Origin of the sequence: Paraglaciecola sp. (assembly GCF_039942875.1) — a bacterium.
Classification (GTDB): Bacteria; Pseudomonadota; Gammaproteobacteria; order Enterobacterales; family Alteromonadaceae; genus Paraglaciecola.
The window spans coordinates 57,672-173,014 of the sequence record NZ_JBDVBQ010000026.1 but is presented as its reverse complement, the minus strand read 5'-3'; the positions used below and the strand labels follow the sequence as shown (position 1 = coordinate 173,014).

Here is a 115,343-nt window from a genome sequence, read left to right as displayed (position 1 = left end):
CTTTTTTCCTGGTGAAACTACCGAGATGGATTATGTTAAGCAAGACAAGTTAGAGTTTATGCACGCAGTTATTTTAACTGCTAGTGCCTTTGCGGTAGGTAAACCTTTGCATATTCTCGATACACAGCGCATGCGAATTAATATTAAAGGTCTAAGGCGTGATAACAATGAATTGTCTGCCCCAGATGGCAATATAGAATTACTAGAAGGTGATGTGTTAGTGATTACCGGAAAACCCCGAAGAGTAGAGAGAGCTGAACGTTTTTTATTAGAAGGAAATTAAAACTTTAGTTGCGAGATAACTCTAGAAATAATGGCATGATTGTTACGTATAAGTCTGCAATGTAAATTAAATATTGCACAATAAATAAACAGCTATATACTGTATATATGAACAGTTATTTATTGGGGCTTTATGTATAAACATTTCAATCCTATCAATTATGCTAATAGTTATTTTGTAGATTCAGAACGCTATTTTGAGAGCGACTTATGTACTCAATCTCAAGTTAGCTCAGAGCTTGAAAGTGGCGAGAATAGCGTGTTATCTCGGATGGAAAACCTTAGAGCTTTTGCCAGGCAACAACGGCATAAAAAGTTAAAAGCCGAAGGGATGCAAACTAGTTTTTGTTTTTAAATCTTGGTTGCAGTTCAAGTTTTATACGCGGATTTTAAGGCCTGTTGCACCCTCACCGTAAGAGCCATACCTTTAGCTCTATGTTAGCTTATCGTGTATTTGTTGCACCTGACTTTAAAAATTAGGGTTGTATATTTTCCTTAGCCTATGAAATTAGCTTAATCGATTAATAAAATAAGCCATTCGCTGTGAAAAGCTTTAAACTAGACAGATATTTAAGGTTGCTTTAGCCAACCATTACCTAGGATTACTATGATCAACAATGATGTATTACGCCGAGTGCGTTATATTTTCGATTTCAATGATGCAAAAATGATAGATATTTTTGCTCAAGCTGACTACCCCGCCACAGTTGCACAGTTGCATTCTTGGTTACGAAAAGACGATGATCCGGCATTTGTTGAAATAACGGATATTCAATTTTCATTATTTCTAAATGGTTTGATCAATACTAATCGCGGTAAACGAGAGGGAGTTGAAGCGCCAGTTGAGCGTAGGCTTACTAACAATATTATTTTTATGAAGTTAAAAATAGCATTAAATATGCAAGCTGAAGCTGTACTAGAAGCAATGGATTTAAGTGGCTTTAAAATAAGTAAACATGAGTTAAGTGCGCTATTTAGGAAGCCTGAGAACCGCCAATATCGTGCTTGTAATGATCAAATATTGCGTAACTTTTTAAAGGGGTTACAATTAAAAATTCGGGGTGACAGTTAACTTATAAGCTAAGATCTACCCCCAGTGATACAAAGACTAAACGTGATGGTTTTTATACTAGTTTAGCTTGTGTATGAGTGGGGGCCTATCAACAATACTAAATAGATAAGAAGCTGCGGAGCTCTTCTTGTCTTGCTAGGCCATCTTTCATTCCTAGGTTGATAAGTTCACGACAAAACTCTTTTTCAAATAATAAGTAACTTAGTAGGCTAGTGTCTGATTTATCATGCAAGCCTAACATTCGAAGTAACATATTTATCCCTGAGGGCATTTTATGAAAGTGCTTTGCGGCCATTTCATTAAAATTAATTGATGGGTTCACAACCATACAGTCTATGGTTTTTAACTGAGTTTGTTGCTGTTGTTTGAAGGTCATATGGGCGATGGTTTGATTAATTCTGGTTAGTCTTTCTAAATCTGCATTTAACGTATCAGCGAAAATAGTATCTAGTAAGTGACCAGCAATCGCTATGCTACTTGGGTATCTACTCATATCTGTAAATCGTGAGCGTTTTTCTGGTTGTTCAACCCCAATGATTAGTATTTTTTCAGCTCCTAAATGTATTGCGGGGCTTAGGGGGGATAATTGATGTACTGAACCATCTCCCATAAATTCTCCCATCATTTTTACAGGGGGAAATAGCAAGGGTATCGCTGAAGATGCCATTAAATGTTCTGAGTTTAACGTGCAGGGAACGCCTCGTCTCTTTTCTCTATACCAAGGCTGTATATCATTTTGGCCTTGATAAAAGCTAATAGAGTCGTGGCTTGAGTAACTAGAGGCATTGATGCTGATTGCTCGTAAGTAACCTCTGGATATATTGCGGTCTATGCGATGAAAGTCTAATCGTTCACGAATTAGTCGTCTTAGAGGTTGATTATTTAATAAGCTAGAAGGGGTCTTTTGACTTTGTTCTGTTTGAAAGCTACTTAAAAAGTTAAGTGATAAATGTTTAAAAACATCTCGCAAGCCACTGTCATAGACTTGGCGAGTGTTAAAGTTTTTCCAAACCCATTCTAGTTTTCGAAGGCCTAAATGATAACAGGAAGCATAACAAGCTAAACCTGTAGCATTAATTGCACCTGCAGAATTTCCACAAACAACAGGAAATGGTAAGCCCTGATTTCTCGGTAAAAAAGTACCTATGGCTTTTAATACACCTAGTTGATAAGCGGCCCTAGCGCCGCCACCTGATAATAATAATGCGTATTGATTACGGTCTGACAACAACTTTTCCTTACAAAGTGAGGCTTAAACCTTCTGCTGCTGCAAACAGCTGTAAGTCAGCACCACCTATTTCTATGACATCTTGACAGTGACTTTCAATTTCTGCAATTTCGTCATCTGTACGGATGTGATCATGGCTATATAAGGCCATGCGTTTTGCTCGACACCCCATCGCTAATTTAACTGCTTCCTCTGCGACAGAATGCCCCCAACCCGCTTTTGCTGGCATGTCTGCTAGCATATATTGGGCATCGTGGATCACTAAGTCAGCGTTTTGACTGAAACTAACCCAGTCTAAGAAATCAGTATTCTTTTTGTAAGGAGGGTACAGCTCATTATCTGTAATATACGCCACTTTTTTGCCATCCGCTTGAATACAAAAAGAACTGCCGCCGCCAGGATGATTCATGGCTAGTCGTGTAATGGTTGCTGAGCCAATTTTCCAACTATGAATATCTTCGTCTTGGGGCACAATTTCTATATTGGAGCGCAATGTTTTGTAATCTACAGGAAAATAACTGCCACTCATTTGTTCTAGAATCGCATTATGTTCACTATGAGTTGTTTGCCCTGGAGTAATAAAAATATTTCGATTAGGTTGATAGATAGGGGCGAAAAAAGGAAACCCTTGTATATGATCCCAATGATTATGGGTAATGAGTAGGTGAATATCATTGTTTTGCTTAATGAGTTTATCACCTAGCTTTTTTATCCCAGTCCCAGCGTCCAAAATAATATCTGTGCCATCATCTAAATTGATGTGTACACAAGCAGTGTTACCGCCATATTTGATAAATTCCGGCCCAGGAGAGGGGCAGGAACCCCGCACACCATAAAAGGTTACTTGCATTTATTGTCTCATTCCGAAATAGATTACATCCGTGAAGTTAAACATTATCACTAAAGCATAGGCCTATTAAGTATAAACTTAAAATTTATAGTATGAAGTAAAGTAAACGAGTTCTGAAATATGACATTCTATGCTTAACAAAAAAGCGCCCTAGGGCGCTTTTAAAATACCTTTGCAAAGAAGAATATCCTACTATAAAGAAGTCACGAAATTTACTAATTGGTTTAACTCAAGTAGTTGTTTTTCTCCACTTCTACGGTTTTTATATTCTACTTTTTGTTCGTCTAAGTTACGTTCACCAATAACGATTGTATGGGGAATGCCTATTAACTCCATATCGTTAAACATGACACCAGGGCGTTCTTTTCTATCATCAAACAACACTTCAATACCTGCCTCAGTTAACTGAGTATAAAGGGCTTCGGCTGTTTCTTGAATACGATGTGATTTATGCATATTCATAGGGATTAGCGCTATTTTGAAAGGCGCGATAGCATCAGGCCAAATAATACCGTACTTGTCATGGTTTTGCTCTATGGCGGCGGCCACAATGCGAGATACGCCAATACCATAACATCCCATGGTGAGTATTTTATGTTTACCATTTTCATCTAAAACACCACAGCCTAATGCTTGAGAGTACTTGTCACCAAGTTGAAAAATATGTCCAACTTCTATTCCCCTCTTAATCTCCAATGTTCCTTTACCATCTGGTGATAAATCACCTACTTCTGCATTGCGGATATCTGCAACTTCAAAGCTTGCTACATCCCGAGACCAGTTCGTTCCTGTGTAATGAAAGTCAGTTTCATTGGCTCCACAAACGAAATCAGCTAAATGGGCAGCGTCTCTGTCAACAATGACAGGTACTGGCAAACCTACAGGGCCAATAGAGCCTATCGTACAGTTTATTGTATCCTCAATTTGTTGCTCAGTTGCCATAGTCAGCGGTGCGAATACACCTGCTACTTTCTCTGCTTTTATTTCATTGAGTTTGTGGTCGCCACGTAAAACTAAGGCCACTAAACCTTGCTTGCCTGCATCATCAGGTTCAGCTAAAACCACTAACGTTTTTACTGATTGACTAGCGGAAACATCTAAAAATTTTGAAACTGCTTCAATTGTTTTTTGGTCCGGTGTGGCTACTTTTTCAAGAGACTTGGTGGCTGCGGGGCAATCTCCTTGAGGTGCAAGAGCACTTGCCATTTCAATATTAGCGGCATAATCAGACTGATTGCTAAACACAATGTCGTCTTCACCTGACTCGGCTAAAACGTGAAATTCATGGGATGCACTACCGCCAATTGAGCCTGTGTCAGCAATTACTGGGCGGTAATCTAAGCCAATTTTTTCAAATACATTGCAGTAAGCTTGAAACATTGAATCATACGTTTTCTCAAGGCAAGTTTGATCCATATGGAAAGTGTACGCATCTTTCATGGTGAATTCACGGCCACGCATAATGCCAAACCTAGGGCGTACTTCATCACGAAACTTTGTTTGTATTTGGTATACATTTAGCGGTAGTTGCTTATAGCTGCTGACTTCATTTTTAACCAAGCTGGTGATGACTTCTTCGTGTGTTGGGCCTAATACGAAGTCTCTAGAATGTCTATCTTTTATCCTTAGTAGCTCTGGGCCATACTCGTCCCAACGACCAGACTCTTGCCATAGGTCAGCGGGTTGAACAACGGGCATTAAGACCTCAATTGAACCGGCGTTATTCATTTCTTCACGCACGATATTGGCAACTTTATTTAAAACACGCAATCCAGATGGCAACCATGTATAAAGCCCTGATGCTAATTTTCTGACCATACCTGCACGTAACATTAGCTGGTGGCTAACAACTTCTGCATCTGCTGGGGTTTCTTTTTGCGTCGATAATAAATATTTACTTGTGCGCATGAAGGTAAATGTCTCTAAGGGTTGAAGTGAAAAATGGCCGACATTCTATCAGTAGGTTCTCATCCGCCAAAGCCATATTTTAGCTATCGATAAATTATTTTTTTTGAACGGTTAGCACTACGTTTATCTGCTTAGACACTCGCCATTGAATATTTAAATCATACAAGCTCACGCCGTATATTTTATCTGGCTCTGTGGTCTTATGATAAGCAGGTCTGGGGTCTTGAGCTAACACCTCTTTAACGAGTGTTTTTAAGCTTGGATAATGGCTATTCAGCTTGCTTAATTGATTAAGTGCATCATTTGAAAACTCAACCTGCATCAATTCTGGTGCGGTCTGCGCTAACTCACTGCTAGCTTCAATTAAGTTGTCGGCGTAAGGCACGTAAGGTTTAATGTCTACAATGGGAGTTTCATCAAGTAAATCTACCCCACTGACTCTCAAACATAATTGATTATTATGCCAGTCCACAGAGGCGAACTTTACAACCGACATACCTATGCTATTTGGGCGAAATGTACTGCGACTAGCGAACACGCCTTGTTTTTGATTGCCACCTAAGCGAGGTGGACGCACTAGGGGTTTAAACCCTTGCTCAGCTGTTTTATGAAAGTGAAATAACAGCCATAAATGACTAAACTTTTCTATTCCCCGTAAGTAGTTCGGGTCGTTAAACTCTTTCTCAAACTCGATAACACCTATGGCGCTTTTTACTAAACCAGGTTGCCGCGGGATCGCAAACTTTTCTTGATAAGGAGTACGGATTTTGCCTATTGGTTGGATGGCAATATTCATGTTCTTCGTTACTGAGTTAACTAGGTGTTTGGATTATAAGGATATAAATAAATAAAAACAGGCATAACCCTTTGATGGCAATCTTATAATCCTTTGGATACCATGCTTTTATTCTGATCCATAAGGTTGTTAGTTGTGTTTGAGCTTAAGGTTTCTAAAAGTCATTTTTTATCTCATATTTTTTTGAAAGAGTTGGTAGACGAGCATGGGTTACAGTCATTTACGTTAGCTGATGATGCCATTTTTTCTGTTGAGCCGATTTCTGGTGGAGCGCAGAGCAATAAGCGGTTACCGAAGTCAGATGACAATATAGCTTTTGAAAAGTTATTAATATTCTGTGACGGGCTGCACTTGCAACAGTTACAGCTGGTTAGTCTAGCATTGCAGGAGCACCTAGAGTCTGACATGTATAAAGTGGTGCGGGTTGATGGCGTCTCGGGGTTTGCAATTTGTGCTCAGGTCAAGGTTGTTCAATCACAAGGAATAAAAGCTCAAATTGAAAAGGTCGCTAACCAATTGAGTGTTGAATTATGTTGGTTTAATCAAGTCCCCACTTTAACTCAACCTGGGTTATTACTTATGGATATGGATAGCACAGTCATCGCGGTCGAATGTATTGATGAGATTGCAGAGTTAGCGGGTGTGGGAGCTGAGGTGTCAGAGGTCACGGCTCGAGCTATGAAAGGCGAGTTGGATTTTGCTCAAAGTTTACGTACCAGAGTGTCATGTTTACAGGGGGCCGATGAAGCTATTTTGCAGCAAGTTCGTGATGCGTTGCCATTAATGCCAGGTGTCGCTAACTTAGTTAATCTATTGAAAAAGTATAATTGGAAGGTGGCTATTGCATCGGGTGGTTTCACTTACTTTGCGGACTACTTAGCGCAAAGATTAGCCCTAGATGCAGCGGTTGCAAACGGATTAGATATAGTTGATGGTAAATTAACTGGCAACCTTGTTGGGCGTATTATTGATGCAGAGGTTAAAGCAGAGACTTTACATACATTAGCTAAGCAGTGGGATATTCCTGTCACGCAAACTATTGCCATGGGTGATGGTGCAAATGATTTAGTCATGATGAATGCCGCTGCATTAGGTGTGGGGTTACATGCTAAACCTGTTGTCAGAGAAAAGGCTGATATGGCTATTCGAAGAGGTGGGTTAGATGCTTTATTGTGGGTGTTAGCTGCGAACTAAATGAAACAGAACCTCAACGTAAACCCATCTTGAGGTTCTTTTATCTGCATTAGATTAGCGGGGCGTGTCTAACACTATACCTTTCGCCATATATATGTCGTCATACATCAGGCCTCCATTACCATAGGGCTTTTTAATCGAACCAGTGTTACTAATGGTCATAAAGTACAGCAATGGTAATTCTCGCTTCATCCTAAACTTCGCGTATTCAAATGCTTTTTCTTGTTCAACAAACTCGCCACCACGGACATATAAATCATAACTTTGCCCACCCTCTTCATGGGGGGCGTTATTAATCACGTACCATAGTTCGTACCACTGTTCGGTTTCTAATGGTTTAGCTAGTCGTTGTGATGTTAGATGAGAAATATTGTGGTAAGTCTTGTTGTCGCCCATAACCATTAGCGTACCGTCATTTTTGTAGCCACTGGATTCGAATTTATCTGTCACTCGGATCATCGGCTCAAAGCTGTTGTAATGGTTTTCTTGAATGTCCTTAGGGGATAAGTTACTTAATCCAAAAGAGTGGTTGTTAGGAAAATATTCTACTTTGATGCGGGTATAAAATGTATATGTTTCACCTAGCTCTACTACTTGAGGGAGTGCTTTAAGCGTGATGGCTTTTCTATTTCCAATCACTCCCTCTGCCGCAGGTTTCTTTATTAAATAATGATTGTTTAAGGCTAGTTCTTTACGCACCTCAGTGACTTGAGGCTCATCTACAAATGGGGTGGTTTGATTGTCAGTATCCATTTTTTGCCATGTTTTGATGGCGTTTGGCTGCTCAAAATCATCTATGAGTAGCCATGGGCTTGAAGTGTTCATAGAGGTACATTGGGCTAACAAACATATCATTAAGCTGCTAAATATTAGCTTCAAAAGAATTTTCATGGCAAATGCTACTTTTAAGTTTTTAGTAATTGCTCTATACCCACTTGCTTTATTTTGTGGGTTGGCGGTGTTTTGTGGTTGATTAAGATGACACTTTCGGTGAATTCGAAACGGCGTAATACTTCGTCAGTTACATCAACTAAATCACCGGTGCCAGACACGTTCCATAATTGGTCTTCTAGTGCTTTAGCTTTGTGTAAAGCGTAGATACCTACGTACTGTAGTTCAGCTTGCATGGTTTCAAAGTCAGGTCTTCCGGTGGGACCAAGGAACACCTTTATCGCAATAAATTGCCCTCTTTGTAGGGCTTGTGCGATAAACTCTCTACGATGTTCGGTGCTGGTAAACTGCTCTGAAAATGCGCTTTCTATTGCTTCCTTTGTTGTTTCTTGACTGGGGTCAAAAGCAACAAATAGCTCTCGCATGTCTGGCTTGTCACTGGGCCGTTTGGTTTTCATCGTGTGAGTAATAAACTCATGTTGCGATTTGTTACTTCTAAATATGGGATACAAATCAACCATATCGGGTTCTGTCTGAAACGTTAGTAAGTTATAAATTCGGTTGTTGGTTACACCAGTAGCCGCAGCATCTGCTATATAATTACTCGCGTCCTTACTCAGGAAAAATGCTGTGTTGACTATGTTTTCTGTATAAATATTACGTAAAGCCTCACCTATTCCTGGCACCTCTTCTTCATCTCTGAAAGATTTTAATTTTGAACGATTAGATTTTATCAATGCTTCAAAAAAACGCTTGGCGGTTTTATTTTCATCAGTCACAACGTTTTGTAAATGTAATACATACCTGTCTTTTGAGACATTGCGAATAACGTAAGGTAAATCCGACAACGTAAATTTATTGGTGACTTTTTGTAGCTGCGGAAAGGTTAAGGAAATTTGCGTTTCCTTAGAAATCGACAGAGGAGCGTTCAATTCAACCCTCAAACCTAGAGTAGAAAAGTCTTCTGTGTTCCCTTCAAAAACGTTATTTTCAACTTTTACTTTTACATAGGTGCGCAGTAAAAATCGAGTTTCACGTCTTTGGTTAAAGTATTTGAAGCGGTAAACAGTAACCACTGCTGGGGGTTTATTTCTAGGGTGGCCAAATATTTTTAATTTTGCTAAATGTTCCCGTTTAACTGAGTGTTTTTGATAATGTTCTGTGCTTATGTCGTCTGTCACATTGGTTAAAACTGCAATGTAAGACAGATTTTTCAATCTCGACATGAGACGAGGGGAAGGTTTCTGATTTTGTTTTTTTACATTGTCGTTAATTGAATTTGAAATAGATAAAGGTCGATAACTTTGTGTAGGAACCATATCAGTTAACTGTAATTTATAGATACGCCAACTCACTTTGCGAGACCCAAATCCTAAAAATAAGTTTTTTAAAGCGGGTCTTTTATCTAATTCATGATGAGTCGCAGAATAGAAATAAATCTTGCCATCATTAATGTGATTAAACACATAAATAAATAACTCTTGTTGGCCTTTATTAAGGGACAGAGCATGTTTTATGCGGTCTTCAGTTAATAAGTAGCCAATTTTTAGATCTTGTATTTCATTGGCCCAATATTGAATTTCTTCCCTATTACAATCATTTGCCAAAGCATACCTAGGGGTGTACTCACCATCTACACAGTCTATAAAAACTGGAATCGAAGCAAAGTTTGGAATGTAATATTGTTCGTAAGTTTTATTTTGAATGGCTGTAAAGGTGTTGTCTAAATTAACCTTATAACGTCTTTTATTGCCATGAATAAAATGCTCAAAGAATTTGTCAAATACAGGGTTAGGGAAATCAAGTTGACGTATTAAATTAATTCGTTGGTCGTGTTGAGCCGACTCTACGTTTTTGATTACATAAGCAATCCCTTGGCGTTTATCTAGTGAGTACTCTTTCTCTAGGCCTCTAAATTGAATTGAAAGCCGTTCGCCCTCTTTTAACAAATGCTCTTTACTAGTTTTAACTTTTAAGCCGTTAACAGAAATATCTATAGTGGTGGCTTGTACGCTTTTATTTTGACTCGTAAACATTTCAATACTGACTGAAAAGTTCATTCTTTCTTCGCCCCTTTGAGCGAAATTACCAAATTTTAGGAGCGGCGCCCTGTAAGTCTTACTGGTAGCTGTTTCTTTGTGAGGGTTATTTTTCTCATTTTTGGCCTGTTCCTGATCTTTTTTGTGCATAACCCGATAGTTGTTTTCGGTGTTAGTCACTGCCTCATAGACGCCAATAGTATATTCGCCAAAAATCCTTACTTGTCGTTCAAATGTTTCAATTGCTATATCATCTAAGTAATGATGCTTATTAAGGTGCTCAAAAGATCTACATTTTCCTGACACTAAACCTCGTAGGTCAATTAAGCGGGTACAGGGTCGAGCTAGACGCATAAGCTCCATTTTAATTAAAAATCGTTTTTCTTTGGGAATTGCAGACGCGACTTGATTGAGCACTTGGTTAAACTCAGGCTCATGTATCATGGGCTTAAGTTGTTCAATAATGTTGGCGTATTGGTCTATATCTTGGCTCATGGAATAGGATTTAACTTATAATAATTGTTATCGGTCTTATCTCAGAAAAGTTGATTGGTTTTTACCTGATAATTTTTAGCAATTCATTCTATAAAATATGATAATTAATTGATAATCATCAAATTTAATATATTCAATAAAAAGACAAAAATAATATGGCGAAACAAAAAACTGCCTATGTGTGTTCCGATTGTGGAACAGAGTATCCCCGTTGGCAAGGGCAATGTAATGATTGTAAGGCATGGAACACTATCAGCGAGTTTGTAATTGCTAGTAGTGCTAGTTCTAGTCGTAATCTAGGCGGTTATTCGGGCCAAACTCAAGCTGTGGTTGAGACCTTAGATAGTATTGATTTACAAGCGTTACCTAGATTTGAGTCTGGGTACAAAGAACTAGATAGAGTGCTGGGTGGGGGAATAGTACCTGGCTCTGCCATGTTAATTGGGGGCTCACCAGGGGCAGGTAAAAGTACAATGTTGCTTCAAGTTATGTGTCAAATGGCTAATAATAAGAGTGCGCTGTACGTCACCGGTGAAGAATCATTACAACAAGTTGCTTTACGGGCGCAGCGCTTAGGTTTAGCGAAAGATAAATTGAAATTACTCGCCGAGACAAACGTTGAAACCATCTGCCAATTAGCTTTACAGCATAAACCAGAGCTTATGGTTATAGATTCTATTCAAGTTATGCAAGTTGCCGATGTTCAGTCTGCACCGGGTAGTGTATCCCAAGTAAGAGAAAGCGCAGCCTTTTTAACACGCTTTGCTAAGCAGCAGCATATCGCAATGTTTTTGGTAGGGCACGTTACTAAAGAAGGCAGTTTAGCAGGGCCTAAAGTACTAGAGCACTGTATTGATTGTTCAATGATGTTAGAAGGCGAAAGTGATAGTCGCTACCGTACCCTTAGAAGTAACAAAAATAGGTTTGGTGCGGTGAACGAACTGGGTGTTTTTGCGATGACAGAGAAAGGGCTACGAGAAGTCAGTAATCCCTCCGCTATATTTTTAAGCAGAGAAGAACAGCAGTCTCCTGGTAGTATTGTTATGGTGGTATGGGAAGGCACTCGGCCACTCTTAGTTGAAATACAAGCTTTAGTTGATTATTCGCAAATGGCGAATCCTAAACGAGTTGCTGTTGGCTTAGAGCAAAACCGTTTATCTATGTTGTTAGCAGTATTGCATCGTCATGGCAATGTACAAATGAACGATCAAGATGTGTTCGCCAACGTGGTGGGCGGGGTTAAGGTAGCTGAAACAAGTGCTGATTTAGCGTTATTGTTAGCTATCGTATCCAGTTTTCAAAATAAAACCTTAGATAAAGATTTAATTGCATTTGGTGAAGTAGGATTAGCGGGTGAAATTAGGCCGGTGCCAAATGGTTCAGAACGAATTAGTGAGGCTGCAAAGCATGGCTTTAAGCGCGCCATAGTTCCTAAGGCTAATGTGCCTAAACAAGGAGTGGTTGGGATTGAGATTATAGGTGTGTCACGGTTATCAGATGCCCTTGATGCATTATAAGTTGCACTTATTAATAATGTTCAACACAATGTGAATGTAATGAACATTATTAACTTATTAGCAGGCGGCTATATGCTTTCTAGATGCAGCTCTACTTGTTTCAGTTCATAATCTATAAGACTGTTGATAGCCTCCATTGTACTGCTTGCTAGGATGAAAAAAGTATCAGACGTGATGTTTACTTTAGTACAGTCTATAAACTCCAATTTTATAGTTGAAGTAAGATTTAAACACTCTTCTGAAGCTTTAAGTAACAACTGAGACTGTTCTTTTGAATGGGCACCTTTGTTTTTGAATTGTTCGAATACAGTAGAAGAAAGTTCTGTAATTTTTTTTTCTAAATAACCTAATTTCACTTTATCTACTTGGGTACTTACCCCTGTAGCCGCAATCGCCACTCCCATTGCTCTAGATTGCCCAATATACTCTGCCGTAAAAGGTAGCTCTCTCCATAGCAACGAAATATTAGGTAGTGACTCAAAAGTGCTTTTATTAAAATGTTCGTGTTCTGCTAAGTCTTCGAATAAGTAAAGTAAATTGGCTATCAGGTGGGTATGCTGCATGTAACTCTTCTCTAGAGTTAAATTAGCTGCCGAGCTTTCTAACCTTGGCCAGTGATCGGTAAATCCAAGCCAGCGTTCTTGATTGGTTATGAATGGCTCTGAGTTTAGTTCTTCTATTAGTGGTTTTAATTGTGTTTGAATTGAGGTTATGACTTGCTTCGCTTGTTGGTCACCCTTGATATTCGCAGCGTTTTTACCTCGGTGCTTTTGTAACAAAGAGATTAATAACTTTAGTCTTTTCACTTTTGTTAAAATATGTCGATTGTGTTGCAACTCTCGCTTGTTTTTTAAACCATTAAATATTAGCAGTGATACCGCGATAATGGTTAGCCCTGTGAGCATGAACGTAAGATTCACTAACTGCTCTCCTTGGTTGAAGAAGTGACATTTTTGAGGTGTTGGGCTAATTCTGTTGTTTGTTCAGCAATTTTTGCATTGGCTTGAGATATCCCAACTACCTCGGATAAGTGCTTTGATATTTCTTTTGTGGCTATATTTTGTTGTTCAGTATTTGCAGATATTACTGTTATCTGTGATTTTACTTGGTCCGACTCTGAGAATATGTCGGTTAGGTTATGTTTAGCTTCATCGGCCTTTATTACACAAGCTTCGGTAAGGTCAAAAACTTTTGACATACTAGCTTCTACACTGGCACTGCGTTTAGTAACCCCTCCCATGCTTCCAATTATATTTGTTGCTGTTTCTTGACTCACACTTGCTAAGGAGCGCACTTCATCGGCAACTACAGCAAAGCCTCTTCCTTGATCTCCTGCTCTTGCAGCTTCAATAGATGCATTTAATGCAAGTAAATTGGTTTGTTCGGCGATCTTCTGAATATCATTAGTTAGTGCCAACACATGTTCACTACTTTCGTTAAGCTCTTTAATTGCAGAGAGTGTTTGAGCCGCTTCTTGCGTGACAATATCTATCTCTGTACCTAAGTCATTTAATTGCATACTGCCATTTTGCGCTAAGTCGCAAGCTTTTGTTGCAGAACATTCAACGGTTGATATTTTCTCCACTACATCTTGCAATGAACTACTCATTTGCGTAACTGCTGCGGCGCTTAAATTTGTAGAGTCTGACTGTTTAGTGACGTTATCTGATACAGCTAAAGCAGACGCGGTCACTTGTTGTGATGAATAGCGAATTTCAGCTACTTGTTCTGTAAGTTCAGCTATGCGCCTATCTGCTTCTCGAACTAAAGTATGGAACTGACTATCTATATCATTGAAAAAAATGGTGTTACAGCTAAGTTCGCGGTAATCATGTTCGGCCTTTGCTGCTTCAGATAACTGTATGTGAAAACTACGTAAATCATTCGCAATACAGATAAAAGAGGCACTTACGAGCCAGATAACGAGAGCACCAACAAACCAATTAACTAGGTAATGGCTATCATACTCATCTTGGATTAGGTACAGAACTGAAAATACCACGATAACCCAGATACTTATCAGGCTGGCTTTTACGCTCATTAGCTTAAACGTTAAGGTAAGCGGGTAAGCTAACAAGTTTTTCATTATATTCCTATGTGGCCAATCAATAGCTAAAATTGAGACGCTTATTTTTAATTCCTAAGTCTCAAAACTTTACTGCTAAATATCGGTAAATAAAATTCTTTTTTAATAGGTGGTATAAATTTTTACTCTAAAAAAAGCCGACAATTTTCATTATCGGCTCTCAATATAGCTTTAACTCGCTTAGAAGCGTTTCTTAACTGTTACTCCGAATGTAGCAGGTTCAGACATATAAGCATTCAATTTTCCTTCTTGTAAAGGGGCATTAAAATTAGTTCGATTGATATATTCTTCGTCTAGTACATTGCGTCCCCAAGCTATTAAATCCATATCGTATTCTTCAAAGTTCATGAAAAACCTAAAGTTTACGACATTGTAGGCGTCTTGTACCGCGTAAGGGTCATTACTGCCGTCAAGCACAATATCGCTAGTATGGCTAAAGTCACCTTGTACATACGCATATATTCCATCGGAGATCTCAAAGTCTTTCTTCACGCTAACTACTGCGTAATGCTTAGGCTCACCACCTGGTCTGTCACCTGAACGATCACAGAATTGATCATCTTCATTTTGACGACCAGGGTCGTCTATACCTGTATGCCAAGTGTAAGCCACCCAACAGTTTCCACCTTCAAAGCTTTTATACTCAGCATCAACAAACGCGTAAGCAAGGTTAACTTCTAAATCTTCAATCGGCAGCCATGTTGCTTCTACTTCAAATCCAGATATCTCGTAATCACCAGCATTTTGTAAGTTAAAGCCGTTCCCTGTGAAGGTATTCGCTTGGAAGTCTTCCACTGTAGTGTAATGAGCTGCAGCATTAACTCTTAGGTTGTTTTCTGGAAAATCTTTTTTGATACCGATTTCTAGTGACTCTGATGTTTCAGCATCAAATAGCGGATCAAACCCATCGGCTATGCGGTCGGTGTTGGTTCCACCAGATTTATAACCAGTACCGTATGAGCCATACACTAAGGTGCCACGACTAGGCTGCCAACTCAGTTTTAGTGAGCCGGTGATTTGGTCGTCTTCGATGGTTTCAATAATATCCGAGCGACTTGCGGTGGTTGCGCCAAGAGACTGAAATCCCCAACCTGCAGTTTGGAAGGGCAAAAGAGCTGCTAGATCTTCAGCACTAGGAGCTTGCCCACCTGCTAAGGCTGCACCAATATTGCCAGCTGCAACACCTGCAGCGCCTGCCCCTATAATTAACTCAGTGGTGCTGTTAAAAAACTCAGGTGACTGACTACCATCAGCAAGGTTTTCACTAAAAATGGTGACTAACTCTTTTGTTTCGTCTGTGTAACGTAACCCGGCGGTTAAGGTTAATGTGTCGCTTAACTCATAGTCAAATTGTCCAAATACAGCATAACTCTCATGTTGTTGTTTTGCTTGGTGGTCGAAGCCCGTTCCGGCTGGTGCTGCATCTGCAACAGGTGCCACGGCGCCACCGGTAGCTGCACTTATGGCGTTAATACCCGCAAATAAATCGTCTAATGCGCCCCCTAACGAAGACATATAAAACTCATTGAAGAAGGTGTCTGTATATAAGCTGTAATCTAAGTCTAAATCTTGAGTAAAGTAGTAGGCGCCTAAAATATAGTTTAGGTTATCACCCGTATAGTCGATGCGTATTTCTTGAGAGAACGAGCTCTGCTTGGAATCATTGTAAGTTCCGAACAAGTTGGCATCGGTGAAGTCTGTGTCGATATTATCGAAAGACTCAAAATTTCGGTATGCAGAGATTGAAACGAGTGTGTAGTTTTCATCTAGCTCCCAATCAACTTCTGCAGATAACCCTTTATCAGTCATGGTTGACTCAGGTAAAAATGAAACGGCGACTTCTCTGTCGTAGAAGGCATCACCACCGGCAAACACTGTCCCACCTAATAATGGTAAAGCTAAGTCAGAGCCTATTTCACCATCAGGGTTAATAGTGGCATTGCTTAATTGAACCGGTGCACCGCAGCAAATTTCATCGATATCAGCGTAGTCAGCAATAATACGTACAGACACATCATCGTTCGGTGTATACAAGGCTTGCACGCGAGCGCCCCAACGGTTTCTATCGTTCAATAAATTTTTGCCCGTTTCTGAGCCATTTCCCACACTGTCTATGGTACCGTCTCGTTGACTACCAAATGCGGTGACACGAAAAGCCAATACATCTTCTATGGCAGAAATCGAAGTGGCTCCAGATAAATTCACTAGACCATAATTACCGACAGTGGCCTCAACAAAACTATCTCCGCCATCATGACTAGGTGTTACTGTTGATACTAATATAGCCCCAGAAGGGGTGTTTTTACCAAAAAGGGTACCTTGTGGGCCACGCAATACTTCAACTGCCGCCACGTCGACTAGGTTATTGATCATAGAGTTTTGACGAGCGCGATACACGCCATCGACATATAAGCCTACCGAAGACTCAAGACCAAAGTTTTGAGACGAGGTGCCGACTCCGCGAATTGAAAAGCTTGAGTTGGTCGCACTTTGGCTTTGAAATGCCCCTAGACCAGGAACATTAGTTTGTAGGTCATACATGTCTTTGATGACGGCTTCAGCCATTTCATCACCCGTAAATGCTGTGACTGATACGGGAACTTCTTGGAGATTTTGAGTACGCTTTTGTGCCGTAACTGTGATGGTTTCTAAGGCTGTTTCAGGCTCTGCTTCTTGAGCGATAGTTGAAGCGTGATTTAGTGTGAAGGTCAATCCGATTAAAGCAGCTAAGGCTTTAGGTTTAAAATTCTTAGGTAGCTGTTGTTTCATAGTGGTTCTCTTATTAGCTAGTAATACAAGTCTAGTTTTCACTTTCTACTTGAGATTTTTTTGATACTTGAATCAATTTCAGCGTCACTGCTCTTTCGGATTCACTCATCAGACCTGTACCTTATCAAGCTTATCAATGGCAAGTAAATAATAAGTTTAATAAATGTTAATAATATTATTTTACTTTAACCAATAAGTTACATTTATCGGTGTTAGAAAATTTCTATAAAATTCAGGCCGACACCAGTAAAAATAAGTGGTTGCCTGTAAAAGCAAACATTTCCTTGCTTTGACTATAATTTAAATAAATGATTTTTGATTAAAATAATAAATTCAACTAATAATGATATTGCGAATAGTATCAAGTGAAATAGATACATTTAGTTGGAAAACATGTGGCTGAGTTTTACATAGTTCGTCATGGACAGGCGTCTTTCGGAGCGGAAAATTACGATAAGTTGAGTGACTTAGGCCATCAACAAGCTAAATGGCTAGGGGACTATTTTAGACGTAAAAATATAAATTTTGACCGTGTTTTTAGAGGCGATATGGTCCGCCATAAAGAAACTATGGAGGGGATCCTTACATACGCAAACAATAATCCAACCGAGAATATTGATCTTGGGTTTAACGAGTTTGACTTTCAGAACATAGTCGATGCTTATTTATCACTTCACCCCGAGCAAACTTTAGCTGCTGATTCAGAGCCTGCACTATTTTACCGCCTTCTTAAGCAATCAATGCTGTCGTGGTCACTAAATAAACTACCAACGGAATCTCTACATGAGACGTGGGGAGACTTTAAAACTAGGGTTAATAAAGCGTTAAATGCAGTGTGTGATACCCAGTCTAAACTTCCCATTTTAATCGTTAGCTCCGGAGGCGTTATCTCGATGCTATTAAGTCTAGTGCTGGAGTTAAAAACTCATTATGTGATGGAGTTGAACATGCAAGTACGCAACACCAGTTTTACCCATTTTTACTTCAATAGACACGGCATACGGCTGTCTAGTTTTAACAATATCCCACATCTGGAAAATTTGCATAAACCAGACGTCATCACCTTTAGTTAAAAGGAAAATATTATGAATTTTGAATACTCAAATAAGTCTCAAGAGCTAATTAAACGTTTAGAAGACTTTATGGACCAACATGTTTATCCCATAGAACAGGAATACACTGACGCAGTGCATAATGGCGAAGACCGCTGGACCACACCGGCAGTAATGGAGGAGCTAAAACGAAAAGCTAAAAGCGCCGGTTTGTGGAATTTGTTTTTACCTAAAGATTATCTACCTTATGGTGCGGGGTTGAGTAACCTTGAATATGCTCCGCTGTGCGAAATCATGGGACGCTCATTGTGGAGTGCTGAAATCTTTAATTGCAGTGCGCCAGACACCGGAAATATGGAAGTGTTGGCCCGTTATGGCTCAGAGGAAGACAAGCAAAAATGGTTAATACCGTTACTCGAAGGTGAAATTCGATCTGCTTTTGCGATGACAGAGCCAGCGGTTGCCTCATCTGATGCGACTAATATCGAAACCTCTATTCAAAGAGATGGTGATGAATATGTGATCAATGGCAGCAAGTGGTATACCAGTGGCGCCATGAATACGAACTGTAAAATTATGGTGGTGATGGGTAAAACCGACCCAAGTGCGCCAAAACATCAGCAACAATCTCAAGTGTTAGTGCCTTTTGATACCCCCGGGGTTACTGTGGTTAGGCCTTTGGCTGCTATGGGTCATTATGATGAACCCATTGGCCATGCAGAGGTCTTGTTTGAAAACGTTAGAGTGCCTGCTGCAAACTTACTGGTTGGTGAGGGGGAAGGGTTCGCGATCGCACAAGGACGTTTAGGACCTGGGCGAATTCATCATTGTATGAGACTTATAGGGTGTGCACAGCGAGCCTTAGATATGGCGTGTGAACGGGTTGAAAGTAGAGTTGCTTTTGGTAAGCCTTTAAGTAAACAGCAGTCTATCAGAGAGCGAATTGCACAAATGCACTGTGATATTGAGCAAGCAAGGCTGCTGACATTAAAAGCTGCCGACAATATGGATAAACACGGAAATAAGGTGAGCAGGAACATTATTGCAGCTATAAAAATTGTTGCTCCAACTATGGCTTGTAAGGTCATTGACCAGGCTATTCAAATGTTTGGTGCAGGCGGAACCAGCCAAGATTATGTGTTGTCTGCGACTTATGCTTATGCGCGAACTATCAAGCTTGCCGATGGCCCAGACGAAGTCCACATGATGCAATTAGGGCGTAACTTAATAGCAGAAAAAAATGCTTAAGCCCAAAATGTTAATGGGTAATTTAAGGACCTTATGATGAGCAATATTACCGCTGTAGATAAACTAGATGAGCTAAAACTCACTGAATATTTAACCCAGCATATTGATGCCTTTAGTGGTCCATTGAAAGCCACTAAGTTTGCTGGAGGGCAGTCTAATCCTACGTTTAAATTAGAAACCCCTAAAGCTACCTATGTGCTCAGACGTCAACCTCCAGGCAAACTGCTTAAGTCTGCCCATGCCGTAGACCGTGAATATCGAGCGCTAGATGCGTTAGTAGATTCTAATGTTCCTGTCGCTAAGGTGTATCACTTGTGCGAGGACACGTCCCTAATTGGCAGTATGTTTTATGTGATGGAATACGTGGAAGGGAGGGTGTTTTGGAATAGTGCGCTTCCAGAAATTTCAGACAATCTTACCCGTACGCAAATGTATCAAAACATGGCCGAGGTTATGGCTTCGCTGCATAGTGTTGATATAGAAAAAGCAGGCCTACATGATTACGGCAAACCAGGAAATTATTTTGAACGCCAGTTTAGCCGCTGGAGTAAACAATATCAGTTGTCTATCACCCAGGATATTCCAGAGATGGACAAGCTTATTAGTTGGCTTGAGAAAAACCTACCCGCTGACGATGGCAAAGTGTCTTTGGTGCATGGCGACTATCGTATGGATAACTTGATGTTTCATCCGAGTGAGCCAAAAGTTATTGCTGTTTTAGATTGGGAACTATCAACTCTAGGGCACCCTTATGCTGATCTTGCTTATCAATGTATGCAATTACGCTTGCCAGATAATGTGGGTAAGGCCACAGGGCTTGGTGGCATTGACCGAGCAAAATTAGGTATACCTGATGAGGCTGATTATGTTGCTAGCTACTGTGATTTGATGGGTATCGATAAAATCGAAAATTGGAATTTTTATTTGGCATTTAGCTTTTTTAGGTTAGCTGCGATTGCTCAGGGTGTCGCGAAGAGAGCTGAAGATGGCAATGCTTCAAACAAAGAAGCACAAGCAGTAGGAGGCATGGTAAAGCCTCTTGTTCAATATGCCTTACAATTAACCCAGTAAGAATTAGGAAAACGTAATGAAAGCGATTGTGTGTAATGAATTTGCTTCTGTAGAAGCACTAAAGTATCAAGACGTCCCCGATCCTAAAGCCAAAGAAGGGCAAGTGGTAGTCGACATTAAAGCGGTGGGCGTGAATTTTCCTGATGGGCTATTAGTTCAAGGGTTATACCAAATGAAACCAGCTTTTCCATTTATACCTGGTAGCGAAGTAGCCGGTGTGATCAGTGAAGTCGGCGAAGGGGTAAGCCATTTAAAAGTAGGGATGCGTGTTATCGCCCTGTGTATGCTCGGAGGCTATGCTGAAAAAGTCGCCTGCCCAGCAACCCATGTATTACCCATACCTGATGACATTCCAGATGAAGAAGCAGCAGCTTTAGTGACAGCCCATGCTACTGCCCATCATGGATTAAAACAAAGAGCGCAAATCAAACCAGGCGAAACCTTATTGGTCACTGGAGCCGCTGGTGGCACTGGATTAGCTGCGGTGCAAATTGGTAAAGAAATGGGTGCAAAGGTGATTGCTGTTTGTTCTACCCAAGAAAAGCTAGATATCGCTAAAGCGAACGGCGCTGATATTCTGATTAATTACACAGTCACTGATCTGAAAACGGCTATCAAAGACTTCACAAACGGTAAAGGTGTTGATGTGGTTTATGAGTGTGTAGGCGGAGATACGTTTCATGCTTGTTCACGAAGTATGGCTTGGAACGGTCGCTTGTTGGTGGTGGGCTTTGCTGGAGGAACCATACCAGAATTTCCGGTCAATTTATCGTTAGTAAAAGGGTACTCGGTAGTGGGAGTATTTTGGGGTTCATTTACCCAGCATCAACCACAAGACTTTGCTGCAAATATGAAAGAGCTGTTGACTTGGTATGTGCAAGGAAAAGTAAAAGTTGTGGTAGATGAAGTTGTACCTTTAGAAGATGCCAAACTAGGCCTAAATAAGGTCATGAACCGAGAAGTAAAAGGTAAGGTCTCACTAAAGCCGTAAATTACCAAATCTGAGATGAAAAAAAGGCCTCAAAAGAGGCCTTTCCACGGTAATTACTTGATTCAAAGTAATATACCCACCATGTTGAACTGCTAGTTCATGGTAGAACGAACTTAGTTCAAATAGTTAAAATCGGTCGTATAAAGCCGCACTATTTAATATTGTAGATCGAGATACGTTGTTGCCATCATTACAAGAAATATTAGCGTAGTGCTCTTTTAGTTTTGATTTAAAATCTGGCTTTACATGTTTCAGTTTTTTACCTAGTTCACCTTTGTTATCAGCTTTTACTATGGTGCAATTGTTTTCAAATGTTTCACCAATGTTAGCTTGAGCATAACCGCTACTTAACGCTGTAATACAGGCAATAGTGATAGACATTTTAACTGTTTTCAACATGGCTAGCTCCTAGGATTTTTTCTTTCAAATTTAATTTGAAACGCTTTATCTTTTCGATGCATCGATTAAAGCTCAATTCACATGACTTAAAAATCTATATGAAAATACATAGGTATGGTGAAATATATCATCTCTATGAAAACGCTATTTTGTCCTATTTTAAGAGTGGCTGTTTTTGTTGTATTTTCTAATTCAAAAACAGTTTAAACTGATTTTTTGCTGTTTTAACAGCTGTGAAAATTTGCAATTACTCAATCTCACTAACCTCTTTTTTGTCAAAAACGAAAAACAAATATAATTTGAATCCGATATGAAAAATAAACTAGTAATCCTTGTTAGCGTTCTACTTTTAATATCCTGTAAGCAAGCGTTAGATGAAAAATATAATGTAGAAGATAGTTTTGTAAATTGGGTTAATGACAACCACGTACCTATAACATCACTAGGAAACAGCACAGACAACCACGATTTAGATCTGATTTTTAAGGATATCGATAATTATAAAGTAGTCGCCCTCTCTGAAGGATTTCATAACAGTAAAGAAATGATGCAATTACATGAGCGTATGATCAAATATCTCGTAGAGAACCACGGTTTTAATACGGTCGCCACTGAGACTGGTTTGCCCGAATCTCGACTTATCTATAATTATGTTCAAGGCAACCCTCAGCCAGAAGGTATGTGGAAAAATGGCTTGAATAGCGTGTACAGTGAATGGAAAGAAGCGCGGGACTTAATAGAGTGGATGCGCAGTTATAATTTGGCTAACAATAGTGAGTTAGAATATTTCGGCATCGACATTGGCGGGTTTTATGACAACTGGGAAAGACCATTAGAAAAAATCATTGCATATCTTGAGCGTGTTGACAGTGACTACAGTTCAAAAATAAGTGCTGAGCTTTCTCCGCTTCTTAAAGATTTAAAAAAGAACGCTAGAGTTAATTACATAAATAAATTAACCCAAACTCAACGAGATGATTTGGCACGTGTTTTAGACGAAATGGTAGCGTACTTTACAGCTCAAAAAGACAGTTTTATTGGTCTTAGTAATGCTAAGGAATATCAGTGGAATCGACAAAGCGCGGTTGCAATGCAACTAGCAGAAAACTATTACAGAAACTATATGAGCCAAGTCTATTCTGACACAAGCAAGTATGTAGGGCTCAATGGCAGAGAGATAGCTATGGTAACTAATCTTAATTGGATTTTAGAACAGCGTAAGGATGCTAAAGTCATTTTGATTAATCATGTATTACATACTCAAACTGCAACAAAGCTTCAAAATGGTTATTTGGGGCATTTCGTACCAGCAGGCCAACTGATTAAAGAAGAGCTAAAAGACGATCTGTTTGTCATTGGTATGGCTTACGGCAAAGGAGAGTTTTGGAATAACTGGCAAAAATCAGAGAACCGCTTTATTGATGAAATTCCAGCGAGCCGAGAAAATGAAATAGAACAAACACTTGGAAAAGTAGAGTCAGAAAATTATTATATTAATTGGGAACAGGCTCCAGAGGGCCCTGCACAGTGGTTGGATTCATCATTTTTATTACGTGAAAATGACTACTTTATAGAGTTAAAACCGAAAGAATGGAACGCTATTATTTACCTTGATAGTGTTAGCCCAGCTACACCCGCCAATTTAGCCAATTAAGTAATCACAAAATCTGATGGGCTGAAGCCCAACCTACAAAAAAGAATAGAATAGTGGGCGGGTTAAAAAACTACTTGATTTACATGGGTTGGCATAATTATTACTAAAGTTATTCCTGCTCAAAAGACGAATGAAATGACGGTGTAATGATATCAAAGCCATGGGTGGCATAAGCGCCGTGCATAGGTAAATCAAGTGAGTTATCTCAGTAGGCTCAGCTCATACCTCAAACTAAACGCCAAAATCAAAAAAGCGAAGCCTTGGCTTCGCTTTTTGTAATAATTTTACTCGCTTAATGAGAGTGGTTTATTTGCTGTGTCTTTCTTTTAACACGTCAACCACATCTGACAAGTTCAAGTCACTGGCTTGAAGCAATACAAGTAGGTGATATAGCAAATCGGCTGACTCATTTTTTAGCTCATCTAAGTCTTTTACAGTGGCGGCAAGGGCGGTTTCTACGCCTTCTTCACCTACTTTTTGTGCAATGCGTTTTATGCCTTTGCTAAACAAGTGAGCGGTATAGCTAGAGTCGGCATCGGCACCTTTACGTGACGCAATCACTTGTTCTAATTCTGCGATAAAACTGACATCGGGAGACTTGCTGTCGAACCAGCAGGTTTCTGTGCCTGTATGGCAGGTTGGACCCACTGGGTTAACTAAGGCAAGGATTGAGTCATAATCACAATCGCAGGTGATTTCAACTAAATTTAGACTGTTTCCAGACTCTTCACCTTTGGTCCATAGGCGCTGTTTTGAGCGACTAAAGAAGGTGACTAACCCTGTGTCTAGGGTTTTGTCTAGGGCATCTTGGTTCATAAAACCCTGCATTAATACTTTGCCGCTTAAGGCATTTTGTACGATACAGGGCATAAGATTATCCATTTTATCCCATGCTAATTTTTCGACATTCTGCTTTGTAATAATCATCTTAATCTCTTATGGCGACTTGCTGTTGGCGCAAGTAGGCTTTTAATTCTGGAATGGGAATAATACCTTTGTGAAATACCGATGCGGCGAGTGCGCCATCAACATCGGCCTGCTGAAATACATCGGTGAAGTGTACTTTTTCACCAGCACCACCTGAGGCAATCAAAGGTACGCTGCAATTGGCGCGAATCGTTTTCAATTGCGCTAAATCGTATCCTTTACGCACACCATCTTGGTTCATGCAGTTGAGTACAATTTCACCGGCACCACGCTGTTGTACTTCTTTAACCCAATCGGCAGTTTCCCAAGCGGTGACTTGAGTACGGCTTTCGTCACCAGTGTATTGATGCACTTGGTATTTACCGGTTGCTTCGTTGAAAAAGCTATCTATGCCTACTACTACACACTGCTGACCATAGGTGTCATGCAAGCGTGTAATAAGCTCAGGATCGGCTAGTGCAGGGGAGTTAACCGATATCTTATCTGCACCCATTTCAAGTATTTTACCTGCGTCGGCCACGGTCTTTATGCCGCCAGCCACACAAAATGGAATATCAATGACTTGCGCAATGCGCGTAACCCAGCTTTTGTCGACTACGCGTTGGTCACTTGAGGCAGTAATATCATAAAATACTAATTCATCAGCCCCTTGCTCAGCATACTGTTGTGCCAATGGCACTATGTCGCCAATAATTTCGTGATTGCGAAACTTGACTCCTTTGACTACCTTGCCGTCTTTTACATCTAAGCAAGGGATAATACGTCTAGTTAACATAACAGGCCTTATTTAACTCGGGTTAACCAATTGTGAGTGTCTGGCGCTTTACCCCATTGGATATCATTTAGCGCTTGGCGTAATTTTTGGGTGATAGGCCCATGTTCACCGCTACCTACTGTGTGCTCTTTATCATTATGAATTAAGGTGCCTACAGAGGTTAATACTGCAGCGGTGCCCGACAGTGCTGCTTCTACGCCAGGTTTTGCTGCTCGTTGTAAAAGCTCTTCAACACTTAATTGGGTCTCGGTGACTTTCATCCCAAGATCTGCGGCTAAGGTTAAAATAGAGCTACGAGTAACACCATGTAAAAAGCTAGAATCGAGTGCTTTAGTGATGATTTCGTTGCCGTCTATTAATAAAAAGTTAGCCGCGCCAGTTTCTTGTACGTCGCCGTTAGGGCAAAACAAAATTTGGTCAGCTTGAACGTCGTTTTTAGCCGTAATAATGGGCCCTAGTGCACTGGCATAGTTACCACCGCTTTTTATCATGCCCATGTGCGGCGCGCAGCGCATGCCTGTCTCGTCTAGTAATACTCTAAGTGGCTTAGCGCCGCCGGCAAAGTAGTCACCTACAGGTGAAATAAGCACATATAGCATGGAATTAATGCTTGGAGCTGCTGCTTTACCTATGGCCGCTTCGGTACCAATATGGGTTGGGCGAATATACATTGACCCCGGAGGCTCAGGAATGTCGTTACTGTATTGGCTGACTATGTCTAGGATCATTTGCGATACTTGAGACTGGTCGATATCGGGCAAAGATAGCAAACGGCTGCTTTGATCAAAGCGATTAAGGTTTTGATCCATGCGGAAAATATGCACACTGCCATCAGCATGTTTAAAGGCTTTAAGACCTTCAAAACAGGTGCTAGAGTAATGTAATACGTGAGCGCCGGGATGTAATTGAATGCTATCGGAGTCAACAATTTCAGATGTGCTCCATTGATTATTTTCAAAAGTAGCCAGAGCCATTTTAGGCATAAACACTGTACCAAAAGCCGCCATGATAATTTCCTAATTCGTTATATATAAATTTGTTGTTCGCACGTTTTATTATAAAGCAATCTTGGTTTTACTCGTTAGTATTCCAACATGCTATTGCTTGTTCTACTGTAAACTTACCTTCTAATAAGGCGCGGCCTAAAATAACACCGCTTACGTTAGTAGGCTTAAGTACCGCTATGTCATTAAGATTGCCAATACCGCCAGATGCCTGCCAACCTACTGTTGGGAATTGCTCAGCCATTTCTGTATAAAGTTGATGATTGGCGCCTTGTAAGGTGCCATCTCGGCTGATGTCAGTGCACAGTACATGTTTGGCACCCACTGATAAAAAGTCTTCGAGTAGGGCTTCTATTGATACCCCTGAGTTTTCTTGCCAGCCGTGAGTGGCAATGAACTTGTTGCCAGACTCATCAATATTGATGTCTAGGGCTAATACTATGGCATCTGCGCCATATTTAGAGATCCAGCCTTTTACTAGTTCAGGCTCTTTGACTGCCAATGAACCAATTACCACTCGCTTTACGCCTATTTCTAGTAATTGTGCTACGTCTTGCTCGCTACGAATACCACCGCCTGCTTGAAACTGCATACGTCCAGTGGCAACCATTTTAGAGATTAAGTCTAATTGGCGTTTACTGGTATCTTTGGCACCTGTTAAATCAACAATATGTAACCATTTAGCGCCTTGGTCTGCGTAGCTATGTACCACATCAATAGGGTCTAATTTGTATTCTGTTTTCTGTTCGTAATCGCCTTGATATAAACGTACGACTGAACCTTCAATTAAATCTATGGCTGGGATGATCATCTTTATTTATTACCCTTTTTCATTCGCTGGTGTTTATAACTCAATGAAATTTTTCAATAGCTGCGACCCTACATCACTTGAACGCTCTGGGTGAAATTGCACACCAAAAAAGTTGTCTTTGTGAAGGGCGGCCGAAAAGTCCATACCGTATTGGCAACTTGCCATGGTAAATTCTGATAAACCGACTGCAAAACTATGCACAAAGTAAAAGTAACTGTTTGCATCTATGCCTTTAAATAAAGGGGCATCGGCCACAGGGGTGACGGTATTCCAACCCATGTGGGGTAAGCGTAAATCGCCTACTTGCATACGTTTTACTTGGCCAGGTATTAAACCTAAGCAGTCTGTGCTCTCAGTTAAGCTTTCTTCTGATGTTTCAACCATCAGTTGCATACCTAAACATATGCCAAGTACCGGCTGGGTTAGCTCTTGTACGCAGCTAACCAGTTGCTTTTGTTTAATGCTAGCCATAGCCGCATTGGCACTACCTACGCCGGGCAAAAATACTTTGTCGGCAGTTTGAATGACTTGGGTGTCATCACTTACTGTTACTTTTACACCTAAACGCTCAACGGCAAATTTTACCGATGAGATATTGGCACATCCGGTATTAACTATGACAATCTCTTGAGCTTTCATCACTACAATGCACCTTTACTGCTAGGTAAGGCTTCACCTTGTTTATGAATCGCTTGACGTAACGCACGGCCAAACACTTTAAATAAGCTTTCGACTTGGTGATGTGCATTGCCTTCTGTAGTAGATAAGTGCAACGACAGCCCCATAGCTTGTGCAATTGAGTAGAAAAAGTGAGGTACCATTTCGGTTGCCATTTCGCCTACTTGGTCACGGCTAAATTCAGCTTCAAACTTTAGGTGAGGGCGGTTTGATATATCTAAAATACATTCTGCACGGCACTCATCCATAGGTAGGGCAAATCCAAAACGACCAATGCCTCGTTTGTCGCCTAGGGCTTTTTTCATGGCTTCGCCAAGGGCTAGGGCAGTATCTTCTACACTGTGATGGTCATCAATGTGTAAGTCGCCATCTGTGGTAAGTGTAAGTTCAAAACCCCCGTGGGTCGCAATTTGATCTAGCATGTGATCAAAAAATCCTAGCCCGGTTTCTATGGTCGATTTTGCCGTTGAGTCTAAATCTACTGTGACATTAATGTTGGTTTCTGAGGTTTTACGGACCACAGTGGCCACTCGGCTTGATGCTAATAATTGCTTTTCTATGGCTAACCAGTTGTTATCTTGTGGGTGATACTTAATACCCACTATGCCCATGTTTTTTGCAAGCTGCATATCTGTGTCGCGGTCGCCAATCACAAATGAGCGAGTAAAGTCGACTTTACCCTGCTGTAAGTAGTCTTTTACTAAACCTAGTTTAGGTTTGCGGCAGGTGCAGTTGTCTTCGTCAAAATGAGGGCAAATGAGTACGTCGTCAAACACCACGCCTTGGCTACTAAAAAAGTCCATCATTTTATTGTGGGGTAAATCAAAGTCAGCTTGAGGAAAGCTATCTGTGCCCAGTCCGTCTTGATTAGACACCATCACAAGGCGAAAGCCGTTTTGTTGTAACTTGAGTAGTACTGGCAAAACTTGTGGTTCGAAAACAAGTTTTTCTAAGGTATCAAGTTGTTTGTCGATAGCTGGCTCTTCAACTAAGGTGCCGTCTCGGTCGATAAAAAGAATAGGCTGTTGACTCATGCTAGTGGTTCCTGCTGTGCAAAAAATTCTGTCATTAACGAAAGAAGTTTTTCATTTTGTTGTTGATTGCCAAGGGTAATGCGTAGGCAATTCTCTAAATTAATTTGTTTGGACTGATCGCGGATCAACACTGAGTTGGCAACCAAGTAGTCCATTAGTGCTTGTTTGAGCGGGTGACGAAACAATATAAAGTTGGCTTTGTCATCTCCCACAAGTGTTACTTCAGGAAACGTTGCCAATTGTTGTTTTAACGCTTCTTTTTGGTCGTGCAGATAGTCTACTTGCTCAGCCATTAACGCTAACCCCTTTGGGCTTAAGGCTTGGGCGGCAATTTGTGCCACAGGCTCTGGCATAGGGTAGGGCGCGATAACTTTCATTATACTTTGAATAACATCAGAATTCGCTAAGGTAAACCCACAGCGAATACCAGCTAAAGCAAAGGCTTTAGACAAGGTGCGCAATACTACCAAGTTTGGGTATTGGGTTAGTTCTGTGGCCCAAGTATTGGCGGCATCAAACTCAACGTATGCTTCATCAACCACTACTAGAGCTGAATCTGCAAAGTGCTCTAGCACTTCAGTTAATTGCGCTTTGTCTACCGATGTCCCGGTTGGGTTATTAGGTGAGCAAATAAAGACTAAATTAACCTTGTCTTTAAAGCTTTTAATAGTGGCAATATCTAATGAAAAATCGTCATTGAGTATCGCTTTGTTCACGCCAACGTTGCAGGTCTCGGCACTGATGGCGTACATACCATAGGTAGGCGGACAAATTAATATATTGTCTTTACCTGGCGTACAAAACGTACGGATCAGTAATTCAATGCCTTCATCTGCTCCGCGGGTGACAATTAATTGATCTTCTTGAACCCCTGCATAGGCAGCGTAAGGGCCAACCACACTAGGTGGCTGACAATCTGGATAACGATTAAAGTGCGCAGAGTCAATGCTGTAGTCATTAGCAAATGGAGACTCATTAGCGTTTAGCCATATTTCGCTGTCGCTATCGCCACCCGCAAAAATACGCCTTGCTGACTCGTAGGGCTTTAAGCCTTTGAGGTTTTCGCATACTAGTTTATCGACTAACTCACTCATTCTTGAATCTCACTATTTAACCTAAGTGCTACAGCTTGCCTGTGGGCATCTAAGCCTTCAGCATCGGCCAAGTCCATTATGGCATTGCCAATATTTTGAAGGCCTTGGTGGCTAAGCTCTTGGACTGTAAATCTGCGCATAAAGTCGGCTAAGCCTAAGCTCGAATAATTACGAGCATAACCATAAGTCGGTAATACGTGATTGGTACCGCTGGCGTAATCACCTGCTGACTCTGGCGACCATTTACCCACAAATATAGAGCCTGCATTCGTCAATTTTCCTAAGCTGTCTCGGGCATTGTCGATTTGTACAATTAAATGCTCCGGAGCGTAGCGGTTACTCACTTCAAAGGCTTCGTCTAAGCTGTCAGTTAAAATATAACGGCTGTGCTGTACGGCTTGTTCAGCAATGTCTTTACGGCTCAGCGTAGCAAGCTGCTCTGTTACTTGCTGTTTTACGGCTTTTATTAAGGTCTCGCTATCAGATACTAATACCGCTTGTGAGTCAGCGCCGTGCTCAGCTTGAGAGAGTAAATCAGCCGCTACAAAAACAGGGCTGGCGTTTTTATCTGCAATCACTAGCACTTCAGACGGGCCTGCTGGCATATCTATAGCTGGGCCTGCTGGAATACGGCTCACTTGTTGTTTGGCTTCGGTGACAAAGCTGTTACCAGGGCCAAAGATTTTATCAACTTTAGCAATAGACTCAGTGCCTAATGCTAAGGCCGCAATCGCCTGTGCTCCGCCTACTAGGTAGATTTCGTCTATGCCACAAAGACTGGCTGCGTAACGAATTTCTACCGCGATTTCACCGTCTTTATTGGGTGGCGTACATAATACTTTGCGTGGGCAGCCAGCAACTTGCGCTGTGGCTCCGAGCATTAATACCGTTGATGGTAAAGGTGCCGTGCCACCAGGAATATACAAACCAACGGATGCCAATGGGGCATGTTTAAGTTCGCAAATTACACCTAGAGTGGTTTCTACTTCAATATCTTCTGGGTACTGGGCGGCATGAAAGGCATGAATATTGGCATAGGCCTGATCAATGGCCCATTTAACTTCTGGCTTTAACGCGCTGGCAAAGGTGTCTTGCTCGTTTTGGGCAAAACGTAAGGTTTCTAGTGTTGCGCCATCAAAACGTGCAGTTAATTCTTTTAAGGCATGATCACCTTTGTCTGCCACCTGCTGAATAATATCGGCAACCGTGTCGCTTAATGCGCGGTTGTCAGATAGTGCGGGTCTGCTAAGTAATTTAGCGTGTTGCTCAGAATGTAAATTGGCCCATATTTCCATGATTAATACTCGCTTAGTATCTTAAGACATCATTTTTTCGATTGGCATAACAAGGATAGAACTACATCCTAGTGCTTTTAGTTTTTCCATGGTTTCCCAGAATAGGGTTTCAGGGCTAACTACGTGAATCGCCACTGCGTCATCGTTACCGGCTAGTGGTAATACGGTTGGGGTTTCTGAACCGGGTAGTAAGCTTTTGACTTGCTCTAAATACGCTTTAGGGGCGTGAAGCATAATGTATTTACTTTCTTTAGCCTGAGTGACACCGTCCATACGAGGCAACATTTTATTGATAAGTGCTTGTTTAGCTTCAGGTAATTCGCCTGCACGTTGAATGAATACCGCTTTTGACACAAAGATTTCATCTGCTTCTTGTAAGCCGTTGGCTTCTAAGGTCGCGCCAGTCGATACTAGATCACAAATGGCATCGGCAACACCTGCGCGAGGCGCGACTTCAACCGAACCTGTTAGCATCACTGTGCTGGCGTTGATGTTTTTCGCTTTGAAAAAACGCTCTAGTAAATAAGGGTAAGTTGTGGCTACTTTTTTACCTTCTAGTGACTCAATGCCTTGGTAATCCATTTCATTAGGAACCGCGATAGATAAACGGCAACCTCCGTAATCTAGGCGTCTAAGTTCAATATACTCTGCTTGTTTACCTGAAGCTTGGCGCTCTAGCATTTTTTCTTCTAATTCGTTTTGACCGATGAAACCTAAGTCAACCACACCATCCATCACTAACCCTGGGATATCGTCATCTCGCACCAGTAGTAGGTCGATAGGTTGATTAGTAGAATGAGCTATTAATAAACGGTCGCGAATTTGTAATTTAATGCCAATGGCTTTTAACAGCGAAATACTGTCGTCACTTAAGCGGCCTTTTTTCTGTATTGCAATACGAAGTCTGTTGTTATCACTCATCTTTTATTCCGATTTAATATCAATAGTTAATTGTTAGTTTGATGTGGCTCAACGTTGGCTATTGTGTACCTAGTGTCGGTACAAAAACCTTTAAAAATGAAAAACCCCCGAAAGTTGCCTTCCGGGGGTTTAGAAAAATTCTGCGCCGCTAGAAGGATTCAATACACCTTCCAGCCCGAACCTGAAAGGTTAAGCTTTATGATGGTGATGAATAGCTTGCAGTACGTTTTTCAAAATTTTGTCTTACCCTATCGTGGTTAGTGCGTAAATATTTATGACGCGCTAAATTATGGCGCATACATTATGCAATCAGCCTAGGTAATGCAAGGGCATTTACAGGGAAAGTGGCTGCTTTCTTACAATTAAATCGACTATGATAGGTTTGATTGAATGATATGCTTATTTTGTTGTCCAATTATTGAGCGTTTGTACATAACGACTTAAAGGAGAGAGACAGATGGTTAATGATTTATTGTTTTCTGTGTTACCTCGAGAAGGCAAAGAGCCTATTGCCCATGACACTCAGAAAATTGAAAAAATAGATAAGTTAGCAAAGGCGCGAGCATTAAAAGAAGAAGATGAAAAACTAAAAGGCCAGCAACAAGACGCCAAAGAAAAAAAGCAAAATCAGACAAAACAAGCGTCTGATGAACAAACCGCAAAAGAGCATGACGCTGAACAAGACACCGAAACCGCCACTAAAAAACCAAAGGGCCCCAAGCATTTAGATGTTTATGTTTAGTCTTATTGGCACCGTTTTATTATCACAGCGGAAATTTTGATAGATAAGCTATGACCTAGCCTGATGAACAGTTTTGAGAGAAAAACTGAAGTTGATCCATCTCAATTTTAAAGTTGCTTCAAACAGCTAAGTCTAGACATGAAGATGGCTGCTCTTAAGGTATAGCGGACATCTTGCGTGCATACTTCAAGCTTTCATGCGCGCAAGTTTCTCCCATTTAAACAGTATTTTTGTTTTTACACTGACGCAACTACGACATTGCTTCGTCCAAAGGCTTATGAGTTTCTTTGTATGCAGGTCTTTGCCGGATTCTAAAAATATATGCAGCAACCTTAGGTGATGGCGTAAACATTCCAAAAGTAACTGCAGAGTCTAGTAATCCGCCGAAAACGACGTCTGCTGCTGTAAATTCTTCTCCCAAAGCCCAATCTTTTTCTGGCGTCATCGTTTCAATAGCCTCCAGAACTCGGGTTTTATCGCCCCACCCAGCGGTTGCTGAATTAGGGTGCTCGATGTTTGATGCCGCTAAGGTTAATGCTGGCTCAATGGTATTTCCAGCAATAAATAGGTATCGATAATATAGTGCTCTTTGATTGGAATCTAAAGCGGGGGCGAGCTTCTTATTAAAATATTTATCAGCAAGATATGCACATATTGCCGCTACTTCTGTAACAACGACTTCGCCATCTACCAGTGTAGGCAATTTACCCATTGGATTAATAGTTTGCAGATCGCGCAACTCTGGTGAATCTTCTGCAAAATTAACATTAATTTGTTCATGTTGTGCGTCTAACTCTTTTAATATCCAGTCAGTTGTAATTGCTCTACTCATTGAGTTGTAATAGTGCTTCATTTCGTGATGCTCCTTTGTGGATAAGTTCAATTGTCAAGATATGGTTGAAATTGGCTAGGTGCTTTTAAAATTCTAAGCTCTAGCAATTGAAATGAAGTATACTCGTAATATATGCCACTTAATGACATATTAAATTTATGGCGAAGACAAACTTTAAAAGCCGTGTCGAAAGGCGAAGCCGTCTCCTTGGGATGCTGCGTTCGGAACAGCATTGGACCACATCTGATTTACGAGTTCACCTACAAGTTAGCCAACGAACCTTGATGCGCGAACTAGCAAGCTTGAAAGATGAGGGATACCCTATAGAGTCAGATAGAGGTCGGGGCGGAGGTGTTCGTTTAGCAGGTCGATGGGGTATTGAACGGCTTATGTTAAGCCACAAGGAGGTGATTGAATTATTATTGGCGCTCGCAATCGTTGAGTCACTAAATTTCCCCTTCATGACAAGTAATTTGCAAGTCATTAAGCAGAAGTTGTATCAAGCATTTCCTGAAAATCAGCGTTCTAAAGTAAGCAGAATCCGAAAGCGGATATTTGTAAGCAAACATTTTAGGAGCGCAGCAGCATATCAACCATCAGATGCCCACATTGATATATCACAGGCTATATGTGAATCTTTTCTTGAACAACGTTGTTTGAATATTGATTATATCTCGGAAGACAAGCGATGTTCTTCGAGAACCATAGAGCCTCATTATCTTATGCTCACTTGGCCTGTTTGGTACATCGTTGCTTGGGACCACCTTAGAAATGCACCTAGAATTTTTCGTATAGATAGGATAAAAAATACTAAAAAAGTAGCGTCAAAGAGTTTTAAGCTTCGACCGGAATTAATTGCGGACGACCCTTATGAGCATCATTTCTCATCAATTTAATTCGTTTTAATGTATCCAGTAAATGTCTGCTATTGGTACTAGGTCGCGTTTAGGTTTCGTAGCTGCCCACTCATTCTTAAATCATTAATTTCAATGATTCTAAATGTCAGCGTGGCTTAACGCTGATAATCAGTGGGTTTTATGCCGAGCCATTCAAATTTATGATGCCTCAATTGAGCCCTACAAACTTATACTAAGTGTCTTAAATACAGGCAGTTAAAGGTCGTGAAGGTATGAGTAATAATTTCAAAGTGACAGAAGTATGGATTGAAAAATCTGATGTATCTAATACAAAAGTGGTGACCACAAATATAGATACAGATGATATGGAACAAGATGATGTGTTGCTGCAAATCGATTCATTAGGGTTCTCTGCTAACAACATTACCTATGCTGTATTTGGCGATAAAATGGGATATTGGGGATTTTTTCCCGCTTCTAAAGAGTGGGGGGTTGTGCCTATGTGGGGGTTTGCGACTGTCATCCAATCTAATCATTCAGATGTGAAAGTGGGCGAAAAGGTATATGGCTACCTACCCATGGCATCTCATTTACTTATTAAAGCAGGTAAAGCCTCTGACACTCACTTTTTTGATGTTAGCGATAAACGAAAAAGCATTTCTGCTGTATACGACAACTATTTGCGCTGCGCTGCAGACCCTGGATATCAAGCAAGTAGAGAAGCATGGCAATTAAATTATCGCCCACTATTTATGACATCGTTTGTGTTAGATGATTTTGTAGGTGAAGGGTTAGCTGATTCAGATAAGTCTGTTGAGCAAATAATCATAACTAGTGCCTCTAGCAAAACTGCCTATGGTGCAGCCCATTTATTAATGAAGCATAAAGCCGAGCGTCGATTAAATTATCAAGTGATTGGGTTGACCTCTTCGAAAAATAAACCATTTACCCAAGACCTTGGTTGCTATGACAAAGTGGTAAGTTATGACGACTTACAATCGGTGGCATCAGATAAACCCAGTTGGGTCTTAGACTTTGCGGGTAACAAGAGTTTGTTACTTAGCTTACAGCAGCAGTTTTCTGATCAATTAGGTAAGTTGATTTTGATTGGTTCAACAGATGTTGATGCCCAGCAAGACAAGCCACAAGGGCATTTAAATAGTGAGTTTTTCTTTGCTCCTACCCAAGTGAAAAAACGCACGGGCGAATGGGGCCATAATGGCTTCGCAGAACGTTACGCAAAAGCATGGCAGAGCTTTGCAATACACATGAATGATAAGGTGAAGGTGGCTGAGTACTCTGGTGTAGCCGCTATTGAAAGTCTTTATCACACTGGGCTTGAAAACAAGCTTAATAATTTAGAAATTAATGTGCTTACCTTTTAAGTTATTAAGCATTACTCAGAGCTTGATGCTGCTTTACATGGCTTGATGTATTGATATTAGGCATACACATTTTTTGGTGGGCTCTCCAAGCCCGTATGACGAGCTTGGAGAGTTTATTGTTGAATTGCAGCAGAGGCTTTTTTTAGTGATAGTTTAGTTATCTGTTAGTGACTTTTAAGCAGATAAAATATCTCCTACTTATGGCAAGTCCTTGCCGTATTCGTTGCCTTGATTGATGACTCGACCCAAACCTTTTCTGGGTAAACGCCCGCGTATACGGGTGTTTCTTTGGTTTTACCCTCTAAGCCAGTCATGGCGTAGTAGTTGCAACCCAGCAGAAAAATAGCAAGCAAAAACCAATCGTCGGGTAATGATCATGGAAATCACAAATAACGCATTATCTTTATTTAATTATATTGGCAACAATAATAATTCATATGAGTCTCTTGATAGCCTTGCCAGTAATGCTCGAAAAGAAATTAGTCAGGGCATTGGAGTGCTTGAATCTGGTTTAAATACAGGGGCCTTTGAAGAAACTTTTGAGCTGATTGAAAACGGCGAGATTGACATCGATCTTAATCACGTAGAAAACTATTATCAATTCAATCAACAAAAGCTTAATCGTGAAGTGGCTCAATTAGCTGAGAGCTTTGACCTTGGGACAGAGATAGGAGTAACCGTAACAGATGGTGAGCTGGTGGTTGAAGGTGACTCAGATAATGCTAAGGCGTTGCAACAATACCTCGATAAAGACACGCGTTTAAATGCTTTGATACAACAAACGGCTAAATTGTCAGAGTTTGTAGAATGGGGAGAAGCAAAAAACCAAGCTGCCGAATACAAAGAAAACGGCATGTCAGAAGAGAGTATCGTGGCGTTTTTGCAAGATGCCCGCTCTGTCATGAATCACGACAACAAATTTTTTTTAGCAGACATAGGTTCGACTTTCTATTCAAGAGGGTACACTCAATCCTTGATTGATAAGATTTCTGAAGAGTCCTAAGCCATCAAAGGTTTGGTTATATACCTGATTAACTTTATACTGAAACCAGCCGTGATATCTGTGTATAAACTTGGTAGAGCTAAACGATAACTACTCTGGGTCTTATTTTTGACGTCTTTATTTCTATCAGCTAAATCCCTTAAGCTCACCATAATCTGTGTTTGGTTTGGTATTTTTATTTGCTTATCTCAACCTTGGTCGTTACTACAAGACTATGGGGCATTTGCTTTTCTTGGGGTGATTGGGGCGATTTTTGCTAATGCAACTGGGGCAGGAGGCGGCGTGGTGTTTATGCCGTTTTTTAATCAGTTAGGTTTTAGTGTCACGACGTCTGTGGCAACTAGTTTTGCGATTCAATGTTGTGGAATGACAGCAGGTGCGCTGACATGGTATGCGTACTTTAAACAATTAAAAACAGTTCATCTCACAGAAGCGCAACAGTGGTCAGTTTTGCCAAAAGTCTTGATGTTGGTTATTCCTGCTTCTCTTATAGGTTTGTGGCTCGTTCAACTTAATTCTCAATCATTAGAGCAACTTAGCGATCCAGACACCTTACACTTGGGCTTTGGCGTTTTTTCTATGGGTCTTTCCTTAGGAATTATTACGAGTGTGTTTTGGGTGAAAAACCAAAGCTTTAATACAAGCTTATATTCCATTGATTATGTCTCTTTGATCATCATAGGGTTAATTGGTGGCGGCATTACTGCTTGGCTTTCGATTGGAGTAGGTGAACTCATAGCGGTTTATTTAATTATACGTCGTTTCAACGTTACTTTTGCTATTGCAGTGGCTGTGATTGTCAGCGCATTTACAGTTTGGGCGGGGGTCGTATATCACTTAGTCGTGACTGGTGCAGTGCACTGGCCCGTTGTTTTATTTGCCGGGGCGGGGGCTATCATTGGTGGGGTGTTAGCTAAAAAGTTAGTTCTTTATTTTTCACCAAAAAATTTAAAGTTGTTTTTTGCTGTTTGGATATTTATCTTAGGCGTTACCTCTTTACCTTTCTAGTCACCTAATTGTTCTCTTTTATTGATGTAGAACAGGATTAGGTCATTAACTTTAATTTGTTGGCTTGTTTGAAATCCGTTAAGCATTATTCTATTGATAAAATTTCGTTGTCGAACACGTCTGAGTATTCGGTTGCCACTAACCAAACATCAGATTGTATTGTGGTTGAAGAGCCTTTGGAGGTTTGGTTTGGCTATAGTGTCATCAATGCACCTGTTCCCGAATTACTTTATACCACTATGCGAACACCTGGTGATGATATTAACTTGGTATTAGGTTGGTTGTTTTGCAGCGGCATTATTCAGGGGGTATCTGATGTATTTTCTATCAACCACACGGGCGCAGAAAGGTTAAAACTACAAACCACCAATCGTATTATGGTTACCTTTTCAAAAATGATTGATGTGACCCAATACAAAAGGGCTGATGTAGTGAGTTCAGCTTGTGGTGTATGTGGCCAACAGAGTATCGATAGCCTGTTAGAAAAATTACCCGACAGAACGCAAACTACAACCAAGCGTCATAACCTATCTATTCAAAGCCTTTCTATGTTGGCTTCAGGCTTGAGTGAGCGACAAACGATTTTTGAACAAACTGGCGGTAATCATGGTGTGGCTCTTTTTGATTATCAGGCTCATATGCTTGATGTACGTGAAGACGTTGGACGTCATAACGCTTTAGATAAACTCATTGGGGCTAGTCTTAAAACGATTGCTAAATCGAATCACGATATCGCAGGAGTGGTACTAAGCGGTCGGGTTGGGTTCGAAATGGTACAAAAAGCTGCCATGGCTGGCCTTCATTATATTGTCGCTCTTGGCGCCCCATCTAGTATCGCGATTGATTTAGCGAAAGATTGCGGCATTTGCCTGCTTGGCTTTGCGAAGCCGGAGCGATGTAATCTATACACAGGTGGACATATACTAAGTGACCAACCCACCCATCAAGGAGTGTGATATGACAATTACTAAGATTGAGATTAAAAATTTACAGGTTACTCCTCAAAAGCAATGGGCAGCAGGTATACCTGCTGTGGTGTCTGCTTATAAAAATGTAGGTGGCAAAGTAGGCCCAATAAAAGGGACTCGGCTGTTAACCCATTTAAATCAGATTGAAGGATTTGATTGCCCTGGCTGTGCTTGGCCTGATCCTTTAGGAAAACGCGCCACGTTTGAATTTTGTGAAAATGGCGCAAAGGCCATCGCTGATGAAGCGACGAAAGAAATAGTCGACGCTAAATTTTTTGCTAAATACAGTGTTGCAGAGCTTAAAGAAAAATCAGACCGCTGGTTGAATGCCCAAGGCAGACTAGTTGAGCCTATGTTTTTGGCTGAAGGTGCCACTCACTACAAACCCATCAGTTGGGAAATGGCTTTAGGCTTAACCGCTACCCATTTAAGTAAGTTGGCCTCGCCAAATGAAGCGGCTTTTTATACTTCTGGCCGAGCGAGTAACGAAGCGGCCTTTTTGTATCAATTATTTGTTCGCCAATTTGGTACCAACAACTTACCCGATTGTTCAAACATGTGTCACGAATCTAGTGGTGTCGGTCTTGGAGAAACCATAGGTGTGGGTAAAGGTACGGTTTCGTTAGAAGACTTAGAGCACGCTGAAGCCATATTTGTGTTTGGGCAAAACCCAGGGTCTAACCATCCTAGAATGTTGGGCTCGCTGCAAGATGCTAAACGTAACGGCGCTAAAATAGTGTCTATTAACCCGTTAGATGAAACAGGCTTGAAACGCTTTAAAAATCCTCAAGAAATCAGTGGTGTGATTGGTTCAGGGACCGCACTTCGAGACTTACATTTACCTGTGAAAATAAACGGGGATGTGGCCTTGCTAAAAGGTTTGTGTAAAGCCTTAATTGAGCGTGATGAATCAGGTTTGGATGTTTTAGACAAAGACTTTATAGCCGAGTATTGCCACGGCTATGAGGCGTTTAAGCAAGATATGCTAGCTACGTCATGGGATGACATAATAAAGCATAGTGGCTTAACCCTGAGTCAAATTAATGAAGCCGCAGATATTGCGGCGTCTTCTAAAAAGACGATTTGTTGCTGGGCTATGGGAGTCACACAACATAAAAATGCGGTGGCTAACATACAGTTGATGACTAACTTGTTAATGTTACAGGGTAATCTAGGCAAACCCGGTGCTGGAGTGTGTCCGGTGCGGGGCCATAGTAATGTGCAGGGTGACCGCACCATGGGCATTTGGGAAAAGCCTAGTGATGCTTTACTGGATGCTTTGCAACACACCTATCAATTCGACGTGCCTAGAGAATTTGGTTACGACGCCGTAGAAACCGTTACCGCCATGGCCGAACAAAAACTTAAGGTGTTTTTTGCGTTAGGTGGGAATTTCTACAGGGCGATGCCCGATCATTTATTAACTAAAGATGCTTTGGCTAATTGCGAATTAACCGTGCAGCTATCAACTAAATTAAATCAAAGTCACTTGTATACAGGTAAAAATGCTTTGATTATGCCGGTATTAGGGCGAACTGAAATTGATAAGCAGGGATCAGGTATTCAGACTGTCACTGTCGAGAACTCCATGGGAGTTGTACAAACGTCTCATGGGAAGATCCCCCCTGCATCGAACTTATTAAAAAGTGAAATTGCTATCATCGCCGAACTGGCTGACTTAACGTTAGACGCAAGCCATATAAATTGGCTCGGTATGAAAGATGATTATAGTTTGATACGAGATGGCATTGCTGAGGTTATCCCCGGTTTTGAAGACTTTAACCGTCGTATAGATGAGTTAGGTGAGTTTGTATTACCTAATGCCGTACGAGACGCCCGCAAATTTGCCACCGACACTCAAAAAGCCAATTTTGTGGTACATCAAATCGAGCCAATTACAGTCCCCGAAAATTGTTTATTGATGATGACAATTCGCAGTCATGATCAGTTTAATACAACGGTTTATACCAATAATGACAGATACAGAGGCATTCATGGGAGCCGTAAGGTTTTCTTTTTAAGTGGCCAAGATATCAAAGCTTTGGGATTTAAAGTGGGTGATATAGTGGATATTCACAGTCATTGGCCTGATGACAATATTCAAACTCGCACTGCAAAAGACTTTACTTTAGTTGAGTTTGATATACCTCAGGGATCATCTGCTGCATATTATCCCGAAACCAATGATTTGATACCCCTTAGTAGTGTGGCAGAAAAAAGTAATACCCCAGCATATAAATCTGTGGTGGTAAGTTTGACTGCAGCCAGCTAATAAGCTGTGATAAAAATATGAAACTCAAGATAGAAAGCTACTTTGTTGTTTGCTCTCTATCTTGGTTGAGATTTGCTATGTCGTTATGAATCTGCACGACTTACAAATTTACTTTCGGAAGTACTCACTTTAATTTTTTCCCCGCTTGCTATGTACTCAGGTACTTGTACCACTAACCCTGTGCTTAGTGTCGCAGGCTTAGTGCGAGCACTTGCAGATGCGCCTTTAATGGACGGGTCGGTTTCGGTGATAACAAGCTCAACGTTGGGGGGCAATTCAATACCGACAGGTTTACCTTCAACTAAAAGAACCTGTAACCCTTGGGTATCTTCTGTGACAAAAGGTAGCTCTTCACTGATTGTGTCTTTATTTAAGAAGTAAGATGTGTAGTCTTCACTGTCCATAAAGACATATTCATCACCGTCTACATAAGAAAATGTGACTTTATTACGATGAAAGTCTACTAAATTTAATACTTCGTCAGCTTTGAAACTTTCATCCGCTTTGGCCCCTGTTCCTACTTCATAGAGGCGCATTCTGTATAAACTCGCACCGGCTCGGCCACTTGGAGTTAGTTTGTTGATTTCTTTAACAAGGTACACTTTACCGTTATGTTCAACTGCGGCACTTTTTTTAATTTCACTGGCTTTAGGCATAAAAATGGCTCTTAAATTATGTGCGGCAAAAAATAACATGAAAAGTAAATCTGGCAAACTACTAGGTTAATTTAAAGTTACTTTAAATGTATCTATGACCAGAGGTCTGAAACAAGCATAGTGTTGTCTGATGTGATTATTTAAGAAGCGAGTTTTCCACTATTGGTTAGAAATATACAAGAACAACAATGTAAATCAGGAAGCGTCTAAGAGTTAGTCATTTAATAGGCTATTTACTTTGTTTAAGTGGTAAGGCGGTTTAGCCTAGGTTATTCATCTGGAGTAAAAAACATCGATATTACATTCGATATTTTACGAAGAGACGTTGAGTCTTGTTCTTGCCATTGGCAGAAAGAGCCCATACTTTCACAGCAAAGTATTCCTGTAGGTGAAAAGTCTTGGTGTAGTATGTAATCAAGAAGTGAATAGATATCATTAGGTATAAAGTAATCAGCGTTGAAACATTCTGTTGAAGGGTGGTTTCTTGCGTCTGATGCCACAATATGTTCATTTTCTAAAATTGCGTCAAAGTATTCTGGAAAATCAGATTTACTTAAAATTTGCCCAAATGAAAACTCATGGGTTTGACGATCAAAACACATTAAACATTCTATTTTTTGATTGTTATCTCGTAACCGCCAAATACTGGTACGATTTGCGCCTTCAATACTTTCACAAGTTGCAATACATGCTTGCTTAAGTTTATCTGTATTAGACTTGTTGGGGTGACTCATGGTAATGGTTAAGTCAGTAATGGGATCCATAAATACTTCAAAGTAAATTTATCTTTTGGCAGGTTATATTCTACCCTACCGTTATTTTAACTCAATTCAATATGTTCTTTTAGTCGCAGGTAATCAGCGATTACTTAGACTTACAAAGAATAACACTCGTTTGCAGGCGAAGTATTTGGCATAATTAAACCATCTTATTTTTATCATGTCCTGTTTTAAGGTGCTATGCCTAGTATTTCACACACTTTCTCTGAAACTGGCGATCTTTCATTAGCGATTTCTGGATTTACGCCACGTCAGGCACAAACCGATATGGCGAACGAAGTGGGCCGTACAATTCAAGAAAAATCAAAGTTGATTGTCGAAGCCGGTACAGGAACGGGAAAGACCTTTGCTTATTTAGTGCCTGCCATATTGTCAAACAAGAAAACCATAGTCTCTACGGGTACTAAAAACCTGCAAGAGCAACTTTTTCATCGGGACTTACCCTTAGTCAAAAAAGCCTTAAATAGTAACAGTAAGATAGCCCTACTAAAAGGTCGCTCTAATTATTTGTGTATTCATCGATTACGTCAGCATGGTGGTAATAGCACCTTGTTGGAACGTGAAACACTATCGGAGTTAACTCAAGTAAGGCAGTGGTCTTCGAGCACTAAAACCGGTGATATGGGAGATTTAAAATCTTTAGCGGAGGATGCGAAGGTTTTACCTTTTGTAACCTCAACGACTGATAACTGTTTGGGTAAAGATTGCCAAGATTATGAAGATTGTTATTTGGTCAAAGCTAGACGCAAGGCTTTAGATGCAGATGTGGTTGTGGTTAATCATCATTTGTTTTTTGCCGATATGGCCTTAAAAGACACTGGGTTTGGTGAGCTCATTCCTGAAGCTGATTTAGTCATATTTGATGAAGCTCATCAAATACCAGATATAGCGAGTGAATACTTTGGTGAAACGTTCTCAAGTCGGCAAATTCAAGACATAAGCCGCGACATAGATGTGGTTTACCGCACCACCCTAAAAGATGCTAAACAAGTACAAACTGCCGCTGAAAAATGCAAAATGATAGCTGCAGATTTAAGGATTTTATTTCCTGAAAATCCTCACAAAGGCAATTGGCGACAAATGTTGCTTCGAGATGATGTACAAACTCAAGTCAGTAAATTAACTGATTGCCTTGGGGTGCTGTATGAGGTGACTAAATTACATATTGGTCGCGATAAAGACCTTGATAATATCTTCGAGCGCATCTCAGAAGCTAAAGGTAAGTTGTCTCGTTTAATTGATACCACCAAACTAGGGGTGAGTTTGTGGTACGAAACTACAAAACGCCACATAGTACTGCATCTAACACCTTTGAGTATTGCTTCAAAATTCGCTGATTTTATCGCTGAACCTAAGCGTAGTTGGGTGTTTACCTCTGCCACCTTAATGGTGGATGAAAGTTTTACTCACTTTCAAAAGCAAATGGGGTTAGATGATGCTACTACTTTGTCATTAGATAGTCCTTTTGATTATCCCAAACAGGCTATTTTATGTGTACCTAGATTTTTACCTGAGCCTAACGCTCGAGAAATGCGCGCAACCTTAATTGATATTTCGGCTAAATTAGTAAAAGCCAGTAAAGGACGCTGTTTTTTACTATTTACTAGTCATGCCGCCCTTAATGCTGTAGCTGCTCAATTGGAAGATAAAATAGACAACCCTATTCTTGTTCAAGGCACGACTACCAAAAGAGCTTTATTAGAGCGTTATATAGAAAATAAAAATGCAGTGTTATTAGGGACAGGGGCATTTTGGGAAGGAGTCGATGTGCGGGGAGAGGATTTAACCTGCGTGTTGATTGATAAGTTACCTTTTGCCTCGCCAGATGACCCACTATTGCAAGCACGGATTGATGACTGCAGAAAGCAAGGGGGCAACCCTTTTGCACAATTACAAATTCCCCAAGCGGCAATATCTTTGAAGCAAGGGGCAGGCAGATTGATCAGAGATGAAGACGACAAAGGGGTGTTGGTGATTTGCGATAATCGATTAGTGACCAAGGACTACGGGAAGATTTTTATGGGGAGCTTACCTGATATGCATCGTACTCGGGATTTAAACAAAGCAATTGAATTTTTGCATACTATCCATGGGGAAAATCCGTGAATTTATTAGTGATTGATACCGCTACTGAAGCTTGTTCAGTAGCGGTACAAGTAGATGGCAAAATCTACAACCGTTTTGAGATTTGTCCACAACAACATAGTCAACGAATTTTGCCTATGATCGATGAAGTATTACACGAAGCTAATATTACTTTAAAAGAGTTGGATTACTTGGGGTTTGGAAGGGGCCCAGGAAGCTTTACCGGTGTGCGGATCGCTACAGGAATTTTGCAAGGCTTGTCCTTAGGTACTGGCTTAAAGGTGGTAGGGATTTCAACCCTAGCTGCCATGGCGCAAGAAGCGTGTGATAAGTTTAAAGTTAATCATGTGTTTGCCGCAATTGATGCTCGCATGGCTGAAGTATATTTTGCTGAATATGCTTTTAGTGAAGGGGTGGTAAGATTGATAGCTGAAGAGAGTGTATTACCTCCAGAGGTTGCCTTACCTGAAACAGCCAAAAATTGTGAATACCTAGGAGTGGGGACGGGGTGGGCTGCCTATGAAACGCTAAATGCCGACAATAAAGTTAATGTCATTTCTGATGTGATATACCCAAATGCTTTGTATATGTTGCCATTGGCGTCGGCACAAATTGAAGCGGGATTAGCCGTTGATGTTGAGGATATCCAACCTGTATATTTGAGAGATAAAGTTACTTGGAAGAAATTACCTGGAAGAGAGTAAGTATTCAGCTTTAGTTTTTGGAACGAAATTTGTATAGGTTAACGGCTAAACATGGCCTCAAATATAGTTTGAGGCAATATATTGCCCATACGGTAGGACGTTTTTTTGGCCATAGACTCACTCTCAAATGCTCTGAAAGCCCCGGATTTATCTCGATCTTCTCGTGATAAAAACCGTGGTATTCAACCTATTCAAGACGAAAACTCTTCTAGTTCGTCTTCAAAAGTTGAGATTATAAGAGCAGGTAGCCCTAAAGCATTCGCGCAAGCCGATAGTTTTAATCAAAATTCTGCCACTCAAGCGGGAGCAACTTTAAACGAAAAGTCTGCAATTAATGCATATCAAAGTATTGCTAAAGACCAGCAACGAGAAGGGATACAACTGCTTTTAGGCGTTGATACTTTCGTTTAGCTGTCACTAATACGCTCTATAACTTTTTACTTGTGAGATAACTTGAGGGCTGTGTCCGATAAAAAAACGTTAAATTCAGCATCAGTTCAGTTAGAATTAATAAAATCTCATGAAGTTTAATAAATCAAGAAGGCATATATGAGCATACGAGTGAGTTTATTGTTGTTAGCTATGTTTGTCAGTGGTTGTGCAACTTTTCCAGAAGAATTACAAGTTGAAGATGCTTCTCAATTAGTAAGTTACCAAGATGCTGCGTCTAAAGCTGAGCTGGTTAAAGGCAAAACAGTTCGCTGGGGTGGGGCAATTGCTAAGATAGAAAATAAAGCAGATTCAACTGTGCTAGAAATGGTTCATTATCCTCTTACTGGTTACGGTAAGCCTATTTCTGGAGATGAGAGCATTGGCCGTTATCGTATTACGGTAAATGGCTTCATGGATCCTATGGTTTACCAGATTGGTCGCCTTATGACATTCACAGCTGAGCTAAATGGTTTAGAAAAAGGCTTAGTGGGTGAGCATGAATACGTATTTCCGAGTGCTACTGCTTTACAACACCACTTATGGAAAAATATTCAAAGAGTTAATATAAGTAGTGTAAGTATATGGCCTTATGGGTTGGGGTATGGGCATTATTCTCGAGGGTTCCATAATCGAGTGATTATACGGGGCTCTACTAACCTCCACAAAAAAGGGTCAAGGCCTAGTGGAGCGACAACTTTACCTAAGCCTATAAAAGTGAAAAGTCAAAAAAAATAGCGGTGGCCTATGGCCATATGTGGCATAATAACGCAGTGAAAGCGGCAGAAAGTTGCCGCTTTTTTGTGTTTGAAATAAAGGGTATTAATGCAACAAGCTCTGGAGTTTTCGTTAAACAACCTCACTATACGTGGGATAGGTTATGGCGATCCAAACAAGCAATTGATTATAGCTTTACATGGTTGGCTTGATAACGCCGCTAGTTTTGAACCACTTTCTAAGTACCTTAATGATTATTATATAGTAGCAATTGACTTCGCCGGTCATGGTTTATCGGACCATAGAGATGCGGGTGCTCATTATCACCTAATCGATTTTGTTTATGATTTACAAGAATTGGTGGAGTCACAAGGCTGGACCTCTTTGGTGTTAATGGGTCATTCGATGGGGGGCATTATTGGTTCTTTGTATAGTGCTTGTTTTGGCGAAAGAGTGAAAAAGTATATTTCTATTGAATCATTTGGGCCTTTGACTAAAGAAGCCCATACGAGTCCCTCACAACTAAGAGATTCTATTATTAGTAGACTCAAAGCTCAAAAGAGTAAATCAAGGCACCCAACTAATTTTGAACGTACTGTCGAAGCTAGAACAATGGTTGGAGATATTACTTCTGATTCTGCGCGACTATTAGTGGCAAGAAACACTCGCGAGATAAGTGGTCAATTGCGTTTTACAACGGATCGCCGATTAAGAACGTTATCGCCAATGAGACTGACCGCTCCACAAGCAGAGAGTTTTTTACGTAATATTCAATGTCCAGTTTTGGCGGTAATGGGTAATGCTGGTTATCAGTCAATGGCAGAAGCCTTTCATACAAGGAAAGGTTGGGTTGCTGATTTAGAATTTCATATTCTTGATGGGCATCATCATTTACATATGGATAGCCCTAAAGTAGTCGCTGATGTTATTGACAGTTTTATAAAAAGTTAAACTTGTTAACTACTTGTTGATTACTATTTTGTAAAAATTTAAGTATCATTAAGGTGGTGGTCCAACCTGTTATTTTGGTTATAGTGCCTTCAGGTGTGTGGTTTGTGTAGTTTTTATATTTTATGCCCGGAGGCGTAGTGGAAAAAATTTGGTTAAATAATTATGACTCTGGCATTTCAAAAGAAATAGATGCAGATAAGTATCCATCTCTTGTGGATGTGTTTGAGCAGTCAACTGCGACGTATGCTAATACTGTTAGCTATATTAATATGGGCAAAAGCATTACCTTTGCTGAGCTCGATCAGTTATCTAAAGATTTTGCAGCCTATTTGCAAAGCATCGGCCTTAAGAAAGGCGATGCAGTAGCTATTATGATGCCTAACTTATTGCAATACCCTGTGGCATTGTTTGGTGTGCTGCGTGCGGGGATGACAGTTGTCAATGTTAACCCACTATATACAGCAAGAGAGTTACAACATCAGTTAAAAGACTCTAATTCTAAAGCCATTGTTATTGTAGAAAATTTTGCATGCACATTAAGTGAAGTGATCGCGGATACTAACGTTGAAAAAGTGTTATTAACGTCAATTGGCGATATGTTACCAACCATAAAAAAATGGATTGTAAATTTTGCTATTAAGCACGTGAAAAAAATGGTGCCTAGTTACAACTTACCTGAAGCAGAATCATTTTTAAACGCTCTAAATATTGGTGCATCTAAACCCTATACACGACCAACCATAACTGGCAAAGACTTAGCCTTTTTGCAATATACAGGTGGAACGACTGGGGTATCAAAGGGCGCAATGTTAACCCATAGAAACGCTGTGGCTAACTTAGAACAGGTAGCGAGTATATTAGCCCCTGTTGTTGTACCCGGTAAAGAAAACGTTGTGACGGCATTGCCTCTCTATCATATCTTTGCGCTGCAAGCGAATTGCTTAGCTTTCATAAAATTTGGTTGTCCAAATTTATTAATTACTAACCCAAGAGATATGCCAGCCTTTGTAAAGGCTTTGAGTAAATATCCATTTACGATAATAACGGGCGTTAATACCTTATTTAATGGACTGCTTAACACAGCGGGTTTTTCTGATATTGATTTTACCAATGTCAAAATATCTTTGGCGGGTGGCGCAGCAGTACAAAAATCTGTTGCCGAGCGCTGGAAAGCCACCACAGGACACGTGTTATTAGAAGGTTATGGGCTCACTGAATGCTCTCCTGTGGTGACTGTTAATCACCCATCCTTAAAAACCTATAAAGGCTCTATAGGCATGCCTGTGCCATCTACAGATATTAAACTTGTGGATGATGAGGGCATTGAAGTTGCCCCAGGTGAGTCTGGTGAGATGTTAGTGAAGGGCCCTCAAGTAATGTCAGGGTATTTAAATCGTGAAGAGGCCAGTAATGACATTATAAAAGATGGGTGGCTTGCCACAGGTGATATAGCAAAATGCGATGAAGATGGTTTTTTCTATATTGTCGATCGTAAGAAAGACATGATTTTGGTTTCAGGTTTTAACGTGTATCCGAATGAAATTGAAGATGTGAGTGCAATGCATCCAGACATAATAGAAGCCGCCGCTGTAGGTGTGCCACATGAAAGCTCTGGTGAAATCGTAAAAGTTTATGTTGTAAGTGAAAACGAAGCGCTAACAGAAGATGATGTGATAAAACATTGCCGTGAACACCTAACTGGGTACAAAGTTCCTAAAAAAGTTGAGTTTAGAAACGAGCTTCCTAAAAGTAATGTTGGTAAGATACTCCGTAGAGAGTTAAGAGATGAATAAAGCCTAGTTGAACTAGTCTAAACTTCAGATAAAAAACCGGCTTTAGCCGGTTTTTTATCTGTTACCAGCCAATTTTGGACCCCCATGCAATATACTTTTATAACAGACACTCAGGCATTAAATGATTTTTGCCTGCAAGCTAGCAAAGAGCAAGCCATTGCTGTAGATACTGAGTTCGTTAGAACTCGTACTCTGTACCCCAAACTTGGCTTAATTCAAATATATGACGGCAAGCAATTAGTTTTGGTTGACCCTCTCAGTATTGATGATTTTTCAAGTTTGCAATCATTGTTGACTAACCCAAAGGTCGTTAAGGTTTTACACTCATGCTCCGAAGATTTAGAGGCATTTTGGCACGCTCTAAAAGTGGTTCCCGCGCCAATTTTTGATAGTCAGTTTGCAGCGAGCATTGTGGGCATGGGCCCTGCTTTGGGGTATGCAAAATTAGTTGAAATGATGTTAGGGGTAGTAGTAGATAAAGGTGAGTCCAGAACAGATTGGATCGCTCGCCCACTAAGTGAACAGCAATGTGCATATGCTGCCAACGATGTGTTGTATTTGTTCCAACTATATCCAGAATTAAAATCAAAAGTGGAGCAACAACAAAAGCTGCCATGGGTCTACGTAGAAATTGAACAATTAGCCCGTAAAAAACAATCAGAATTACCATTAGATGCAGTGTATTTGACGATAAAAAATAACTGGAAATTGTCAGGTAAACCCTTGCTTACCTTGAAACATTTAGCCGCGTGGCGCACTAAAACTGCCAGAGAAAGAGATTTAGCGCTGAATTTTGTGGTACGTGAAGAAAACTTAATAGAAATAGCTAGGCGTCAACCAATCACCAAAAATGATCTCAGGGGAATACAAGGTATGAACCCCCACGAAATAAGAATTCATGGGCAAACTCTGCTTGCTATCGTCTCTGAGTGTGATGGAATGGACCCTGGCTCTTATCCAGCAAATATTGAAAGAATAAACTTATTTCCAGAGTATAAAAACACCCATGCTCGAGTCAAAAAAATATGTGAGCAAGTCGCTACAGAGCTTGAAGTACCCACTGAGTTGATGGGCTCAAAAAAACAGTTAAACCAATTATTTAAATGGTGCTGGTCAAACTTTGATGAAACCAGAGCATTAGGGTTAATGCCCGATTTATTAAGTGGTTGGCGCAAAAAATATTTAATTCCAGAACTTCTTAAAATAGATAATTTGAAGGCTGCTATAAGCCAAATTGAGGACGCTGAATAATGTTATGTGCAGTGTACAAAAGCAGTAAAAAGCAGGAGACATATCTATATGTACCCGGAAGAGATGATTTTTCTAAGGTACCTGATGTCTTAATGAAAACCTTTGGGACGCCTGTTTTTTTAATGATTATGCCTTTAAAAAAAGACCGTCCTTTAGCTCAAGTTGATATTAAAAAGTTACGTAGTGAGTTGACGATTAAAGGCTACTATTTACAACTTCCTCCCCCATCAGAAAATCTATTAAAAGCGCATTTAGCACAAAATAAAGCAAATTAAAGGAAGGGCTAGATGTTAGTGGATAGAGGTATATACAAACATGCCACTGCATTACTTAGTTTGTTACTAGTAATGTTCAGTGGTAATAGTTACGCAAAGAAAAGTTTTGAATTATACGTCCAAGAATTAAAGCAAGAAGCGGTATTGAAAGGTCATGATCCTGCTTTTGTCGATACTGCATTTTCAACAGTTAACTATAGAAAATCGGCAGTTAGGGCTGATAAAAACCAACCTGAGACGAAGATTACCCTAGATACCTATCTTGCAACCAGAGTACCCGACTGGAAAGTTAAACAAGCAGTGCAACTGATGGCTGAAAATGAGCAGGTGCTAGATATTATTGAGCAGCGATATGGTGTACAGAAACGTTTCATTGTTGCCCTTTGGGGAAATGAAAGTAATTTTGGAAAGTATATGGGGAAGCACCCAGTACTGAATTCATTAACGACATTGGCATACGATGGTCGAAGAGAAGACTTTTTTAAAAAGCAAATATTTGCAGCGTTAACCATAGCCGAGCAAGGACATATTAAGTTAGAAGAGTTTGTGGGGTCATGGGCAGGAGCGATGGGACAGACTCAGTTTATGCCAAGTTCGTTTTTAAACTATGCCATTGATTTTGACGGTGATGGTAAAAAAGATATTTGGTCTAATAAAGCAGATGTATTTGCTTCAATCGCGAATTACTTAAAATCAGAAGGCTGGAGCCAGCAATTAACTTGGGGGCGACAGGTTAAATTACCCACAAACTTTGATGGTGATACTATTGGCCTATCATGGCAAAAAATGCAAACGTTAGAACAATGGGCGGCATTAGGGGTGACTCGACATAATGGCAAGGTACTTCCAAATGCTGCTATTAAGGCTTCTTTAATCGCTCCTGATGGCATTCAGGGTAGGGTATATTTAGTATATGAAAATTTTCACACCTTAATGAAGTGGAACCGTTCTAGTTATTTTGGTGTGTCGGTGAGTTACCTTTCTGAAAGAATAAAAAAAGGGTTTTAGGTGTATGGATCACTATAAGCATATTGGTAACGATGGCAAAGTTATACCTTTACCGGTTGGTAAAGTGGTGTGTGTGGGGAGAAACTACCTTAAGCACATACAAGAATTGAATAATGAAGTACCCAGTGAGCCTTTATTATTCATGAAACCTGCAACCGCATTGTGTCCGCTGCATCAACCTATCGTCATTCCCAAAGATAAAGGCCCTTGTCACAATGAATTAGAAGTGGCTGTGCTGATAAAAGAGACGATTACCCGAGCCTCAATTAAAGAAGTTAAGGAAGCAATCTGGGGGCTAGGCTTAGGGTTAGATTTAACATTAAGAGATGTGCAAAGTAAATTAAAAGCCAAAGATCAGCCTTGGGAGCGAGCCAAGGCATTTGATCGTAGCTGCCCAGTATCTCAGTTCATCGAAAAGCAACATGTACCTGATTATACCAATGTAGCTTTTAGTTTAAGGGTAGGTGGAGATATCAGGCAGCAAGGAAATACTCAACACATGATGTACTCAATAATTGAGCTAATAGTAGAGATATCCAACCATTTTACTTTAGTCGCAGGGGATATTGTGATGACAGGCACCCCTGAAGGTGTTGGTCCTTTGTTTGCTGAAGACCATTTAGAAGTAACCTTAGATAACCACTTTGCTGTAAGGACTTTCGTTGTTTAAATATGTCATTTACTCTCAATTATACCTTAGATACAGCTAATAAAATTTTAATATGTGAAGTACAGGGCCAAGTTACCACTCCTTGTAGTTTGGTACAGATATTCAAAACTACCGTTAAAATGGCAGGTAAACACCAAATTAAGAATGTTGTACATGACGTAACAGAGTCTATTATTCAATGCTCTAATCTTGAAATGGGGAAGTTTGTCATGGAAGTGAAAGAGCAAGGTTGGATCGCAGATTTGAAGATTGCGCAAATTGTGGAGGTGAATCAAGGTCGTCATAAAATGCTTCATAGATTGGCTAATAGATTTGATTTACCTATTAAAAACTTTACTTCTCGAAGTGAAGCTATGTTGTGGTTACTCTTTAATAAACAACATTTAAATTAACATTTGGAATATTTTAGAATTTACTATGAATAAATATTGGGAAGACAAGCCCCTAACAGATATGACAACGAGTGAGTGGGAGGGTATCTGTGATGGTTGCGCTAAGTGTTGCTTACATAAGTTTATTGACGATGAAGAAGCAAAAGAGGTAGCGACAACAGATCACATAAAGCCTAATGAAGAAATTCACTATACCAATATTGCCTGTGGTTTATTAAATACAAAGAGTTGCGCCTGTACTAAGTATTCGGAGCGAACTAAGTTGGTGCCTGAGTGTGTAAAGCTCACTAAAGATAACCTTCAAGATATCTTTTTTATGCCGCCAAGTTGCAGTTATAGAAGGTTACATGAAGGTAGGGGTTTACCTAGTTGGCATCCTTTGCTGCATAAAGGCAAAAAGTCAGCTATGCACAAGGCTGGTATGTCTGTGAGAGGTAAAACCGTTGCCGATCATGATGTCGATTTAGAAAAGTTTGAAGATTATATTGCCATGTGGCCGGTGGAGGATCTTGATTAACACATCAGGTCAATTTGGATTTGGTAATAGCGGCTTATCTAACGTTATATAAACCGCTATTGGACTAGTTTTAGAAGCTTTTACTGACAAACAATCGATTGAATAACATGATTGCCCACACCATAGTAAAAATAGCGAAAATCACTATCATCCACTGGGGCATGCTCATATCAAATAACGACCAATCAATATCACCACAGTCTCCAGTTGCCCCAAAGATATTAGGTAGCCATTGATGAAGTGGTGCCCAGCTCGGAAAGTTAGGCACAATTTCACAGGTTGCAAAAAATGGGTTGGTAGCAGTTTGAATATCAACATGTTCCATGGCTAGGCGTAGTCCCCAAATAGCGGATACTCCCCAACCAACAAACCCTATTGCTCTCGTTATGACATTATTTAATATTGCTGCAGGCAGTGCAGAAAAAAGTACACCAAACACTGCTGTGCGTTGATAAATACACATGATGCAGGGTTGTAAGTCCATTCGATGTTGAAAATATAAAGCTACAACCTCTAAACCTAGTGCTGTCAGGAACAATAGCCCCCAAGAAAATCTGGAGGCTGCAAAAGTTGAAAGTGCTAAAAACATATATAGTACTTATCTGACAATTTCGTCATACCTTAATGAGCCGCCGGAGCTACGTCAGATACTGCGCCGCTATGGTGCTCAATCAAATTCATGTCGTACAACCAACTCGTAAGGTCATAAAGTCCAAAATAAGTAGCTGCAAGGCCTGCTAAGGTTAATACTACAGTATAAGGCAATGCCATATAAACCATAGTGCCATAAGACAACCTAAGAAGAGGGGCAATGGCCGACGTCAACAAGAATAAGAATGCAGCTTGGCCATTAGGCGTCGCAACACTTGGTAAATTAGTTCCAGTGTTAATGGCAACGGCTAGCATATCAAATTGGTCTCTAGTAATTGTGCCATTATTTAAAGCAGCGGTTACTTCAGTTATATACACAGAACCAACAAATACATTGTCACTTACCATGGATAACAGACCGTTAGCTAAATAGAACATTACCAGCTGTGTTTTGCCTTCAAAGGTCAATACCCAATTGATTACTGGGCTAAATAGGCCTTGATCAATAATAACGGCTACCACACCAAAAAAGACACAGAGCAGGGCGGTAAAAGGCAATGCTTCTTCAAAGGCTTCACCAATAGAGTGTTCATCTATAATACCGCTCATTGATGTAGCTAACACGATAATTGATAATCCAATTAAGCCTACTGCAGCCAAATGTCCAGCTAGGCCGACAACCAACCAAACAATAATTAAGCCCTGTACAGCTAATCTTGCTTTGTCCTGAGTAGTTAGATTTTCTTGTGTATGTCGATCATAATCAGTCAATATGGTTCTAACTACTGGGGGTAATTGAGCTCCATAAGTGAATAGCTTAAATTTTTCTACAACGAAAGTCGTTGCTAAACCTGCAAAAAATACGGGGATAGTAATGGGTGACATACGGATGAAAAACTCAACAAAGTCCCAGCCTGCCTTTTCAGCAATTATGAGGTTTTGAGGCTCACCTACCATAGTCATCACACCACCTAAAGCGGTACCTATTCCGGCATGCATCATTAAATTACGTAAAAAAGCCCTAAAATCTTCTAAATCTTGACGGTTTGGGTGAGGCACACCTTCATCATGAGAATGGTCGTGGTCAGAGTGAAAGTCCTTACCTGAGGCTACTTTATGATAAATTGAATAAAACCCTAGGCCCACTGTAATGATTACAGCAACGACCGTTAACGCATCTAAAAATGCTGAAAGTAAAGCTGAAGATGCAGCAAAAGCGATAGACAGCGCTATTTTATTCTCAAGTTTGAGTAGTAATTTCGTGAATAGTAGTAGTAACAGGCCTTTCATAAAGTAAATACCTGCAACCATAAACACTAATAATAGGACCACTTCTATGTTGACGACTATTTCGTGCTTCATATGTTCTGGGGTTGTCATACCAATAAACAGGGCTTCAATCAGTAAGAGTCCGCCTGGTTGTAATGGATAACATTTTAGCGCCATAGCTAAGGTGAATATAAATTCCAGTACTAGGGCCCAACCAGCTACATAAGGATTTATGATAAACAAAATGGGATTAAGAACGAGAAAGGCTACAATTGCTTGTTTGTACCAATTAGGGGCTTTACCCAAAAAATTGGAGGCTAGTGCTTTAGATATTGACATTTGCATAAGCAAAAATTCCTTGCTGAATATTATAATTTTCGAATCAACCAGAGTCAGAGTGTAACCAAAAAAACTGACAAAATCCTATACTTGATATGTAAATAGGTTATTTTTAACTACTTTTTAACAATTGAGACTTAACATATTAAAGATTCATTGTTACCGACAATTATGATCTGGTACAATCAGTCTTGGAAAATTACAAAAACAATAATGAATAAGTGAGTTATTGATGATCTATAAAGCACAAAGCCCTGCAGGTTTCGCAGAAGAATATATTGTGGAATCTATTTGGAGTGGACGCTTTCCCCCCGGTACTATTCTTCCTGCTGAACGGGAGTTGTCTGAATTAATCGGTGTTACCCGAACAACGTTACGTGAAGTGTTGCAGCGTTTAGCTCGTGATGGTTGGTTAACCATACAACATGGTAAACCAACTAAAGTAAATAATTTTTGGGAGACCTCTGGGCTAAATATTTTAGAGACTTTAGCGCGATTAGATGAAGATGGAATATCTGAATTGGTTGATCATTTACTCGCTGCAAGGACCAATTTAAGTGCAGTGTTTATACGAGGTGCAATTCGCCATAATCAAGAAAAATCTATTGAAATTGTTAAAAAAGGCCTTGAAATCAATGACGATAGCCAGACCTTCGCAATAAAAGATTATCAAATTAATCATGACTTGGCTTTTGCTTCAGGAAATCCGGTTTATGTATTAATGATGAATGGTTTTAAAGGGCTATACGCTAGAATTGGTAGTTATTATTTCTCTAACCAGAAGTCTAGAGATTTAACTAGAGACTATTACCAGCAGTTATTAGAGCTTGCTGAAGCTAGGGACTACGAAAAGGTACAATTAGTGGTCCGTAATTATGGAATTGAAAGTGGTAAACTTTGGGAAGGGATGCGAGCTGACATGCCAAAAGGGTTAGTAGATTAACCTTAAATGATAAGCGTTATAAAAAGTTAGCAAGTTGCTAACTTTTTTCGTTTTACTTCTATGAAAACCCTTCTTTAGTAACAGAACTCAACTTTCAAGGTCTATTACTCAAGGCCAGTACAGATCCAAATATTTAGATAGATATTTTTTATATAAAGCTATATGTTTTAGAACAGTTGGAATATTTGGCTTTGTATGGGGACTCTATTGATACTTTTTATAAGATTGTTTTGCATTACTTATCAGTTGCGCTGGACAAGCGAAGCTATCGGCCTATAAAGCAACACCTGAATTAAAGTGGGAAAGTGAATCCTTTACCTTGGTCGAGGTATTATCGTCAATTGATAACATTTTCAATCTAAGTGAAGATAAAAAACAACAGTTTTTGACATATTATTATGCCCCTGAAAATCAAAATGTAGAAGGCCATATACGTCTTAGCAATTTTATAAAAGCGTTTCTTAGTGGGTTTTCCTACAAAGGGGATACCTATAATGCAGACTTAGCTTCAACTAAACATGCTGGAAATTGTTTATCTTTGGCTATTTTAACTAAAGCCTATGCTTCACTGGTTGATCTAAAGATTGAATACCGTCGTGTTAATTCTGCCCCAATTTATGCTCGGGAGGGTGGGCTGATAACCATTTCTTCTCATGTCCAAACTCATGTACGTGCTCCTAGAAATAATGACGTCAAGAAGGGCAGCTTTTATTTTGCAAAAACCATTATCGATTATTTCCCAAATGCTAGGGGGATGGTAGGTGACGCAGTTAATTTTGCCGATTTCGTTTCTATGTATTACCAAAATTTAGCCGCGATTGAATTAGCTAATAAAGATTACAATAAGGCTTACTCATTATTGTCAGCAGCATTGGAAATATCCCCCAACAATGTGGAAACATTAAATACACTGGCCGTTTTATATAAGCAATCAGGTAATGCTACTAAGGCTGAATCCATTTATCAGTATGTTTTAAATCATACGCAAGGCTCGGTGAGTGCTTTAAGTAATTATGTAATTTTATTGAAACAATACGAGCGAAATGATGATGCTGTTTTATATACAAGTCGTTATCGAGATATTGAAGATGATAACCCTTATCGTTGGTACGATTTAGCCAATCAGGCCTATGGGCTTAAAAATTATCAAGGGGCTTTAGAGTTATATAAAAAGTCGTCAAAAATGGCGCCTTACTTACATGAAAGTTTTTATGGCCAAGCCAAAGCGTATTTTCAATTAGGCAATACCCCAAAGGCCAAACTTGCAATGAAAAAGGCTGTACAACTGGCCTACACTCCAAAAGAAGAAAAACTATACTCGGCCAAGTTGCAGGTATTAGGAGCAGCTAATTAATTGTGGCATCTTAATTAATTTAACCAAGATAGACCCTATGGGTAGTGACTGAAAACCTTTAAAGGTTCGTTTTAAAAACTCAACTATCTTAGGTAAGTTCTGGTAATAATAAATCTGGCCATAAACTATCTTCAAATTGGGCCTTAAAAAAACCTAAATGACCCACTCGCTCAACCCCAATATCAGTTGGATTTAGTTCACTTAATTGCTTACTTTTATGAGTGAACAATGCGTGTAAGTCTCTCATATTAGTAACAGACAACATTTCATCGTCGGTAAAGCATATAGAATGTAAAGGAGTGTTGGTTTGAGTAAAAATCAACCTTAGTTTATCTGTTTCAACCCCAACGCAATATTCTGGATGCAAGCACCATTTACGCCACTGAAACATTACCTTTTTAGGCAAGTTGCCAATAATACCTAATTTTTTACCAGGAAAATAACCACATAAAGCTGTACTAATAGGAGCGACCAAATACCAAAACAATGGCGCTTTTTTTCTTAAACTAGCAGCGTTATGCTTCCAATAACCTGTTCCAGAAGAAATAGTGATCACCTTGCTCACATGCCCAATATTTTCCACTAATGGAAACACTTGACCACCTAAACTATGGCCTATCCAGAACACTGGAGGCTTGATTTCAGTAGAGTCTACTGGCTGTTTAAATAAAAAGTTTAATGCTGCAGAATAGTCTTGTTGTGCCCAATCAATAATGTCGCAATCATAGTACTTCAAGTGCTGGGTTTTACTTTCACCTATTCCTCGGCAATCAAATGTCAGTACTGCATAACCTTGTTCAGCTAACCAGGTGGCAATAGGGCGATAGTATATCTGTTCTACTCCCATTGCAGAAGCTATGACTATCTTGCCTTTTACCGCGTCGAGTACGTGATCTTGGGGCGTGAACCAATATGCTTGTAGGTTATCGCCTGATTTCGTTTGCAAAGTAATGGAATGGATACTTTGACTCATATTCAGTCTACCTCATCGGAGATACTCAACTGTCTAGTAAACAAGTTCACCGCACAGTCACACATTTCATCTATATGGGTACGATCTGCGTAAATACCATCAATCAACAAACGTGCAATACCATGCATCGTGCCCCACGTTACTTGTGACAATCGTAACGTATTTTCATTGCTAGGCATAATCCCTTGTCTCTGCCACTTTTTAGTCATTTCAACTTGATGTTGAAAACTTGGAAAAGCTACGTCTTTAAGTGCTTGTGTCGCACTGTTTTGTTTCCATATAGTTCGGCCAAACATTAAATCGTAAAGCTCTGGGTTGTCGGCTGCATATTGGATATAACCATGAAAAAATACTCGATACTTCTGTTTTGCAGTTATGTCATCACGATTAAATATTAATTCTGCATCGCTTTGCCAACGCTCAAAACCCTGCTCAGCAATGGTACATAATAACTGGTTTTTATCTTTAAAGTGATGGTAAGGAGCCGTTCTAGAGACTCCAGCTTTGTCGGCTAGTTTTCTTAATGACAAGCCTTCAACACCGCTTTCTTTGAGTATTTGAGTTGCTTCATTAATCAGCGCACTGCGCAAGTCTCCGTGATGATAGTTGGACTTATTTGAGTGAGTCCTTTTTGATGTTTTCTGATTCATATACGTCTATTAATAAATGTGATGTGAGTTATCTTGACAGTGTCAATATATGTTATTATCTTGACGCAGTCTAGTTAGGTTATCGTTAGCTATCTTAAGCTAATCCAAGGAGAATACCTGTGTCAGAAATTGACTTTTCAACATTAGAAACACTGTCTGTAAGCATTGATAGTCACATTGCTCATATTCAACTTAGTCGCCCAGAGGCGTTAAATAGCATGGTGCCTGCCTTTTGGTCTGAGTTACCAGCCGTGGTCCGAAAAATAGACGCTGATACGCTAGCTAGGGTGATCGTTATTTCTTCACAGGGCAAACACTTTAGTGCGGGCATGGACTTATCTGTTTTTACAAACATGGCTAAAGATTTTAAAGGGGAGCCAGCTCGCCGAGCTGAAAGAACCCGTCGTATGGTTTTAACATTGCAAGACAGCTTTAACGCAATGGAAGAAGTGCGTATTCCAGTTTTAGCTGCGGTACAAGGTGGTGTGATTGGTGGCGCTGTGGACATGGTTTGCGCTGCCGATAGCCGTTATTGTACTCAAGACGCTTTTTTTACAATTAAAGAAACCGAATTAGGTATGACAGCAGACGTAGGAACGTTACAACGGCTACCACACTTAATTCCTCAAGGTTTAATTCGAGAGTTGGCCTATACTGGCCGCAACATGCTGAGTAGCGAAGCCAAAGAATGTGGATTTATAAATCAAGTATTTGCAGATCAGGCAAGCATGCTTGAAGGCGTGATGAGGATAGCGGCTAAAATAGCAAGTAACTCACCAATGGCAGTTGCAGGGTGCAAGGAGATGATCAATTACACCCGTGACCATGATGTTTCAGACAGCTTAACGTACATGGCTACCTGGCAAAGTGGCATGTTTCAAATGCCAGATGTACAGGAAGCCATGGCCGCCGGCCAAGAAAAACGTCTTCCTGTATATGCAGAACTTCACAAAAAATCTTCTGGTCTGTAAGCCTGATTTAATCACCCAATTATTATAGGAGTATAATACTCATGAATACTACTCACTCAGAGCAAAGCACCAATAAAGGGTTAGCTAAATATCCAAATTTGTTGAAACCTTTAGATTTAGGCTTCACCCAATTAAAAAATCGTGTGTTAATGGGTTCGATGCATACTGGCCTTGAAGAAGCACCTAATGGCCACGTTCGTATGGCGGCGTATTTTGCAGAGCGGGCAAAAGGTGGGGTTGGGCTGATCGTGACCGGTGGTATTGGCCCCAATGACGAAGGTGCCACCCATAAAGATACTCACAGGTTAGATACTGATGAGGCTGTGGCGCAGCATAAAATGATCACCGATGCGGTGCACGAGCATGGCGGAAAAATCTGTATGCAGATTTTGCACACAGGGCGTTACGCCTACAATCCAGCTTTAGTGGCACCCTCTGCTGTTCAAGCACCTATTAACCCTTTCAAACCTAAGGCTCTGGATAGCGATGGTATTGAAAAGCAAATTGAAGATTTTATAAATACTGCGTTACAAGCTCAAAAAGCCGGCTACGATGGTGTAGAAATAATGGGCTCTGAAGGATATTTTTTAAACCAATTTATCGCTGCTCGAACTAACCACAGAGACGATGAATGGGGGGGAAGTTACCAAAATCGTATTCGTTTGCCTTTAGACGTGGTGCGTCGAGTACGTGAGGCTGTTGGTGAACAATTTATTATTATTTATCGCCTGTCGATGCTCGACTTAGTAGAAGGCGGATCGAGCTACGAAGAAGTTGTAGAATTAGGGCAAGCCATAGAGAAAGTGGGGGCAACTATTATCAATACCGGAATTGGTTGGCATGAGGCCCGCATTCCTACTATTGCCACCAAAGTTCCTAGAGCAGCTTTTACTTGGGTAACGGCCAAGTTTAAAGAAGCTTTGTCTATACCTGTTATTACCTCAAACCGTATCAACACGCCAGATGTGGCGGAGCAAGTGTTAGCTCGAGGTGATGCCGATATGGTCTCCATGGCAAGGCCATTTTTGGCTGATCCTGATTTTGTAATTAAAGCTGCAGAAGACAGAGCAGACGAAATCAACACCTGTATCGGGTGTAATCAAGCGTGTTTAGATCATGTGTTTGTTGGAAAAATGACAAGTTGTTTAGTTAACCCAAGGGCATGTCATGAGACCGAGCTTATTATCGAGCCTGCCACCACTATTAAAAATATTGCCGTTGTTGGAGCTGGTCCAGCAGGTTTAGCAGCTGCAACTACCGCGGCTCAGCGAGGTCACAAAGTCACTTTATTCGAAGCGTCTTCTGAAGTAGGCGGGCAATTCAATATTGCGAAACAAATTCCGGGTAAAGAAGAGTTCTACGAAACTATACGTTACTTCTCCCGCCAGTTAGAGCTGCACAATGTTACTGTTAATCTGAATACTCGGGTCGATGTTAGTACCCTTAACAATGCTGGTTTTGATGATGTTATTTTAGCGACGGGTATCAAGCCAAGAAGGCCGCCTATTGACGGTATCGAGCACAATAAGGTGTTGGGGTACATAGATGTTATCGCTAACAAAAAGCCCGTGGGGAATAAAGTTGCAATAATTGGGGCTGGTGGTATTGGTTTTGATGTATCTGAATATCTATCTCACGCAGGAGAGTCCACTAGTTTAAATATTCCTGCCTTTATGAAAGAGTGGGGAATAGATATGACCTTTGGCTCTCGTGGTGGTATTGAAGGTATTAAAGCTGCTCCTACTTCTTCACCACGCCAAATCTATTTACTGCAACGTAAGGAAACTAAAGTCGGAGCTGGGCTTGGCAAAACCACAGGTTGGGCACACCGAGCGGGTTTACTCAGTAAAGGTGTGAGTATGCTAGCAGGGGTAGAATACTTAAAAATTGATGACGAAGGCTTGCATATTAAAGTCAACGACCAAGTACAAGTTTTAGATGTCGATAATGTCATTGTCTGTGCTGGACAAGAGTCACTGGTTGAGTTGGTTGAAGGTTTAACTTTACCTTATCACTTAGTTGGTGGCGCTGAGTTAGCTTCAGAGCTTGATGCAAAGCGCGCTATTAACCAAGGTACAAGGTTAGCAGCAGAGTTATAAGCCGTTTAAGTAAGGCTAAGCAGTTAACTGCTTAGCCTTATTGTTTTTACAAAAGTGTAAGGCTACCTAAGATAAGGTTTTTAACGCCTCACCTGAATATTGTTCTAGTTTATCCATTTTTCCGTCACGAATTTTATTAGACCAATCTGGATCTTGTAATAAAGCACGGCCCACCGCTACCAAATCAAACTCACCTTTATCAAGTCTGCCTATTAAGTCATCGATTGAGCGTGTACTTGAGTCTTTACCAGCAAAAGCCCCAAAAAAATCATCGTTTAGGCCTACAGACCCTACAGTCATAGTGGGTTTTCCTGTGATTTTCTTGGTCCATCCTGCAAGATTTAAATCAGAGCTTTCAAACTCTGGCTCCCAGTATCGTCTGGTAGAGCAATGGAATATGTCTACGCCTGCATCGCTTAACGGCATTAAAAATTCTTCTAGTTGCTCGGGAGTCTCAGCTAAGCGAGCTGTGTAATCTTGTTGTTTCCATTGAGAGTAACGCAACATAATAGGATAGTTTTCACCAACAGCAGCTCGAATAGCTTTAATTATTTCGACTGCAAAGCGGCCACGGTTTTCCATATTCCCGCCCCACTCATCGGTGCGCTGATTGGTTCCTTCCCAGAAAAACTGATCAATTAAATATCCATGAGCACCGTGAATTTCAATGCCATCAAACCCTAACTCTTTAGCATCTGAAGCGGCTTGAGCAAAACCAGCTATAACACTTTCAATATGTTCAACTGTCATAGGTTCAGCTACCTTTTTACCAGGCGATAATAGCCCTGAAGGCCCCGCGCTTGGTAACTCAGGAAAAGGGGCTTTTTCTGGGTTACGAGCCATACCAACATGCCAAAGTTGCGGCATGATTTTTCCACCAACCGCGTGTACTTCATCTACAACATGTTTCCAGCCAGCTAAAGACTCAGCCCCATGAATTTTAGGAACATTGCCATCCATAGTCGCCACAGGATCGTTAATGGTTGTGCCCTCGGTTATCAGTAACCCTGTCCCCCCTTCTGCACGGCGACGGTAATAACCCGCTACTTCTTGAGTGGGAATGCCATCAGGAGAAAAGCTGCGTGTCATTGGCGCCATGGCTATTCTGTTTTCTAGAGATAGACTTTTCATATTGAAAGTAGAAAAAAGTCTGTCTAAGGACTTACTCATAAAAATTCCTATTATTTGATAATTGGGAGAGATTAACTCTGAACTTATTCAGGTTTATTGGTGATATCTGGCCATACAAAATCCCTAGAATCGTTGTTTTGAGACGGTTCTTGTCTGTTAATGGTAGATAGATAAAGCTGCTCTACCTTTTCTCTGGCCCAAGGCGTTTTTCTTAAAAACTTCAAACTAGATTTAATAGACGGCTCGGAGGTAAAACACTTAATTTTTACCTGTTGCCCCATTTTTTCAAAACCTAGTTGGTTTTCTAGGGTTTCCAGAATAGTTTGCAAGGTCAAGCCATGCAAAGGGTTGTTTTTTTGTTGTTCTGCCATGTTTATTGGTCATGCCTTGTTTACGGAACACGCCTTATTCAATAAGTGATATTGTCTGCTGAAAAATACCAAAAAAAAAGCCCTGTTCAACAGGGCTTCTATTTACTATTTTGATGATTAGCTATTAAGCAAAGTTTGCCGTAGCAAAATCCCAGTTAGCTAGAGCCCAAAAGCCTTCAAGGTACTTAGGACGAACATTACGATAATCGATGTAATATGCGTGTTCCCACAAATCTACTGTAAGTAGAGGAGTAAGGCTGCTATCAGTCAGAGGCGTAGCTGCATTGCTAGTGTTAACAATATCTAGGCTACCGTCTGCTGTTTTAACTAACCAAGTCCAGCTTGAACCGAAGTTGTTTACTGCTTTGTCATTAAGTGCCGCTTGGAAGTCTGCAAAAGAACCCCATTTAGCATTGATTGCGTCAGCAAGTGCGCCAGTTGGTTCACCGCCACCATTTGGGCTTAAGCTATTCCAGTAAAAAGTATGGTTCCAGATCTGAGCAGCGTTATTGAATACACCACCCTCAGAATCTTTCACTATTTCTTCAAGGCTTTTATTTGCTAAATCAGTACCTTCTACTAAGCCATTTAACTTAGTTACATAAGTTGCATGGTGCTTACCATAATGGTATTCCAACGTTTCAGCAGAGATATGTGGTTCTAGGGCGTTCTTTTCGTAAGGAAGAGCGGGTAATTCAAAAGCCATGTTAAATTCTCCATAAATGTGTGATGGGTGTTTTCTAAAATTAGAATAGGTAAATGCTATTACTTTATTAGCTAATGTAAAAGCACTGCTTTGTTATTTGTTAAAACTATTTATCTCGTATAATGAATATTGCGTTTTATCTTGGTATTTCAAGTCATTAATTATGTAAACTTTAACGATTGTCCCAATAGCCTAGTAGAATGCTATTAATCAATCCTTGAAAACTGTAAACTTAGCGCCATATAAGCCATTAAATATTCAGACGAGAGTGCCTATGGAAACTATTGATAAAATTAAGCAACAAATTGAAGAAAACCCTATTTTGTTATACATGAAGGGCTCGCCTAAATTGCCAAACTGTGGTTTTTCAGCCCAAGCCTCCCAAGCGCTTATGAGTTGTGGTGAACAGTTTGCTTATGTAGATATTTTGCAAAACCCCGATATTCGAGCTGAGTTACCTAAATATGCAGATTGGCCAACGTTTCCACAACTGTGGGTAGATGGAGAGCTAGTAGGCGGGTGTGACATCATTATGGAAATGACTCAACAAGGTGAATTACAGCAAGTGGTTAAAGAGTCTGCAGCAAAACGTGATGCTGAGAAACCAGCTGAATAATATTTGTTTAAGATTTAAAGACAAAAAATAGAGCCTTTATCGCTCTATTTTTTTGTCTTAAATTTAGATTTTAAGATTTAGGTGTTCCGATATTGCCAATGTTAGGGTTAGCCTTTTCAGCCGCCAGTACTCTTGTGTTTAGAATATCAATTTCATTGCTTAAATCATTAATACGATTAGTTAAGTTATTATTGGCAAGTGCCGTAGAAATCATCTTTTCTTTTAAACTTGCGAACTCTTGCTCGGTAGATGCGGCAGACAAGTTCACATTATCGAGTTCAATGTTTAACTGTTTTACTAAACTAGCTTGGTTTTCTAATTGCTCTTGTAGTAACCCCAGTGTAGTTTGATTGTCGGCAGCATCGCTTTTAAGTTGCTTATCTAGCTTTTGAGAGGAGGCTTGTAAGCTAGCAACTGATTTATTTAGCGAACCTATTTCTGCTTGATTTTTACGCCAAGCCGAAGCCCAAAGCTTATCCATTTGCTCCCACAGTTCAGTTGTTTTTGCGGTTAACTCAACCACTTTCACTTGTAACGCTGCTGCAGATTGGTCCATGTTTTCACCTGTGGCAGATAAGCGGTTTTCTAACTCAGTGATACGGTTTTGTGATTGCTGCAAAACTTGATACTGTAGAAATGACCAATATCCAAAGCCTCCAGCAATTACCAATAGTAAAAATATAAAACTCAACCATGAAGGAGAATTAGATGGTGCTTTGTGAGTGGGACCTTCTTCAGAATTTTTTGTGTTTTTATTCTTAGCATTGGACCTATTGCGATGAAAACTATCTAGGTCATCTTTATCTAAGGTTATCTTGGGGAACTCCCCTCTCGTCTCGTTGGTCATCTTACGCTTTTATTATTATGCTTGCAGGTTGGTAATAGATTATACATAGCTGAATAAATAATGGGATAGGGTAAACGTTCAAATTTTAATAAGCTAACTAGATTACTTGAATTAATATAGGGATTCGATATTAATGGCAGTTTATTGTGGCGACTGTGGCGCTAGTTAAAAAGCTGCACGTATCCAACATGACCTTTCGATTGATTGGTCTTCCATTCCATTAGTATGACAGTTAACAGAAGAGCACGATGGGTTAATGACTGAAAACAAGGTGTTAAGACAGCGTTTAAGTCGCTTTAAACACAATGAGTAAAAGTCGTGTTTAATGAGTGATTGGTTTTCTCTAAGAGAGCAGGTCGTATTTATTCCAAAGCAATTGAACCAAATACGACCTGCTATGAACTTTGATACAGTTACTTTTTGACCCATTTACCATTGGTCCACAGGTAATGACCCGAGCTGGTTTTGTCGTAGGCTTTTTGAGCGGCAAGTTTTTCTACTTGTTGAACTGTTATTCCGTTTTTCGCTGCTAACTTGGCATACACAGTTTTGCGTTTAGCGTTAATCTCATTTACTAGGCTCTGCACATCATTTGATGCTACCACTACGCCTAAGTAACCATTGTCTTTTTCGCCCACAAGCCCTTTTTGTTTGGCTTGACCTAGGTTGAGTGCAAAAGCGATGCTACTAAATAGCAAGCTGATAATTATCAGAGATTTAAAAAATATTTTGGTTTTCATAGAATTATTCCTAAGTTGCCTAAAACAAACTGCTGTCATCACTGAATACATCATCAAGTTCTTTATCTACTTTGACGCGTATTTCATGATCAATTTTGACGTTAATATTAATGGTAATGGGCTCTTTGGTTTCAACTTGTACGGTGTGAGTACACGCACCTATAAACCCCGTAGCCATAAGCACTAAAACTGTTTTTTTCACTTTTTATCACCTTGGTTGATTTTTTTCTCAATAGTATCGCCAACTGCATTTACCAGTCTTATTGACTCTAGCAATGAATATAAGTTTTCTTCGTGGCTATAGTTAAAGTTAACACTTTGGTTTCTATCTGGATTATTACCTTTTAAAGCAATGTCAAAAAACACCCACCCATCCGGGTTGAACTTAACCTTGCTCTCGAGTTGTGTAAAGTCTAGGTTTTCTAAAAGTGCTAATTCAGGCTGTTGCATCTTAATAGAATCAAATGAAGGGTTATTGTTAATGGTTAATTTACCTCCTGTTAGACTCGCCAACCAACCATTGTTAACCATGAGACCTTGTTGATTGATGGCTATAGGTAAAATACCATTTACCTTACCTGTAATGTTTATACCGGGTTGTTGCTGTAAGGCCATTACCTCCGCTAAATTTATATTGCTTAGGTTGACATTAAACTGTTGTTCTCGGCCATCTAACCATAAATTTGGTATTAAAAACTCACCCTCGAATATATTGCCTTTAACTTTTTGTAGCCCCAATACAGTATTTTTTGAACTAACATTGGCTGTAATGTCAGAGATTGCAAGGCCCACATCAATTGAGTCGATGTATAGATTAGCGCTTGGCAACTGAAGCCCCGCTGAATTGTATGTTATAGGTGTAAGGTAATTAATATTATTTACAAGGTAGTCTTGATACTTGACTGATAGGTTTTGAATATTCGCCTGGCCTTTTGCCATCAACTCTTGTGAATCTTGAGGTAAGGTTATATCAATACTAGCTGAAAGCTTACCTTGGTTAAACTCTAGTGTATGTATAATCTGGTCTAGAGTATTTTTTAACCTTGATATAGCCTGTTCCGTTATACTTATATTTACCCTTGCTTGTTGCTGGGTAACTTCGAGCACAAAGTCTTGCTCTAAGTTCACATAATGCTGGCTAGAGAGTTCTTCTCTTTGTAAATTTACTTGTGCTAAATGAGTGATGTTTATGGGTTGAAAATTGATATTCTGAATCGCCAAATTTGTAAGGTTAGAGTGACCGGTCACACTCATTGAATCGAGGTCAGTGATGTTTAAATCTAGATGGTTACTGAAGTTTTGTAGATTGAAATCTGTATCTTGTAATTTGACTAAATGGCTATCTAAGCTTAACTGTAAGTCATTGTAATGTTTGCCACTAACAACAAAATCAGTTCTTGTTTGGCCAATATTAATAGTGTCTAGCTTTGCCTGTGAAATATGAATGTTTCCGCTCATTTCTAGAGAGTGTTCAGCGTTTGGGTTCTTAAAGTTTGATATATCAACAATAAGCTTGCCCGCTCCTTGAAAATCTACCATTTCTGCTGATAGGTTTGTCATGCTGGTGGTCTGGCTTTCAATCGGTTGCTTGAGAGTAAATTGATAGCCAACCTCTAGATTCCCTGCTGTTTTGTAATTTAAGTTAGCGAGTTCAAGTACCCGAAAAATATCGACTTCATTTGTACTTTGTAAATCTATGATACTCAATTTAGGTATCTTGATTTCGTTGCCGCTGAGGGTGAGTGGGGTGGGTATGAGTAGCGACAGCAGTGGACTGTCACCATCTGCTAAATAGTTATGCACAAATGAACAGTTTTCTAGTGATACTTGATTCGTTAATTGATTGAAATCTATCTCAACTGAAAAGTCTACGAGGTTAATGTCAGTTATTAATGTTCCCGCAAGTACGACATCAATTGGGCAATTTTTAATAGCAATATTACTGGATATGTTTAAGGCGTTTTGGCTGTGTAATGTTTGCCCGTCAAAGGTTAGCAAAGTGCTTATTTTAGCTTGTTCTAATGCAGCTTTTTTAAATAGCTGGGGTTCACTTCTAACCCACTCCTGTATCTGGGGAATAAACTTTTTAAGGTCAGATAAACGCCATTCAATGTCGGTCGTTAGATAGCTTGGGCTAACTTGGATTGTCGCGCTTAAATCTCCTGTTATCTTAACTTTTGTTTCTGCGACAGATTTAATAGTTAATTTGATAGGCTGCACTAAAACGTCAGAATTTATATATAAACTTGAGATATTTAGCCAAGGCAAGGATTGAGGTAAGGGTAGGTGTTCGACTTGCTGCTCTGTAGAAGCCTTGATGTCTGACGTTGTGGCGTTAATATGGTTTATGTGTATTTCTTCAATAGCTAAATCATTAGTCCACAGTTGCCAGGTCATATTTTCAATCGACAACTCACCCATAGGAGAGCTTACACAGGCTTCTTGAACTTCCAGTTTAAAAGGTAAAGCGAATGAAAATTCTAAGCATTGAATGGTTACATTATGACTGTCGGTAAAGTATTCGATACTTTTAACCGCAAGAGGGCGTCTGAAAATGAACGCACATATCACTAAAATGATTAGCAAAAAAAGGGTAAGTAAGGTTTTAGTTATCCATGTTCGCTCAACCAAGCGTGTCATTAGTTTCCTTAGTGTTTTTATTAGCCCCAGTATTGTCAGACTAATGATATTGAATAAAGTTTATATAAAAGCAGTAAAAAGGACCGAGTGAAATTATTGTATAAGCGCGATTATTTATAAATAGGTAATTTTAATTTATATAGGTTTGGCTGAAAATCTGTATCTATAAAGAGTTATGTGCTTTTAAGTTAACTGAAATATATGATGATATGGGCAGTATGGCGTCCCCACCAGGAATCGAACCTAGATCTAAGCCTTAGGAGGGCCTTGTTTTATCCATTAAACTACGGGGACGTCGCAGTTAGCAATGCATTATGTCTTAGTCCTGAGTGGATTTAAACTGCTATTGTCTTGCTGCAAAATCGTTTGCTTGAATATTCACCAGTAGTGCCCCTGTTGGTGATTTTACTATAGCGGTATCTGTAAACACTTCAACTACTGTGACCTTTTCTGGGTGAAGGTGAAATTGTCTACCTTGCTCACCTTGTGGCGAATGATATTGATTCATTTTGAATAGGGTGAGCTTATCACCTTTTTTAACACCATTTTGTAGTCCAATATTGATAATAAGGCTTTCATCGCCAGTCTTAATCACTCTCCCAAATGCAGGTTGGCAACTGATGGTTTCTTCGATTTCTTGGATGCTTTGCTGTTGCAATTCTTGAGCAGCGAGTCCAAATTTTGAGTTCCAGAGTTTGTGGCTATTACTATCAATACTTTGATGCAAATCAAAATCCCATAATGCATTCATAGTTTTATGCTTTTGATAGATCATTTCTCCAGAATATCCATCATACATAGTAAGTGTAACGGCTAGATTACGAGTGACTTTGTCATCTGCCCACGGGTTCCAGCTTTGAGTGGGCGCTGTTTCAATTGAAAACTCGTTGATTTCGCCGAATATAACAAATTGACTGTTGGTTTTTCGAGATAATTCATAGGCAAAGGATTTTTGCTCACTTGGGGCTGACTTTAAGTAATAGGGTTCAATTTGCTTTATATAGCTAAATTGAGTGTTTTCTTGAGACGCAAGTTGCAGCCTGGTGGCAAAGGCTTTTCCAAAATCATATAAGTTGCCGGCTGCAGCTTGTTGCCGCTTTTGAAAGTCGTACCAAGTGGTGACTATGCTTTTTTTGTAGTCTGAAGCGGCACAGGTAGCTTCAATTGGGAATATATCAGCACGAATAGACACAGTTACATAGTCTTGATGATAGACCTCGTTTATGAGCTCAATATGATTTATGTCGCCGGCTGAGGTGATTTCTAGGGTGTCATCTTGCAGTAGCCCATTTGCCATGATTTGCACATTTTTGACTGCTGCGCCAGAAAACAACAGGGCTTGCTTGATGGCTTCTTGGGTAGCGAGTTGCCGTGCTGCTTGCTTTTGGCCATCATGAATAACGGCTTGGCCACTTGCTTCAAACCATGTTGCTTGAGTGGAGAGGCTAGTTACCAATATAACTAGAAATAGAATTTGGTTTTTCACAGCTGGCATGTTTTGACCCGTTAAGTGTTTGCAAAACCACAGAGACAATATTCTGTCGGAATATTAGGTTTCAATTTTAAATTGGGATTAAGCACAAATCGTACCTATCAAGTTTTTACACACTTTTAGCTGGTTGGTTTTGGGTATGGTTATTGCTTTACAATTGATACGAGACTAATTGTAGGCGGTAAACCAATGTTGTTAAATTTCCAAAAGAGTTTAAAGAGCTGGATTTTAATTTTACCTATTTTTTTAATGGGGTGTACTAGTTGGTTTAGTAAACACGTGGAATGGGAAACAATAGAGCCTGACTCTTACCCGGTTATTTCTGCTATTGGTTATGCACCAATTTCTGCTCAGCGTGGAGCAAATGACTCAGTGAAAATGCTAATGGCACTCAAAGCCTCTAAGTTGGATGCTTATCGAGAGTTAACTCAACAAGTTTACGGACAAAAACTTGACGGTGATCAGTCGTTACAAAGTTTGGTGTTAGAGAACACCCAATTAGATAGTTCAGTTCAAGGAGTAATTAGAGGCGCAAGGGTGGTTAAGAGTTACCCGGTTGGTAACGATACCTATGCGACAGAATTAGAATTAGATTTTAAATTAGTAAATGATATTTATTTATCTACTGCTAGGCCCAAACGAATTAAAGATGTTCGTTATTATTAAGCTTAACTGGTGCTGTCTCGCTTTAATCTAGTCGTATTTTTTGTGATTGCCGTTTACTCAAATAGGTGATAAACCCATCACTTAATTGATTGGCATGTTGTTGGGCTAATTGGTCTGCAAGGTTACTATCTTGGTTTTCAATAGCGTCGATGATCAAGTCATGGTTATCCACCATCTCAGGTGGAGGGCTGTCGTGAAACAGGCGATAGTAAATTCTTAATGTCCTTTTTCCTTCATCCAATAGTCGTTTGTACATTAAAGTAAAGTAGCTGTTTTGTGAGGCTTCACTTACGGCCATGTGAAATGCGTGATTACAGTCAATCATTGCGACCACGTCATGGGCGCGAACTGCTTCCTTAAACTTCTGGTTTTTATCTTTTATTAGCTGTAAGTCTGATTCTGTGCGGTTCTCAGCTGCTAACCGGGTCACGGCCCTTTGAACTAAATCGAGCGCATCCATGAAATTAGGAAAGTCTTCTAGGGCTAGAGGAGAAACCTGAGAGTTTTTATTCGGCAGAGTTTTAATTAGGCCATCAGCTGCCAAACGTATAAATGCCTCTCTAACTGGAGAGCGGGAGACCTCAAAACGCTTGGCCATGCTGTTTTCGTCTATGGTACTGCTAGGCGCTAATACTAGGGTGAGTATTTCTTCTCTAATGGTTTCGTAAATGGTAATAGCATTCGATACTTTGCTATTTGGGGCGGGGCTTTTAGGCATAGTATGGTTTAACAAGTCTTAGATATTCTCTCGGTATTATAAAGGGGTTACGGCTAATAAGCAGTAGCACCTAGCCTTTAAGTTACCTATTATTATTGTCAAGATAGTTCATCGCTTCATCGGCGGTAAAAAATAACTTCCCTGGGGCTAATGTTAACAAAATATCTGTCAATTTTAATTTATCTTGAATAATGCCTTTCACGTCTGACAAGTGCAGTGTTATGCCAGCTTCTCTTAAGTTCAAAATTAAGATTTCTAGGGTCTCAAGGGCGCTTTCATCAATAGAGCTAACCGAGCTAAAGATTAATATAAGATTCTTAACGTCTGGGTTTTGTTCACATCGCTCCATAATATAGTTTTCAATGTATTGAACGTTGGCAAAAAACAAATTTTCGTCAATTCTTAAATACACGCTGTGTTTTTGTGTTTCTACATTGAGGCGGTTCACGTTCCTGAAATAACCGCCTTCTGCCCTTCCAACTTCTGCGATATGAGGATGAGTGGTTCGATGCATAAACAATATCATTGAACAGGCAATACCCGCCCAAATTCCAATCTCTACCCCTAACAATAACGAACTTAGAAAGGTAAATAGCAAACTAATCGCATCGGCTTTGTTAAAAGCCCAACAGCGCCGAATATGTTTAAAATCTATCATGGGCAACACAGACATGATAACGATTACCCCTAAGATAGCCTTGGGGAGGCTAATTAGATATGGCGTAAGAAACAATAAACTTATGACTAATACCGCAGCAGATACTAGATTTGCTACTTGGGTAACAGCACCGGATGCATAGTTCACCATAGAGCGGCTGACACTGCCTGCCAACGCAAAAGATCCTATTAGAGCCGAACCAATATTGGCCGCTCCTAAAGCTAATAACTCTTGATTTGAGTTAAGCTTCTCACGTCTTTTACTGGCAAGTGTTACTCCAGTGGCAATACTGGTTAAAAAACAAATTAGTGCAATAGATGCCGCTGGAAAGGCTAGTTCAGGCCAGTGAGCAAAGGTCAAAATATCAAGATTAATAGTGGGCAATGAGATAGGGATTTGACCTATAACCGCTACATTGAAGTTGTCTTGCATGTGGAATTGGGTCACTAAAATAATGCTAATGATGACTAATATAACTGGGCTAGACTTACTTAATGCTAATGCGATAGGGCCCGTTAACTGTAGTTTTTTTAGTAAAGCAGGAAGTAGCAATTTACTAGACCAAAGTAAGATAATTCCTAGAATACTTAAAGTCATGACTACCGAGTTAACTTGATTTAAGTGAGTAGCAGTAAAAATCGCAATATCTTTAAAGGATAATCCACTATTAGGCTGTAAACCTACAATTACCGGTATTTGACTACTAGCTATGATGATCGCAGATGCGCTAGTAAAGCCACTAATTACCGGCTTGCTTATAAAGGTGGTTAAGCTTCCTAACCGTAATAAGCTCAGTAGTGATAAAAATATGCCTGTTAAAATGGTTAGGTTAACCCCTAGGCCTATATATTCTAGTGTGGTTTGTGGTGCTAGTTTGGTAATGGATGAACCTATTAACAAACTTATTAGTGCCGCTGGGCCAACCACTAATGTACGACTACTTCCTAAACAGGCATATATCAACAGGGGTAAAATAGCCGCGTATAAGCCATATTCAGGGGGAAACCCTGCAAGTTGCGCGTAAGCTAATGATTGGGGGAGGGCAATACTTGCTGTAACTAACCCCGCCACACAGTCACTAACAAACATACCTGAATTGTAGTTTTTGAGTCGAGTCATCTAAGATTGCCCCATTAATTAGTAAATAACCCTACCTTGGTGTCCTTTATACCTCAATAATTGTGGTTGTGTACAGTTATGTCGACAATTGTTTTTTATCCTGATATCCTTTTACCACTGAGTATTGATAGGTGATGACCAGATGAAAGAAATTCGACAGCCAAGTTGGCAGGTTGCGTTAGTACCTATTATGAGCACTCTAGCCATATTGATGGTACAAATTTTAGTGTTTAAAGGGGCTCCGCACATTCCTCTTATCTTAGGTATTGGTATTACCGCTATTTTTGGAATTTTACACGGCCATAAATGGTCAGATTTACAACAGGGCATGTTATCAAGTGTTTCAGTAGCGTTACCTGTGCTTGGCATTTTTATGGTGGTGGGTATGACTATAGGTACTTGGATTGCCAGCGGTACAGTGCCGTTTTTAACTAAGGTAGGCTTGGAAATTTTGACACCCGCTGGCTTTTTACCTCTTACTTGTATTATTTGCGCCATTGTCTCGGTTTTTACGGGAACCTCTTGGGGCACAGTGGGCACTATTGGTTTAGCACTACTTGGGATAGGTGAGAGCTTAGGTATACCCAGTTACTTTACTGCAGGGGCGGTTGTCTCTGGTGCTTGGTTTGGAGACAAAATGTCTCCCTTGTCTGATACCACCAATTTTACAGCGGCCATCACTGGCACTAACCTTTACACACATATGCGCAATATGTTGCCTACTACTTTTCCTGCTTTAGTTATTTCTTTAATCATCTATACCTACTTAGGAAGCGCCTATACGAGTACCTTAGCTGAACTGGGTAATGTAGAAACCCTAGACAGATTATTGTCTGAATCTTTTATATTAAACCTTTGGGTATTATTACCGCCTTTGGTGATAGGTATATGTATATGGAAAAAAGTTGAGCCTATGCCTTGTATGTTTTTAGGTGTGTTTACGGCGAGTTTAGTTGCATTTTTTGTACAGGGGATGCCGGTAAACGAGATTTTACAGGTGATGATGAGTGGTTATGTCAGTGATAGTGGTAACCCTGCCATTGATACTTTGTTATCTAAAGGTGGGATCATGTCTATGACATGGGTGATCACTCTTATTATGATAGCAATGGCATTTGGTGGAGTATTGCAAAAAACGGGATGTTTTGATGCCATTCTATCTAGTGTGATGCCATTTCTTAAGGGACGCATCGGTTTGGTATTTGCCACTATGTTTGCAACTGTAAGTTTTAACTTTGCCAGCAATGCTTTTATTGCTTATACCATACCAGGGCGAATGTTTACTCCAGCGTTCAGAGGACAGGGGTTTTCAAGCTGTAATGTGTCTAGAATACTCGAAGATGGAGCCACTATGAGCGCTCCGCTCATTCCATGGAATTCAGGAGCAGTGTTTGTATCTGGCACCTTAGGTATTCCTACTGTGCTCTATGCACCCTTCGCATTTTGTAACTGGATATCTTTTCTTATCAATTTATTTTGGGGCCTAACTGGGTGGTTTATTCCTAAGGCCTCAGAGACGGAAATTCAAAATTGGTGTCAGCAAAAGTCTCTGATTTTGCGGGACGGCAATGTAATTGAAGCTACGCCTGAAAATACCCAATATTTAATAAGTAAATAATGCTGCCGAGTATTAGTGACAGCAACCCTTTTAGTGTGGAGAAAAAACGTGAAACCAACAAACGTAGCATATGTGCCTTCAACTCATGATAGCGAAAATGATCCCCGTAATGAGCATATAAAAATTTATGTAAATGGAGAGTTAGTTGACAAGGAAGATGCAAAAGTTTCGGTCTACGATAGTGGATTTTTATTAGGTGATGGGGTGTGGGAAGGTTTACGTTTGTACAAAGGGAAATTAGCTTTCCTTGATGAGCATTTAGAGCGTTTATATGAGTCGGCTTATTTTCTGGACATAGACATTGGTGTCAGTCGCGATGAAATGAAAGTCATTTTGCAGCAAACCCTTGATGCTAACAATATGACAGATAATGTACATGTGCGCTTAATGGTGAGCCGGGGTAAAAAGACTAAACCTTTCCAAGACCCTCGTTTAAGCATTTTTGGCTCTACCATAGTGGTCATTGCTGAACATAGTATAATTAACTTGGAAACGGCTAACAATGGCGTAACTTTACATACCGTGCCTATTGTTAGAGGCCTGCCCACCACCCAAGACCCTAAATTGAATTGCCATAACAAGTTGAACTGTATAACAGCCCTTAATCACGCTTTGAAAGCAGGGGCGAATGAAGCATTAATGCTCGATCCTCATGGTTTTGTGAATACCTCTAATTCATGTAACTTTTTCATTGTGCGTAAAGGTGAGCTTTGGACCTCATCTGGTGATTATTGTATGAATGGTATTACTCGTAAAAAGGTAATTGAAATCTGTGAAGAACATGGCATTCCTATTAAATTAAAAAATTATTCTTTGTATGAAACCTATTCAGCGGATGAGGCATTTCTTACCGGGACATTTGCGGGTCAAACCCCCGTTACTGAAATTGATGGTAGGAAAATAGGTGATGGTAAAGCAGGCCCAGTGTTAGCTAAAATTAAAGCCCTATACAAACAAAAGGCTTCTAGCTAATTCTTTAACTTTTTATTTAATTCGAACTGGCGCTTAAAAGATGTTGCTGGGAAAACTTAGCTGTACAGTTAATTAAGCGCTGATCCCGCCACTTGCAGAGCCACCACGGGTTTTGCCACTCTTGTCGTAAGTCATGGATTCTTTAGCCCTAGACTCAAGTAATAAGCTACGCAGGTGCTCAAGTCTAAGTTGGCCTTGTTCAACCGCTGTTTGGTTGATTTGGGTTCGGAATTTACACTGACTGACTAATTCTTTTGCATCATCGAATAGGGAGATAATTTCTGGGTTGTCTTTTAACTCTTGACTAGCACTACTGTATATTTTTGATATGGCGAGATCTTGCTCTTGGATCTTAACTAATAACGCCTCTTTAGTTTTAAGGAGAGATATTAAGGCTTCAGCATCTCGGCTACTAATAAGGTGCAGCTCTGTTTCCAGAATTTGTTGCAGTTCTTGGAGGTTTGTATTTTGCGCAGTAATGGTATTTTTTAATTCAAGCATAAGAATAACCTAGGTGTAAGTGATTATTCATTATGCTTTTATTAGGCATCAGTACCAAATATTTCTGACTCAAGTGCTGATATTTTTTTGGCTAAGCTTTCAGCATTAACCGTATATTCACCACTTTGAATGGCTTTCTTAAGCTTATCCACTTTCTCCTGATTAACCGGAGCTTCAGAGCCTTTCTTTTGAACTTGATTAAGCTGTTGCGCTGAAGATGTCAGTGATACTGAGTCTTGACGGGGCGCAGCCGCACTTTTTTGCGGATCAGCGAGCTGTGCTTTATCGTTATTTAAAGCTTGCTGTTGCTGACTTAACTTTTGATTATCAATCGGTGCTTTGGGGCTACCGTTGTTTACATTATTAATAGACATGATGACTATCCAAAACCTTAAATTTAAACCTCAAATATCTTATCGGCAGCGACATTAAATAATTTAGTATTAAAAGCAAATAATTTAATAAATTACATAAAGCTTTGTTGCATATGCCTTTATTTAAACTACATATTTACTTCTACTTGCCCAGTACTCGTTACTCTAGCTTGAATGCGCTTACTTGAACGACTATTTTTAACCTGGATTGTGTCACCCATTTTACCATCTTCCAATGCAATACCGCTAGTCTTAACTCGCATACTCTCTGAGCCGGCAGAAATAACTACACTATCACCTTTGCACACATAACATAAGTTATGTGGGGCAACAGGACGACCCGCAGTGACTCTGCGCTTAATACGAGCGCCTAAGACTTGTTCAACCTTAGAAAAAGTCGAGCTTCTTAGCCTTTTCACATCCATATTGACTATATTAACATTATTGGCAGTAAGGATCGTACCTGGGCTGACCGCACTCGAAAAAACAACCACCGATTGGGTTTGCAGTGCTTTAACAACCATAAATATGTACCAATTGTTAGATGGGCACTGGGCTTTAACCGTTATATTGGATTGTTTCAATGCTTCTGGGCTAGCCGAAAAATCTAATCCTGAACTGCAATGAGGAATATTTATTCGGTCGTCAATGGGCATAGCTGAAACATCAATTTTATGCGATGGATTAGGAGATAATTTCTGCAAAACGAATTGTTCAGCTTGAAATATAAGCTGTTGTTTAGCTAAATTATTTTCTGGTGCGGCCGCTACAGAAGTCAATGTAAAGCAAATAATTGCTATAAACTTGAGTGGACTTTGATAATAATGTGATTTTTTCATGTTCACTTGTCGTTAAGTTGTCTATGCTAGAGGCATTAAACCTTAGGTTTTAAACACAACCTATTGATACCGTTGGGTTCAGTAGGTTAGGTAGAAAGCGTCAATTATTTGTTACGATATAAAGTCGTAAAGCAAATTACACGCCGGATTTAAATGAATTGGAGTTACATATGTCTGAAATCCTTAACTCAGTTAACCAGCGTACGCAGTTGGTGGGTGAAAACAGGTTAGAGTTATTACTGTTCAAACTTAATTCAAGACAAAGATTTGGTATAAACGTATTTAAAGTGCGAGAGGTTCTACAATGTCCCCCTCTAACTTCTATGCCCAAATTAAATGGCTTGGTTAGAGGTATAGCGCATATACGTGGGCAAACTATATCTGTTATTGATATGAGTTTGGCTACTGGAGGGAAACGCATTGAAGATGTGGAAAACTCTTTTATTATTATTGCAGAGTATAACAGCTCAGTGCAGGGGTTTTTGGTGGGTTCAGTTGAACGTATTATTAACACCAATTGGCAGTCGATTATGCCGCCGCCGAAAGGCAGTGGTAAGGCAAGCTATTTAACAGCGGTAACAGAAATAGAAGACGAACTAATCGAAATTTTAGATGTTGAGAAAATTTTGAATGAGATATCTCCTGTCAATACCGACTTAAGTGATGACTTTGAAAGCACTATTGATGTTGAAAACGAAACCCAACAAAAAATTATTTTTATCGCTGACGACTCTTCTGTTGCCCGTAACCAAGTTAAAAAAGCTCTATCAGCTTTAGGCTTAGAAATTGAACTTGCTAAAAATGGTTTAGAAGCACTTGAACGCTTGAAGGAAATTGGGGCTGAAACCGGCGATGTTACCGATAAAGTAGGTGTGTTAGTTTCTGATATTGAAATGCCAGAGATGGACGGTTATACCCTAACAGCAGAAATTAGAAATACTCCTGAGCTTAAAAACTTACACGTGATTTTGCATACGTCATTGAGTGGTGTGTTTAACCAAGCTATGGTGCAGAAAGTAGGGGCTGATGACTTTATTGCTAAATTTCACCCTGACGAGCTGGCAACGTCAGTGCAAAAATGGTTTGGTAATACGAAATAAATGTAGCTTTGTAAAAGGTGTTGCTCGCTAAAATGGAATCTTGTTTGTTATTAGAAAATAAGTGGGTGGGATAATGGAAAAAGACCTAGATATAAAACGCTACTCTTCTTTTGCGCAGTTTCTAGAGCAATCTTGCGGCATCGTCTTAGGTAACAATAGACAGTACCTAGTTCGCAGCCGTTTATCGCCTATTGTTAGGCAGTTACAGTTAGACTCTATTGAAGACTGTATTGATAAAATTTTAGCTGGAGATAGGCGAGTTCGAGAACTCGCGGTCGAGGCTATGACCACTAACGAGACTTTATGGTTTCGTGACCGATACCCTTTCGTGTTGTTAGAAAAGGATATCTTGCAGCAGTTCGCAACTAAACCTAGCCCCCTTAGAGTTTGGAGTGCTGCTTGTTCATCTGGACAAGAAGCTTATTCAATTGCCATGACAATTCTGAATTTTAATAAATTAGGTAGTGGTCTTCGGTATGGTGCAGAAATAATAGGTACTGATATTTCTGACGAAATGTTACAACAGGCTAAACTTGCAGAATACGATTATTTGGCTATGTCTAGAGGCATAGAAGATAAATTTAAGACTGAATATTTTGAACCTGTGGGTAGTGATAAATTAAGAGTAAAGCCAAATGTTAGGGCGTTAACGCAATTTAAACCCTTAAATTTGTTAGGCAGTTATCAATCACTAGGGCGTTTTGACATTATCTTTTGTCGAAATGTGCTGATTTACTTTTCACCTGAAGTTAAAAAGCAAATCCTGCAAAAGTTTGCCGCTTGCCTGCAAGAAGACGGCATATTATTTTTAGGAGCATCTGAATCTATATCTAATTTAACAGATGAATTCACTATGGTTCGTTGCCAATCTGGCCTGTATTACCGCAAAAACCCTTCTTAAATCCAGTATTTCGATTATTTTTCACTGAATACTCCTCTCTGGCATAGGCTTTGCTTTGTCTAGTCCATAGAGGAGAAATACATGGCAATCAGCTTAGATAAATTGATGGGGTTTCATCATAAGGCTTTACAAGTTCGCACTGAGCGAATGGAAGTTATCGCTGGAAATCTCGCTAACGCCAATACACCGGGTTATAAAGCAAAAGATATTGATTTTCAGCAGGCGATGAAATCTGCACAGTTCAATCAAAGTCACAATCTAACCCGAACACACGAAGGTCATATTAAAGGCTCAATGAAAGCCGTTGATGATTTACAATTCCGTACCCCAAATCAACCTGATACAGGTGATGGTAATACGGTAGATGTGCAAATCGAAAGAAATACCTTCTTAGACAATGGCCTACGTTATCAAGCTGGCATGGAATTTCTTAACGGCAAGATTAAAGGCATGAAAAAGGCCATCAGTGGAGGGCAGCAATAATGAGTCTATTTAATGTAATGGATATCGCCAGTACGGGCATGAGTGCACAGAGTATTCGTTTGAACACCACCGCCAGTAACGTCGCTAACGCGAATAGTGTTAGTAGTAGTTACGAAGATACCTACAAAGCTCGTCACCCTGTATTTGCCGCTGAAATGCAACGTGCATCACAAGAGCAAAGCGCTGGTTCTCGGGTGAATGTGCTCGGCGTGGTTGAGAGTACTAAACCATTACAAATTGAATACAGCCCTGGACATCCAATGGCTGATGGCGATGGTTATATATATAAACCTAACGTTAACGTTGTTGAAGAGATGGCAGACATGATGTCAGCTTCTAAAGCCTATGAAACTAATGTTCAAGTCGCTGATACCACCAAACGTATTTTTAGAAACGTGTTGAGACTTGGTCAAGGTAGTTAATCAGGTGCTTACTGAAATGACTTACAGAGAGGAAAGATAGTGGATACAGTAAACAATGGCTTAAATAGCTCTCTTTATTGGCAGCCAGAAACTCCTGAAGTGGCAGATGATTCTAATCAGACCTTATCTCAGGAAGATTTCTTTTCTCTATTAACTGAACAATTAGCGAATCAGGATCCTACTGCTCCGGTAGATAACGACCAAATGGTCGCACAGATGACCAGCTTTACTATGGCTGACGGTATCGATCAGCTTAATACTCAGTTTGGTGATTTTGCAAGTTCAATGACATCAAACCAAGCGTTACAAGCGTCAAGCTTAATTGGACAAGATGTATTGTTACAAGGTGACATAGGGTATATATCCGAAGAAGGACAAAGTATTTCTGGTGTAGTCATTAGTGAAGAAACGATTCAGAACTTAGAAATTACCATAGAAAACGAAACAGGTGAGATTGTTAAAACCATAAGTGCCGGCACACAAGCAGCAGGCAATATTGAGTTTAATTGGGATGGCACAGACGCAAATGGCAATTATATGCCGGTTGGCAATTATGTTGTCAGTGCTCAAGGAAAAATTAGCGGTGAGTCGGTTCAAATGCCAACCGCGATAAACAGGCACGTTGATAGTGTCAGTTTGGCGGCCAGTAGCCAAGGTATAATTCTTAATTTGGATGGCGATGTCAGTGTCACACTTGACGACGTAATTCAAATCGGTGGTTAACAGGAGTAATTAAATATGTCTTTTAATATAGCACTAAGCGGCGTATCAGCGGCGCAGAGAGACCTAGATACAACGGCAAATAACATTGCTAACGTGAATACAGTGGGCTTTAAAGAATCCCGTGCTGAATTTGGTGATGTTTATGCACAATCCCTGTTAGCAGGTGGTAAAACTAAAGTGGGTGATGGGGTACTAACTCAAGAAGTTGCTCAACAGTTTTCGCAAGGTAGTTTACAGTTCACTGAAAATGCATTGGACTTAGCTGTAACAGGTACTGGTTTTTTTGCCACTGTACCAGATATAGATAACCGTGACTTTTCTTACACCCGAGCTGGGGCGTTCAAATTAAATTCTGACAACTTTGTGGTTAACTCAAATGGCGATCATTTATTAGGCTTCCCAGTCAACACAGATGGTACATCAGCTTCTGTCGCATTAAGTACTACAGAACCCGTTACCATTCCTGACTCATCAGGTTCACCTTCTGCCACATCAGAAGTCTCTCTTACGATGAATTTACCAGCAGGTGAAGAGGCTGTTGATCCTGCATTATTTGACCCAGATGACCCGACAACTTATAACTCAGCGACATCAATCACTATTTATGACTCTTTAGGTGATAGCCATGTAATGACCTATTACTTCATGAAAGATAGTACCGCGGCAAGCAGCAATGAATGGATTGGCGTAACCTATGTAGATGATCTTCCATTAGAAGATGGAGTGGGAGGAACCACTAATGAGGTAGGTGTGACATCCTTAGGTGATGGTACTGCTGGCTCTGGTGTTTCTGCCTTTAAAATGGTGTTCAGTAGTGGTGGTGACTTTACGTCAATGCAAGACTCTAATGGTGATGATCTTCCTTTAGGTGATGCACTATCAGCTGAGCTTGGTGCTGGTATATTGACGAATGGCTCTGAGCCGAGCCAGACTGTTACCACTAATTTTGTGTTGAACTCTCTTACATCGGTAGCGGATGAGCCTACTCAATATGCGTCTGCATTTGAGGTAACATCTTTAGAGCAAGATGGTTTAGCGGTTGGTAGATTAACAGGGGTTGATATAGATACCGATGGCTTGTTACGGGCAACTTATTCAAATGGTACATCTGAGCCTATCATTCGGGTTGCTTTGGTAAGGTTTGCTAACGAGCAAGGCCTGACACAACAAAGTAACACTGCCTGGAAAGAAAGTATCGCTTCTGGCGAAGGTTTAGCAGGTGAAGCAACGACAGGTACCTTTGGAGACATTAATTCTTCGGCATTAGAGCAGGCAAATGTTAACCTCACCACAGAGTTGATTGACTTGATTATTGCCCAGCGTAACTTCCAAGCTAACTCCCGTGCATTGGAAATAAATAATCAGCTTAATCAAACAGTATTGAATATTAGATAGTAACTATTTGATTTGTATGGTTTTTAAGGGCTGCCATTTGGTAGCCCTTTTTTGTTTAATCATTCTGCAGTGTTAACTTGTCTTATTTATATAGCTGGCACCCTATTTGCACATCTATCTGTAATATTTTCATTAAGTCAAGATTCTGTCATGGATAAATTACTCTACATTGCCGCAAGTGGTGCTAATCAAGATTTGGTTGGTGCTTCAGTCCGCGCTAATAACCTAGCTAATGCTCAAACTACTGGCTTTAAGGCTCAGTTAGAACAAGCTCGAGCAATGCCGGCATACGGCGAAGGTTTGCCGACACGAGTATTCTCAATGACAGAGAGTCCCTCAAATGATTATGAGGGGGGGACTATGATACAGACTGGCCGTGAATTAGACCTAGCATTGCAAGGTGACGGGTGGTTTTCGGTTCTAGATGCAAATGGTAATGAGGCGTATAGCCGCAATGGTAGTTTTGAGTTAGGAGCTAATGGAGAATTAAAAGATTCTCATGGTAATGCCGTTGTGGGAGATTTTGGGCCAGTTTTTCTGCCCATCCCTGTTTCAAATATCAATATTGCCACTGATGGTACTTTGTCTGTGCAACCACAGGGCGCACCTGAAAGTGTCTTAGAAGAAGTGGGACGGTTGAAATTTGTAAACCCTGATGTGGCTAATATGCAGCGAGGCTCAGATGGGCTGTTTCGTATGAAAGATGGTGAATTGGCTGCAGAAGACCCTACCGTATCGATTCATACAGGTTTTTTAGAAAGCAGTAATGTTAACCCAGTAGAAGAGATGGTTAGCATGATTACATTGCAGCGCCATTATGAAATGCAAGTTAAGTTAATGAAACGCGCTGAGAGTATGGATACTCGTGGTAATCAATTGCTGCGTATCATTTAAATAACCGTAACAAATTTAGTGATTTTAGGAGACAACCTATGCATCCCGCATTATGGATAAGTAAAACTGGTTTAGACGCCGCGCAAACAGATGTGGCGGTAATATCCAATAACTTGGCAAATGCCAGCACAGTCGGATTCAAAAAAGACAGGGCGGTTTTTGAAGATTTACTGTATCAAAATATTAACCAGCCTGGTGGCCGCTCATCAGCAGATACTGAGTTACCTTCAGGTTTGATGCTGGGGGCTGGTAGTAAAGTAGTTGCTACGCAAAAAAGTCATACCCAGGGCAATATGTTAACCACAGATAACGCTTTAGATATGCTTGTAAACGGCAATGGTTTTTTTGAAGTTTTACAACCTGATGGGTCCATTGCTTACACCCGTAATGGCCAGTTTACCTTAAATGATCAAGGGCAAATCGTGACACCAGGAGCAGGATTTTTATTACAGCCAGAAATAACAGTTCCAGAAGATGCCCAGCAAATTACTGTGTCTCAGGATGGTGAAGTTTCTGCCTCAATAAACGGTGAAGCTGAACCTCAAGTACTGGGGCAAATTACCTTGTCTGATTTTATTAATGACACAGGGTTGCAACCAATTGGGCAGAACTTATATGTTGAAACAGCAGTAAGTGGTGCGCCGATTCAAGGTGTACCTGGGTTAGAAGGCATTGGCACAATTTTACAAGGTGCTCTTGAGACCTCCAACGTCAATGTAACAGAAGAGTTGGTGAATTTGATTGAGAGTCAACGATTGTACGAGATGAATTCTAAAGTTATTTCTGCTGTTGACACTATGTTAGGTCAGGTCATTCAGCAGTTATAGTAGAAGGGGCAATTTGATGATGTATCAAATCTTAGTGAAAGTGACTACGGCTTTTTTAGGAGCGTTAATTTTAGCAGGGTGTGGCTCAACGAGCGCTCACAACCCTCTTCCGAATGATCCTTTCTATGCCCCTATTGTGCCCGAGTCTCCGCGACAAAAGATTTCCAGTGATGGGGCCATTTTTCAGTCAGACATGGCTGATAGTTTGTATTCAGATGTTAAGGCCAGGAGGGTAGGTGACATTATTACTGTTACCCTGCAAGAAAACACCAGTGCAACAAAGTCAGCTGGTACTAGTAATTCTAAAGAAACAGGTATAGATGTTAGTCCCATCATAGGATTAGGTGGCAACGCAGTAAATATTGGAGGCCAATCTATTCAATTAGGGTTAGATACCTCGAATGAGTTTGACGGCGATGCATCTGCTAATCAGAGCAATAATCTCAGTGGCAATATTTCAGTGACTGTGGTGCAAGTCTTAGCCAATCAGAATTTATTAGTGAGAGGCGAAAAGTGGCTTACTTTGAATAATGGTGATGAGTATATTCGTTTAACTGGGGTTGTTCGCCCTGCAGATGTCAGTCCAACCAATGAGATTGTCTCTACTAAAATAGCTAACGCACGCATTCAATACAGCGGCACAGGCAGTTTTGCTTCAGCTCAGCAAGCTGGCTGGTTGAGTGGCTTTTTCTCATCGGAATATTGGCCGTTTTAGGCTGGAGAGTTAAATGAAAATATTTGTATCCCTTTTTGTGTTCGCTAGCTTGATTTTATCGCCCCTATCTAATGCTCAAAGAATTAAAGATTTAGCGTCAATTCAGGGCGTCAGAAGTAACCAACTGGTTGGTTATGGGCTTGTAGTAGGTTTACCGGGAACAGGTGAGCAAAGCCCATTTACTGAGCAAAGTTTTAGAACCATGTTAGCGAACTTTGGCATTAGTTTAGATAGCAGTGTTAAACCTAAAATAAAAAATGTAGCGGCTGTTGCAGTCCACGCAGAATTAAAACCCTTTGTTAAGCCGGGGCAAACCATAGATGTAACCGTTTCATCAATTGGAGAGGCTGCAAGTTTGCAGGGTGGCACTTTGGTACAAACTTTTTTGAAAGGGTTAGATGGCAATGTCTACGCTGTGGCTCAGGGAAGCTTAGTAGTGAGTGGTTTTGGTGCCGAAGGGGGCGATGGCTCAAAAATAGTTGTTAATACACCAACAGTGGGCAGGATTGCTAATGGTGCATTGGTAGAGCGTGCCGTTACCAGTGGATTTATGCAGAATGACTTTTTAACCCTCAACTTAAATTATCCCGATTTTACCACTGCAAAAATTTTAGCCGATACCATAAATAGCCGATTAGGAGCAGATCCATCTAAAGGTTATGTGATTGCTACCCCATTAGATGCTGCTTCTGTGCGAGTTACTGCACCTAGAGATGTGGGGCAAAGAGTCGGTTTTTTGGCCATTTTAGAAAATTTTGAGTTTACTCCGGCTAAAGCATCGGCTCGTGTGGTTATTAATAGTCGTACTGGCACCATAGTGATAGGTCAAGATGTTCGTCTGTTGCCTGCAGCTATCACCCATGGTGGATTGACAGTCACCATTGCTGAAAATCAAATGGTATCTCAACCTAATGCATTAGCAGATGGTGATACTGTGGTTACTACTCAGTCAATTGTTGATGTGAATTTAGACGATACCCGTATGTTTAGCTTTGACCCAGGTGTGACTCTTGATGAATTGGTACGGGCTGTTAACGAGGTTGGGGCCGCGCCGGGAGACCTTATGGCGATACTTGAAGCCCTCCGAGAAGCCGGTGCCCTGCAGGGCGAACTCGTGGTTATCTAGCACTTATTATGGACCAAACACTACTTACCCAAAGCCCCTTAGAGGCATCTAGAAACGCCAACGACATAAAAGGTTTGGATACCTTACGTCAAGCTGCCCAAAGTGGTGATAAGGCAGCTCTAGAAGAGGCGGCTAAGCAGTTTGAAGCAATATTTGTACAAATGATGCTGAAGTCTATGCGTAAAGCACAAGATGTGCTGGCTGATAAAGACAGTACTACTAATTCTGAGCAGGTAAAATTCTACCGGGATATGCATGACCAACAGCTCGCTACTGATTTATCCAGCAATGGAAGTATTGGCTTAGCTGATATTATCGTGCGCCAATTAGGTCAGTTAGGCGATGGTTATATGCCGGCTGGAGTTATCCGTGATGATGGTAATTTATCTAGTATTAATCGTCAGTCAATCAATCAAACTCAAATAGCACAAAGCACTGTTTTAGGTGATTTGAACCCTAGCAATCAAGGTAGAGATTTAGATCAGCAAGTTAAGTCATCTAATGCCTTTAAATCTCCTGGTTTTACTGATGCCCAAGCTTTCGTAGAGCAGCTATATCCAATAGCCCAACAGGCGGCAGAAACGCTAGGACTTGATCCTAAAGCTTTACTCGCCCAGGCTGCACTAGAAACTGGCTGGGGTAAACACATGATCCATAATGTTGATGGTGAAAACTCCCATAACTTATTTGGAATAAAAGCGAACCGAAGTTGGCAGGGTGATAGAGCGCTAGTGGATACCCTTGAATTTGAACAAGGAATTGCCTCTACCAAAAAGCAACCTTTTAAAGTCTATGAAAACTTTTCTGAGGCAATGAAAGACTACGTGAATTTAGTTCAGCAGAGTCCTCGTTACGAAGAAGCTGTCAAAAATACCCAATCACCCAAAAACTACTTCTCTGAATTGCAAAAGGCTGGTTATGCCACTGACCCCGAATATGCGAATAAGGTTATCTCAGTATTTGAAAGCCCTCAATTTAAGCAGTATTTACCATGATTGAAATACTAAAGCTCGCGGTTAGAACTAGGAGTTCTCATAATGATTACAAGTAATTCCAATCGTAATATTGTTACAGCCGACTTATATTCCATTGCTACCAGTGGTGTAAATGCGAGTAATCAATTATTAACTACTACTGGTAACAATATTGCCAATGTTAATACTGAAGGGTATGTGCGAGAGCAAACTATATTTGAAGGACAACTTTATGGAGGAGTAGGTGAGTCTACTACTTCAAGGGTACTCAATACCTTTGCGCAAAATCAATTGCGTCGCGATACCACCATGCAAAGTGAGTTTCAAACCTATTACGATAAAACTTCTGTTTTAGACAATTTATTCGCCAGTGAAGCCAACAGTATATCAAGTAGTATGAGTCGTTTTTTTGCAGCTATTCAGACAGCCACTGATGACCCAACTAGTATGGCCGCGAGACAGGTGGTACTGGGGGAAGCTGAGTTAATGGTTAGCCAGATAGGCATAGTTTCTAATTTTTTAGATGAGAGAGAAGATGAGGTCAATAAAGAGTTTGAAACTACCATTGGCGTAGCCAATACTTTAATTCAGTCAATTTCTGATTTAAATGAATCAATACGCAGCATTCAAGGCAATAATCCTAATAGTGAACCTGGTGCACTAAAAAACGAGCGTGACCAAGCTATTATGGAACTTGCTGAGTTGGTATCGATAGAAACACGGGTCGATGCTGATGATGGTGGTGTATTAATTAATTTATCATCCGGTGAATCTTTAGTATTACAAGATGGCTCATTTAATGTATTTACAGTCAGTAATGATGCTGACTTAAGTTATACCTCATTGCAATTAACTAGTGATGACAACTCAACCAGCTTGAATATTCACGAAACCGATATGGGTGGAACCTTAGGTGGCTTGTTTAGATATAGAGATGAAGTACTAGAAAGTAGTCGCCGGGAGTTAGGTCAAATAGCCTTAGCTTTAACCGATGCGGTTAATACCCAAAATAAACTGGGTATGGATTTTGATCAGCAATTAGGTACTGATATTTTTACTAGGCCAGAGGTTACCGGCTTAAAATATCCTGATAATTCAGATCCCAGCTTATTGGTTTCTGGCCGCATGACTGCTGGTGAGAGCTCCAGTCTTACTAGTGCCGATTATCGTGTCACGGTTGATGGTACAACTAGTGGCACTCCAGATACCATTGATATTACCGTTGCCTTAGTGAATGCAGATGGTACACCAGTTACAGACACAGATGGCAATGCCATCACCCAAAGTTATTCTGGGTTAACCGCAGAAGAAGGCACCTTTAATTCTGTGATAGGTGGGATTGAATTGGAATTTGCAAGCGGTGATGCATATGCAGTCGGAGATGAGTTTCTACTGCAGCCTACCAAAGAGGCTGCTAGCGCAATTGAGTTGGCGATAACTCGCCCAGAAGACTTAGCTTTTGCTTCACCTATTCGCGTTGAAAACAATATAAATAATCTCGGTGATACCGAGGTAATATCAAGCTTTGTTACAAATACTACCGTGGATAATACCTTTGCAGATTTAGGGGCTTCAGCATTTGATGGTGCGGGTGGTATTCATAGTGCAGGCAGTTCGCCTACAGGCGTTGGCGGTGTCGGTGCACCTGCTGAAATTTATTTTACATCAGCCACTGATTATCAAGTACTAGATGATGCAGGAAATGTGATTGCAGAAGTAACTGGAGCCGCCAGTTTTTCAAATATGTTGGCTCAAGCTGAAGCTTCTGATCCAGCATGGCCAAGTGAGTTTTCTGCCATGGATAATTATCCTGGTTATGATTTCAGTTTGCAGGGCGAGCCGAAAGCCGGTGATAGCTTTACAATTGGATACAATACTGATGGTTTAAGTGATACCAGCAATGGTTTAGCGTTAGCTAACCTGCAAACTGCAGATAGCATGCTGCTAAATAATAATGGTGCTGACAATCTAGTTACTTTTCATGAAAGTTATTCAAATATTGTGACCGATATTGGACAAAAGGCATCAAGCGCAGATATCTCACTACAAGCCGCAGATGCCCTAAAATCCCAATCTAATAATTGGTTTCAATCCGTGTCTGGGGTTAGCTTAGATGAAGAAGCGGCGAACTTGGTTAAATATCAGCAATCTTATGCTGCATCCGCTAGGCTGCTGAGTACGGCTCAAGACTTATTCAATACAATTTTAAGTGTGGTTTCTTAAGAGGCTTAGGGGGATTTATGCGTATTTCAACAGCACAACTTTATGACCGCAGTATTCAAGCTGTCTTAGAAAACCAAAGCGACTTGTCTGACGTACAGTTACAGTTATCTTCTGGGAAAAAGTTGTTAACGCCTGCTGATGATCCTGTGGGTGCTGCGCAAGTAATTAGATTAACTGAAGAAATTGATCAGATAAATCAATTCAAGGTCAATAATAACCTCCTAAATAACAGTCTAGAGCAAGAAGAAACTGTTCTTGGAAGTGTTAACGATGCTATCGACCGAGCAAGAGTCCTGATGGTGCAATCTGGAAATGGCATTTTTAATGCGGACGATAAACGAGCTATCGCTATCGAAATTGAAGAAATACGCGATCAAGTCTTTGATTTAATGAATACTCAAAATTCTGCTGGTGAATATATTTTTGCAGGATACCAGTCAGAGTCTCCCGCTTTTAGTTTTAATGCCAGTTCACCGGGTAATAAATATAATTTTGAAGGTGATAATGGTTTTAACGAAATCAAAATTTCTGATTCAGTTAATTTACAGGTAAACAACAGTGGCTTTGATGTATTTGAAAATGTAAGTGCAAGAAATACAGCTTCCATTACTGGCTCTGTGGGGTTGACAGATTCAAGTATGCAAATAGCAGAGCAAGCTAATTTCGAAAAGTTTCATGAAAGCAATTACGATGCAGTCAACTTGGCAAATAATGAGTTTAGATTGACAATCGTATCGGCTACGGAAGTAGAAGTGACAAATGTTGGTACGGGTGCTGTATTAGATACGGTAGATTTTGAAAGTGGCAGTGGTTTTTTATATCAAGGCCTAGAATTTAATATTAGCGGTACAACAGGTGATTCTGTTGATTTTGAGTTGGCACCACCTGAAAAAAAGAATATTGCAGAAACATTAAATGATTTTGTTATCGCTTTAAGTAATGAAGATCTTTCAGACTCTGATTTTCAAGAAGCATTAACGGATGCGTTAACAGGAGCTGATAACGCTTTAACGAGCATTGGTGAGTCGGTATCTGCTATTGGTGCAAGAATGAATGTAGCCGATTCGGTGCTAGCTTCGAATTTAAATTTACAAATTGCCAACCAAACCGCAAGAGCAAATATTGAAGAAGTCGATTATGCAGAGGCGGTTTCGGAGTTGAGCCGGCAAGAAACTGCACTGCAAGCCGCTCAGTCTACTTTTAGTTTGGTGACTGGAACATCATTATTTGATTACCTGTAAGTTGTTTCATTTTATTCAGTTTACTTCTTAAGCTACTCTATTAGTTCATTAATATCTATTTGAGTCATGTAAACACTACTTTTATTGTCTTCGTGAGAAGAGTAATAACAGACATATAATTTAGTTTCTTTTAGTACCAGACCTGGATAACTATTATCACCCTTAGATGGCAAGATTAGTTGTTCTGTCAACTTGGCTGTTTTTAAGTTTAGCGTTAAAACTCCAGTTACTAATTTCCCTTTTTTGATAATTCTTCCTGCTACTACAGCAAGTCCTGAATTGAGCTCTAGCATTGCAGGGCCGCCAATGTATCTGTTTAAATCAACCCATTTCCAGTTTTTATAAGGAAAGTGACTCACCCCTAATTGCGCAGTATAACTGTCTGCGTCTCGCCTAATCAGGGCATATGCGGTTTGCTTATTAAAAATAATGTCACTCTCGTTGGGGTAACCTTTGCCGTGTTTAGTTAAGCTAAATGCAGAAGAAACATGGCGATGAAAACTGCGACGGGGATCACCTGAAAATAAGTTTATAGCATTTCGTTTGCGGTTATAGGCGAAGCCATACCCTAAGCCTTGGTGCCAGGTTATTCGCCATAACCACCATCCTTTTTCGGCAAACTCTTTAAAAGACGACCAACTTTCGCCTGTTTGGGATACCCAGCAGAGGTTGCGAGTACCAAGAGTACGGTTTTCACTATTTGTTTTCCTAGCGTAGGCGATGAGTAATATTTGTCCACTAGGGGTAATACTTAATTTAGGGTCTCTAAGGTCGGTATTTGGTAAATCAATTAGAGCCTTTTTCTGGACGTCACCTGCATTGTTTATTGTTAACATGCAAATTCGCCCGTCAGCACTTATATGGTTTGTTGCCTCTCGATAGCAGCAATAAAATTGCTCATTAAAGTGGCATAAATCCACAAAAGCATTGTGACCTGCCCAGTTTCCTATCTTTTTAGACCAGTTTATCTGCATTTTTAAAATAATTTTATCGAATTTAACTTATTGAAACTCAAGTAAATATTAATAGCAATACGGCAAATAATTGCCGATTTCTCAAAAATAAGGCAATGAATGACTAAAGGGATTTTTAAAAGCGTCGATACATTTTTTGAGAGAGCCAGTAATAATGATTTTTGAAGTACAAAATTATTATTCTATTAGTGTTATTTAACCAGCCGAAATTGTTTCGGTCGCCAGCATCGTCTGGACTGAGAGTGTAGGAGAAAACCATGAGTTTATTCGTAAATACCAACGTATCTTCTTTGAATGCGCAACGTCAGTTGTTTGATTCAGGGAATGCTTTAAGTACATCTTTTGAACGTTTGTCATCAGGATTCCGTATTAACAGCGCTGCAGATGATGCCGCTGGCCTACAGATTACCGACAGAATGACTACGCAAATCCAAGGTCTAAACCAGGCCGCACGTAATGCTAACGACGCTATATCATTGGCCCAAACCGCTGAAGGCGCGTTAGGCGAAGTGACAACAGCGTTACAGCGAATTCGTACTCTAGCAGTGCAATCACAGAATGGTATTAACTCTTCTGCTGACCGTACGGCTTTGCAGAAAGAAGTCAGTGCCCTTAAAACTGAAATCACACGTATCTCAACTGATACACAGTTTGGAGGTGTAGATATATTAAAAGGTGATTTTTCTGCGACTTTCTTAGTAGGGGCCAATGCAGGTCAGACTATTGCCGTCGGTCTTACTAGAACTGATGGTTTTGGGGCCTCAGGCTTAGCTGTTAACGATACTACAGTACAAACTGAAGCCGGAGCGTCTGCTGCTTTGACTGCTGTTAGTGAAGCAATATCTGCCATTGGTGGTGTCAGAGCTGACTTAGGTGCTTTACAGAATCGTTTTCAATCAACTATTCGTAACTTAACTAATATTTCTGAGAACGTATCGAGTGCCAGAAGTCGAATCAAAGATACTGATTTTGCTACTGAAACAGCTGAGCTAACTCGTAACCAGATTGTACAGCAAGCAAGTTTAACGGTTTTAAGCCAGGCTAATCAGCGTCCACAGTCAGCTCTATCTTTACTAGGTTAATAACACAGTAACCTAGGTTTCGAGACTCTTCATCTGTTTTGAGGCGTAGAAGCCAGGAGGTAGTGCTCTGGATTTAACGAACCGAGCAGTTGGGAGTTTTGCTCACTCTCTCCTAATAAAAGAGCGACCAGCCGGAGTTTACTCCGGCTTTTTTGTGTTTAACTATCTGTAAAATAAGGACTTTAAAAATAAATTGTTTTTTTTCTAAAGGATTTTCGTCATACGAACGATAAATTAAATAGACGTTACGCAACTAATAAAAATATAAGCGAACGGCGACGTAGAAGCTAAATAATAATAAAAGAAAAGCTCTACATCTATTTAGGCAACTAATAAAAATAATAGCCAAATAGAATTTACAAAAAAATCGTTAGGAGATTGAAATGAGCTTATTCGTCAACACAAATGTGTCGTCGTTAAATGCAACTCGCCAGTTGTTTACGTCGAACAATAATTTAACCACTTCTTTTGAACGTTTATCGTCAGGTTTTCGTATTAATAGTGCCAAGGATGATGCAGCTGGACTGCAAATATCTAATCGTTTAACTACGCAAGTTCTCGGTTTAGATCAAGCCGTTAGAAATGCAAATGATGGTATTTCTTTATCCCAAACCATCGAAGGTGCGTTAGGCGAAACTACGACAGCTTTACAGCGTATACGTGTTTTGTCGATACAATCTCAAAATGGTATTAATTCCTCTTCTGATAGAGTTGCGTTACAGAAAGAAGTAACCGCTCTAAAACAAGAAATAAGCCGTATTGCTTCTACATCACAATTTGGTGGCGTTTTTATCTTAGACGGTGCATTTTCTTCAAAATTTCTAGTGGGTGCTAATGCAGGCCAAACTATTAGCGTAAATGTACAGCGAACAGGTGGCTTTGGAGCTTCTGGTCTAGCTGTAAGTGACACTTCTGTTTTAACAGAGGCTGAAGCATCGACGACTTTAACGGCAGTGTTAGAAGCTATTTCTATTATTGATGCTAAACGTGCTGATTTAGGTGCTATTCAAAACAGATTTCAATCAACTATCCGTAATTTAAGTAATATATCTGAAAATGTATCAGCGGCGAGAAGTCGTATTCGTGACACAGATTTTGCCGTAGAAACGGCAGAATTAACCCGCTGGCAAATCATTCAGCAAGCTAGTGTAACTGTGCTAGGACAAGCGAATCAACGTCCGCAATCAGCTTTAAGCTTGTTACAAGGTTAATGGTTAATTTGAGTTATCGGGAAAAGCTATGAGCAATAATGTTGAGCAATTGCGGGGGCAGGCTGCAACTTAGAACACGAGGATAAAAATTGTTTAGATGGGGTGGTAGCCTCTAGGCAATTAAAAACGGTCGAATTGCAAAATGTGGGGACAGGCTGCAACCGACCGAGGGATATGAATTTATTAAGTATTATCAATGCGTTAAAACAATTTTTAGCGTGAGGTAACTTTGATTTAACAAGACCAGCCTAGGCTTTTTTTGTTAGATCGCTAACAGACGGAATAGATGCCAGGAGGTAGTGAGGTATTGAGGTAAAGGCCACCAACTCCGTCTGTCAGCTTGAGCATATGCTCACACTTTTTTGCATTTGTTTTTGTGCTTGTAACACTTAACAAAAATGCTAACCAGGGTACCAGCTAGCGATTAACTAAAAGCACGTAATGTGCCAAAACGCACTATAAGTGTAAATTTTAATTTTAGCATTACCAAAAAACACTGACGTTACAAATAAAAATATAAGTCAGTGAATGGTTAGGAGATAAAAATGAGTTTATTCGTCAATACAAATGTGTCGTCTTTAAACGCGACAAGACAGTTGTTTAATTCAAACAATAGTTTGAGTACTTCGTTTGAAAGGTTGTCTTCGGGCTTTCGTATCAATAGTGCCAAAGATGATGCTGCAGGCTTACAGATTTCAAATCGTTTAACTACTCAGGTTATGGGGTTAGATCAAGCTGTTAGGAATGCCAATGATGGGATCTCTCTATCGCAAACTATTGAAGGTGCGCTAGGGGAAACCACTACAGCATTGCAAAGGATAAGGGTCTTAGCAGTTCAATCTCAAAATGGTATTAACTCGTCAGCTGACAGGGTTGCACTGCAAAAAGAGGTAACGGCTCTGAAACAGGAAATAAGTCGTATTGCATCTACGTCGCAGTTTGGTGGGGTTAATATTTTAGATGGAGCTTTTTCCTCTAAATTTTTAGTGGGCGCAAATGCTGGGCAAACTATCAGTGTGAATGTTGAACGTGATGGAGGCTTTGGTGCATCTGGCTTGTTACTAACGGATACGTCAGTATTAACAGAAGCAGAGGCATCTAGTACCTTAGGCTCCATTTCCGAAGCTATCTCTATTATTGATGCGAAACGAGCTGATTTAGGTGCAATACAAAATAGGTTTCAATCGACTATTAGAAACCTTAGCAATATATCAGAAAATGTTTCAGCGGCAAGAAGTCGTATTCGTGATACAGATTTTGCCGTCGAAACGGCAGAATTAACCCGAGTACAAATTGTTCAACAAGCGAGTATAACTGTGCTTAGTCAGGCAAATCAGCGCCCACAATCTGCATTGAGTTTATTAGGATAGATTGGGACGTAACAAGTAAAGAGGGTAGGAAATGAGAGGCCAACCCAGGGCTATGCCCTAAATAAGCAATAATGGATTGTTGCTGTTTTATGCTAAGGAGGGCGCTATTTTGAAGTTAAGGAGTTTTCCTTAGCAATTACCAAGTTTGCTCCAACTCCTAACGTGAGCAAGTTGGTCGGTGTCATCCTTTCGAAGAGGGGGCTCCGGCCTTTTTTCATAGTAAAAACATTAAGGCAAAATGATTTCATGCCTTATGAAACAAGCAGTATTTCTGCGTTTTCTTTACATCTTAAGGTGTAAATTAAAACGCCGACTAACAGGACTAAGAGTGTAGAAGTTTGGTTGAGAGGCCAGTATTCAGCTCTAACCCTGCCAGTCGGACAGAAACCTTTTTGCTCCATCTCCTAACGTGAGCAAGTTGGTCGAGGTTATTCTTTTTAAGACGAAGCCTCGGCCTTTTTTCTTTGTAAAACTTAATCTTAAATTTTTGTCTTACACAATAGAATAAGCATGTTATATGCCAACCTTAATTAACTGGGTCTTAAAATTATTAAGATAATTTTCTTGAGCTACTCTCATCACTTGGCAACTACTGTTTTGCAAAGAGCTTGACTTTAAATGTGTTGGTGGTCATGCCGCCCATTCTTCCTAAAAATAATCAATAACTAAACATAAATAGAAGGTTTCCAGAAAGGAAAAGTAACAGAGCTTATACCTAGCTCAATTAATTTTTTTCTGTGTGACTGACTGTACATTCTAGTGAAATTTACTCTTGTAGCAGGCATCTAATACAGGTGTATTAGTTCTTATATCTTTCTGTAGGTTAATTAAAAGTATAATTAAAACAATGAATTAATGCTTAAAAAGCATCTAGCAAAAAAAAATCAATAAAAAAATTAAAGTTACTATTGAACGGGTCGATAACTTTAGTTGAGGGGTAATCTAACTAGATTATTTCAAGTTTGACGAGCGATAGAGGTGTCGTTCGTTGAATTGATAAATGAGGTGATGGACAAGAAGAGGTTCTTGGCCATTAATATTGAGGCAAACTTACTGTGAAACATACGTCACAGGCGTGCAGTGAGTTTTCAGGAGGTTTTTATGTCTTTATTTGTAAATACAAATGTGTCTTCTTTGAATGCTCAGCGTCAGCTGTCTAATTCAGGGAATGCTTTAAGTACTTCTTTTGAGCGTTTGTCGTCAGGATTCCGTATTAACAGTGCATCTGACGATGCTGCTGGATTACAGATCACCGACAGAATGACTACTCAAATTCAAGGTCTAAATCAGGCTGCACGTAACGCTAATGACGCAATTTCATTAGCCCAAACCGCTGAAGGTGCGTTAGCTGAAGTGACTACGTCATTGCAACGTATTCGTACTCTTGCAGTGCAATCACAAAATGGCATTAACTCATCTGCTGACCGTACTGCGTTGCAGAAAGAAGTGAGTGCTCTAAAAACTGAAATCACTCGAATTGCGTCTGATTCTCAATTTGGTGGTGTAGATATACTAACTGGAAGTTTTTCTGCTTCATTCTTAGTTGGGGCGAATGCAGGCCAAACAATTTCAGTAGGTCTAACTAGAAGCGGTGGTTATGGGTCTTCTGGGTTATCTATTGGTGACACTACAGTGGAAACAGAAGCGGGTGCTTCAGCAGCTTTGACGGCTGTGAGTGAAGCTATTTCGTCAATTGGTGGCGTTAGAGCTGATTTAGGTGCATTACAAAACCGTTTTCAATCTACAATCCGTAACTTAACGAATATTTCAGAAAATGTTTCGGCTGCTCGTTCAGGTATTCGTGATACTGATTTCGCTACAGAAACAGCAGAATTAACACGTAACCAGATTGTTCAGCAGGCATCTTTGTCTGTTTTAAGTCAAGCTAATCAAAGACCACAGTCTGCTTTATCGCTATTAGGCTAAACTCTAGTTTAAGCGATATATAAAAAGCTATGATTGGCTACTATATTTTATAGTGGCCATTTGTTCTCTTAGAGGGGTGATTTATGGAGATTAATTCGTTTCAAGTTGGCCAGAGTTTTGCTTTGCCAAAAGAGGATCTTGTTGTAGACAAAACGCAAACCCAATTGTCTCAATCAGAGTTGTCAGCAGAGAGTCATAACCAAACTAAAGTTCCGGTATTTTCTGCCGATAACCAAGTAACACAGGATGAATATAGTCCTGAAGAGATTGAGGTTGCGGTAACACAAATTAGTGAGTTTGTTCAGGCAAGTAGCAGGCAATTAAACTTTTCTGTGGATGAAGATAGTAACAAGCAAGTTGTCAAAGTTACGGACGCAGAGTCTGGTGATGTGATTAGACAAATTCCGTCGGAAGAAGTATTGAAGCTATCTGAACGATTACAAGATTTACAAACTGAGGTTGGCACTGCAGTGGGTTTACTATTTAATAAGCAAGTGTAGTTATTATGGTATGAACAGCTCTAAAACATTGGAGCAGAGGTGAAGTATGTCAATACAATCATTAGGTGTGGGTTCAGGCTTAGATCTTGAAGGCTTAGTAACACAGTTGTTACAAGCTGAAAGCGAACCAAAAACAGCTGCTCTGGATGCCAGAGAAGAATCTGTTGAAGCTGAAATATCCGCTATTGGTCAGTTAAAATCTAAGCTAGAAGACTTTCAAGATAGTTTGGATGACTTACGTAGTGAAACTAACCTAAAAGGGCGTGAGCCTACTATTAATAACCCATCATCTGATATAGAGCCATTTACCGCTGAAGCTTCAAATAGTGCTTTGGAAGGTGATTACCAGATAACTGTAACCCAATTGGCCAGTGGTAGTCGTATTGAAACCGCTGACGCTGTTGACGGGGGCTTTTCTAGTACTGCCGATTCAGTACTATCTACTGGTACTGGTAGCTTAACCTTTAAAATAGACGCTACTAGTGATGCATTTACCATAGACTTGTCGGCTGGTGACACATTAGAAGACCTACGAAATGCCATAAACGATTCTGATGATAATTTTGGTGTAACCGCCAGTATTATTGCTACCGGGACAGTTGATGGTGGTGCAAAGTTAGTTTTTACTTCTGATGTAACCGGCGATGGCAACGATTTAGTTATTGTTAATGACAATGATATTGCTGAGTTAGACCGATTATCTACTACTAATTCTCTAGAAACTATTGATTATTTATCGCCAGTATCTTCTGCTCAAAACTCTAAAGCAACCATTGACGGTATTGATGTTGAAAGTGACAGCGATAAATTTGAAAATGTTATTGAAAATGTTAGTTTTACTGTATCTGAGCTATCAGAGTTAGCTGCTGACGGCGTGACATATCAAGCATCGAAATTAAGTATTGGGTTTGATACCGAGCAAGTAAAGGAAAATATTCAGGCGTTTGTTGATAACTACAATGCTTTAAAGTCTGAGATAGATATTTTAACTAACTATGGTGAGTCTGATTTAGAAGAAGATGGCGCATTAGCTGGAGACTCTTTAGTCAGAGGTATACAGACAGGACTCGCTAACATTCTATTTTCATCAGTAGATTCATCAGATTTAGGGACTATTTATCAAATCGGTATTGAATACACCGATGATGGGGAACTAGAAATTAGTTCAACAGACAACATTGGTTTTGGTAGTGGTGAAGACCGTTTGTCAGATGCGTTAGATGATAATTTTGATGAGATTGCTGCGCTATTTACTGATGAAGAAAATGGTATTGCGGTTCGACTTTATGATTTCGTAGAAGAATATACTAATTACAGTGGTTTGCTTAAGACGCGAGAAGATACAGCAAAAGATCAACGTGAACAGATCTACGATGACCGAGAAACATTAGAGTTACGTTTAGCGAGTACTGAACAAATATTACGAGACAAGTATTTAAATTTGGATCAAACCGTAGCTTCTTTAAACTCCACTAGTTCAGCATTATTGGCTACTTTGGGTTAGTAATGGTTTTTAATCTTATTCAGCATGGACAAATATTATGGCGTTAAAAGGCATCAATGCTTATAAAAAAGGCAACATTAAGCAAGACATAGCTCAAGCTGACCCTCATAAGTTAACTTTAATGTTGATGCAAGGAGCTTTAGATAGGCTTGCCTATGGAAAAGGCTGTATCGAGCGTAAAGATTATGCTGGTAAATCTGAACATTTATCTCGAGCAACCGCTATTATTATGAATTTACGAGATACTATCGATCTTGAAGTGGGTGGAGAAGTCGGTGGTAACTTGTTTGATCTCTATGAATACATGTTGCAACGCTTAATTGATGCAAATGTACAGAATAACTTGAAGATTGTAGATGAAGTGATTACTCTATTTTTACCTATTAAAGCCGCCTGGTCACAAATTCCTGAGTCTGCAAAGCAAGAGGCTTATGAAACACAGAGGCGAAAACGTCAAGCAGCGGTTTGAAAACATTAACTCTAGACCATCCTTTTACACCCCCCCAACTAAGTATCATTAATAAAAGTTTAGTGGATCATCTTGCAACAGATGATCCTGATGAAGCTATTCTTCTGAAACTTGTCAAAAATCGAGAAGAAGTGATTCAAGAGTTTTTGAAAGAGCATTCTAAAGAAGATTTAAAAGACTTTGCTGAGCAAGAATTAAAAATGAATGGTCTATTAGTTGCTTACTGTGAAAAGATGTCTCAAGCGTCATTAAAACGACTAACAGGTTTAGTACGTGGCCGTAAAGCCGTGAAAAAATATCTGTAATCATGTTTAATGTTGGTTTTAATTAACAAATACTTGCTGCTCCTTTAGGGAATAAATAACTATGTTTTCAAACAAATCAATTTTAATAACGGGTGGAACTGGTTCCTTCGGTAAACGTTTTGTTGCCCACTTAATCAAACACTATACCCCTAAAAAATTGATTATTTATTCTCGAGATGAGTTAAAGCAATTTGAAATGCAGCAAACTTTTAACGCCTCCTGTATGCGATATTTTATAGGAGATGTGCGGGATAAAGAGCGCCTTAAAGCTGCTATGCGCGATGTGGATTATGTCGTGCATGCAGCCGCTTTGAAACAAGTTCCGGCTGCTGAATATAACCCTAATGAATGTATCAAAACTAATATCAATGGCGCTCAAAATGTCATTGATGCTGCCATTGAAGCAGATGTGAGTCGCGTTATCGCACTTTCTACTGATAAAGCTGCTAACCCTGTGAATTTATATGGTGCTACCAAATTGGCATCAGATAAATTATTTGTTGCAGCTAATAATATTTCTGGAGCTAAAGGCCCAAGGTTTTCAGTGGTCAGGTATGGTAACGTGGTTGGCTCTAGAGGATCTGTAGTGCCATTTTTTCATAAGTTATTAGAAGAAGGAGTTAAAACTCTACCTGTGACCCATGAAGAAATGACCCGTTTTTGGATCACGTTAGATGAAGGGGTGGAGTTTGTTATTAAAAACTTTCAACGTATGCAAGGCGGTGAAATATTTGTCCCTAAAATACCCTCGATACGTATCTTAGATCTAGTAGAGTCTATTAGCGGAAACCGTGATTATGAAGTGGTGGGTATTCGCCCCGGTGAAAAATTGCATGAAGTAATGGTGCCAGAAGAAATGGCCCATCATTCATTAGAGTTTGAAGATCATTATGTTATTACCCCCGCTATAAAATTCTTTGATAAAACGGTGGACTATCATAAAAATAAGTTGGGAGAGATAGGTCAAGCAGTGGCCGAAAAATTTGAATACCACTCAGGTACCAATCCACACTTTTTAACGGTTGATGAGCTTGCCACGCTTGATAAGGCAACAATTTAGTACTGGATGTAAACATGATTTTTTACGGTAAACATTCAGTTGATGAAACAGATATCGAAGCTGTGGTTGAAGTTTTACGTCATCAGTTTTTGACACAAGGCTCAGTCGTACCTCAATTTGAAGAAGCACTTTGCCAATATACAGGTGCAGACTATTGTACTGCGGTAAACAGTGCGACTTCAGGCTTACATGTAGCATGCTTAGCAGCAGGCGTAGGCTCTGGTGATTTAGTTTGGACAGTACCTAATTCATTTGTGGCGTCGGCAAACTGTGCGCTATTTTGTGGAGCCAGCGTTGACTTTGTCGATATAGACAAGCAAAGCAGAAATATCAGTATCTCCCAACTTATTGCAAAACTAGAAAATGCCAAGCGACTCGGCAAACTTCCAAAAGCTTTAATTGTGGTGCATTTTTCAGGTTTGAGTTGTGATATGCAGGCTATTGCTGAAATTATAGCTCCCTATGAAGTAGTCTTAATTGAAGACGCCGCTCATGCTCTAGGTGGGCAATATCAAACTGAAAAAATTGGCAGTTGCCAATACTCAGATATGGCGGTGTTAAGCTTTCATCCAGTAAAATCAATAACCAGTGCGGAAGGTGGGGCTGTATTAACCAATAGTTCTGATTATGCAGAAAAGATAATATTACATGCCAAACATGGTGTAACCCGCGATCCAAACTTAATGCAAGGAGAAAGCCACGGCCCTTGGTATTATCAACAGGTTGCCTTGGGCTATAATTACCGCCTGAGTGATGTGCATGCTGCTTTGGGGCTATCACAACTTAAAAAGCTCGATAGCTTTATTGCTAAACGTGTGGAATTGGCTAGGGTTTATCAACAGGCATTGGCACATTTACCTCTAAGGTTACCGAGTGTTAAAGAGTGTGCCAATAGTGCCTGGCATTTATATATGGTGGAGTTGAAACACCATAATAGACTGGACGTTTATCAAAAACTTCATGAGATGGGAGTAGGGGTCAATGTTCACTATATTCCCATTCACCTGCAACCTTATTATCAAAACCTAGGGTTTAAAGATGGGGATTTTCCTAATTCAGAACTTTTTTATGAACATGCCCTAACATTGCCTTTGTACCCGACACTTACAAACACTGAGCAACAAAGTGTGATTGATGCACTTATCCAGGTTTTGTCATGAATATAGCCATAATACCGGCCCGTGGTGGTAGTAAACGGATCCCCAAAAAAAATATTAAACGTTTTGCCGGCAAGCCATTAATTGCCTATTCCATAGAAGCGGCTAAAGCGTCAGGGATTTTTGATAAAATTATAGTCACTACAGACAGTCAAGAAATTGCGAATACCGCCATTGAGTTAGGTGCTGAAGTTCCTTTCACTAGACCTGCTAAGTTATCAGATGATGTTTCAGGCACACGTCCTGTTACCAATCACGCGATAAAATATTGCATAGAGCATTTCTATAAACCTGAGTATTGTTGTTGTATTTATGCCACTGCACCCTTTATAGAAGCTGAGTATTTACAGCAAGGGTTAGACGCGCTGCAAAAAAATGAAGATAAGGCATTTGCGTTTTCGGTAACGAGTTTTGCTTTTCCTGTGCAACGAGCTTTAGTTCAACAAGGCTCAGGTGTGGAACCTATGTTTCCAAAAAGTATAAGTAAACGCTCTCAAGATTTACCTGAAGCTTACCATGATGCCGGCCAATTTTATTGGGGTAGAACCGACGATTATCTATCTAAAAAAAGAATCTTTAGTGAGCATAGTATTCCTATTATTTTACCTAGGCATTTAGTTCAAGACATTGATACTGCAGAGGACTGGTTTAGAGCCGAGTTGATGTATAAAGCGTATATTCAAGGATTAAAAAGTGACTGAAATAGTTGATGATAGTCAGCCAATAGAAAAAATATTATTAATACGCATGTTGAGTACAGCAGATGTTTGCGCCATTGGTTTGCCGGTTGTGCGTTATTTCCAGCAGCAACATCCTAATGCTGAATTACATTTTTTAACCTTTGGTGACGGCGCGAAGTTAATGAAGTTGGCCGTACCAAGTGTGAAAGTACAAGTACTACCTAATGAGCAGTGGCCTGATGATTTCTTTCTAGCCTTAGAAGCCTTTTTAGCGCTAGCTGAAGACATTGTTGGTGAGGCTTATAGTCAAATCATCAATCTTGATACCGCATTTATGCCGTGCTTTTTAGCTAGGTTTTTAAAAGATGCCCATGAGCCTATTAGTGGTAATCTTCTCAGTTTATCTGTGCAGCAGTTGTTTGACCAAGTTCAAAAGCAAACCTTGAAAGCTGATTATGTTAATTCCCCTCAGGCTTTTATGGATAGTACTTTCACCACTATGTACAAATGGCATAGTCAATGGTGGCAATACGGCGAAACTCCTGATGGTGGCTATCCGGAGTTCTATCTAAAGAAATGTTGTGGCCTAGTAGTGGATAAATTGGCAACCGATATATCTGTGATACCCGATAAACGTTTGTTAAAAGCGCAGAAAAATAACAAGGTGGTTGGCTTGTGTTTTGAGCAGTCTGAAGACGGTTATCTTTACCCTTATCAAGCAGAATTAAAAAAGTCTTTAGAACAACTAGGGTTTACAGTATGGGTAGAACAAGACAGTAAAGCAGACATTAAACTTCTTTTGAAAATGCTGGCTGCAAGTGACTTATTAGTATGCAAAGCCGCCGGCCCTAGATGGTATGCTCAAGCTACAAGTTGTCCTAGTTTACTGATAAGTGGAGCGAGTGAACCAGCATTACTAATGCCTGAGTTTGCAACCGATACGGTTACACCTTGTCTGCGCCATTCAGGTAAAACTGCAGCTATAGGCCAAGCCGATACACTAGACTGTAATTGTGATAAAGCTGCAGATTTAGTTGAAAGTATCGAATCTATTTTTGAACACTTGGCTGAAGAAGCCCAAGGGTTAAATAATGGGTGATATTCTAATTGGTGATCGATTAATAGGCTCAAGCCAGCCACCATTTGTAATCGCAGAATTAAGTGGTAACCACCAACAAAACCTCGATTTAGCTTTAGCTATGGTAGACGCAGCGGCTAAAGCCGGTGCAGATGCTATTAAATTGCAGACTTTCACCGCAGATAGTATGACCTTAGATGTAGATAACGAGCATTTTGTTATTCAAGAGAAAGACAGTTTATGGAGTGGTGAATCTTTGCATGCCTTATATCAGAAAGCCGCTACTCCTTATGATTGGCATAAACCTTTATTTGATAAGGCCAAAGCCCTAGGTATGTTAGCTTTTAGCTCCCCATTCGATGCGGCCGCAGTAGATTTTCTTGATGATTTAGATGTGCCTTGCTTTAAAATTGCCTCATTTGAATTGACAGATTTGCCCCTTATTCGTAAAGCCGCTTCTAAAAATAAACCATTAATTATGTCCACGGGAATGGCAAGTCTAAGTGAAATAGAAGATGCAGTTAAAACGGCAAAAAAAGCGGGATGTAAAGATATCATCTTACTTAAATGCACAAGTACCTATCCAGCATTGCCCACTAATACTCACTTAGCCACTATTCCTAACTTAGTTGATGCGTTTGGCTGCCAAGTTGGCTTGTCTGACCATACCGCAGGAGTTGGAGTGGCAGTTGCATCAGTTGCGCTAGGAGCAACGGTGATTGAAAAACATTTTGTGTTAGACAGAGCTGCGGGTGGGGTTGATGCCGCTTTCTCCTTAGAGCCAGAAGAATTTGCAAGCTTAGTCACCGAAACCCAAAGAGCGCATCAGGCACTTGGTCAGGTAACATATGGTGGAACACTAGCTGAAGATAAATCTAAGCAATATCGCCGTTCTATCTATGTAAGTGAGGACATTCCTCAGGGCGGAGTTTTGACGGAGAAAAATTTGCGAATTGTGCGTCCAGCATTTGGTCTTGCTCCTAAAAACTGGGAAAAAGTACTAGGTAAACTTGCTAAACATGCCCTTCAAAAAGGTACTGCGCTCGATTGGTCTATGTTCGAATAACTTATGTCGATTAACACCTGATGCGTATAGTGTTTAGAGTCGAGGGAGACCCCAATATTGGGCTAGGGCATGTTATGCGTTGCTTGGCTTTAGCTCAGAGTTTAATTAGCAGTGGTCACACTGTGGTTTTTTTGATGTCTAAATCTTCACAAAGCTTTTGTCAAAATCGTTTTGATTGGGTAGGGGACATACTTCCTCTGATAACTAATGAAGCACAAGACGAAGCAAGCTGGGTACAGCTGCAGTGTATTGAATTGAAGGCCGATTGGTTAGTGTTAGATGGCTATCAATTTACACAAGGGTACCGCCAAGCTTTAGTGACTCACCATTATCGACTTGCCATTTTTGATGATATTAACAATAGTGGCAATTTGTATGCTGATGTCGTGATAAACGGGGTCAGCAATGGGGGAGCTTTGAATTATGAGGCGACGGCTCCACACGCCCAGTTAGCTGTGGGTAAAGGTTATCAAGTATTAAGACAAGAATTTTTGCAGTTATCGGACCGAAGTTGGTCCAGAAGGCGTGGCTTAACGTTAATGTTTGGTGGCAGTGACCCACATAATTTAACTTTGTCTGTATTAGAAGCATTAGCAAAGTACCATGTTGCAATCCCTATTACGGTTATTACTGGTGCCGCTTATAGAAATTTAAATGATCTTAGTAAATTTATCGCCAGCTGTGATTTACCTGTTACCCATTATCATGAGTGCCATACAATGGCTGATGTACTGGCTAATAGCTGTTTAGCTTTATCTGCAGCTGGGGGCAGTCAGTTTGAATTGTTAGCTTGTGCTACTCCCGCAATTTTACTAGTGGTGGCAGATAACCAGAAGCGCGCGAGTGAAGAGGCTAAAAAGCAAGGTTGGTGTCAGGTCTTGAATCATCAAGAGCAAACTTCAGAACAGCTTGTTAAGCATTGCTTAGCCCTTTGGGGTGATGCAGATACATTATTCTCTATGCATCAACACGCTATGAAACAAGCGGTAATAGATGGGGCTGAAGCCATAGGTGAACTTATGTCAAAAATAACCAGTTCAACTGAGTCTAATTTATGAAAATTGGTTTGCCTTCCCATGAATTTAGACCTCTTACAGAACAGGAACTTACGTTAGTTTGGCAATGGCGCAATAGGCCTAGAATTCAGCAAAATATGCATAATAATGAGGCAGTGGCATGGCAAAGTCATTGCAATTGGTTTGAAGGTTTACAAAGAGATCGCAGCCGAAGTTTTTTTGTTTTGTGGCAAAACCAACGACCAATTGGTGTACTTAATTTTTCAGGGTTAGATACATTTACACCAGAATGGGGCTGCTATTTGGGGGAAACAAACGTGTGGCCTGGCAGTGGCATAATGTTAGAGGTTGCTGCTTTAGATTACGCAGTTATGGGGTATGTAAGAGAAAATCAACTTAAATATAGCCATTTATTAGCGCAAGTCTTGTCCTTTAATCATGCTGCAAATAAAATGCATAAACTATTTGAGTATGAACAAGTTAGGCAAGAGCCCGCTGCTGAACGAGATGGTAACCCATTTACTGTATTACATTACAGTTATGAACTGAAACAGTGGTTACATAAACGTGAAAAAGTGCTCAATAAGCTGCCTAAAAATATTCGTTTAGCCAGTACTCAAATACAGTTTTTAGAATAGGAGTCCCCTTGAATTTAGAACAACAAATTAAAGATGCTATGCAACAGGTAGCCGAGTTAAGTGACTGCCAATTAATTGAGCCAATCGAAGCTAATACCTTATTGCTTGAATGTGGTTTAGACTCTTTAGGTTATGCCATGTTAGTAGCACAGTTAGAAGAGGATTTAGGATTTGATCCCTTTACTGAATTAGCCATAGAAACCTATCCTAGTACCTTTGCCGAGTTTTTAGCTATTTATCAACAATGTAAAAGTAACCAATAAGTCTATATGACTAACCTGATATCCCAATTAAAAAAACTCGAGACATCAGGTGTTATAAGGACTTCAGCTCAAAAATCATCAATTACAGACTTAATCACTAAAGCCTATAGAATTAGGAGCCGCACGCCACAACTGGCAGCAAAAAAAGTGGCGATACTCCCAGGCCCCTTAGAAGATTTAGTTGTGAACTTGTTAGCCTTTGACGGTTTTTGTGAAGCAATTTATTTATGCCCAGCAAATACCACTGTACCACCAGTGGAAGGTATACATCTATGGCCACTTGTTAGCGAAGCATCAACAGATATTAAATCTCCAGCAATAAGTAAGCAAACTACTTGGTATATCCCTACATCAGGTACTACAGGGAAGCCTAAATGGTTTGGTCATACATTGGAGGCTTTGACCGCTAACATTAAACACAGTACGAACCTACAAAAATTAACATGGGGTCTGTTATATCAACCCTTTCGTTTTGCTGGTTTACAAGTGCTGTTGCAAGCATTACTAAGCACCGCTGACTTAGTGGATGTGACAGGACTCGAACCAATAAAGCAAGTAGAACTAATGGCTTTGCATCAGGTTACTGCTGTATCTGCAACCCCAAGTTTATGGCGACAACTTTTGATGACTCAGCAATTAGATACATTACCTTTAAGGCATATTACCTTAGGTGGTGAGATAGCCGAACAAGTGCTATTGACTCAGTTAAGTCGTTTATTTCCCAAAGCAAAACTGCGACATATTTATGCTTCAACTGAAGCTGGTGTTGGTTTTGTGGTAGCTGATGGCCAAGCAGGATTCCCAACAAAGTGGCTTGATAACCCGAGCTCACCAATAGAGTTAGATATATCAGAGAAGCAACATTTACTGGTTAAGCCTAAGTGTTCAGTAGAATCAGATGCTCCACTGCTACTGAACTCAACAGGCTTTATGGATACCCAAGATAGAATTGAAATAATTGGCGACCGAGTTTTCTTTTTAGGAAGGGCCACTGGAGCCATTAATGTGGGCGGCAATAAAGTTTATCCAGAAAAAGTAGAGCAGGTATTGTTAAGCTGTGACGCCATCAGCCAAGCTAGGGTTTATGCTAAAAAAAGTGCCATGATGGGGGAGTTGGTAGCCGCTGATGTTGTGCTACTTAGTGATCCTCTAATAATGTCTAGTGATCCTCTAATAATGTCTAGTGATCTTAGTACGATAAAACTACAAATACTAAAAGAATGTAAAAAACAATTGCAACGCTTTGAAATTCCTACCAAAATCTCATTTGTTGATAATGTGTCGTATAACCCAAGTGGGAAACTTAATAGACAATCAAACGGGAAACAGCATGACTGAGTACGTGATAGTAACGGGTGCAAGTAAAGGATTGGGCTTTGCTATTTGTGAACAAGCTGTAGCACTAGGTTATAAGGTAGTTGCCCTTGCTAGAAGTTTTTCAGAACCTTTAAAGGCGCTGCAACAAAGTCACCCTGATTCAGTTCATTATCACAGTGCTGATCTAGCTGATTTAGAGCAGATAGCCTCTCTTTGTAAGAAAATTATCTCGCAGTATGGCCGCCCTTATGGGTTAATTAATAATGCAGCTGCTGGCCATGATGGTGTACTCGCGACTATGCCTAATTCTGCTATTGAGCATTTAATGCAACTGAATATTCAAGCTCCTATTTTAATGAGCAAATATTTAGTACGTTCAATGATGTTGAATCGCAAGGGGCGCATTATCAATATATCGTCCATCATTGCTAAAACAGGCTTTAATGGTTTAAGTGTCTACGGTGCAAGTAAAGCTGCTCTTGAAGGCTTTAGTAAATCACTAGCAAGAGAAGTAGGTAAAGCAGGTATCACAGTGAACTGCGTAGCACCCGGGTATATGCAAACAGACATGACCAGCAGTTTGCAGGGTGACAAACTAGACAGTGTTAAAAGACGCAGCCCCCTTGGAAAACTCGCTACAGTTGAAGATGCCGCTGGTATGGTGATGTATTTACTCAGTGAACAAGCCGCATCCATAACCGGTACAGTAATGACAGTTGATGCGGGTAGTACCGCTTAGGGCTATATTAAAGCTGTTAGTCTAGAGGCCGATACATGATTAATATTAATTTTTATGGGGTTAAATTGAGGGCGTATGAAGTTATCTGTATTAGTTCCTGCCTATAATTTAGAGGATTATATAACCCCATGCTTATTGTCAGTTTTAGAGCAAGATGCTGAATTTAAGTATGAAGTAATAGTCTGTGATGATGCATCAACCGATAGCACTAGGGCAAAAATAGCAGAATTGGCGATTTTGTTCCCTGATGTTTTACGGCCAATCTATAAAGCAAAAAATGCTGGGCTTGCGGCTAATATGACTACTTTGTTAGAAGCTGCGACAGGTGACTACATTGCGTATCTTGATGGAGATGACATAGCCCTCTCAAGCAAACTGCAAAAACAAGTAGATTACCTAGATAGTCATGATGATTGCCACATGGTGTTTCATGAGTCAGATATGTTTGACTCCGATACCAACAAAACCATTAAAATGTATTCTCAAGAGTTCTATAACTGGTCTTATATTCCGCCTCGTTCAAATATCGAACATATGATTAGGTACGGAACCTACATGCAAGCTAGTAGTGTGATGTTCAGAAATCATACTAATCTACGAAATAGTGTTTCTGCAGATTGTAATATTATTTTTGATTACGCTTTTTATATTTCCAATGCTGGTTTTTTAGGTGCAAATATTGATTTTATTCCAGAAGTTTTAGGTAGATACCGTATTCATAAAAATAGCTTCGGGCAACAAACTAGTCGGTCATATTCAAGACGTGAAAAATCACTGCAAGATATTGAATTAGCTTGCAGAAACGCCCTACAGTTTGGCGTAAGCCAACAAGTGATTGGAGCTGGAATTGCACACCATAGATTTGCTGCAGCATTGTATTTTTTATTTCGACAAGAACATGATCTATTTATTAAATACATTGAACTAGCATCAAATAATCATTTGTTTTTTAATGATAAACATAAGACTGTTTACGAGAATAGACATACTCCAAAGCGGCTCAAGCAGTTGTTAAGTGAATCTATTTAGATGACTGATTTTGATGTAATAGTTGTTGGAGCTGGGTTGTCGGGCGCTGTTATGGCAGAACGTTTTGCCAGCCAACAAAATAAAAAAGTATTGGTTGTAGAGCAACGTGAACACATAGGAGGTAATTGTTATGATTATCATAATGAATATGGCATAACTGTACATAAATATGGCCCCCACTTATTTCATACTAGTAAAGAGCATGTGTGGGAGTATCTGAGCCAATTTACTCAGTGGACACCATACGAACATAAAGTGTTGGGTTCTGTTAATGGTAAGTTGGTGCCAATTCCTTTTAATCTGAATACTCTACATGCCTTGTATCCTAAAAATGAAGCCCAAGAAATAGAAGCGTTACTGGTAGAGCATTACGGACTTGGTGGCAAAGTCCCTATTTTAGAGCTAAGAAAAAGCTCATATGAAGAGCTCCAGCAGCTTGGTGAGTTTGTTTATCAAAAGTTTTTTGTCAATTATACATCTAAACAGTGGGGCTGCTCACCAGAGGATATCTCTCCAGCGGTAACTGCTAGAGTACCTGTCGTAATATCCACAGATGATCGTTATTTTCATGATAAATATCAGGCAATTCCTAGTAAAGGTTACAGCCACTTAATTACTAATATGCTTGAACATCCTAATATAAGTATTCGCTTAAATTGTGATGCTACAAAGTTGCTTAAATTAAACATGGATAGCCATACTATCTCATTTGATGACAAAATATTTACAGGTAAACTAGTCTTTACAGGTATGTTAGATCAACTTTTTAATTACGTTGAAGGAGAGTTACCCTATCGCTCTTTACAGTTTGATTTTCAAACCTTAAAGCAATCAGAGTTTCAACCCGCAACTACAGTTAATCACCCTAATGAACATGTCTATACACGTATTACAGAATTCAAACATATTTTAAAACAGCAAACCTCTCACACAACAATAGTTAAAGAATATCCGCAGCAATATGACAGGAATGATGAGTCCAAAAATGTACCTTATTATCCTATTTTTAATGAAAAAAATCAGCAAAGTTATGATTGTTATAAAGCGTTAGTCGATTGTTTTCCTAATATCCTTTCCACAGGCCGCTTGGCTGACTACAAGTATTATAATATGGATGATGCGGTAGAGAATGCTTTACAAAATTTCAATAAGCTTGTGGATATTAAGAGACAAATTGTATGTTAGTAACTCAAGCATTGGTCGCAAATGCTAAGCGAAAATTATGTAAAATAGCAGACTTGAAAGGTCAAGATTATTGTCTTGTTGGTGATGGGGCTTATGCTAAAGCGTTATTGGATCATTTGGTTCAGAATGAAATTACATTACCTTCGTCTTGGTGGGTGAGTGAGCGTCAACTCGACTATCCGCAAGTCGTGCAATGTATTGAGAATGAACAAGTTACTATTAACGAAAAAAATATCGTTTTGGGAACTGGTCATTTTCAACTAGAAATGATCCAAAGGTTAAAAGCAAGATGTACGGAGCAATCGGTATTTTGGGATTTAATGTTATGTGCCCCTAAAAATGAAATGAATTTAGGCGCAAGTAACGAACAACCCAATCACTATCTGCTTTACATCGATATGTACGCTGAAATCAATATACCGGCTTATTTAAACAATTTTTTTGAATATGTAAAAACGAAAGGAACACAAGTGAGAGCCCATCATCCATTAGAGGCCTTAACTAATGAATATATTACGGGTGCAACAAATGTAATTGTTTGGAATGGATCAACCTCTGCTTTTTTACCTTTATTGCGACAAATAGATGAGTTGAATATTAACATTACATACGCAGAGTGTGGCTTTTTTCCACAGCATCAATATTTTTATTTTGATAAACAAGGTGTGAATAATAATAGCCAGCTATATACCGATAATCTTAGCTGGGTAGATGAGACTATGATGCAAACAAACAGTATTCAGTGGCATCAACAACATTCAGTATTAGTAAATAATAAAGCCAATATCGACGACTATATATTTGTTCCACTACAAGTACCTAGCGATTCTAATGTGCTAAATCACTCTAGGTTTACGAATGGGATGCAGGAGTTTATAGATCACATCGAAGCGAAATATCAACAGCAAAAAGTGGTGTTTAAACCCCATCCCAAAGATCGGTTGAGCCTTACTTATAAATATTCCCATGGAAAGGTATCTAACGATGATACTCAACAATTAATAGCACAGGCCTGTTTAGTGCATGGGATAAACTCTTCTGTTTTATACGAAGCCGCACTGCAAGGTAAGCCTATCAGAGTTGAGGGAGAGTGTTTGTTGTCTAAACATATGCATCAGATTGATAAGTTATTGGCAGCAATATGTTCTAGGCAATTTAATATTGATGAGATTGATTTTAATACAGAAAAGCTTAGTCAATTTAGTTATCTAAACTTTAGTTCTTGCGATAGTCACTTAAAAGCAGATGTGAAGTTTAAATTAAAAACAAAAAATAGCTCCCCTGAGCAGGAGAAAGTAGTGTGAAGAAGTGCCAGTTAACGCGAATAAATTACCAATATTGTCTAACAGATACAACTACTCAAACAATACTACCCAATGTTTGGGAAAAATTTGCTGACAATAATACGATTGAGTTATTTGTTGTCGAAAATATTTTACCTTATTTAACCAGCATGGAAGCAGATTTAGCTATGTTGGTTTGGTTTGATGCATTAACTGTCGGTGGGGAAATTGATCTTAGTGTACCTAATACTGATTACTTTATTGAAATGTGGCAACAAGCAAAGTGGGATAATTCTAATTTACTTAATTCTGAATCTGAGGCTCGCACTGCATTTGCAGGGTTGTGGGGAGCGCAAGAAAACTGTAATCCGAGAGATAATATTTATAATGAAAATTTTCAATGTGTATACAAGTCAGGATACAACGCTCCAAGGTTAACGCTGTTATTAGAACGAGCTGGATTTTGTAATTTAAGTGTTATCAGTGATGGTGATAAAGTCAAAGCTACAGCTACTAAAACAATGGATCGGGGTGAAAGACAAATTACCACTAAATATGATCAAATTCGTCCCGATCACCTTAACCGCTACGAGTTTGCTTGTCACCAAATTGGAAAGATAGATGAAGACGCCAAGTTATTAGATTTAGCTTGTGGCATCGGTTACGGCACCTTAATGTTAGCCAACAAAACAGGCGCAAAAGTAACTGGCGTAGATATTGAGCAAGCTGCAATTACTCATGCCAAACAACATTTTAGTAATAATAAAACAGACTTTATATGCCAAGATGCCAAGTTATTGGACATAGAATCTAGCAGTAAAGATGTAGTCGTATCTTTTGAAACTATAGAGCATGTAGATTTTGACCAGCAATTACTGGATATATTTTTCAATGTGTTAAAGCCTGGTGGGCGATTGATTTGCTCTACTCCTAATCAAGACGTGATGCCTTATGATAAACACAAGTTTGCCTATCATATTAAACATTACACAAACTCAGAATTAGTTAAATTATTAACAAAGTCTGGTTTTGTAGATATTAAGCTTTTTGCACAATATGATCCTGTTGGCGGTAAAGTTGTTGAAGGTCAAAATGGGAGTTTTACCATTGCTATCGCCGTTAAGTAGAATACCATTTTTTAGTGTTGTTATTCCGGTTTTTAATCGTGAAATGCCGTTGGCTAAAGCTCTGGAATCACTATTAATTCAATCAATTCAAGATTTTGAAGTATTGATAATTGATGATGGATCTATTCCTTTGGTTGCGACTAAAATTCGCGAATTAATCATTAGTTTTAAAGATGACCGGATAAAATTACTTAGACATGATAATAATAAGAATGGTGCCGCAGCTAGAAATACTGGTATTAAAGCTGCCAAAGGGACGTTTCTGTGTTTCCTTGATTCGGATGATTTTTGGTTACCGAATAAACTTGAACTTGTGCAAGCATGTATACAGAACTCTAAAAATAATAAAGCCTTTTTAATACATCATCAGTATCAAAATTCTCAAGAAGGTGTCCTGTCGCCCCCTTTGCCCTTAGTTGCAAAACAATGCAGTGAATCTGTGGCTCATTATTCTTTTGTTACGAACAATGTCGGTGGCATTCAATCTAGTACTATTTGTGTACCTACAGATTTAGCAAAAACGGTAGGCTTTGATGAAACGCTGCAAGGTCATCAAGATTGGGAATTTGCCTTAAAAGTAGGAAAATTAACTAAGGATTTTAGGTTTATCAAAGAGTCTTTGACTATTCGAGGAAAAGACTCAAGGGACAGCGTTGCCGAGCGACTGAATTGGAAGTATTCACTGTGGTTTTACTCTAAAAAAGCAAAGTACTTTGAAAATGAATCCGCACTCTATTTTTTTCAGCGAGTTGTTTTGAGAAAGGCTAA

At 39.9% G+C, this 115,343-nt stretch carries 113 protein-coding genes, 1 tRNA gene and 1 other annotated feature (2 of these 115 cut by a window edge); of the genes, 73 read left to right on the top strand and 41 right to left on the bottom strand.

Annotation, left to right across the window (positions count from 1 at the left end; all coding sequences use genetic code 11):
- The 3 genes from ABJE44_RS09085 to ABJE44_RS09075 form a co-directional block, all read left to right on the top strand.
- A protein-coding gene (locus tag ABJE44_RS09085) for a cation:proton antiporter (protein WP_348111723.1) crosses the window boundary here: on the top strand, positions 1-283 show its 3' end. The gene continues 1,691 nt to the left of window position 1, outside the view; the window shows 283 of its 1,974 coding nt (coding positions 1,692-1,974); its start codon lies off the left edge, out of view; its stop codon occupies positions 281-283.
- A 132-nt stretch (positions 284-415) separates the two neighbouring features.
- The gene (locus ABJE44_RS09080) at positions 416-637 is read left to right on the top strand and encodes a hypothetical protein (RefSeq protein WP_133469069.1); all 222 of its coding nucleotides are present in this window, start codon (positions 416-418) and stop codon (positions 635-637) included.
- Between the two features lie 252 nt (positions 638-889).
- Complete coding sequence (locus ABJE44_RS09075) at positions 890-1,354, top strand: DUF1456 family protein (RefSeq protein WP_133469071.1); 465 nt, start codon at positions 890-892, stop codon at positions 1,352-1,354.
- Between the two features lie 97 nt (positions 1,355-1,451).
- Here the strand turns inward: ABJE44_RS09075 and ABJE44_RS09070 are convergent, their stop codons facing one another.
- The 4 genes from ABJE44_RS09070 to tsaA all read right to left on the bottom strand — a co-directional run bounded on the left by ABJE44_RS09070 (position 1,452) and on the right by tsaA (position 6,136).
- Positions 1,452-2,582 carry a patatin-like phospholipase family protein gene (locus ABJE44_RS09070; RefSeq protein ID WP_348111722.1) on the bottom strand — a complete coding sequence of 377 codons (1,131 nt, stop codon included), beginning with the start codon at positions 2,580-2,582 and terminating at the stop codon, positions 1,452-1,454.
- A gap of 10 nt (positions 2,583-2,592) precedes the next feature.
- Complete coding sequence (locus tag ABJE44_RS09065) at positions 2,593-3,432, bottom strand: MBL fold metallo-hydrolase (protein WP_348111721.1); 840 nt, start codon at positions 3,430-3,432, stop codon at positions 2,593-2,595.
- A gap of 192 nt (positions 3,433-3,624) precedes the next feature.
- The gene (locus tag ABJE44_RS09060) at positions 3,625-5,340 is read right to left on the bottom strand and encodes a proline--tRNA ligase (protein ID WP_348111720.1); all 1,716 of its coding nucleotides are present in this window, start codon (positions 5,338-5,340) and stop codon (positions 3,625-3,627) included.
- A gap of 94 nt (positions 5,341-5,434) precedes the next feature.
- Positions 5,435-6,136, bottom strand: coding sequence for a tRNA (N6-threonylcarbamoyladenosine(37)-N6)-methyltransferase TrmO (gene tsaA, locus ABJE44_RS09055; RefSeq protein ID WP_348111719.1), 702 nt, complete (start codon positions 6,134-6,136; stop codon positions 5,435-5,437).
- Between the two features lie 135 nt (positions 6,137-6,271).
- Here tsaA and serB point away from each other — a divergent pair, with 135 nt between their 5' ends.
- The gene (serB, locus tag ABJE44_RS09050; protein WP_348111718.1) at positions 6,272-7,330 is read left to right on the top strand and encodes a phosphoserine phosphatase SerB; all 1,059 of its coding nucleotides are present in this window, start codon (positions 6,272-6,274) and stop codon (positions 7,328-7,330) included.
- A gap of 54 nt (positions 7,331-7,384) precedes the next feature.
- On the opposite strand, the gene ABJE44_RS09045 is transcribed toward serB, so the two are convergent.
- Together ABJE44_RS09045 and ABJE44_RS09040 are read right to left on the bottom strand one after the other, a co-directional pair.
- Positions 7,385-8,155 carry a hypothetical protein gene (locus tag ABJE44_RS09045; protein ID WP_348111717.1) on the bottom strand — a complete coding sequence of 257 codons (771 nt, stop codon included), beginning with the start codon at positions 8,153-8,155 and terminating at the stop codon, positions 7,385-7,387.
- An 80-nt stretch (positions 8,156-8,235) separates the two neighbouring features.
- On the bottom strand, positions 8,236-10,755 hold the full coding sequence (locus tag ABJE44_RS09040) for a PilZ domain-containing protein (RefSeq protein WP_348111716.1): 2,520 nt from the start codon (positions 10,753-10,755) through the stop codon (positions 8,236-8,238).
- Positions 10,756-10,910: 155 nt separating this feature from the next.
- Between ABJE44_RS09040 and radA the strand changes: the two genes are divergently transcribed.
- The gene (gene radA, locus ABJE44_RS09035) at positions 10,911-12,272 is read left to right on the top strand and encodes a DNA repair protein RadA (protein ID WP_348111715.1); all 1,362 of its coding nucleotides are present in this window, start codon (positions 10,911-10,913) and stop codon (positions 12,270-12,272) included.
- Between the two features lie 68 nt (positions 12,273-12,340).
- Here the strand turns inward: radA and ABJE44_RS09030 are convergent, their stop codons facing one another.
- The 3 genes from ABJE44_RS09030 to ABJE44_RS09020 form a co-directional block, all read right to left on the bottom strand.
- The gene (locus ABJE44_RS09030; RefSeq protein ID WP_348111714.1) at positions 12,341-13,192 is read right to left on the bottom strand and encodes a hypothetical protein; all 852 of its coding nucleotides are present in this window, start codon (positions 13,190-13,192) and stop codon (positions 12,341-12,343) included.
- Complete coding sequence (locus ABJE44_RS09025) at positions 13,192-14,358, bottom strand: methyl-accepting chemotaxis protein (RefSeq protein ID WP_348111713.1); 1,167 nt, start codon at positions 14,356-14,358, stop codon at positions 13,192-13,194. Before ABJE44_RS09025 ends, ABJE44_RS09030 begins: the two co-directional genes overlap by 1 nt.
- A 180-nt stretch (positions 14,359-14,538) precedes the next feature.
- Positions 14,539-17,127, bottom strand: a complete 2,589-nt coding sequence (locus ABJE44_RS09020) for a TonB-dependent receptor (protein ID WP_348111712.1) — start codon at positions 17,125-17,127, stop codon at positions 14,539-14,541.
- Positions 17,128-17,522: 395 nt separating this feature from the next.
- Here ABJE44_RS09020 and ABJE44_RS09015 point away from each other — a divergent pair, with 395 nt between their 5' ends.
- From ABJE44_RS09015 to ABJE44_RS09000, 4 genes are read left to right on the top strand one after another with little or no spacing between them, the layout of a single operon-like run.
- Positions 17,523-18,200, top strand: coding sequence for a histidine phosphatase family protein (locus ABJE44_RS09015; protein ID WP_348111711.1), 678 nt, complete (start codon positions 17,523-17,525; stop codon positions 18,198-18,200).
- 12 nt (positions 18,201-18,212) lie between these two features.
- Entirely contained in the window at positions 18,213-19,427 is a 1,215-nt protein-coding gene (locus ABJE44_RS09010; RefSeq protein ID WP_348111710.1) for an acyl-CoA dehydrogenase family protein, read from the top strand.
- A gap of 36 nt (positions 19,428-19,463) precedes the next feature.
- On the top strand, positions 19,464-20,498 hold the full coding sequence (locus ABJE44_RS09005) for a phosphotransferase (RefSeq protein ID WP_348111963.1): 1,035 nt from the start codon (positions 19,464-19,466) through the stop codon (positions 20,496-20,498).
- Between the two features lie 16 nt (positions 20,499-20,514).
- Positions 20,515-21,489: an NADPH:quinone oxidoreductase family protein gene (locus ABJE44_RS09000; RefSeq protein ID WP_348111709.1), complete on the top strand. Its 975-nt coding sequence runs from the start codon at positions 20,515-20,517 to the stop codon at positions 21,487-21,489.
- Between the two features lie 126 nt (positions 21,490-21,615).
- On the opposite strand, the gene ABJE44_RS08995 is transcribed toward ABJE44_RS09000, so the two are convergent.
- Complete coding sequence (locus ABJE44_RS08995) at positions 21,616-21,888, bottom strand: DUF3718 domain-containing protein (protein WP_348111708.1); 273 nt, start codon at positions 21,886-21,888, stop codon at positions 21,616-21,618.
- A gap of 310 nt (positions 21,889-22,198) precedes the next feature.
- On the opposite strand from ABJE44_RS08995, the gene ABJE44_RS08990 reads away from it, so the two are divergent.
- Positions 22,199-23,542, top strand: a complete 1,344-nt coding sequence (locus tag ABJE44_RS08990) for an erythromycin esterase family protein (RefSeq protein ID WP_348111707.1) — start codon at positions 22,199-22,201, stop codon at positions 23,540-23,542.
- 306 nt (positions 23,543-23,848) lie between these two features.
- Here the strand turns inward: ABJE44_RS08990 and hisIE are convergent, their stop codons facing one another.
- From hisIE to hisG, 9 genes are all read right to left on the bottom strand, one after another.
- Positions 23,849-24,469 (bottom strand): bifunctional phosphoribosyl-AMP cyclohydrolase/phosphoribosyl-ATP diphosphatase HisIE, encoded by a 621-nt coding sequence (hisIE, locus tag ABJE44_RS08985; protein WP_348111706.1) that lies wholly within the window; start codon positions 24,467-24,469, stop codon positions 23,849-23,851.
- A gap of 1 nt (position 24,470) precedes the next feature.
- On the bottom strand, positions 24,471-25,244 hold the full coding sequence (gene hisF, locus ABJE44_RS08980; protein WP_348111705.1) for an imidazole glycerol phosphate synthase subunit HisF: 774 nt from the start codon (positions 25,242-25,244) through the stop codon (positions 24,471-24,473).
- An 8-nt stretch (positions 25,245-25,252) separates the two neighbouring features.
- Complete coding sequence (locus ABJE44_RS08975) at positions 25,253-26,251, bottom strand: branched-chain amino acid aminotransferase (protein ID WP_348111704.1); 999 nt, start codon at positions 26,249-26,251, stop codon at positions 25,253-25,255.
- A gap of 67 nt (positions 26,252-26,318) precedes the next feature.
- Positions 26,319-27,059, bottom strand: coding sequence for a 1-(5-phosphoribosyl)-5-[(5-phosphoribosylamino)methylideneamino]imidazole-4-carboxamide isomerase (gene hisA / locus ABJE44_RS08970; RefSeq protein ID WP_348111703.1), 741 nt, complete (start codon positions 27,057-27,059; stop codon positions 26,319-26,321).
- A 33-nt stretch (positions 27,060-27,092) separates the two neighbouring features.
- Positions 27,093-27,698 carry an imidazole glycerol phosphate synthase subunit HisH gene (gene hisH / locus ABJE44_RS08965; RefSeq protein WP_348111962.1) on the bottom strand — a complete coding sequence of 202 codons (606 nt, stop codon included), beginning with the start codon at positions 27,696-27,698 and terminating at the stop codon, positions 27,093-27,095.
- A 2-nt stretch (positions 27,699-27,700) separates the two neighbouring features.
- Positions 27,701-28,771, bottom strand: coding sequence for a bifunctional histidinol-phosphatase/imidazoleglycerol-phosphate dehydratase HisB (hisB, locus tag ABJE44_RS08960; protein ID WP_348111702.1), 1,071 nt, complete (start codon positions 28,769-28,771; stop codon positions 27,701-27,703).
- Positions 28,768-29,865 carry a histidinol-phosphate transaminase gene (gene hisC / locus ABJE44_RS08955; protein ID WP_348111701.1) on the bottom strand — a complete coding sequence of 366 codons (1,098 nt, stop codon included), beginning with the start codon at positions 29,863-29,865 and terminating at the stop codon, positions 28,768-28,770. Before hisC ends, hisB begins: the two co-directional genes overlap by 4 nt.
- Entirely contained in the window at positions 29,862-31,160 is a 1,299-nt protein-coding gene (gene hisD / locus ABJE44_RS08950; protein WP_348111700.1) for a histidinol dehydrogenase, read from the bottom strand. The genes hisC and hisD overlap by 4 nt, the downstream gene beginning before the upstream one ends.
- Before the next feature lie 21 nt (positions 31,161-31,181).
- On the bottom strand, positions 31,182-32,081 hold the full coding sequence (hisG, locus tag ABJE44_RS08945) for an ATP phosphoribosyltransferase (RefSeq protein ID WP_348111699.1): 900 nt from the start codon (positions 32,079-32,081) through the stop codon (positions 31,182-31,184).
- 98 nt (positions 32,082-32,179) lie between these two features.
- Positions 32,180-32,295 (bottom strand) — a sequence feature (His leader region).
- 243 nt (positions 32,296-32,538) lie between these two features.
- On the opposite strand from hisG, the gene ABJE44_RS08940 reads away from it, so the two are divergent.
- A complete protein-coding gene (locus ABJE44_RS08940; protein WP_348111698.1) occupies positions 32,539-32,823 on the top strand; it encodes a hypothetical protein in 285 nt (94 codons plus the stop codon).
- A gap of 250 nt (positions 32,824-33,073) precedes the next feature.
- Here ABJE44_RS08940 and ABJE44_RS08935 read toward each other — a convergent pair whose 3' ends face one another.
- A complete protein-coding gene (locus ABJE44_RS08935) occupies positions 33,074-33,676 on the bottom strand; it encodes a glutathione S-transferase family protein (protein ID WP_348111697.1) in 603 nt (200 codons plus the stop codon).
- A gap of 137 nt (positions 33,677-33,813) precedes the next feature.
- On the opposite strand from ABJE44_RS08935, the gene ABJE44_RS08930 reads away from it, so the two are divergent.
- The 6 genes from ABJE44_RS08930 (at position 33,814) to ABJE44_RS08905 (ending at position 41,148) form a co-directional block, all read left to right on the top strand.
- Entirely contained in the window at positions 33,814-34,551 is a 738-nt protein-coding gene (locus ABJE44_RS08930) for a WYL domain-containing protein (protein WP_348111696.1), read from the top strand.
- 233 nt (positions 34,552-34,784) lie between these two features.
- Complete coding sequence (locus tag ABJE44_RS08925; protein WP_348111695.1) at positions 34,785-35,897, top strand: DUF2855 family protein; 1,113 nt, start codon at positions 34,785-34,787, stop codon at positions 35,895-35,897.
- A 376-nt stretch (positions 35,898-36,273) separates the two neighbouring features.
- Positions 36,274-36,900, top strand: coding sequence for a hypothetical protein (locus tag ABJE44_RS08920; protein WP_348111694.1), 627 nt, complete (start codon positions 36,274-36,276; stop codon positions 36,898-36,900).
- 108 nt (positions 36,901-37,008) lie between these two features.
- Positions 37,009-37,908 carry a sulfite exporter TauE/SafE family protein gene (locus ABJE44_RS08915; protein WP_348111693.1) on the top strand — a complete coding sequence of 300 codons (900 nt, stop codon included), beginning with the start codon at positions 37,009-37,011 and terminating at the stop codon, positions 37,906-37,908.
- A gap of 107 nt (positions 37,909-38,015) precedes the next feature.
- A complete protein-coding gene (locus ABJE44_RS08910; RefSeq protein WP_348111692.1) occupies positions 38,016-38,864 on the top strand; it encodes a formate dehydrogenase accessory sulfurtransferase FdhD in 849 nt (282 codons plus the stop codon).
- A gap of 1 nt (position 38,865) precedes the next feature.
- Entirely contained in the window at positions 38,866-41,148 is a 2,283-nt protein-coding gene (locus ABJE44_RS08905; RefSeq protein ID WP_348111691.1) for an FdhF/YdeP family oxidoreductase, read from the top strand.
- A gap of 83 nt (positions 41,149-41,231) precedes the next feature.
- On the opposite strand, the gene yeiP is transcribed toward ABJE44_RS08905, so the two are convergent.
- Both yeiP and ABJE44_RS08895 read right to left on the bottom strand, forming a co-directional pair.
- Positions 41,232-41,804: an elongation factor P-like protein YeiP gene (gene yeiP / locus ABJE44_RS08900; RefSeq protein WP_348111690.1), complete on the bottom strand. Its 573-nt coding sequence runs from the start codon at positions 41,802-41,804 to the stop codon at positions 41,232-41,234.
- A gap of 269 nt (positions 41,805-42,073) precedes the next feature.
- On the bottom strand, positions 42,074-42,568 hold the full coding sequence (locus tag ABJE44_RS08895; RefSeq protein ID WP_348111689.1) for a histidine kinase: 495 nt from the start codon (positions 42,566-42,568) through the stop codon (positions 42,074-42,076).
- A gap of 195 nt (positions 42,569-42,763) precedes the next feature.
- On the opposite strand from ABJE44_RS08895, the gene ABJE44_RS08890 reads away from it, so the two are divergent.
- The 12 genes from ABJE44_RS08890 (at position 42,764) to ABJE44_RS08835 (ending at position 53,375) form a co-directional block, all read left to right on the top strand.
- Positions 42,764-44,689, top strand: coding sequence for an ATP-dependent DNA helicase (locus ABJE44_RS08890; protein WP_348111688.1), 1,926 nt, complete (start codon positions 42,764-42,766; stop codon positions 44,687-44,689).
- Positions 44,686-45,372 (top strand): tRNA (adenosine(37)-N6)-threonylcarbamoyltransferase complex dimerization subunit type 1 TsaB, encoded by a 687-nt coding sequence (tsaB, locus tag ABJE44_RS08885; protein WP_348111687.1) that lies wholly within the window; start codon positions 44,686-44,688, stop codon positions 45,370-45,372. The genes ABJE44_RS08890 and tsaB overlap by 4 nt, the downstream gene beginning before the upstream one ends.
- 105 nt (positions 45,373-45,477) lie before the next feature.
- Positions 45,478-45,783, top strand: coding sequence for a hypothetical protein (locus ABJE44_RS08880; RefSeq protein WP_348111686.1), 306 nt, complete (start codon positions 45,478-45,480; stop codon positions 45,781-45,783).
- A gap of 138 nt (positions 45,784-45,921) precedes the next feature.
- Positions 45,922-46,539 (top strand): Slp family lipoprotein, encoded by a 618-nt coding sequence (locus ABJE44_RS08875; RefSeq protein ID WP_348111685.1) that lies wholly within the window; start codon positions 45,922-45,924, stop codon positions 46,537-46,539.
- An 87-nt stretch (positions 46,540-46,626) separates the two neighbouring features.
- Entirely contained in the window at positions 46,627-47,469 is an 843-nt protein-coding gene (locus tag ABJE44_RS08870; protein WP_348111684.1) for an alpha/beta hydrolase, read from the top strand.
- Positions 47,470-47,606: 137 nt separating this feature from the next.
- Positions 47,607-49,262 (top strand): long-chain-fatty-acid--CoA ligase FadD, encoded by a 1,656-nt coding sequence (fadD, locus tag ABJE44_RS08865; protein WP_348111683.1) that lies wholly within the window; start codon positions 47,607-47,609, stop codon positions 49,260-49,262.
- An 84-nt stretch (positions 49,263-49,346) separates the two neighbouring features.
- Positions 49,347-50,513 (top strand): ribonuclease D, encoded by a 1,167-nt coding sequence (rnd, locus tag ABJE44_RS08860; protein WP_348111682.1) that lies wholly within the window; start codon positions 49,347-49,349, stop codon positions 50,511-50,513.
- Positions 50,513-50,788 (top strand): YcgL domain-containing protein, encoded by a 276-nt coding sequence (locus tag ABJE44_RS08855; protein WP_348111681.1) that lies wholly within the window; start codon positions 50,513-50,515, stop codon positions 50,786-50,788. Before rnd ends, ABJE44_RS08855 begins: the two co-directional genes overlap by 1 nt.
- A gap of 72 nt (positions 50,789-50,860) precedes the next feature.
- Entirely contained in the window at positions 50,861-51,796 is a 936-nt protein-coding gene (locus ABJE44_RS08850; RefSeq protein ID WP_348111961.1) for a lytic murein transglycosylase, read from the top strand.
- Between the two features lie 4 nt (positions 51,797-51,800).
- A complete protein-coding gene (locus tag ABJE44_RS08845; RefSeq protein ID WP_348111680.1) occupies positions 51,801-52,466 on the top strand; it encodes a fumarylacetoacetate hydrolase family protein in 666 nt (221 codons plus the stop codon).
- A 2-nt stretch (positions 52,467-52,468) separates the two neighbouring features.
- Positions 52,469-52,858 (top strand): hypothetical protein, encoded by a 390-nt coding sequence (locus ABJE44_RS08840; RefSeq protein WP_348111679.1) that lies wholly within the window; start codon positions 52,469-52,471, stop codon positions 52,856-52,858.
- Positions 52,859-52,883: 25 nt separating this feature from the next.
- The gene (locus ABJE44_RS08835; RefSeq protein ID WP_348111678.1) at positions 52,884-53,375 is read left to right on the top strand and encodes a YcgN family cysteine cluster protein; all 492 of its coding nucleotides are present in this window, start codon (positions 52,884-52,886) and stop codon (positions 53,373-53,375) included.
- A 70-nt stretch (positions 53,376-53,445) separates the two neighbouring features.
- Here the strand turns inward: ABJE44_RS08835 and dsbB are convergent, their stop codons facing one another.
- On the bottom strand, positions 53,446-53,964 hold the full coding sequence (gene dsbB / locus ABJE44_RS08830; RefSeq protein ID WP_348111677.1) for a disulfide bond formation protein DsbB: 519 nt from the start codon (positions 53,962-53,964) through the stop codon (positions 53,446-53,448).
- Between the two features lie 32 nt (positions 53,965-53,996).
- Positions 53,997-55,580: a sodium/proton antiporter NhaB gene (gene nhaB, locus ABJE44_RS08825; protein WP_348111676.1), complete on the bottom strand. Its 1,584-nt coding sequence runs from the start codon at positions 55,578-55,580 to the stop codon at positions 53,997-53,999.
- A gap of 226 nt (positions 55,581-55,806) precedes the next feature.
- Between nhaB and fadR the strand changes: the two genes are divergently transcribed.
- Positions 55,807-56,517, top strand: coding sequence for a fatty acid metabolism transcriptional regulator FadR (gene fadR / locus ABJE44_RS08820; RefSeq protein ID WP_348111675.1), 711 nt, complete (start codon positions 55,807-55,809; stop codon positions 56,515-56,517).
- A 319-nt stretch (positions 56,518-56,836) separates the two neighbouring features.
- Complete coding sequence (locus ABJE44_RS08815; protein WP_348111674.1) at positions 56,837-57,871, top strand: tetratricopeptide repeat protein; 1,035 nt, start codon at positions 56,837-56,839, stop codon at positions 57,869-57,871.
- 88 nt (positions 57,872-57,959) lie between these two features.
- Here ABJE44_RS08815 and ABJE44_RS08810 read toward each other — a convergent pair whose 3' ends face one another.
- Complete coding sequence (locus ABJE44_RS08810; RefSeq protein WP_348111673.1) at positions 57,960-58,844, bottom strand: alpha/beta fold hydrolase; 885 nt, start codon at positions 58,842-58,844, stop codon at positions 57,960-57,962.
- Positions 58,845-58,846: 2 nt separating this feature from the next.
- On the bottom strand, positions 58,847-59,494 hold the full coding sequence (locus ABJE44_RS08805) for a TetR/AcrR family transcriptional regulator (protein WP_348111672.1): 648 nt from the start codon (positions 59,492-59,494) through the stop codon (positions 58,847-58,849).
- A 119-nt stretch (positions 59,495-59,613) separates the two neighbouring features.
- Here ABJE44_RS08805 and ABJE44_RS08800 point away from each other — a divergent pair, with 119 nt between their 5' ends.
- Both ABJE44_RS08800 and ABJE44_RS08795 read left to right on the top strand, forming a co-directional pair.
- On the top strand, positions 59,614-60,465 hold the full coding sequence (locus ABJE44_RS08800; RefSeq protein WP_348111671.1) for a crotonase/enoyl-CoA hydratase family protein: 852 nt from the start codon (positions 59,614-59,616) through the stop codon (positions 60,463-60,465).
- Positions 60,466-60,506: 41 nt separating this feature from the next.
- The gene (locus ABJE44_RS08795; protein WP_348111669.1) at positions 60,507-62,564 is read left to right on the top strand and encodes an NADPH-dependent 2,4-dienoyl-CoA reductase; all 2,058 of its coding nucleotides are present in this window, start codon (positions 60,507-60,509) and stop codon (positions 62,562-62,564) included.
- Positions 62,565-62,630: 66 nt separating this feature from the next.
- Here ABJE44_RS08795 and ABJE44_RS08790 read toward each other — a convergent pair whose 3' ends face one another.
- The 3 genes from ABJE44_RS08790 to ABJE44_RS08780 form a co-directional block, all read right to left on the bottom strand.
- Positions 62,631-63,734 carry an NADH:flavin oxidoreductase gene (locus ABJE44_RS08790; RefSeq protein ID WP_348111668.1) on the bottom strand — a complete coding sequence of 368 codons (1,104 nt, stop codon included), beginning with the start codon at positions 63,732-63,734 and terminating at the stop codon, positions 62,631-62,633.
- Positions 63,735-63,778: 44 nt separating this feature from the next.
- On the bottom strand, positions 63,779-64,066 hold the full coding sequence (locus tag ABJE44_RS08785; RefSeq protein ID WP_348111667.1) for a VF530 family protein: 288 nt from the start codon (positions 64,064-64,066) through the stop codon (positions 63,779-63,781).
- A gap of 124 nt (positions 64,067-64,190) precedes the next feature.
- Complete coding sequence (locus ABJE44_RS08780) at positions 64,191-64,772, bottom strand: Fe-Mn family superoxide dismutase (protein ID WP_348111666.1); 582 nt, start codon at positions 64,770-64,772, stop codon at positions 64,191-64,193.
- Between the two features lie 274 nt (positions 64,773-65,046).
- Between ABJE44_RS08780 and ABJE44_RS08775 the strand changes: the two genes are divergently transcribed.
- Entirely contained in the window at positions 65,047-65,388 is a 342-nt protein-coding gene (locus ABJE44_RS08775) for a Grx4 family monothiol glutaredoxin (protein ID WP_348111665.1), read from the top strand.
- Positions 65,389-65,458: 70 nt separating this feature from the next.
- On the opposite strand, the gene ABJE44_RS08770 is transcribed toward ABJE44_RS08775, so the two are convergent.
- The 6 genes from ABJE44_RS08770 to ABJE44_RS08745 all read right to left on the bottom strand — a co-directional run bounded on the left by ABJE44_RS08770 (position 65,459) and on the right by ABJE44_RS08745 (position 71,110).
- A complete protein-coding gene (locus ABJE44_RS08770; RefSeq protein WP_348111664.1) occupies positions 65,459-66,235 on the bottom strand; it encodes a hypothetical protein in 777 nt (258 codons plus the stop codon).
- A gap of 413 nt (positions 66,236-66,648) precedes the next feature.
- On the bottom strand, positions 66,649-66,975 hold the full coding sequence (locus ABJE44_RS08765; RefSeq protein ID WP_348111662.1) for a YdbL family protein: 327 nt from the start codon (positions 66,973-66,975) through the stop codon (positions 66,649-66,651).
- Between the two features lie 19 nt (positions 66,976-66,994).
- Positions 66,995-67,153, bottom strand: a complete 159-nt coding sequence (locus ABJE44_RS08760) for a YnbE family lipoprotein (RefSeq protein WP_348111960.1) — start codon at positions 67,151-67,153, stop codon at positions 66,995-66,997.
- Positions 67,154-67,173: 20 nt separating this feature from the next.
- Positions 67,174-69,615: a YdbH domain-containing protein gene (locus ABJE44_RS08755; RefSeq protein ID WP_348111661.1), complete on the bottom strand. Its 2,442-nt coding sequence runs from the start codon at positions 69,613-69,615 to the stop codon at positions 67,174-67,176.
- Positions 69,616-69,834: 219 nt separating this feature from the next.
- A tRNA-Arg gene (locus ABJE44_RS08750) sits at positions 69,835-69,909 on the bottom strand.
- A gap of 49 nt (positions 69,910-69,958) precedes the next feature.
- Positions 69,959-71,110 (bottom strand): flagellar assembly protein T N-terminal domain-containing protein, encoded by a 1,152-nt coding sequence (locus ABJE44_RS08745; protein ID WP_348111660.1) that lies wholly within the window; start codon positions 71,108-71,110, stop codon positions 69,959-69,961.
- A 186-nt stretch (positions 71,111-71,296) separates the two neighbouring features.
- On the opposite strand from ABJE44_RS08745, the gene ABJE44_RS08740 reads away from it, so the two are divergent.
- Entirely contained in the window at positions 71,297-71,773 is a 477-nt protein-coding gene (locus ABJE44_RS08740) for an LPP20 family lipoprotein (RefSeq protein ID WP_348111659.1), read from the top strand.
- 22 nt (positions 71,774-71,795) lie between these two features.
- Here ABJE44_RS08740 and ABJE44_RS08735 read toward each other — a convergent pair whose 3' ends face one another.
- Positions 71,796-72,506 (bottom strand): GntR family transcriptional regulator, encoded by a 711-nt coding sequence (locus ABJE44_RS08735; protein WP_348111658.1) that lies wholly within the window; start codon positions 72,504-72,506, stop codon positions 71,796-71,798.
- Between the two features lie 67 nt (positions 72,507-72,573).
- Positions 72,574-74,268: a sulfate permease gene (gene sulP, locus ABJE44_RS08730; RefSeq protein ID WP_348111657.1), complete on the bottom strand. Its 1,695-nt coding sequence runs from the start codon at positions 74,266-74,268 to the stop codon at positions 72,574-72,576.
- A gap of 142 nt (positions 74,269-74,410) precedes the next feature.
- Between sulP and nhaC the strand changes: the two genes are divergently transcribed.
- Both nhaC and ABJE44_RS08720 read left to right on the top strand, forming a co-directional pair.
- Positions 74,411-75,886, top strand: coding sequence for a Na+/H+ antiporter NhaC (gene nhaC, locus ABJE44_RS08725; protein ID WP_348111655.1), 1,476 nt, complete (start codon positions 74,411-74,413; stop codon positions 75,884-75,886).
- A gap of 48 nt (positions 75,887-75,934) precedes the next feature.
- A complete protein-coding gene (locus tag ABJE44_RS08720) occupies positions 75,935-76,858 on the top strand; it encodes an aminotransferase class IV (protein WP_348111654.1) in 924 nt (307 codons plus the stop codon).
- 72 nt (positions 76,859-76,930) lie between these two features.
- Here the strand turns inward: ABJE44_RS08720 and flgN are convergent, their stop codons facing one another.
- From flgN to flgA, 3 genes are all read right to left on the bottom strand, one after another.
- Positions 76,931-77,359: a flagellar export chaperone FlgN gene (gene flgN, locus ABJE44_RS08715; protein ID WP_348111653.1), complete on the bottom strand. Its 429-nt coding sequence runs from the start codon at positions 77,357-77,359 to the stop codon at positions 76,931-76,933.
- 41 nt (positions 77,360-77,400) lie between these two features.
- Positions 77,401-77,733 (bottom strand): flagellar biosynthesis anti-sigma factor FlgM, encoded by a 333-nt coding sequence (gene flgM, locus ABJE44_RS08710; RefSeq protein WP_348111652.1) that lies wholly within the window; start codon positions 77,731-77,733, stop codon positions 77,401-77,403.
- Positions 77,734-77,861: 128 nt separating this feature from the next.
- On the bottom strand, positions 77,862-78,572 hold the full coding sequence (gene flgA, locus ABJE44_RS08705) for a flagellar basal body P-ring formation chaperone FlgA (protein ID WP_348111651.1): 711 nt from the start codon (positions 78,570-78,572) through the stop codon (positions 77,862-77,864).
- Between the two features lie 170 nt (positions 78,573-78,742).
- Between flgA and ABJE44_RS08700 the strand changes: the two genes are divergently transcribed.
- The 13 genes from ABJE44_RS08700 to flgL all read left to right on the top strand — a co-directional run bounded on the left by ABJE44_RS08700 (position 78,743) and on the right by flgL (position 91,596).
- Positions 78,743-79,672, top strand: coding sequence for a chemotaxis protein CheV (locus ABJE44_RS08700; RefSeq protein ID WP_133469192.1), 930 nt, complete (start codon positions 78,743-78,745; stop codon positions 79,670-79,672).
- Positions 79,673-79,745: 73 nt separating this feature from the next.
- On the top strand, positions 79,746-80,573 hold the full coding sequence (locus tag ABJE44_RS08695) for a protein-glutamate O-methyltransferase CheR (protein WP_348111650.1): 828 nt from the start codon (positions 79,746-79,748) through the stop codon (positions 80,571-80,573).
- A gap of 81 nt (positions 80,574-80,654) precedes the next feature.
- On the top strand, positions 80,655-81,056 hold the full coding sequence (gene flgB / locus ABJE44_RS08690) for a flagellar basal body rod protein FlgB (RefSeq protein WP_133469193.1): 402 nt from the start codon (positions 80,655-80,657) through the stop codon (positions 81,054-81,056).
- On the top strand, positions 81,056-81,478 hold the full coding sequence (gene flgC, locus ABJE44_RS08685; RefSeq protein ID WP_133469194.1) for a flagellar basal body rod protein FlgC: 423 nt from the start codon (positions 81,056-81,058) through the stop codon (positions 81,476-81,478). The genes flgB and flgC overlap by 1 nt, the downstream gene beginning before the upstream one ends.
- Before the next feature lie 39 nt (positions 81,479-81,517).
- Positions 81,518-82,201: a flagellar hook assembly protein FlgD gene (gene flgD / locus ABJE44_RS08680; RefSeq protein WP_348111649.1), complete on the top strand. Its 684-nt coding sequence runs from the start codon at positions 81,518-81,520 to the stop codon at positions 82,199-82,201.
- Between the two features lie 15 nt (positions 82,202-82,216).
- Positions 82,217-83,596: a flagellar hook protein FlgE gene (gene flgE / locus ABJE44_RS08675; RefSeq protein ID WP_348111648.1), complete on the top strand. Its 1,380-nt coding sequence runs from the start codon at positions 82,217-82,219 to the stop codon at positions 83,594-83,596.
- A gap of 150 nt (positions 83,597-83,746) precedes the next feature.
- Positions 83,747-84,490: a flagellar basal-body rod protein FlgF gene (flgF, locus tag ABJE44_RS08670; RefSeq protein WP_348111647.1), complete on the top strand. Its 744-nt coding sequence runs from the start codon at positions 83,747-83,749 to the stop codon at positions 84,488-84,490.
- Between the two features lie 38 nt (positions 84,491-84,528).
- Positions 84,529-85,317, top strand: coding sequence for a flagellar basal-body rod protein FlgG (gene flgG, locus ABJE44_RS08665; protein WP_133469198.1), 789 nt, complete (start codon positions 84,529-84,531; stop codon positions 85,315-85,317).
- Between the two features lie 16 nt (positions 85,318-85,333).
- Positions 85,334-86,032: a flagellar basal body L-ring protein FlgH gene (gene flgH, locus ABJE44_RS08660; RefSeq protein WP_348111646.1), complete on the top strand. Its 699-nt coding sequence runs from the start codon at positions 85,334-85,336 to the stop codon at positions 86,030-86,032.
- A gap of 13 nt (positions 86,033-86,045) precedes the next feature.
- Entirely contained in the window at positions 86,046-87,158 is a 1,113-nt protein-coding gene (locus ABJE44_RS08655) for a flagellar basal body P-ring protein FlgI (protein WP_348111645.1), read from the top strand.
- An 8-nt stretch (positions 87,159-87,166) separates the two neighbouring features.
- On the top strand, positions 87,167-88,153 hold the full coding sequence (gene flgJ, locus ABJE44_RS08650) for a flagellar assembly peptidoglycan hydrolase FlgJ (protein ID WP_348111644.1): 987 nt from the start codon (positions 87,167-87,169) through the stop codon (positions 88,151-88,153).
- A gap of 42 nt (positions 88,154-88,195) precedes the next feature.
- A complete protein-coding gene (gene flgK, locus ABJE44_RS08645; RefSeq protein ID WP_348111643.1) occupies positions 88,196-90,355 on the top strand; it encodes a flagellar hook-associated protein FlgK in 2,160 nt (719 codons plus the stop codon).
- A 17-nt stretch (positions 90,356-90,372) separates the two neighbouring features.
- Entirely contained in the window at positions 90,373-91,596 is a 1,224-nt protein-coding gene (gene flgL / locus ABJE44_RS08640) for a flagellar hook-associated protein FlgL (protein WP_348111642.1), read from the top strand.
- A gap of 32 nt (positions 91,597-91,628) precedes the next feature.
- Here the strand turns inward: flgL and ABJE44_RS08635 are convergent, their stop codons facing one another.
- Complete coding sequence (locus tag ABJE44_RS08635; RefSeq protein WP_348111641.1) at positions 91,629-92,432, bottom strand: hypothetical protein; 804 nt, start codon at positions 92,430-92,432, stop codon at positions 91,629-91,631.
- A gap of 395 nt (positions 92,433-92,827) precedes the next feature.
- Between ABJE44_RS08635 and ABJE44_RS08630 the strand changes: the two genes are divergently transcribed.
- The 23 genes from ABJE44_RS08630 to ABJE44_RS08520 all read left to right on the top strand — a co-directional run.
- Positions 92,828-93,652, top strand: coding sequence for a flagellin (locus tag ABJE44_RS08630; RefSeq protein ID WP_133469204.1), 825 nt, complete (start codon positions 92,828-92,830; stop codon positions 93,650-93,652).
- A gap of 383 nt (positions 93,653-94,035) precedes the next feature.
- Positions 94,036-94,863: a flagellin gene (locus ABJE44_RS08625; RefSeq protein ID WP_348111640.1), complete on the top strand. Its 828-nt coding sequence runs from the start codon at positions 94,036-94,038 to the stop codon at positions 94,861-94,863.
- 545 nt (positions 94,864-95,408) lie between these two features.
- Positions 95,409-96,233, top strand: coding sequence for a flagellin (locus ABJE44_RS08620; RefSeq protein WP_348111639.1), 825 nt, complete (start codon positions 95,409-95,411; stop codon positions 96,231-96,233).
- Between the two features lie 1,101 nt (positions 96,234-97,334).
- A complete protein-coding gene (locus tag ABJE44_RS08615) occupies positions 97,335-98,159 on the top strand; it encodes a flagellin (RefSeq protein ID WP_348111637.1) in 825 nt (274 codons plus the stop codon).
- An 83-nt stretch (positions 98,160-98,242) separates the two neighbouring features.
- Entirely contained in the window at positions 98,243-98,659 is a 417-nt protein-coding gene (locus ABJE44_RS08610; protein WP_348111636.1) for a flagellar protein FlaG, read from the top strand.
- Between the two features lie 46 nt (positions 98,660-98,705).
- Positions 98,706-100,163, top strand: coding sequence for a flagellar filament capping protein FliD (gene fliD / locus ABJE44_RS08605; protein ID WP_348111635.1), 1,458 nt, complete (start codon positions 98,706-98,708; stop codon positions 100,161-100,163).
- A gap of 37 nt (positions 100,164-100,200) precedes the next feature.
- Positions 100,201-100,632: a flagellar export chaperone FliS gene (gene fliS, locus ABJE44_RS08600; protein WP_348111634.1), complete on the top strand. Its 432-nt coding sequence runs from the start codon at positions 100,201-100,203 to the stop codon at positions 100,630-100,632.
- Positions 100,629-100,937, top strand: a complete 309-nt coding sequence (locus ABJE44_RS08595; RefSeq protein ID WP_348111633.1) for a hypothetical protein — start codon at positions 100,629-100,631, stop codon at positions 100,935-100,937. The genes fliS and ABJE44_RS08595 overlap by 4 nt, the downstream gene beginning before the upstream one ends.
- A gap of 61 nt (positions 100,938-100,998) precedes the next feature.
- Positions 100,999-101,997 (top strand): UDP-N-acetylglucosamine 4,6-dehydratase (inverting), encoded by a 999-nt coding sequence (pseB, locus tag ABJE44_RS08590; protein WP_348111632.1) that lies wholly within the window; start codon positions 100,999-101,001, stop codon positions 101,995-101,997.
- A gap of 14 nt (positions 101,998-102,011) precedes the next feature.
- On the top strand, positions 102,012-103,157 hold the full coding sequence (gene pseC, locus ABJE44_RS08585; RefSeq protein WP_348111631.1) for a UDP-4-amino-4,6-dideoxy-N-acetyl-beta-L-altrosamine transaminase: 1,146 nt from the start codon (positions 102,012-102,014) through the stop codon (positions 103,155-103,157).
- On the top strand, positions 103,154-103,855 hold the full coding sequence (pseF, locus tag ABJE44_RS08580; protein ID WP_348111630.1) for a pseudaminic acid cytidylyltransferase: 702 nt from the start codon (positions 103,154-103,156) through the stop codon (positions 103,853-103,855). The genes pseC and pseF overlap by 4 nt, the downstream gene beginning before the upstream one ends.
- Positions 103,848-104,933 (top strand): hypothetical protein, encoded by a 1,086-nt coding sequence (locus ABJE44_RS08575; protein WP_348111629.1) that lies wholly within the window; start codon positions 103,848-103,850, stop codon positions 104,931-104,933. The genes pseF and ABJE44_RS08575 overlap by 8 nt, the downstream gene beginning before the upstream one ends.
- On the top strand, positions 104,926-105,978 hold the full coding sequence (pseI, locus tag ABJE44_RS08570; RefSeq protein ID WP_348111628.1) for a pseudaminic acid synthase: 1,053 nt from the start codon (positions 104,926-104,928) through the stop codon (positions 105,976-105,978). The genes ABJE44_RS08575 and pseI overlap by 8 nt, the downstream gene beginning before the upstream one ends.
- Positions 105,979-105,998: 20 nt before the next feature.
- The gene (gene pseG, locus ABJE44_RS08565; protein ID WP_348111627.1) at positions 105,999-107,036 is read left to right on the top strand and encodes a UDP-2,4-diacetamido-2,4,6-trideoxy-beta-L-altropyranose hydrolase; all 1,038 of its coding nucleotides are present in this window, start codon (positions 105,999-106,001) and stop codon (positions 107,034-107,036) included.
- On the top strand, positions 107,033-107,632 hold the full coding sequence (gene pseH / locus ABJE44_RS08560; RefSeq protein ID WP_348111626.1) for a UDP-4-amino-4,6-dideoxy-N-acetyl-beta-L-altrosamine N-acetyltransferase: 600 nt from the start codon (positions 107,033-107,035) through the stop codon (positions 107,630-107,632). The genes pseG and pseH overlap by 4 nt, the downstream gene beginning before the upstream one ends.
- Before the next feature lie 8 nt (positions 107,633-107,640).
- The gene (locus ABJE44_RS08555) at positions 107,641-107,895 is read left to right on the top strand and encodes an acyl carrier protein (protein ID WP_348111625.1); all 255 of its coding nucleotides are present in this window, start codon (positions 107,641-107,643) and stop codon (positions 107,893-107,895) included.
- Positions 107,896-107,901: 6 nt separating this feature from the next.
- Positions 107,902-109,233 carry an AMP-binding protein gene (locus ABJE44_RS08550; protein ID WP_348111624.1) on the top strand — a complete coding sequence of 444 codons (1,332 nt, stop codon included), beginning with the start codon at positions 107,902-107,904 and terminating at the stop codon, positions 109,231-109,233.
- Complete coding sequence (locus tag ABJE44_RS08545) at positions 109,226-109,951, top strand: SDR family oxidoreductase (RefSeq protein ID WP_348111623.1); 726 nt, start codon at positions 109,226-109,228, stop codon at positions 109,949-109,951. The genes ABJE44_RS08550 and ABJE44_RS08545 overlap by 8 nt, the downstream gene beginning before the upstream one ends.
- A gap of 75 nt (positions 109,952-110,026) precedes the next feature.
- Positions 110,027-110,980, top strand: a complete 954-nt coding sequence (locus ABJE44_RS08540) for a glycosyltransferase family 2 protein (RefSeq protein WP_348111622.1) — start codon at positions 110,027-110,029, stop codon at positions 110,978-110,980.
- Positions 110,981-112,165: a UDP-galactopyranose mutase gene (gene glf / locus ABJE44_RS08535; protein ID WP_348111621.1), complete on the top strand. Its 1,185-nt coding sequence runs from the start codon at positions 110,981-110,983 to the stop codon at positions 112,163-112,165.
- Positions 112,159-113,469 (top strand): capsule biosynthesis protein, encoded by a 1,311-nt coding sequence (locus ABJE44_RS08530; RefSeq protein ID WP_348111620.1) that lies wholly within the window; start codon positions 112,159-112,161, stop codon positions 113,467-113,469. Before glf ends, ABJE44_RS08530 begins: the two co-directional genes overlap by 7 nt.
- On the top strand, positions 113,466-114,575 hold the full coding sequence (locus ABJE44_RS08525) for a methyltransferase domain-containing protein (protein ID WP_348111619.1): 1,110 nt from the start codon (positions 113,466-113,468) through the stop codon (positions 114,573-114,575). The genes ABJE44_RS08530 and ABJE44_RS08525 overlap by 4 nt, the downstream gene beginning before the upstream one ends.
- Positions 114,556-115,343: the 5' portion of a glycosyltransferase family 2 protein gene (locus ABJE44_RS08520; RefSeq protein WP_348111618.1), read on the top strand. The gene runs 442 nt beyond the window's last position; 788 of the gene's 1,230 nt are visible here — the first part of the coding sequence; the start codon lies at positions 114,556-114,558; the stop codon falls past the right edge of the window. Before ABJE44_RS08525 ends, ABJE44_RS08520 begins: the two co-directional genes overlap by 20 nt.

Excerpts from the sequence above, each read along its gene's own strand:
- ABJE44_RS09080 (WP_133469069.1), top strand. The coding sequence starts at position 416 with ATGTATAAACATTTCAATCCTATCAATTATGCTAATAGTTATTTTGTA.
- ABJE44_RS09075 (WP_133469071.1), top strand. The coding sequence starts at position 890 with ATGATCAACAATGATGTATTACGCCGAGTGCGTTATATTTTCGATTTC.
- ABJE44_RS09065 (WP_348111721.1), bottom strand. The coding sequence starts at position 3,432 with ATGCAAGTAACCTTTTATGGTGTGCGGGGTTCCTGCCCCTCTCCTGGG.
- ABJE44_RS09060 (WP_348111720.1), bottom strand. The coding sequence starts at position 5,340 with ATGCGCACAAGTAAATATTTATTATCGACGCAAAAAGAAACCCCAGCA.
- tsaA (WP_348111719.1), bottom strand. The coding sequence starts at position 6,136 with ATGAATATTGCCATCCAACCAATAGGCAAAATCCGTACTCCTTATCAA.
- ABJE44_RS09045 (WP_348111717.1), bottom strand. The coding sequence starts at position 8,155 with ATGAACACTTCAAGCCCATGGCTACTCATAGATGATTTTGAGCAGCCA.
- ABJE44_RS09040 (WP_348111716.1), bottom strand. The coding sequence starts at position 10,755 with ATGAGCCAAGATATAGACCAATACGCCAACATTATTGAACAACTTAAG.
- radA (WP_348111715.1), top strand. The coding sequence starts at position 10,911 with ATGGCGAAACAAAAAACTGCCTATGTGTGTTCCGATTGTGGAACAGAG.
- ABJE44_RS09025 (WP_348111713.1), bottom strand. The coding sequence starts at position 14,358 with ATGAAAAACTTGTTAGCTTACCCGCTTACCTTAACGTTTAAGCTAATG.
- ABJE44_RS09020 (WP_348111712.1), bottom strand. The coding sequence starts at position 17,127 with ATGAAACAACAGCTACCTAAGAATTTTAAACCTAAAGCCTTAGCTGCT.
- ABJE44_RS09010 (WP_348111710.1), top strand. The coding sequence starts at position 18,213 with ATGAATTTTGAATACTCAAATAAGTCTCAAGAGCTAATTAAACGTTTA.
- ABJE44_RS09005 (WP_348111963.1), top strand. The coding sequence starts at position 19,464 with ATGAGCAATATTACCGCTGTAGATAAACTAGATGAGCTAAAACTCACT.
- ABJE44_RS09000 (WP_348111709.1), top strand. The coding sequence starts at position 20,515 with ATGAAAGCGATTGTGTGTAATGAATTTGCTTCTGTAGAAGCACTAAAG.
- ABJE44_RS08995 (WP_348111708.1), bottom strand. The coding sequence starts at position 21,888 with ATGTTGAAAACAGTTAAAATGTCTATCACTATTGCCTGTATTACAGCG.
- ABJE44_RS08990 (WP_348111707.1), top strand. The coding sequence starts at position 22,199 with ATGAAAAATAAACTAGTAATCCTTGTTAGCGTTCTACTTTTAATATCC.
- hisIE (WP_348111706.1), bottom strand. The coding sequence starts at position 24,469 with ATGATTATTACAAAGCAGAATGTCGAAAAATTAGCATGGGATAAAATG.
- hisF (WP_348111705.1), bottom strand. The coding sequence starts at position 25,244 with ATGTTAACTAGACGTATTATCCCTTGCTTAGATGTAAAAGACGGCAAG.
- ABJE44_RS08975 (WP_348111704.1), bottom strand. The coding sequence starts at position 26,251 with ATGGCGGCTTTTGGTACAGTGTTTATGCCTAAAATGGCTCTGGCTACT.
- hisA (WP_348111703.1), bottom strand. The coding sequence starts at position 27,059 with ATGATCATCCCAGCCATAGATTTAATTGAAGGTTCAGTCGTACGTTTA.
- hisH (WP_348111962.1), bottom strand. The coding sequence starts at position 27,698 with ATGAAAGCTCAAGAGATTGTCATAGTTAATACCGGATGTGCCAATATC.
- hisB (WP_348111702.1), bottom strand. The coding sequence starts at position 28,771 with ATGAGTCAACAGCCTATTCTTTTTATCGACCGAGACGGCACCTTAGTT.
- hisC (WP_348111701.1), bottom strand. The coding sequence starts at position 29,865 with ATGAGTGAGTTAGTCGATAAACTAGTATGCGAAAACCTCAAAGGCTTA.
- hisD (WP_348111700.1), bottom strand. The coding sequence starts at position 31,160 with ATGGAAATATGGGCCAATTTACATTCTGAGCAACACGCTAAATTACTT.
- hisG (WP_348111699.1), bottom strand. The coding sequence starts at position 32,081 with ATGAGTGATAACAACAGACTTCGTATTGCAATACAGAAAAAAGGCCGC.
- ABJE44_RS08940 (WP_348111698.1), top strand. The coding sequence starts at position 32,539 with ATGGTTAATGATTTATTGTTTTCTGTGTTACCTCGAGAAGGCAAAGAG.
- ABJE44_RS08935 (WP_348111697.1), bottom strand. The coding sequence starts at position 33,676 with ATGAAGCACTATTACAACTCAATGAGTAGAGCAATTACAACTGACTGG.
- ABJE44_RS08930 (WP_348111696.1), top strand. The coding sequence starts at position 33,814 with ATGGCGAAGACAAACTTTAAAAGCCGTGTCGAAAGGCGAAGCCGTCTC.
- ABJE44_RS08925 (WP_348111695.1), top strand. The coding sequence starts at position 34,785 with ATGAGTAATAATTTCAAAGTGACAGAAGTATGGATTGAAAAATCTGAT.
- ABJE44_RS08920 (WP_348111694.1), top strand. The coding sequence starts at position 36,274 with ATGGAAATCACAAATAACGCATTATCTTTATTTAATTATATTGGCAAC.
- ABJE44_RS08905 (WP_348111691.1), top strand. The coding sequence starts at position 38,866 with ATGACAATTACTAAGATTGAGATTAAAAATTTACAGGTTACTCCTCAA.
- yeiP (WP_348111690.1), bottom strand. The coding sequence starts at position 41,804 with ATGCCTAAAGCCAGTGAAATTAAAAAAAGTGCCGCAGTTGAACATAAC.
- ABJE44_RS08895 (WP_348111689.1), bottom strand. The coding sequence starts at position 42,568 with ATGGATCCCATTACTGACTTAACCATTACCATGAGTCACCCCAACAAG.
- ABJE44_RS08890 (WP_348111688.1), top strand. The coding sequence starts at position 42,764 with ATGCCTAGTATTTCACACACTTTCTCTGAAACTGGCGATCTTTCATTA.
- ABJE44_RS08875 (WP_348111685.1), top strand. The coding sequence starts at position 45,922 with ATGAGCATACGAGTGAGTTTATTGTTGTTAGCTATGTTTGTCAGTGGT.
- ABJE44_RS08870 (WP_348111684.1), top strand. The coding sequence starts at position 46,627 with ATGCAACAAGCTCTGGAGTTTTCGTTAAACAACCTCACTATACGTGGG.
- rnd (WP_348111682.1), top strand. The coding sequence starts at position 49,347 with ATGCAATATACTTTTATAACAGACACTCAGGCATTAAATGATTTTTGC.
- ABJE44_RS08855 (WP_348111681.1), top strand. The coding sequence starts at position 50,513 with ATGTTATGTGCAGTGTACAAAAGCAGTAAAAAGCAGGAGACATATCTA.
- ABJE44_RS08850 (WP_348111961.1), top strand. The coding sequence starts at position 50,861 with ATGTTCAGTGGTAATAGTTACGCAAAGAAAAGTTTTGAATTATACGTC.
- ABJE44_RS08845 (WP_348111680.1), top strand. The coding sequence starts at position 51,801 with ATGGATCACTATAAGCATATTGGTAACGATGGCAAAGTTATACCTTTA.
- ABJE44_RS08840 (WP_348111679.1), top strand. The coding sequence starts at position 52,469 with ATGTCATTTACTCTCAATTATACCTTAGATACAGCTAATAAAATTTTA.
- ABJE44_RS08835 (WP_348111678.1), top strand. The coding sequence starts at position 52,884 with ATGAATAAATATTGGGAAGACAAGCCCCTAACAGATATGACAACGAGT.
- dsbB (WP_348111677.1), bottom strand. The coding sequence starts at position 53,964 with ATGTTTTTAGCACTTTCAACTTTTGCAGCCTCCAGATTTTCTTGGGGG.
- nhaB (WP_348111676.1), bottom strand. The coding sequence starts at position 55,580 with ATGCAAATGTCAATATCTAAAGCACTAGCCTCCAATTTTTTGGGTAAA.
- fadR (WP_348111675.1), top strand. The coding sequence starts at position 55,807 with ATGATCTATAAAGCACAAAGCCCTGCAGGTTTCGCAGAAGAATATATT.
- ABJE44_RS08810 (WP_348111673.1), bottom strand. The coding sequence starts at position 58,844 with ATGAGTCAAAGTATCCATTCCATTACTTTGCAAACGAAATCAGGCGAT.
- ABJE44_RS08805 (WP_348111672.1), bottom strand. The coding sequence starts at position 59,494 with ATGAATCAGAAAACATCAAAAAGGACTCACTCAAATAAGTCCAACTAT.
- ABJE44_RS08795 (WP_348111669.1), top strand. The coding sequence starts at position 60,507 with ATGAATACTACTCACTCAGAGCAAAGCACCAATAAAGGGTTAGCTAAA.
- ABJE44_RS08790 (WP_348111668.1), bottom strand. The coding sequence starts at position 63,734 with ATGAGTAAGTCCTTAGACAGACTTTTTTCTACTTTCAATATGAAAAGT.
- ABJE44_RS08785 (WP_348111667.1), bottom strand. The coding sequence starts at position 64,066 with ATGGCAGAACAACAAAAAAACAACCCTTTGCATGGCTTGACCTTGCAA.
- ABJE44_RS08780 (WP_348111666.1), bottom strand. The coding sequence starts at position 64,772 with ATGGCTTTTGAATTACCCGCTCTTCCTTACGAAAAGAACGCCCTAGAA.
- ABJE44_RS08775 (WP_348111665.1), top strand. The coding sequence starts at position 65,047 with ATGGAAACTATTGATAAAATTAAGCAACAAATTGAAGAAAACCCTATT.
- ABJE44_RS08770 (WP_348111664.1), bottom strand. The coding sequence starts at position 66,235 with ATGACCAACGAGACGAGAGGGGAGTTCCCCAAGATAACCTTAGATAAA.
- ABJE44_RS08765 (WP_348111662.1), bottom strand. The coding sequence starts at position 66,975 with ATGAAAACCAAAATATTTTTTAAATCTCTGATAATTATCAGCTTGCTA.
- ABJE44_RS08760 (WP_348111960.1), bottom strand. The coding sequence starts at position 67,153 with ATGGCTACGGGGTTTATAGGTGCGTGTACTCACACCGTACAAGTTGAA.
- ABJE44_RS08755 (WP_348111661.1), bottom strand. The coding sequence starts at position 69,615 with ATGACACGCTTGGTTGAGCGAACATGGATAACTAAAACCTTACTTACC.
- ABJE44_RS08745 (WP_348111660.1), bottom strand. The coding sequence starts at position 71,110 with ATGCCAGCTGTGAAAAACCAAATTCTATTTCTAGTTATATTGGTAACT.
- ABJE44_RS08740 (WP_348111659.1), top strand. The coding sequence starts at position 71,297 with ATGTTGTTAAATTTCCAAAAGAGTTTAAAGAGCTGGATTTTAATTTTA.
- sulP (WP_348111657.1), bottom strand. The coding sequence starts at position 74,268 with ATGACTCGACTCAAAAACTACAATTCAGGTATGTTTGTTAGTGACTGT.
- nhaC (WP_348111655.1), top strand. The coding sequence starts at position 74,411 with ATGAAAGAAATTCGACAGCCAAGTTGGCAGGTTGCGTTAGTACCTATT.
- flgN (WP_348111653.1), bottom strand. The coding sequence starts at position 77,359 with ATGCTTGAATTAAAAAATACCATTACTGCGCAAAATACAAACCTCCAA.
- flgM (WP_348111652.1), bottom strand. The coding sequence starts at position 77,733 with ATGTCTATTAATAATGTAAACAACGGTAGCCCCAAAGCACCGATTGAT.
- flgA (WP_348111651.1), bottom strand. The coding sequence starts at position 78,572 with ATGAAAAAATCACATTATTATCAAAGTCCACTCAAGTTTATAGCAATT.
- ABJE44_RS08700 (WP_133469192.1), top strand. The coding sequence starts at position 78,743 with ATGTCTGAAATCCTTAACTCAGTTAACCAGCGTACGCAGTTGGTGGGT.
- ABJE44_RS08695 (WP_348111650.1), top strand. The coding sequence starts at position 79,746 with ATGGAAAAAGACCTAGATATAAAACGCTACTCTTCTTTTGCGCAGTTT.
- flgB (WP_133469193.1), top strand. The coding sequence starts at position 80,655 with ATGGCAATCAGCTTAGATAAATTGATGGGGTTTCATCATAAGGCTTTA.
- flgC (WP_133469194.1), top strand. The coding sequence starts at position 81,056 with ATGAGTCTATTTAATGTAATGGATATCGCCAGTACGGGCATGAGTGCA.
- flgE (WP_348111648.1), top strand. The coding sequence starts at position 82,217 with ATGTCTTTTAATATAGCACTAAGCGGCGTATCAGCGGCGCAGAGAGAC.
- flgF (WP_348111647.1), top strand. The coding sequence starts at position 83,747 with ATGGATAAATTACTCTACATTGCCGCAAGTGGTGCTAATCAAGATTTG.
- flgG (WP_133469198.1), top strand. The coding sequence starts at position 84,529 with ATGCATCCCGCATTATGGATAAGTAAAACTGGTTTAGACGCCGCGCAA.
- flgH (WP_348111646.1), top strand. The coding sequence starts at position 85,334 with ATGATGTATCAAATCTTAGTGAAAGTGACTACGGCTTTTTTAGGAGCG.
- ABJE44_RS08655 (WP_348111645.1), top strand. The coding sequence starts at position 86,046 with ATGAAAATATTTGTATCCCTTTTTGTGTTCGCTAGCTTGATTTTATCG.
- flgJ (WP_348111644.1), top strand. The coding sequence starts at position 87,167 with ATGGACCAAACACTACTTACCCAAAGCCCCTTAGAGGCATCTAGAAAC.
- flgK (WP_348111643.1), top strand. The coding sequence starts at position 88,196 with ATGATTACAAGTAATTCCAATCGTAATATTGTTACAGCCGACTTATAT.
- flgL (WP_348111642.1), top strand. The coding sequence starts at position 90,373 with ATGCGTATTTCAACAGCACAACTTTATGACCGCAGTATTCAAGCTGTC.
- ABJE44_RS08635 (WP_348111641.1), bottom strand. The coding sequence starts at position 92,432 with ATGTTAACAATAAACAATGCAGGTGACGTCCAGAAAAAGGCTCTAATT.
- ABJE44_RS08630 (WP_133469204.1), top strand. The coding sequence starts at position 92,828 with ATGAGTTTATTCGTAAATACCAACGTATCTTCTTTGAATGCGCAACGT.
- ABJE44_RS08625 (WP_348111640.1), top strand. The coding sequence starts at position 94,036 with ATGAGCTTATTCGTCAACACAAATGTGTCGTCGTTAAATGCAACTCGC.
- ABJE44_RS08620 (WP_348111639.1), top strand. The coding sequence starts at position 95,409 with ATGAGTTTATTCGTCAATACAAATGTGTCGTCTTTAAACGCGACAAGA.
- ABJE44_RS08615 (WP_348111637.1), top strand. The coding sequence starts at position 97,335 with ATGTCTTTATTTGTAAATACAAATGTGTCTTCTTTGAATGCTCAGCGT.
- ABJE44_RS08610 (WP_348111636.1), top strand. The coding sequence starts at position 98,243 with ATGGAGATTAATTCGTTTCAAGTTGGCCAGAGTTTTGCTTTGCCAAAA.
- fliD (WP_348111635.1), top strand. The coding sequence starts at position 98,706 with ATGTCAATACAATCATTAGGTGTGGGTTCAGGCTTAGATCTTGAAGGC.
- fliS (WP_348111634.1), top strand. The coding sequence starts at position 100,201 with ATGGCGTTAAAAGGCATCAATGCTTATAAAAAAGGCAACATTAAGCAA.
- pseB (WP_348111632.1), top strand. The coding sequence starts at position 100,999 with ATGTTTTCAAACAAATCAATTTTAATAACGGGTGGAACTGGTTCCTTC.
- pseC (WP_348111631.1), top strand. The coding sequence starts at position 102,012 with ATGATTTTTTACGGTAAACATTCAGTTGATGAAACAGATATCGAAGCT.
- pseF (WP_348111630.1), top strand. The coding sequence starts at position 103,154 with ATGAATATAGCCATAATACCGGCCCGTGGTGGTAGTAAACGGATCCCC.
- pseI (WP_348111628.1), top strand. The coding sequence starts at position 104,926 with ATGGGTGATATTCTAATTGGTGATCGATTAATAGGCTCAAGCCAGCCA.
- pseG (WP_348111627.1), top strand. The coding sequence starts at position 105,999 with ATGCGTATAGTGTTTAGAGTCGAGGGAGACCCCAATATTGGGCTAGGG.
- pseH (WP_348111626.1), top strand. The coding sequence starts at position 107,033 with ATGAAAATTGGTTTGCCTTCCCATGAATTTAGACCTCTTACAGAACAG.
- ABJE44_RS08550 (WP_348111624.1), top strand. The coding sequence starts at position 107,902 with ATGACTAACCTGATATCCCAATTAAAAAAACTCGAGACATCAGGTGTT.
- ABJE44_RS08545 (WP_348111623.1), top strand. The coding sequence starts at position 109,226 with ATGACTGAGTACGTGATAGTAACGGGTGCAAGTAAAGGATTGGGCTTT.
- ABJE44_RS08540 (WP_348111622.1), top strand. The coding sequence starts at position 110,027 with ATGAAGTTATCTGTATTAGTTCCTGCCTATAATTTAGAGGATTATATA.
- glf (WP_348111621.1), top strand. The coding sequence starts at position 110,981 with ATGACTGATTTTGATGTAATAGTTGTTGGAGCTGGGTTGTCGGGCGCT.
- ABJE44_RS08530 (WP_348111620.1), top strand. The coding sequence starts at position 112,159 with ATGTTAGTAACTCAAGCATTGGTCGCAAATGCTAAGCGAAAATTATGT.